General features: G+C 68.4%; 98 protein-coding genes and 1 riboswitch (2 of these 99 running past the window's edge). Of the genes, 53 read left to right on the top strand and 45 right to left on the bottom strand.

Annotated elements, in window-relative coordinates; genetic code table 11:
* Positions 1–559, bottom strand: partial view of a BglG family transcription antiterminator gene (locus ACIQJ5_RS03775; protein WP_402841035.1) — the 5' portion only. Its footprint begins 1,337 nt before the window's first position; 559 of the gene's 1,896 nt are visible here — the first part of the coding sequence; it begins with the start codon at positions 557–559; the stop codon falls past the left edge of the window.
* Between the two features lie 188 nt (positions 560–747).
* Here ACIQJ5_RS03775 and ACIQJ5_RS03770 point away from each other — a divergent pair, with 188 nt between their 5' ends.
* The 10 genes from ACIQJ5_RS03770 (at position 748) to ACIQJ5_RS03725 (ending at position 10,534) form a co-directional block, all read left to right on the top strand.
* The gene (locus tag ACIQJ5_RS03770) at positions 748–1,053 is read left to right on the top strand and encodes a PTS sugar transporter subunit IIB (protein ID WP_402841032.1); all 306 of its coding nucleotides are present in this window, start codon (positions 748–750) and stop codon (positions 1,051–1,053) included.
* Positions 1,054–1,084: 31 nt separating this feature from the next.
* A complete protein-coding gene (locus tag ACIQJ5_RS03765; RefSeq protein ID WP_231092595.1) occupies positions 1,085–1,366 on the top strand; it encodes an HPr family phosphocarrier protein in 282 nt (93 codons plus the stop codon).
* Positions 1,367–1,369: 3 nt separating this feature from the next.
* Positions 1,370–3,037 (top strand): phosphoenolpyruvate--protein phosphotransferase, encoded by a 1,668-nt coding sequence (ptsP, locus tag ACIQJ5_RS03760; RefSeq protein ID WP_402841027.1) that lies wholly within the window; start codon positions 1,370–1,372, stop codon positions 3,035–3,037.
* The gene (locus ACIQJ5_RS03755; RefSeq protein WP_402841024.1) at positions 3,034–4,644 is read left to right on the top strand and encodes a PTS mannitol transporter subunit IICB; all 1,611 of its coding nucleotides are present in this window, start codon (positions 3,034–3,036) and stop codon (positions 4,642–4,644) included. Before ptsP ends, ACIQJ5_RS03755 begins: the two co-directional genes overlap by 4 nt.
* 107 nt (positions 4,645–4,751) lie before the next feature.
* Entirely contained in the window at positions 4,752–5,192 is a 441-nt protein-coding gene (locus ACIQJ5_RS03750) for a PTS sugar transporter subunit IIA (protein WP_231092592.1), read from the top strand.
* Positions 5,189–6,352: a mannitol-1-phosphate 5-dehydrogenase gene (locus tag ACIQJ5_RS03745; RefSeq protein ID WP_402841019.1), complete on the top strand. Its 1,164-nt coding sequence runs from the start codon at positions 5,189–5,191 to the stop codon at positions 6,350–6,352. The genes ACIQJ5_RS03750 and ACIQJ5_RS03745 overlap by 4 nt, the downstream gene beginning before the upstream one ends.
* Before the next feature lie 97 nt (positions 6,353–6,449).
* Complete coding sequence (locus tag ACIQJ5_RS03740) at positions 6,450–7,175, top strand: TSUP family transporter (RefSeq protein ID WP_402841016.1); 726 nt, start codon at positions 6,450–6,452, stop codon at positions 7,173–7,175.
* 66 nt (positions 7,176–7,241) lie between these two features.
* Positions 7,242–8,591, top strand: a complete 1,350-nt coding sequence (locus ACIQJ5_RS03735) for a flavin-containing monooxygenase (protein WP_402841013.1) — start codon at positions 7,242–7,244, stop codon at positions 8,589–8,591.
* 33 nt (positions 8,592–8,624) lie between these two features.
* Complete coding sequence (locus ACIQJ5_RS03730; RefSeq protein ID WP_402841010.1) at positions 8,625–9,581, top strand: bile acid:sodium symporter family protein; 957 nt, start codon at positions 8,625–8,627, stop codon at positions 9,579–9,581.
* A complete protein-coding gene (locus ACIQJ5_RS03725) occupies positions 9,578–10,534 on the top strand; it encodes an SDR family oxidoreductase (RefSeq protein ID WP_402841007.1) in 957 nt (318 codons plus the stop codon). Before ACIQJ5_RS03730 ends, ACIQJ5_RS03725 begins: the two co-directional genes overlap by 4 nt.
* Before the next feature lie 63 nt (positions 10,535–10,597).
* Here the strand turns inward: ACIQJ5_RS03725 and ACIQJ5_RS03720 are convergent, their stop codons facing one another.
* The 8 genes from ACIQJ5_RS03720 to ACIQJ5_RS03685 all read right to left on the bottom strand — a co-directional run bounded on the left by ACIQJ5_RS03720 (position 10,598) and on the right by ACIQJ5_RS03685 (position 20,435).
* Complete coding sequence (locus ACIQJ5_RS03720) at positions 10,598–11,713, bottom strand: adenosine deaminase (RefSeq protein WP_231092586.1); 1,116 nt, start codon at positions 11,711–11,713, stop codon at positions 10,598–10,600.
* 152 nt (positions 11,714–11,865) lie between these two features.
* Positions 11,866–13,158, bottom strand: a complete 1,293-nt coding sequence (locus ACIQJ5_RS03715; protein WP_231092585.1) for a thymidine phosphorylase — start codon at positions 13,156–13,158, stop codon at positions 11,866–11,868.
* Positions 13,155–13,553, bottom strand: a complete 399-nt coding sequence (locus tag ACIQJ5_RS03710) for a cytidine deaminase (protein WP_231092584.1) — start codon at positions 13,551–13,553, stop codon at positions 13,155–13,157. The genes ACIQJ5_RS03715 and ACIQJ5_RS03710 overlap by 4 nt, the downstream gene beginning before the upstream one ends.
* A gap of 102 nt (positions 13,554–13,655) precedes the next feature.
* Positions 13,656–14,951, bottom strand: coding sequence for an ABC transporter permease (locus tag ACIQJ5_RS03705; RefSeq protein ID WP_402841001.1), 1,296 nt, complete (start codon positions 14,949–14,951; stop codon positions 13,656–13,658).
* The gene (locus ACIQJ5_RS03700) at positions 14,948–16,336 is read right to left on the bottom strand and encodes an ABC transporter permease (RefSeq protein ID WP_231092582.1); all 1,389 of its coding nucleotides are present in this window, start codon (positions 16,334–16,336) and stop codon (positions 14,948–14,950) included. The genes ACIQJ5_RS03705 and ACIQJ5_RS03700 overlap by 4 nt, the downstream gene beginning before the upstream one ends.
* Positions 16,333–17,835 (bottom strand): ABC transporter ATP-binding protein, encoded by a 1,503-nt coding sequence (locus ACIQJ5_RS03695; protein ID WP_231092581.1) that lies wholly within the window; start codon positions 17,833–17,835, stop codon positions 16,333–16,335. Before ACIQJ5_RS03695 ends, ACIQJ5_RS03700 begins: the two co-directional genes overlap by 4 nt.
* A gap of 141 nt (positions 17,836–17,976) precedes the next feature.
* A complete protein-coding gene (locus tag ACIQJ5_RS03690; RefSeq protein WP_231092580.1) occupies positions 17,977–19,110 on the bottom strand; it encodes a BMP family protein in 1,134 nt (377 codons plus the stop codon).
* A 206-nt stretch (positions 19,111–19,316) separates the two neighbouring features.
* Positions 19,317–20,435, bottom strand: a complete 1,119-nt coding sequence (locus ACIQJ5_RS03685) for a mannose-1-phosphate guanylyltransferase (RefSeq protein ID WP_402840996.1) — start codon at positions 20,433–20,435, stop codon at positions 19,317–19,319.
* Between the two features lie 215 nt (positions 20,436–20,650).
* Between ACIQJ5_RS03685 and sdhC the strand changes: the two genes are divergently transcribed.
* The 8 genes from sdhC (at position 20,651) to ACIQJ5_RS03645 (ending at position 28,106) form a co-directional block, all read left to right on the top strand.
* Positions 20,651–21,085: a succinate dehydrogenase, cytochrome b556 subunit gene (sdhC, locus tag ACIQJ5_RS03680; RefSeq protein ID WP_231092578.1), complete on the top strand. Its 435-nt coding sequence runs from the start codon at positions 20,651–20,653 to the stop codon at positions 21,083–21,085.
* Complete coding sequence (locus ACIQJ5_RS03675; protein WP_231092577.1) at positions 21,085–21,531, top strand: succinate dehydrogenase hydrophobic membrane anchor subunit; 447 nt, start codon at positions 21,085–21,087, stop codon at positions 21,529–21,531. Before sdhC ends, ACIQJ5_RS03675 begins: the two co-directional genes overlap by 1 nt.
* A gap of 26 nt (positions 21,532–21,557) precedes the next feature.
* The gene (gene sdhA, locus ACIQJ5_RS03670) at positions 21,558–23,360 is read left to right on the top strand and encodes a succinate dehydrogenase flavoprotein subunit (protein WP_231092576.1); all 1,803 of its coding nucleotides are present in this window, start codon (positions 21,558–21,560) and stop codon (positions 23,358–23,360) included.
* Positions 23,360–24,118 (top strand): succinate dehydrogenase iron-sulfur subunit, encoded by a 759-nt coding sequence (locus ACIQJ5_RS03665; protein ID WP_231092575.1) that lies wholly within the window; start codon positions 23,360–23,362, stop codon positions 24,116–24,118. The genes sdhA and ACIQJ5_RS03665 overlap by 1 nt, the downstream gene beginning before the upstream one ends.
* Positions 24,119–24,239: 121 nt before the next feature.
* Positions 24,240–24,692, top strand: a complete 453-nt coding sequence (locus ACIQJ5_RS03660) for an NUDIX domain-containing protein (protein WP_231090358.1) — start codon at positions 24,240–24,242, stop codon at positions 24,690–24,692.
* Positions 24,689–25,936, top strand: a complete 1,248-nt coding sequence (locus ACIQJ5_RS03655) for a YihY/virulence factor BrkB family protein (protein WP_231090359.1) — start codon at positions 24,689–24,691, stop codon at positions 25,934–25,936. Before ACIQJ5_RS03660 ends, ACIQJ5_RS03655 begins: the two co-directional genes overlap by 4 nt.
* Positions 25,937–26,076: 140 nt before the next feature.
* The gene (locus ACIQJ5_RS03650; RefSeq protein WP_402840985.1) at positions 26,077–27,222 is read left to right on the top strand and encodes a YihY/virulence factor BrkB family protein; all 1,146 of its coding nucleotides are present in this window, start codon (positions 26,077–26,079) and stop codon (positions 27,220–27,222) included.
* 41 nt (positions 27,223–27,263) lie between these two features.
* On the top strand, positions 27,264–28,106 hold the full coding sequence (locus tag ACIQJ5_RS03645; RefSeq protein ID WP_231090361.1) for an exodeoxyribonuclease III: 843 nt from the start codon (positions 27,264–27,266) through the stop codon (positions 28,104–28,106).
* Positions 28,107–28,240: 134 nt separating this feature from the next.
* Here ACIQJ5_RS03645 and ACIQJ5_RS03640 read toward each other — a convergent pair whose 3' ends face one another.
* Positions 28,241–28,627 (bottom strand): hypothetical protein, encoded by a 387-nt coding sequence (locus tag ACIQJ5_RS03640; RefSeq protein ID WP_402840982.1) that lies wholly within the window; start codon positions 28,625–28,627, stop codon positions 28,241–28,243.
* A 70-nt stretch (positions 28,628–28,697) separates the two neighbouring features.
* Between ACIQJ5_RS03640 and trpS the strand changes: the two genes are divergently transcribed.
* From trpS to ACIQJ5_RS03620, 4 genes are all read left to right on the top strand, one after another.
* A complete protein-coding gene (trpS, locus tag ACIQJ5_RS03635; protein ID WP_308070524.1) occupies positions 28,698–29,705 on the top strand; it encodes a tryptophan--tRNA ligase in 1,008 nt (335 codons plus the stop codon).
* Positions 29,706–29,767: 62 nt separating this feature from the next.
* Entirely contained in the window at positions 29,768–30,346 is a 579-nt protein-coding gene (locus ACIQJ5_RS03630) for a GNAT family N-acetyltransferase (RefSeq protein ID WP_231090363.1), read from the top strand.
* A 40-nt stretch (positions 30,347–30,386) separates the two neighbouring features.
* The gene (locus tag ACIQJ5_RS03625; RefSeq protein ID WP_231090364.1) at positions 30,387–30,842 is read left to right on the top strand and encodes a hypothetical protein; all 456 of its coding nucleotides are present in this window, start codon (positions 30,387–30,389) and stop codon (positions 30,840–30,842) included.
* Positions 30,843–30,881: 39 nt separating this feature from the next.
* On the top strand, positions 30,882–31,757 hold the full coding sequence (locus tag ACIQJ5_RS03620) for an Fpg/Nei family DNA glycosylase (protein ID WP_402840976.1): 876 nt from the start codon (positions 30,882–30,884) through the stop codon (positions 31,755–31,757).
* A 6-nt stretch (positions 31,758–31,763) separates the two neighbouring features.
* On the opposite strand, the gene ACIQJ5_RS03615 is transcribed toward ACIQJ5_RS03620, so the two are convergent.
* Positions 31,764–32,411 (bottom strand): TetR/AcrR family transcriptional regulator, encoded by a 648-nt coding sequence (locus ACIQJ5_RS03615; protein ID WP_402840973.1) that lies wholly within the window; start codon positions 32,409–32,411, stop codon positions 31,764–31,766.
* Positions 32,412–32,651: 240 nt separating this feature from the next.
* Between ACIQJ5_RS03615 and ACIQJ5_RS03610 the strand changes: the two genes are divergently transcribed.
* The gene (locus ACIQJ5_RS03610) at positions 32,652–33,956 is read left to right on the top strand and encodes an MFS transporter (RefSeq protein ID WP_231090367.1); all 1,305 of its coding nucleotides are present in this window, start codon (positions 32,652–32,654) and stop codon (positions 33,954–33,956) included.
* 9 nt (positions 33,957–33,965) lie between these two features.
* Positions 33,966–35,723 (top strand): glycoside hydrolase family 3 protein, encoded by a 1,758-nt coding sequence (locus ACIQJ5_RS03605; RefSeq protein ID WP_402840969.1) that lies wholly within the window; start codon positions 33,966–33,968, stop codon positions 35,721–35,723.
* 164 nt (positions 35,724–35,887) lie between these two features.
* Here the strand turns inward: ACIQJ5_RS03605 and glpK are convergent, their stop codons facing one another.
* Both glpK and ACIQJ5_RS03595 read right to left on the bottom strand, forming a co-directional pair.
* Positions 35,888–37,417 (bottom strand): glycerol kinase GlpK, encoded by a 1,530-nt coding sequence (gene glpK / locus ACIQJ5_RS03600; RefSeq protein ID WP_402840966.1) that lies wholly within the window; start codon positions 37,415–37,417, stop codon positions 35,888–35,890.
* Between the two features lie 29 nt (positions 37,418–37,446).
* Positions 37,447–39,156: a glycerol-3-phosphate dehydrogenase/oxidase gene (locus ACIQJ5_RS03595; RefSeq protein ID WP_231090370.1), complete on the bottom strand. Its 1,710-nt coding sequence runs from the start codon at positions 39,154–39,156 to the stop codon at positions 37,447–37,449.
* A 107-nt stretch (positions 39,157–39,263) separates the two neighbouring features.
* On the opposite strand from ACIQJ5_RS03595, the gene ACIQJ5_RS03590 reads away from it, so the two are divergent.
* Positions 39,264–40,235, top strand: coding sequence for a sugar-binding transcriptional regulator (locus ACIQJ5_RS03590; protein ID WP_231090371.1), 972 nt, complete (start codon positions 39,264–39,266; stop codon positions 40,233–40,235).
* 7 nt (positions 40,236–40,242) lie between these two features.
* On the opposite strand, the gene ACIQJ5_RS03585 is transcribed toward ACIQJ5_RS03590, so the two are convergent.
* The 7 genes from ACIQJ5_RS03585 to ACIQJ5_RS03555 are packed head-to-tail and all read right to left on the bottom strand — an operon-like array spanning position 40,243 to position 48,228.
* Positions 40,243–41,322, bottom strand: coding sequence for an Lrp/AsnC family transcriptional regulator (locus ACIQJ5_RS03585; RefSeq protein WP_402840961.1), 1,080 nt, complete (start codon positions 41,320–41,322; stop codon positions 40,243–40,245).
* Positions 41,319–42,212 (bottom strand): alpha/beta fold hydrolase, encoded by an 894-nt coding sequence (locus ACIQJ5_RS03580; RefSeq protein WP_231090373.1) that lies wholly within the window; start codon positions 42,210–42,212, stop codon positions 41,319–41,321. The genes ACIQJ5_RS03585 and ACIQJ5_RS03580 overlap by 4 nt, the downstream gene beginning before the upstream one ends.
* A 22-nt stretch (positions 42,213–42,234) precedes the next feature.
* Positions 42,235–43,413 carry a Xaa-Pro peptidase family protein gene (locus tag ACIQJ5_RS03575; RefSeq protein WP_231090374.1) on the bottom strand — a complete coding sequence of 393 codons (1,179 nt, stop codon included), beginning with the start codon at positions 43,411–43,413 and terminating at the stop codon, positions 42,235–42,237.
* A gap of 28 nt (positions 43,414–43,441) precedes the next feature.
* Positions 43,442–44,395 (bottom strand): ABC transporter permease, encoded by a 954-nt coding sequence (locus ACIQJ5_RS03570; RefSeq protein WP_231090375.1) that lies wholly within the window; start codon positions 44,393–44,395, stop codon positions 43,442–43,444.
* Positions 44,392–45,354, bottom strand: coding sequence for an ABC transporter permease (locus ACIQJ5_RS03565; protein ID WP_231090376.1), 963 nt, complete (start codon positions 45,352–45,354; stop codon positions 44,392–44,394). The genes ACIQJ5_RS03570 and ACIQJ5_RS03565 overlap by 4 nt, the downstream gene beginning before the upstream one ends.
* Positions 45,355–45,379: 25 nt before the next feature.
* A complete protein-coding gene (locus ACIQJ5_RS03560; RefSeq protein ID WP_402840954.1) occupies positions 45,380–47,020 on the bottom strand; it encodes an ABC transporter substrate-binding protein in 1,641 nt (546 codons plus the stop codon).
* Positions 47,020–48,228 carry a dipeptidase gene (locus ACIQJ5_RS03555; RefSeq protein WP_231090379.1) on the bottom strand — a complete coding sequence of 403 codons (1,209 nt, stop codon included), beginning with the start codon at positions 48,226–48,228 and terminating at the stop codon, positions 47,020–47,022. Before ACIQJ5_RS03555 ends, ACIQJ5_RS03560 begins: the two co-directional genes overlap by 1 nt.
* 152 nt (positions 48,229–48,380) lie before the next feature.
* Between ACIQJ5_RS03555 and ACIQJ5_RS03550 the strand changes: the two genes are divergently transcribed.
* The 4 genes from ACIQJ5_RS03550 to ACIQJ5_RS03535 all read left to right on the top strand — a co-directional run bounded on the left by ACIQJ5_RS03550 (position 48,381) and on the right by ACIQJ5_RS03535 (position 53,813).
* Positions 48,381–49,394, top strand: a complete 1,014-nt coding sequence (locus ACIQJ5_RS03550; protein WP_402840949.1) for an ABC transporter ATP-binding protein — start codon at positions 48,381–48,383, stop codon at positions 49,392–49,394.
* Positions 49,384–50,385, top strand: a complete 1,002-nt coding sequence (locus ACIQJ5_RS03545) for an ABC transporter ATP-binding protein (protein WP_402842029.1) — start codon at positions 49,384–49,386, stop codon at positions 50,383–50,385. The genes ACIQJ5_RS03550 and ACIQJ5_RS03545 overlap by 11 nt, the downstream gene beginning before the upstream one ends.
* A gap of 162 nt (positions 50,386–50,547) precedes the next feature.
* Positions 50,548–52,236 (top strand): bifunctional diaminohydroxyphosphoribosylaminopyrimidine deaminase/5-amino-6-(5-phosphoribosylamino)uracil reductase RibD, encoded by a 1,689-nt coding sequence (gene ribD, locus ACIQJ5_RS03540; RefSeq protein WP_402840946.1) that lies wholly within the window; start codon positions 50,548–50,550, stop codon positions 52,234–52,236.
* Between the two features lie 194 nt (positions 52,237–52,430).
* Complete coding sequence (locus tag ACIQJ5_RS03535; RefSeq protein ID WP_231090383.1) at positions 52,431–53,813, top strand: MFS transporter; 1,383 nt, start codon at positions 52,431–52,433, stop codon at positions 53,811–53,813.
* Positions 53,814–53,841: 28 nt separating this feature from the next.
* Here ACIQJ5_RS03535 and ACIQJ5_RS03530 read toward each other — a convergent pair whose 3' ends face one another.
* Entirely contained in the window at positions 53,842–54,708 is an 867-nt protein-coding gene (locus ACIQJ5_RS03530) for a LysM domain-containing protein (protein WP_269142781.1), read from the bottom strand.
* A 213-nt stretch (positions 54,709–54,921) separates the two neighbouring features.
* Positions 54,922–56,823 carry a phosphoenolpyruvate carboxykinase (GTP) gene (locus ACIQJ5_RS03525; RefSeq protein WP_402840941.1) on the bottom strand — a complete coding sequence of 634 codons (1,902 nt, stop codon included), beginning with the start codon at positions 56,821–56,823 and terminating at the stop codon, positions 54,922–54,924.
* A gap of 112 nt (positions 56,824–56,935) precedes the next feature.
* Here ACIQJ5_RS03525 and ACIQJ5_RS03520 point away from each other — a divergent pair, with 112 nt between their 5' ends.
* Positions 56,936–58,375 (top strand): XRE family transcriptional regulator, encoded by a 1,440-nt coding sequence (locus ACIQJ5_RS03520; protein WP_231090386.1) that lies wholly within the window; start codon positions 56,936–56,938, stop codon positions 58,373–58,375.
* 61 nt (positions 58,376–58,436) lie between these two features.
* On the top strand, positions 58,437–59,594 hold the full coding sequence (locus ACIQJ5_RS03515; RefSeq protein WP_231090387.1) for an MFS transporter: 1,158 nt from the start codon (positions 58,437–58,439) through the stop codon (positions 59,592–59,594).
* A 12-nt stretch (positions 59,595–59,606) separates the two neighbouring features.
* Here ACIQJ5_RS03515 and ACIQJ5_RS03510 read toward each other — a convergent pair whose 3' ends face one another.
* Both ACIQJ5_RS03510 and ACIQJ5_RS03505 read right to left on the bottom strand, forming a co-directional pair.
* Positions 59,607–60,260, bottom strand: coding sequence for a LysE family translocator (locus tag ACIQJ5_RS03510; RefSeq protein ID WP_402840936.1), 654 nt, complete (start codon positions 60,258–60,260; stop codon positions 59,607–59,609).
* Positions 60,261–60,360: 100 nt separating this feature from the next.
* A complete protein-coding gene (locus ACIQJ5_RS03505; protein WP_402840933.1) occupies positions 60,361–61,428 on the bottom strand; it encodes a winged helix DNA-binding domain-containing protein in 1,068 nt (355 codons plus the stop codon).
* 306 nt (positions 61,429–61,734) lie between these two features.
* On the opposite strand from ACIQJ5_RS03505, the gene ACIQJ5_RS03500 reads away from it, so the two are divergent.
* Positions 61,735–62,463: a DUF6882 domain-containing protein gene (locus ACIQJ5_RS03500; RefSeq protein ID WP_402840930.1), complete on the top strand. Its 729-nt coding sequence runs from the start codon at positions 61,735–61,737 to the stop codon at positions 62,461–62,463.
* A gap of 22 nt (positions 62,464–62,485) precedes the next feature.
* On the opposite strand, the gene ACIQJ5_RS03495 is transcribed toward ACIQJ5_RS03500, so the two are convergent.
* On the bottom strand, positions 62,486–63,940 hold the full coding sequence (locus ACIQJ5_RS03495; RefSeq protein ID WP_402840927.1) for a glyceraldehyde-3-phosphate dehydrogenase: 1,455 nt from the start codon (positions 63,938–63,940) through the stop codon (positions 62,486–62,488).
* A 204-nt stretch (positions 63,941–64,144) separates the two neighbouring features.
* On the opposite strand from ACIQJ5_RS03495, the gene ACIQJ5_RS03490 reads away from it, so the two are divergent.
* Together ACIQJ5_RS03490 and ACIQJ5_RS03485 are read left to right on the top strand one after the other, a co-directional pair.
* Entirely contained in the window at positions 64,145–64,864 is a 720-nt protein-coding gene (locus tag ACIQJ5_RS03490; RefSeq protein ID WP_231090395.1) for a DUF6882 domain-containing protein, read from the top strand.
* A 42-nt stretch (positions 64,865–64,906) separates the two neighbouring features.
* Complete coding sequence (locus tag ACIQJ5_RS03485) at positions 64,907–66,898, top strand: DUF5107 domain-containing protein (RefSeq protein WP_402840924.1); 1,992 nt, start codon at positions 64,907–64,909, stop codon at positions 66,896–66,898.
* A gap of 44 nt (positions 66,899–66,942) precedes the next feature.
* Here the strand turns inward: ACIQJ5_RS03485 and ACIQJ5_RS03480 are convergent, their stop codons facing one another.
* The 4 genes from ACIQJ5_RS03480 to ACIQJ5_RS03465 all read right to left on the bottom strand — a co-directional run bounded on the left by ACIQJ5_RS03480 (position 66,943) and on the right by ACIQJ5_RS03465 (position 70,292).
* The gene (locus ACIQJ5_RS03480) at positions 66,943–68,727 is read right to left on the bottom strand and encodes an alpha/beta fold hydrolase (RefSeq protein WP_402840921.1); all 1,785 of its coding nucleotides are present in this window, start codon (positions 68,725–68,727) and stop codon (positions 66,943–66,945) included.
* Complete coding sequence (locus tag ACIQJ5_RS03475; RefSeq protein WP_402840918.1) at positions 68,724–69,320, bottom strand: TetR/AcrR family transcriptional regulator; 597 nt, start codon at positions 69,318–69,320, stop codon at positions 68,724–68,726. Before ACIQJ5_RS03475 ends, ACIQJ5_RS03480 begins: the two co-directional genes overlap by 4 nt.
* Before the next feature lie 66 nt (positions 69,321–69,386).
* Entirely contained in the window at positions 69,387–69,713 is a 327-nt protein-coding gene (locus tag ACIQJ5_RS03470; protein ID WP_231090400.1) for a hypothetical protein, read from the bottom strand.
* Between the two features lie 39 nt (positions 69,714–69,752).
* Entirely contained in the window at positions 69,753–70,292 is a 540-nt protein-coding gene (locus tag ACIQJ5_RS03465; protein ID WP_231090401.1) for a dihydrofolate reductase family protein, read from the bottom strand.
* A gap of 216 nt (positions 70,293–70,508) precedes the next feature.
* Here ACIQJ5_RS03465 and ACIQJ5_RS03460 point away from each other — a divergent pair, with 216 nt between their 5' ends.
* On the top strand, positions 70,509–72,176 hold the full coding sequence (locus tag ACIQJ5_RS03460; protein ID WP_402840913.1) for a thiamine pyrophosphate-binding protein: 1,668 nt from the start codon (positions 70,509–70,511) through the stop codon (positions 72,174–72,176).
* 47 nt (positions 72,177–72,223) lie between these two features.
* Here the strand turns inward: ACIQJ5_RS03460 and ACIQJ5_RS03455 are convergent, their stop codons facing one another.
* Complete coding sequence (locus ACIQJ5_RS03455) at positions 72,224–73,606, bottom strand: MFS transporter (protein ID WP_402840910.1); 1,383 nt, start codon at positions 73,604–73,606, stop codon at positions 72,224–72,226.
* 164 nt (positions 73,607–73,770) lie between these two features.
* Here ACIQJ5_RS03455 and ACIQJ5_RS03450 point away from each other — a divergent pair, with 164 nt between their 5' ends.
* From ACIQJ5_RS03450 to ACIQJ5_RS03425, 6 genes are read left to right on the top strand one after another with little or no spacing between them, the layout of a single operon-like run.
* Positions 73,771–75,243, top strand: coding sequence for a fumarylacetoacetate hydrolase family protein (locus ACIQJ5_RS03450; RefSeq protein WP_402840907.1), 1,473 nt, complete (start codon positions 73,771–73,773; stop codon positions 75,241–75,243).
* Entirely contained in the window at positions 75,236–75,946 is a 711-nt protein-coding gene (locus tag ACIQJ5_RS03445; protein WP_402840904.1) for a GntR family transcriptional regulator, read from the top strand. The genes ACIQJ5_RS03450 and ACIQJ5_RS03445 overlap by 8 nt, the downstream gene beginning before the upstream one ends.
* A gap of 32 nt (positions 75,947–75,978) precedes the next feature.
* Positions 75,979–77,475, top strand: coding sequence for a 5-carboxymethyl-2-hydroxymuconate semialdehyde dehydrogenase (hpaE, locus tag ACIQJ5_RS03440; protein ID WP_402840901.1), 1,497 nt, complete (start codon positions 75,979–75,981; stop codon positions 77,473–77,475).
* Positions 77,476–77,511: 36 nt separating this feature from the next.
* Positions 77,512–78,675: a 3,4-dihydroxyphenylacetate 2,3-dioxygenase gene (gene hpaD, locus ACIQJ5_RS03435; protein ID WP_402840898.1), complete on the top strand. Its 1,164-nt coding sequence runs from the start codon at positions 77,512–77,514 to the stop codon at positions 78,673–78,675.
* 25 nt (positions 78,676–78,700) lie between these two features.
* Positions 78,701–79,486 (top strand): 2-keto-4-pentenoate hydratase, encoded by a 786-nt coding sequence (locus ACIQJ5_RS03430; RefSeq protein ID WP_402840895.1) that lies wholly within the window; start codon positions 78,701–78,703, stop codon positions 79,484–79,486.
* Positions 79,487–79,496: 10 nt separating this feature from the next.
* The gene (locus tag ACIQJ5_RS03425; RefSeq protein WP_231090411.1) at positions 79,497–80,267 is read left to right on the top strand and encodes an HpcH/HpaI aldolase/citrate lyase family protein; all 771 of its coding nucleotides are present in this window, start codon (positions 79,497–79,499) and stop codon (positions 80,265–80,267) included.
* A 349-nt stretch (positions 80,268–80,616) separates the two neighbouring features.
* Here ACIQJ5_RS03425 and ACIQJ5_RS03420 read toward each other — a convergent pair whose 3' ends face one another.
* Positions 80,617–81,171, bottom strand: coding sequence for a DUF4188 domain-containing protein (locus ACIQJ5_RS03420; protein ID WP_402840892.1), 555 nt, complete (start codon positions 81,169–81,171; stop codon positions 80,617–80,619).
* 56 nt (positions 81,172–81,227) lie between these two features.
* Here ACIQJ5_RS03420 and ACIQJ5_RS03415 point away from each other — a divergent pair, with 56 nt between their 5' ends.
* A complete protein-coding gene (locus tag ACIQJ5_RS03415) occupies positions 81,228–81,800 on the top strand; it encodes a WHG domain-containing protein (protein WP_402840889.1) in 573 nt (190 codons plus the stop codon).
* 626 nt (positions 81,801–82,426) lie between these two features.
* Here ACIQJ5_RS03415 and ACIQJ5_RS03410 read toward each other — a convergent pair.
* A complete protein-coding gene (locus ACIQJ5_RS03410) occupies positions 82,427–83,962 on the bottom strand; it encodes an alpha-N-arabinofuranosidase (RefSeq protein WP_402840886.1) in 1,536 nt (511 codons plus the stop codon).
* Between the two features lie 284 nt (positions 83,963–84,246).
* On the opposite strand from ACIQJ5_RS03410, the gene ACIQJ5_RS03405 reads away from it, so the two are divergent.
* Genes ACIQJ5_RS03405 through ACIQJ5_RS03395 form a run of 3 tightly spaced genes read left to right on the top strand, consistent with a single transcriptional unit; the run spans position 84,247 to position 87,471 of the window.
* On the top strand, positions 84,247–85,584 hold the full coding sequence (locus tag ACIQJ5_RS03405) for an extracellular solute-binding protein (RefSeq protein WP_231090416.1): 1,338 nt from the start codon (positions 84,247–84,249) through the stop codon (positions 85,582–85,584).
* 17 nt (positions 85,585–85,601) lie between these two features.
* A complete protein-coding gene (locus ACIQJ5_RS03400; protein WP_231090417.1) occupies positions 85,602–86,558 on the top strand; it encodes a carbohydrate ABC transporter permease in 957 nt (318 codons plus the stop codon).
* Position 86,559: 1 nt separating this feature from the next.
* A complete protein-coding gene (locus ACIQJ5_RS03395) occupies positions 86,560–87,471 on the top strand; it encodes a carbohydrate ABC transporter permease (protein ID WP_231090419.1) in 912 nt (303 codons plus the stop codon).
* 77 nt (positions 87,472–87,548) lie between these two features.
* On the opposite strand, the gene ACIQJ5_RS03390 is transcribed toward ACIQJ5_RS03395, so the two are convergent.
* The 5 genes from ACIQJ5_RS03390 to ACIQJ5_RS03370 form a co-directional block, all read right to left on the bottom strand.
* Positions 87,549–88,493 carry a class C sortase gene (locus tag ACIQJ5_RS03390; RefSeq protein ID WP_402840881.1) on the bottom strand — a complete coding sequence of 315 codons (945 nt, stop codon included), beginning with the start codon at positions 88,491–88,493 and terminating at the stop codon, positions 87,549–87,551.
* 95 nt (positions 88,494–88,588) lie between these two features.
* The gene (locus ACIQJ5_RS03385) at positions 88,589–90,187 is read right to left on the bottom strand and encodes a SpaH/EbpB family LPXTG-anchored major pilin (RefSeq protein ID WP_402840878.1); all 1,599 of its coding nucleotides are present in this window, start codon (positions 90,185–90,187) and stop codon (positions 88,589–88,591) included.
* An 89-nt stretch (positions 90,188–90,276) separates the two neighbouring features.
* The gene (locus ACIQJ5_RS03380) at positions 90,277–93,849 is read right to left on the bottom strand and encodes an SdrD B-like domain-containing protein (protein WP_402840876.1); all 3,573 of its coding nucleotides are present in this window, start codon (positions 93,847–93,849) and stop codon (positions 90,277–90,279) included.
* A gap of 821 nt (positions 93,850–94,670) precedes the next feature.
* A complete protein-coding gene (locus ACIQJ5_RS03375) occupies positions 94,671–95,297 on the bottom strand; it encodes a DUF4304 domain-containing protein (protein ID WP_402840873.1) in 627 nt (208 codons plus the stop codon).
* A 72-nt stretch (positions 95,298–95,369) separates the two neighbouring features.
* Positions 95,370–96,395, bottom strand: coding sequence for a LacI family DNA-binding transcriptional regulator (locus tag ACIQJ5_RS03370; protein WP_402840870.1), 1,026 nt, complete (start codon positions 96,393–96,395; stop codon positions 95,370–95,372).
* A 42-nt stretch (positions 96,396–96,437) separates the two neighbouring features.
* On the opposite strand from ACIQJ5_RS03370, the gene ACIQJ5_RS03365 reads away from it, so the two are divergent.
* Positions 96,438–98,051, top strand: a complete 1,614-nt coding sequence (locus tag ACIQJ5_RS03365; protein ID WP_231090428.1) for a sodium-dependent transporter — start codon at positions 96,438–96,440, stop codon at positions 98,049–98,051.
* On the top strand, positions 98,048–98,182 hold the full coding sequence (locus tag ACIQJ5_RS03360; RefSeq protein ID WP_231090429.1) for a methionine/alanine import family NSS transporter small subunit: 135 nt from the start codon (positions 98,048–98,050) through the stop codon (positions 98,180–98,182). The genes ACIQJ5_RS03365 and ACIQJ5_RS03360 overlap by 4 nt, the downstream gene beginning before the upstream one ends.
* 30 nt (positions 98,183–98,212) lie before the next feature.
* On the opposite strand, the gene ACIQJ5_RS03355 is transcribed toward ACIQJ5_RS03360, so the two are convergent.
* The 3 genes from ACIQJ5_RS03355 to glyA all read right to left on the bottom strand — a co-directional run bounded on the left by ACIQJ5_RS03355 (position 98,213) and on the right by glyA (position 101,654).
* Complete coding sequence (locus ACIQJ5_RS03355; protein ID WP_402840865.1) at positions 98,213–99,418, bottom strand: MFS transporter; 1,206 nt, start codon at positions 99,416–99,418, stop codon at positions 98,213–98,215.
* Between the two features lie 83 nt (positions 99,419–99,501).
* Positions 99,502–100,383, bottom strand: coding sequence for a bifunctional methylenetetrahydrofolate dehydrogenase/methenyltetrahydrofolate cyclohydrolase (locus ACIQJ5_RS03350; protein ID WP_231090431.1), 882 nt, complete (start codon positions 100,381–100,383; stop codon positions 99,502–99,504).
* The gene (gene glyA, locus ACIQJ5_RS03345) at positions 100,380–101,654 is read right to left on the bottom strand and encodes a serine hydroxymethyltransferase (RefSeq protein WP_231090433.1); all 1,275 of its coding nucleotides are present in this window, start codon (positions 101,652–101,654) and stop codon (positions 100,380–100,382) included. Before glyA ends, ACIQJ5_RS03350 begins: the two co-directional genes overlap by 4 nt.
* 35 nt (positions 101,655–101,689) lie before the next feature.
* Positions 101,690–101,771, bottom strand: a riboswitch (ZMP/ZTP riboswitch).
* Between the two features lie 140 nt (positions 101,772–101,911).
* On the opposite strand from glyA, the gene ACIQJ5_RS03340 reads away from it, so the two are divergent.
* From ACIQJ5_RS03340 to ACIQJ5_RS03315, 6 genes are all read left to right on the top strand, one after another.
* The gene (locus tag ACIQJ5_RS03340; protein WP_402840860.1) at positions 101,912–103,444 is read left to right on the top strand and encodes a family 20 glycosylhydrolase; all 1,533 of its coding nucleotides are present in this window, start codon (positions 101,912–101,914) and stop codon (positions 103,442–103,444) included.
* A gap of 26 nt (positions 103,445–103,470) precedes the next feature.
* Positions 103,471–104,628, top strand: a complete 1,158-nt coding sequence (gene nagA, locus ACIQJ5_RS03335; protein WP_231090435.1) for an N-acetylglucosamine-6-phosphate deacetylase — start codon at positions 103,471–103,473, stop codon at positions 104,626–104,628.
* A gap of 367 nt (positions 104,629–104,995) precedes the next feature.
* A complete protein-coding gene (locus ACIQJ5_RS03330) occupies positions 104,996–107,155 on the top strand; it encodes a sigma-70 family RNA polymerase sigma factor (RefSeq protein ID WP_402840855.1) in 2,160 nt (719 codons plus the stop codon).
* Positions 107,156–107,406: 251 nt separating this feature from the next.
* Positions 107,407–107,787, top strand: a complete 381-nt coding sequence (locus ACIQJ5_RS03325; RefSeq protein WP_231090437.1) for a YrdB family protein — start codon at positions 107,407–107,409, stop codon at positions 107,785–107,787.
* A 35-nt stretch (positions 107,788–107,822) separates the two neighbouring features.
* Positions 107,823–109,226, top strand: coding sequence for an FAD-binding oxidoreductase (locus tag ACIQJ5_RS03320; RefSeq protein WP_402840851.1), 1,404 nt, complete (start codon positions 107,823–107,825; stop codon positions 109,224–109,226).
* Positions 109,223–109,621 carry an NUDIX domain-containing protein gene (locus ACIQJ5_RS03315; RefSeq protein WP_231090440.1) on the top strand — a complete coding sequence of 133 codons (399 nt, stop codon included), beginning with the start codon at positions 109,223–109,225 and terminating at the stop codon, positions 109,619–109,621. Before ACIQJ5_RS03320 ends, ACIQJ5_RS03315 begins: the two co-directional genes overlap by 4 nt.
* A 98-nt stretch (positions 109,622–109,719) precedes the next feature.
* Here ACIQJ5_RS03315 and nagB read toward each other — a convergent pair whose 3' ends face one another.
* From nagB to ACIQJ5_RS03290, 5 genes are all read right to left on the bottom strand, one after another.
* On the bottom strand, positions 109,720–110,502 hold the full coding sequence (gene nagB, locus ACIQJ5_RS03310) for a glucosamine-6-phosphate deaminase (protein ID WP_231090441.1): 783 nt from the start codon (positions 110,500–110,502) through the stop codon (positions 109,720–109,722).
* A complete protein-coding gene (locus ACIQJ5_RS03305) occupies positions 110,495–111,433 on the bottom strand; it encodes an ROK family protein (RefSeq protein WP_402840846.1) in 939 nt (312 codons plus the stop codon). Before ACIQJ5_RS03305 ends, nagB begins: the two co-directional genes overlap by 8 nt.
* Positions 111,434–111,530: 97 nt before the next feature.
* Positions 111,531–112,493, bottom strand: a complete 963-nt coding sequence (locus ACIQJ5_RS03300; protein ID WP_372459775.1) for a carbohydrate ABC transporter permease — start codon at positions 112,491–112,493, stop codon at positions 111,531–111,533.
* Entirely contained in the window at positions 112,490–113,452 is a 963-nt protein-coding gene (locus tag ACIQJ5_RS03295) for a carbohydrate ABC transporter permease (RefSeq protein WP_231090443.1), read from the bottom strand. The genes ACIQJ5_RS03300 and ACIQJ5_RS03295 overlap by 4 nt, the downstream gene beginning before the upstream one ends.
* 68 nt (positions 113,453–113,520) lie before the next feature.
* Positions 113,521–114,738, bottom strand: the 3' portion of a protein-coding gene (locus ACIQJ5_RS03290) for an extracellular solute-binding protein (RefSeq protein ID WP_231090444.1). Its footprint extends 63 nt past the window's final position; 1,218 of the gene's 1,281 nt are visible here — the last part of the coding sequence; the start codon falls outside the window, past its right edge; it ends in the stop codon at positions 113,521–113,523.

Genomic DNA, 114,738 nt, shown 5'->3' with positions numbered 1-114,738 from the left:
GCCGGGCGCGCAGCACACGGCTGCGGTCGACGCTGCCCGTGCCGAGCAGACCCTCCACCACGGTCTCATCGAAGCCGCCGGGGGTGTCGGCGAGCAGCAGCGAGCGCAGCGTCGCCCGGCGTGCACCCTCCTCGCCCACGAAGCCCACGAGCGGACCGCGCCGCTCCCAGCGCAGTCCCCGCTCCACGCCGCGTGCCCGCACCCACGCGAGGTCGGATTCGATCGTTCCCTCACTGACGAAGTGCTCGTCCGCCAGCGCATAGACATCGACGCCGTCGTCGGCCAGCACGATCGTGCGTCCAATGGCATGCCGCCGGACGTCCGGGACGTTCTCGTCGGCCGTGTCGCGGATGGCTGCGAGCCGATCGGGTCGCACCCGGTAGCCCATCGCGCCGGACTCGATGGCATCGGCACCACCGACGCGCTCGTTCACCGCGGCCACGTAGGAGCGGATACTGCGGGTGGTGACCCCGAGCCGGTCAGCCAGGTCGGCTGCCGTGCGCCAGGTGCCGGAGCGCACCAGGAGGTCGACGAGCCGATCCTGTCGCTGCCTGGTCATCGCACCTCCTGAGCTCCGCGTCGGGGGCGAGCGGGCGTCCGCGGGGCGTCCTCGCTCCTGCCCGATGCTAGCCCGCGACATCGGCCGCGTGGCCGGTGTCGGGCGGAAAGTATTTTCCTCGGGGGCGGAAACCACCCTGGTTGTGGCCTGTGCACGCGAGGACGACCATGAGATCAGGAGGTGGGTCGATGAAGATCCTGATCGTGTGCGGCGCGGGTGCTTCCAGCACCTTCGTCGCCCAGCGCTTGGAAAGAGCAGCCCGGGAGGGCGGGTTCCCGCTGTCCGCTCGGGCCGGGAGCTGGGGGGCTTCCCTCGCGAGCGATTCCGATCGTGCCACGGAGGCGGATCTGGTCCTCATCGGCCCCCACCTCTCGCACGTTCTCGGCGAGGCCAGAGAGCAGCTCGCACCGGCCCGCGTCGAGGTGCTTCCGGAGGAGTGCCTCCGAGATCTCACCGGTGCGAAGACCCTCGCGCTCGTGAACCAGCTGACCTGATTTCCTTTCAACCACTCATCCGGAGGATCACATGACCACCATCACGCGCACCGTCACCGTCGGCTCCTCGCACGGGCTCCACGCCCGCCCGGCGAAGCTGTTCGCGCAGGCGGCGAAGGAGCTCGGCCTGCCGATCACCATCCAGAAGGGTGAGGGCAAGCCCACCAACGCGGCCAGCATCCTGGGCGTCATCTCGCTCGGTGCGGAGCACGGCGACGAGGTCGTGCTCGCCACCGACGCGGACGCTCCCGGGGCGGCCGCCGCGATCGACTCCCTCGCGGCCCTCCTCGCCAGCGACATCGACGCGGAGTGAACCGTGGCTGAGCTGACCGGAGTGGGCATCGGCCTGGGCGTCGCCCAGGGGCCGGTCGCCCGCATCGCCGACCCGCTGCCGGCACCCGACAAGACCGCGTCCGCACAGGCTCCCGATGCGGAGAAGGCGCGTTTCCGCACGGCCGTCGACGCCGTCGCACGTGAGCTGGAAAGCCGCGGCGCCCGCGCAGGCGGCACCGCGCAGGACGTGCTCGAAGCCCAGGCCATGATGGCCGAGGACCCCGAGCTCGCCGACCAGGTGGATGAGCGCATCGACGCCGGATACACCGCCGAGTGGTCGGTCGTTGACGCGTTCGCGGCGTTCCGGGATCTGCTCACCGAGGCCGGCGGGTACCTGGGCGAGCGTGCGGCGGACCTCGACGACGTCGCCCAGCGCGTCCTCGCGCAGCTGCGAGGCGTCGCCGCGCCCGGATTGCCGGAACCCGGCCATCCGTACGTGCTCGTCGCGCGCGATCTGGCCCCCGCCGACACCGCGCTCCTGGATCTGGACCTGGTCCTCGCCGTCGTCACCAGCGACGGCGGGCCCACCTCGCACACCGCCATCCTGGCTCGCGAGAAGGGCATCACCGCCATCGTCGGCGTGTCCGGTGCCGCATCGCTGGTCGACGGCGAGACGGTGATCGTCGACGCCGAGACCGGCACGGTCATCACATCGCCGAGCGAGACCGAACTCGAGAAGGCAGCCGCGAAGGCGCAAGCCCGTCGGGCCGCAGCCGCCGCACCGCTCAGTGCCGGTGCCCTCGCCGACGGCACAGCGGTGCCCCTGCTCGCCAATCTCGGCTCGCCCGCAGGTGCTGCCGAGGCCGTGGCGAAGGGAGCAGAAGGCGTCGGCCTGTTCCGCACCGAGTTCCTGTTCCTCTCCGCGGACACCGCACCGTCCGTCGCCGAGCAGCAGGCCGCCTACACGCAGTTGCTGGAGGCTTTCCCCGGCCGCAAGGTCGTGGTGCGCGCGCTGGACGCCGGCGCGGACAAGCCGCTGTCCTTCCTCAACGACAGCGAGGAGGAGAACCCCGCCCTCGGAGTCCGTGGCATCCGGGCACTCCGCGCGAGCGAGCAGATCCTCCGCGATCAGCTGACCGCACTCGCGGCGGCGGATGCGGTGACCGACGCCGATCTCTGGGTCATGGCACCGATGGTGGCCACCGTGGAGGAGACGGAGTACTTCACCGCGATCGTCCACGAGCACGGTCTGAAGACCGCGGGCGTGATGATCGAGACCCCGGCGGCCGCGCTCATCGCCGACCGCGTGCTCGCGCGCACCGAATTCGCCTCGATCGGCACCAACGACCTCACGCAGTACACGATGGCGGCAGACCGGTTGCTCGGATCCGTCGCCGACCTGCAGAGTCCGTGGCACCCGGCGGTGCTGAGCCTCATCGGCTCGGTGGGCTCCGCCGGTGCCGAGCTCGCGAAGCCCGTGGGCATCTGCGGCGAGGCTGCCGCCGACCCGCTGCTGGCCGTGGTGCTCGTCGGCCTCGGCGCCACCAGTCTCTCGATGGCGCCGTCGGCTCTCGCCGACGTGCGCGCTTCCCTCACCCGATACACGCTGGACGATGCCCGCCGCATCGCCGCGGCAGCACTGGCCGCATCCGATGCGGCCGGTGCACGAGCAGCGGCGCGAGCCGCAGCAGAAAAGGAGAACCAGTCATGACGACGGCGTCACCGACCCAGACCCGAGGAGGAGCCCGCGTCGCCGTACAGCGATTCGGCACGTTCCTCTCCGGCATGATCATGCCCAACATCGCGGCGTTCATCGCGTGGGGTCTGATCACCACCCTGTTCATCGCCACCGGCTGGCTCGGCGGCTGGCATCCCGTCGCCGACATCTTCGGCGGTTTCGGCGATCAGTCGCTGATCGGCTGGATGGGCTCGCGCACGCAGCTGGCGGTGGGCGAGGACGGCAACACCTTCCAGCAGTACGTCGGTCTCGTCGGGCCGATGATCACCTACCTGCTGCCGCTGCTCATCGCGAACACCGCGGGCCGCATGGTGTACGGCGAGCGCGGCGGCGTCGTGGCCACCATCGCCACCATGGGCGTCATCGTGGGAACCGACATCCCCATGTTCCTCGGTGCGATGGTGATGGGCCCGTTCGCGGGCTGGCTCACCAAGCAGATGGACCGGCTGTGGGACGGCAAGATCAAGCCGGGCTTCGAAATGCTCGTCAACAACTACTCGGCCGGCATCCTGGGATTCCTGCTCGCGATCCTCGGCTTCTTCGGCTTCGGTCCGGCGATGCAGCTCATCAGCAACACGCTGGGTGCTGTGGTCAAGTGGATGGTGGAGCTGGGCATCCTCCCCCTGCTGTCGATCATCGTCGAGCCGGCCAAGGTGCTGTTCCTCAACAACGCCATCAACCACGGCGTGTTCACGCCGCTGGCCACCCAGCAGGTCATCGAGCAGGGCAAGTCCTTCCTGTACCTCATCGAGGCCAACCCCGGTCCCGGCCTCGGCATCCTGCTGGCGTTCACGTTCTTCGGCATCGGCGCGGCGAAGGCCTCCGCCCCCGGTGCGATCATCATCCAGTTCTTCGGCGGCATCCACGAGATCTACTTCCCGTACGTGCTCATGAAGCCGATGGTGATCCTCGCCGCGATCGCCGGTGGTGCCACGGGTGTGGCCACCAACGTGCTGTTCAACTCGGGCCTGGTGGCCCCCGCCGCTCCCGGCTCGATCTTCGCGGTCCTCGCGGCCACGTCGAAGGACAGCTACCTCGGAGTGATCCTCTCCGTGCTGCTGGCTGCGACGGTCTCGTTCGTCATCGCGGCGATCATCCTGCGGGCCAGCCGCAAGAAGGACCTGGCGTCGGAGAACGCCGGCGACCTGTCCGCCGCGGTCGCGCAGACCCAGGCGAACAAGGGCAAGGGCTCGTCCGTGCTCGGGGGTCTCGCGGCTTCCAGCGCGGCCGGCGAGGTCGCCCAGACGCAGGCGGGCACCATCACCGGAGCCGCCGACGAGCGTGAGCTGAAGAACATCGTGTTCGCGTGCGACGCCGGCATGGGCTCCTCCGCCATGGGCGCGAGCGTGCTGCGCAACAAGTTCAAGAAGGCGGGCATCGAGGGGGTGACGGTCACCAACAAGGCCATCGCGAACCTGGACGGCACCGAGGACCTCATCGTCACGCAGGCGCAGCTCACCCAGCGCGCCACGGAGCGCAACCCCTCCGCCGTGCACGTGTCGGTCGATAACTTCATGAACTCTCCGAAGTACGACGAGGTCGTGGACCGCGTGCGCAAACAGCAGGAGGATGCTTCCTGAGCATCATCTCCGGGAGCGGTCCGGGAAATCCGGGCCGCTCCCGCCCTCGGCGACGGTCCGACCGCGCCGGACACCGATAGGCCGAACACCCCGTGGAAGGGAACACAATGTCCCACTCGATCCTCCGTCCCGATTCCGTCCGCATCCACCCGAACGGCACCACGCAGGAAGCCGCGATGAAGGAGGCCGCCGACATCCTCGTCGCCGCCGGCGCCGTCACCGACGGCTACTTCGCCGCCATGCAGCTGCGCGAGGCCACGGTGTCCACCTACATGGGCAACGAGCTGGCCATCCCGCACGGCACGAACGAGACCAAGGACACCATCCTGGAGTCCGGTCTGTCGCTGGTGCGCTACGACGGCGGCGTGGACTGGGGCGGCGAGCCGGTGAGCTTCGTGGTGGGCATCGCGGGCAAGGGCGATGAGCACCTGGAGATCCTCGGGCGCATCGCCATCCTGTTCTCCGATGAGGACGACCTCGCCCGCCTCAAGGCTGCTGCCACGCCGCAGGAGCTGTTCGAGCTGGTCGCCACGGTGAACGAAGCATGAGCGCGCCCACAGCCGTGCACTTCGGCGCGGGCAACATCGGGCGCGGCTTCGTCGGGTGGCTGCTGCACGACGGCGGCTACGAGCTGGTGTTCAGCGACGTGGCGACCGCCCTCGTCGACGCCATCAACGCCGCCGATGAGTACACCGTGCACGAGGCGGGACCCGGCGGGGTGGATCACGTGGTCACCGGTTTCCGCGCTATCGACAGTGCGGCGGACCCGGAGGCCCTCGCGCGGGAGATCGCCGCGGCGAGCGTGGTGACCACGGCCGTGGGCCCCACGGTGCTGAAGTTCGTCGCGGCCAACATCCTGGACGGCCTCCGCCGCCGCGACGAGAATGCCGCGCCGCTGCAGGTCATGGCGTGCGAGAACGCGATCGGGGCGACGGACACGCTGCGTGAGGCCATCGTCGAGCGCGCCGGAGCGGACTGGCGCGAGTTGTCGCACCGCGCCGTCTTTGCCAACACCGCCGTGGATCGGATCGTGCCCGCACAGGCGCCCGGCGAGGGAATCGACGTGACCGTGGAGCCGTTCTTCGAGTGGGCCATCGAGCGCCGCCCGTTCGGCGACAACCCGCCGAACATCCCGGGTGCGCACTTCGTCGACGACCTCGCGCCGTACATCGAGCGCAAGCTCTTCACCGTGAACACCGGCCACGCCGCCACCGCGTACCTCGGTGCCGCAGCCGGGGCGGAGAGCATCTCGGACGCCCTCGCGATCGCGGCCGTCGAGGACGGCGTGGCGCGTGCGCTCGAGGAGACCTCCGCGGTGCTGGAGGCGAAGCACGGTTTGTCCGCCGAAAGCCTCGCGGAGTACCGGGCGACGATCCTGAACCGATTCCGCAATCCCGAGCTGCCCGACACGGTCTGGCGCGTCGGGCGTCAGCCGCTGCGCAAGCTCAGCCGTCACGAGCGCTTCATCGGCCCCGCCGCGGAGGCGGCCGAGCGCGGTCTCGCTACGGAGGCGCTGTTGCACGCGGTGGGTGCGGCGCTGGAGTTCTCCGACCCCGCCGACGAGCAGTCGGTGCAGTTGCAGGAGCTGCTGCGCGGCTCCGCCGATGCCCCCGCCCTCGCCCGCGAGATCACGGGTCTGGATCCGGAGCACCCGCTGTTCGACGACGTGGTCGCCGTCATCTCGGAGCGCCTCACCTCCCTCCGCTGACAGGCGAGACTTCCGCCTGTGGGCGAGAATCGGCGCATTGCGGCGGTTCTCGCCCACAGACCGAAGCGACCCGTGGAGGTCGCATAGAGTGGCGGGCGTGCTGACCCCGCTCCTGCTCGCCTGCGCCGCCCTCGTCGCCGGCGTCATCCAGCGGATCACCGGACTCGGTTTCGTGCTGGTTCTCACGGCACCGGTGATCCTGCTATACGGGGCGTACACGGGCACGGCGATGAGCGTCTTCCTCGCCCTCATCGCCTCCCTCGCCGCTCTCCCGCTCGTGTGGAAGCAGATCGTGTGGCGCCGGGTGCTGTGGCTGCTCCTGCCCGCCGCAGTCGTCGCGCCGCTGGCGGCGTGGGCGGTCCGGCTGCTGCCGGAGCCCGCGATGCTGCTGCTCATCGCCGCGCTCGCCGCTTTCGCCCTCACCGCCAGCCGCATCCCGGGCTTCTCCCGTCTGTATCACGGCCGATCCGGCACGCTCACCGCGGGGGCCTCGGCCGGAGCACTGCACGTCGCGAGCGGGATGTCCGGTCCGGTGCTGGGGGCATATGCCGTCGCCACCGAGTGGGAGCAGCGCTCCTTCGCCGCGAGTGTGCAGGCGGTGTTCGTGGGACTGAGTCTGCTCGCCGTGCTGTCTCGCGGTCTGCCGCCGGCCCCAGCGAGCGATCTGGTGTGGGGTGGCGTGGCCACGGCGACCGGAATCGTGGTGGGGTCGCTGCTGGTGCGATTCGTCCCTGCGCCGATCGCGCGACAGGGTATGCTCGGCTTCGCCTGGCTCGGCACGATCGTCGTGTTCGTGCGGGGCATCGTCGCCCTCGCCGGCTGAGCGAGCGCGTCACACCCGAAACTGACCACCCCGGTCGCATCCGCAACGAAGACGTACGGAGTACCCGTGGAACGATCCACGTATGCCATCATCGGCGCCGGCCCCAGCGGTCTGGCCGCGGCACGGGCCCTCCAGGCCGGCGGCCTCCCGTTCGAGGGCTACGAGTCCTCCTCCGGTGTGGGCGGCCTCTGGGACATCGACAATCCCCGATCGACGATGTACGAGTCGGCACACCTGATCTCCTCGCGCACCACGACGCAGTTCCGCGAGTTCCCGCTGCCCGACACCGCGGACTACCCCGGGCACCGCGTGATGCGGCAGTACTTCCGCGACTACGCGGACACGTTCGGCCTCACCGGGTCGTTCCACTTTGACACGACGGTGGTGTCGGTGCGCAAGGACACCACCGACTGGCTGGTGGTGTCGGAGGGACCGGAGGGCACGGTGGAGCGACGCCACGCCGGGGTGATCCTCGCCAACGGCACCCTTGCCCACCCGAACGTCCCGACGTTCGCCGGCGAGTTCACCGGCGAGCTGATGCACACGAGTCGCTACAAGAGCGCGACGCAGCTCGACGGCAAGCGGGTGCTGATCATCGGGGCGGGGAACTCCGGGTGCGACATCGCCGTGGACGCGGTCCACCACGCCGCGGCCGTCGACATGAGCGTGCGCCGGGGGTACTACTTCGTACCCCGCTACCTGTTCGGGCGCCCGTCGGACACGCTCAACCAGGGACGCCCGCTCCCGGCTCCCGTGAAGCAGTTCATCGACAAGCGGGTGCTGCAGGCCTTCACCGGCGACCCGGTCCGGTTCGGTTTCCCGAAGCCGGACTACAAGATCTACGAGTCGCACCCCATCGTCAACACGTTGATCCTGAACCACCTCGGTCAGGGGGATCTCCGCATCCGTCCCGACATCGACCGCTTCGACGGCAGCACGGTGCACTTCCGCGACGGCTCGTCGGACGACTACGACCTCGTGCTGCTGGCAACGGGATACACGCTGGACTACCCCTTCGTCGAGCGGGAGGCACTGCACTGGCGCGGCGCCTCCCCCGATCTGTTCCTGAACATCTTCCCGCCCGACTTCTCCGGCCTGTACGTGATGGGAATGATCGAGGCATCCGGCATCGGCTGGCAGGGGCGCTACGAGCAGGCGGAGCTCATCGCCGCCTACCTGCGCGCTGCGCAGCTGCATCCGTCACGGGCCGCCGAGTTCCGCCGTCGCGTGACGGAAGACCGATGGCCGGACACCACGGGCGGTTACCGGTACCTGGGGCTGGATCGCATGTCGTACTACGTGAACAAGGACGCCTACCGCGCCGCCGTGCGCGATGCGCTCGGCTCGCTCGTGGTGGCGGATGCGCCGGGCACCGTGAAAAGACGCCGTCGCCGGCCGAAGGCGCTGGCGCGATGAACCCCCGCTCCCGTCGCCGAGGCCAGGTCCCACATGAATCCTGATGTCATCGACGCGATCCAGGTCGCGCCCGGCTCGCTGCTCGCCCTCAACGTGGTGCTGAGCCTCATCATGCTCGGCATCGCCCTCGACACCGCCCCGAGCGATTTCCGGGTGGTCCTCACGCACCCGAAGCCGTTCATCATCGCGATCCTGGCGCAGCTCCTGCTGCTGCCGCTGGTGACCTTCGGCCTCACCTTCGTGCTCCCGGTGACCGACTCCATGGCGCTCGGCATGATCCTGGTGGCCTGCTGCCCACCGGGCAACATCTCCCAGGTGCTGACGCATCGCTCCGGCGGCAACGTGGCCCTGTCCGTGTCGATGACCGCCGTCGGCAACGTGCTGTACATCTTCGCGATGCCGCTCTCGATCGCCTTCTGGGGCTCACTGAACCCGCGTACGCGCGACATCCTCGAGGCCGTCACGCTGAACCCCGGGCAGATGCTGCTGGAGGTCCTCCTCATCGTCGGGCTGCCGTTCGGCCTCGGTCTGCTGCTGCGGGCCAAGCTTCCCGGATTCGCCCGGCGGGCGCACCCGATCGTGCACTGGTTCAGCCTCATCGCTCTCGTCGCGTTCATCGCGGTGGCGCTCGTGGGCAACTGGGCGATCTTCGTCTCCGTGCTCGGACTGCTGGTGATCGTCGTGACGGTGCACGACGCCGTGGCGCTCGGGCTCGGCTACGGCACCGCCGTACTGGGCGGACTCGGCACGCGCGAGCGCAAGGCGATGACATTCGAGGTGGGCATCCGCAATGCGGGACTCGGGCTCGGGCTCGTGTTCACGTTCTTCGGCGGCCTCGGCGGAATGGCGATCGTGGCCGGCTGGTGGGGCATCTGGGACATCATCGCCGGCCTCATCGTGTCATCGCTCTGGGCCTGGCGCACTCGCGTTCGCACGGGGTCGTCGCGGGGAGACGCATCCGGCCGCAGCATCGGCGGGCGGGAAGGATGACGGGGAGGCGCGTTCTCGTCACCGGGGGAAGCGGGTTCCTCGGCTCCCACGTGGTGACGGCTCTGCAGGAACGGGATGACGTCTCCGTCGTGGTGTCCGCGGATATCGCCGGGCGCACGGCACGGCACGGGGTCATCGAAGCGGTCTGCGACGTTACCGACCCGCACGCCCTCGGACCCCTCCTGCGCGAGCACCGCATCGACGTGGTGGTCCACCTGGCGGCGATCGTCAATCCCGGCGGAGATGTCGCCGTCGAGTACCGGGTGGACGTCGACGGCTCCCGCAACGTGCTGGAGGCCTGCGTGTGCGCCGGTGTGCGCCGCCTCGTCGTTTCCAGCTCCGGTGCCGCATACGGGTATCACGCCGACAATCCGCCCTGGCTGCGCGAGAGCGACCCGGTGCGCGGCAACGACGAGTTCAGCTACTCACGCCACAAGCGGCTGGTCGAGGAGATGCTTGCGGACGCGCGGAGGGATCACCCGGAGCTGGAGCAGGTGGTTTTCCGCATCGGCACGATCCTCGGACCCACCGTTCGCAACCAGATCACGGCGATGTGGGATGGCAAGCGCATCCTGCGCATCGCCGGCGCCGACTCCCCCTTCGTTTTCGTGTGGGTCGACGACGTCGCGGCGGCGATGGCCCGGGCGGCCACCGACGGACCCGCGGGCATCTACAACGTCGCCGGCGACGGCGCCCTCACCGTGCCCGAACTGGCGCGGCGTCTCGGCAAGCCGCTGCTCACCATTCCCGCCCCGGCCCTCGCGGCCGGCCTGCGGATCGGCCGGGCGCTGAAGCTGGTGCCCTGGGGTCCGGAACAGGTCCGCTTCCTCCGGTACCGCCCTGTGCTCGCGAACGACGCGCTGAAACAGGACTTCGGCTACACGCCGTCGAAGACATCTGCGGAGGCCTTCGACGCCTACCTCGCCACGCATCCCGGCCTCGCGAACGAGTGACCCCGGGGCCGGGTGCCCCGAGCCGAGCAGCCACCCTGCGAAGTGGCCGCCCGGCACCTCGACTCAGCGGGCGAAGCCCTCGCCGATGAGCTCGATCAGCTCCTCGCGTTCCTCCACCGACAGGAACGCGGCAGCGGCGGCATTGAGCTGGAACGACTCGATGTCCTCCAGCCCGTAGCCGAACGCTTCGGCCAGCAGCGCCAGCTCCCGGGTGAGCGAGGTGCGGCTCATGGTGCGATTGTCGGCGTTCACGGTGACCGCGAAGCCGAGCTGGAACAGCAGATCGAAGGGGTGGTCGGCGATCTGGTCGCCCCACGCCTCAATGGCGCCGGTCTGCAGGTTGGAGGACGGCGACAGCTCGAGCGGGATCTCCCGGTCGCGCACCCAGCGAGCGACGTCGCCGAACTGCACGCGCACCTCGTCGTCGGCGCGGCCCACGATGCTGAGGTCCTCGGCGATGCGCGTGCCGTGCCCGAGACGGAGGGCACGCCCGTCGATCAGCGCCGAACGGATCGAGTCCACTCCGGCGCCCTCGCCCGCGTGCACCGTCACCGGGAGGAACTCGTTCGCCAGATAGGTGAAGACATCGGCGTACTCCGATGCCGGGTTGCCGTCTTCGGCACCCGCGATGTCGAATGCGACCACGCCGGCGTCGCGCGACGCGACAGCCAGCTCGGCGACCTCACGCACGTACGCGCCCCCACGGATCGCCGACAGGATCTGGGAAACGCGGATCTCCGCGTCGTTGTCGTCGGCGTCGTCCTCGCCCTGCTCCAAGCCGTCCTGTACCGCGTCCACGGCTTCCGCCATCGACAGGCCGCCCGCGATGTGCAGTTCCGGTGCCCAGCGGACCTCGCCGTACACCACGCCGTCCGCAACAAGGTCCTCCACGTACTCCCGCGCCACCCGGGTCAGCGCCTCCCGGGTCTGCAGCACGGCCAGCACCGGCTCGAACGCCGTGAGGTACTCCTCCAGAGATCCGGATTGCGTGCGCTGCAGCATCCACGCCACGAGACCGTCGGCGTCGGCGGCCGGCAGTTCGATACCGGCCTCCGCCGCCAGTTCCACCACCGTCTCGGGGCGGACGGCGCCATCCAGGTGATCGTGGAGCGAGACCTTGGGCAGGCTGCGCAGCGAGACACCGTCGATGCGGACATCGCCGTGGGCGTCGATGGACATGTTTCCTCCGGAGGGACGTGGCGAAAGAGAGGCACTCGCAGACTACGCGGTGAGGCCGCGGGATACGAGCGCGTGTGTCATCGCGGGCGCGCCGCCGAGTGGACGAAGCGCCGCCGTGGACCCGACTCGGTCGCGTCCACGGCAGCAGGAACTCACGCGGTGATGCGCTCGCGCACGATCGGCGTGCGCTCGGGTGCGGTGTCGCCGATCTCCCACGCGCCCTCCACCGAGGCGAGAGCACCGGCGAAGCGGGCCTCGTCCTCCGCAGAGAGGGTGAAGACCGGATCTCCCGCACGCACGGCGTCGCCGGGCTTCACGTGCAGATCGATGCCGGCCGCATGAACGACGGCGTCCTCGGCGCGAGCGCGACCAGCGCCCAGTCGCCATGCCCCCACGCCGAAGGGAAGGGCCTCCAGCCGCGTGACGAATCCGTCACGCGGCGCGGTCACGGTGTGCGTCTCGCGGGCCACGGGAAGCGCAGCATCCGGATCGCCGCCCTGCGCGATGATCATGCTGCGCCAGTGGTCCATCGCGCGCCCATCGGCGAGAGCCGCCTCGACATCCGCATCGGGCTGCCCGGCCAGTGCCAGCATCTCGCGTGCCAGCGCGAGGGTGAGCTCCACGACATCGGCCGGGCCGCCGCCGGCGAGCACCTCCACCGATTCGCGCACCTCGTTCGCGTTACCGATCGCGAGTCCGAGCGGCACGTTCATGTCGGTGAGCAGGGCCGTGGTCGAGACGCCGGAGTCCGTTCCCAGCGCGACCATGGTCTCGGCCAGTTCGCGGGCACGGTCGATGTCCTGCATGAAGGCACCCGAGCCGAACTTCACGTCCAGCACCAGCGCGCTGGTGCCCTCGGCGATCTTCTTCGACATGATCGACGAGGCGATCAGCGGAATGGCCTGAACGGTGCCGGTGACATCACGCAGGGCGTACAGCTTCTTGTCGGCGGGGGCGAGCCCGGTGCCGGCGGCGCAGATGACCGCTCCGGCATCGCCTCGCAGCTGCGCGAAGATCTCCTCGTTCGACAGCGCCGCACGCCACCCCGGGATCGATTCGAGCTTGTCGAGCGTCCCACCGGTGTGCCCGAGACCGCGACCGGACAGCTGCGGCACCGCGACGCCGAATGCGGCGACCAGCGGCGCGAGCGGAAGCGTGATCTTGTCTCCGACGCCGCCGGTGGAGTGCTTGTCCACCGTCGTCTTGCCGAGCCCGTCGAAGCTCATCCGCTCCCCGGAGGCGATCATGGCCTCGGTCATCACGCGGATCTCGTCGCGGCTCATGCCGTTGAGGAAGATCGCCATCGCGAACGCCGACATCTGCGCATCCGACACGTAGCCGCGCGTGTAGGCGTCAATCATCCATCGGAGGGCGTCCTCGGCGACGGGGTGACGATCGCGCTTGGCGGCGATGACGTCGACGGCGGCGAACGGCTCCAGGGTCATCGTGCCGCCTCCTCGAGGTTGCGGGGACCGAACGCGTCCGGCAGGACCTCGTCGATGGTGCGGATGCCGGAGACGGTCTCCAGCAGCATGCCCGGCACCGCGTGCTCGAACAGCAGCTGCCGGCAGCGACCGCACGGCATCAGCGTGCGCCCCTCACCGTCCACACAGACGAAGGCCACCAGCTGGCCGCCCCCGGACATGTGCAGCGCCGACACCAGGCCGCATTCAGCGCAGAGGGTCACACCGTACGAGGCGTTCTCCACGTTGCAGCCCGACACGATGCGTCCGTCGGTGACGAGTGCAGCAGCGCCCACCTTGAATCTCGAGTACGGCACGTAGGCCTTCTGCATGGCTTCCACGGCCGCCGTTCGCAGCTCGTCCCAGGCGATGTCCATGTCTTCCTCTCCTGCGGCTCGTGGCCGCGTCGACGATCTCCGTTGTGCGCGAATGGGCCCAATCCGGGTCGAATTGGGCCCATTCGCGCGCTATGAAATGTGTCAGCCCTTGATGTAGGGCTTGCCCGACGCCGCCGGACCCTTGATGCGGCCGACGAAGCCGGCCACGGCGATCAGGGTGACGACGTACGGCAGCATGAGCAGGAACTCCTTCGGCACCGGCGACTGCAGGGCGCTGAAGGTGTTCTGCAGGTTCTGCGCGAAGCCGAACAGCAGCGCGGCAAAGGTCGCGCGCATCGGGTCCCAGCGGCCGAAGATGACCGCGGCGAGGGCGATGAAGCCGAGGCCGTTGGTCATGTTCTGCGTGAACAGCGGCACCGAGGCGAGCGTGAAGTACGCACCGCCCACACCGGCGATCGCGCCGGCGAGCACGACGTTGGTGAAGCGCACACGGTTCACGTTGATACCCACGGTGTCGGCAGCGCGCGGGTACTCGCCCACGGCACGAACGCGCAGACCCCAGCGGGTGCGGTACAGGCTGAATGCCACCAGCGGCACCACGATGTACATCAGGTACACGATGAACGGCTGGTTGAACAGCACCGGGCCGATCACGGGGATGTCTCCGAGCAGTGGGATCTTCAGGTTGCCGAACTGCGCGGGGGTGTTCAGAGCGGGAGCGTTCGGCACCAGCACGATCTGGTACAGGAAGCTCGTGAGACCGAGCACGAGGCCGTTGAGCACGACACCGATGATCACCTGCTCCACCAGGTACTTGATCGCGAACGCCGCCAGCACGAAGGCAACGAGCATGCCGCCGATCATCGCGCCGATCAGTCCGACGTACGGGTTGTGCGTGATGGACGACGTGATCGCGGCCATGAACGCTCCGAGGAGGAACTGCGCCTCGATCGCCACGTTGACCACACCGACGCGCTCGCCGATGATGCCGCCGAGCGCGCCGAACACGAGCGGCACGGCGAGAGAGAGCGCACCCGAGAGCAGGCCCACGACCGGGACCTTGCCGCTGGCGCCGGCCGCGGCCCACGTCACGAAGACGAACACGGCCAGCGCGCCGAAGATCACCGGTGCCCAGGCCCCCGCCTTGCGCCGGGTCGCCGTGGCGAACCAGGTCCAGGCGGTGAGGAGAGCGAGCACCACCATGCAGAGCGCGATGGTCACGTCGGCGGGCACGGGCAGATCCCCGAGCACGACCGGAATCTTCTGGGACGAGTTCGGGTCCAGGTTGAAGATGGCGTCCCCGTGGCGGGGCGCGAGCAGCAGCAGCAGGCCGAGCAGCGCGAACGCGACGGTCAGCGACACCGGCACCTTCAGCTTCAGCGGCGGTTTGATGTCCGCCGTCGCCGGGGCGGGAGTCTGGATGTCAGTCACGGTCATGCCGCCACCGCCTTCGTCTTGGCCGCCTTCTTGGCTGCCTTGGCCTTGAGCTTCGCCGCGATCTCCGCGTCGCTCTTGGGGAGGAAGAAGATCGTCCGCACCAGCGGCGGTGCCGCGATGAAGAGAACGATGATCGACTGGACCACCACGACGATCTCGGACGGGATGCCCTGGCCACTCATCGCGAAGGATCCGGCCTTGAGAGCGCCGAAGAGCAGACCGGCCGCGAACACGCCGCCGGCGCGGCTGCGTCCGAGCAGCGCCACGGTGATCGCGTCGAAGCCGACGCCCGCATCGAAGCGGTTGTCGAAGCCGGAGGTGGTGACGGCGGTCACCTGGTACGCACCGGCGATGCCGGCGAGGGCTCCGGCGAACATCATCGCGTAGATGTACATCCGGTCGACGCTGATGCCCGCGGCACGGGCTGCGTGGGGGTTCTCGCCCACGGCGCGCATGCGGAAGCCGAGGCTGGAGCGCTCCATCAGCCACCAGACCACCACCGTGAGGATGATCACCACGATGAGGCCGAGATTCAGTCCCGGGAACTGCGGGCCGGCCAGTGCCGGCAGCTGTGCGGTCTCGGGCGTCGCAACCGACTGCGACTGGTTCGATCCGGGCTTCTGCAGCCCGGGAGTGCGCACCAGGAAGCCGACGAGGTTGAGGGCGATCCAGTTCAGCATGATCGTGAGGATCACCTCGTGCGCACCCGTGCGCGCCTTGAGGAAGCCCGCGATTCCGGCCCATGCCGCGCCACCGAGGGCGGCGACCAGGATGGTGAACGGGATGTGCAGCCACATCGGCATCGACATCTGGAACGACAGGAAGCCGGCGAACACGCCCGCGATGAGCATCTGCCCCTGAGCACCGATGTTGAACAGGCCCACACGGAAGGCGAGGCCGACACCGAGACCGGCGAGGATGAGCGGCACCGCGAAGCCGAGCGTGTTCGTCAGCGGGCGGATCATCCGCACGAAGTTCGCCGCTTCGGGATCGAAGATGGAGCCGCGGAAGAGGGCCCAGTAGCCGTTGGACACCGCGTGCCAGATGGCGGAGATGGTGTCCATCGGGCGGCTGAAGAAGTAGCCGGACGCCTTCTGCACGGCGGGGTCGGTGGCGGCGATGAGGATGCCGCCGATGATGAAGGCCGCGAGGATCGCGAACAGCGTCGTGACGACACTGCCGCGGAGGATCTCCCGCATCACCGCGTTGCCGCGGGGAACCGGGATGTTCTGGATGTTGCGACTCGGCTCGCCCTGGGCGGCGAGCGCTCCGGCGGTGCTGGCCACCTCGGTGGTGATGGTCTTCTCGGCCGCGACCGCCTCGGCAGCAGCCGTTGGTCCTGCTGCCGCGAGCGGGTCGTCCGATCCGCTGTTCTTCTCGTTCATGCTGCCTTCTCTCCCGCCATCAGGAGGCCGAGCACGTCGCGCGGGGTGTCCGCGGGGACGATGCCCATGATCTGTCCGCGGTACATCACCGCGATCTTGTCGGCGAGCGCGGTGACCTCGTCGAGCTCCGTGGAGACGACGATGACGGGCACGCCCGAATCGCGCGTCTCGACGACGCGCTTGTGGATGAACTCGATCGAGCCGACATCGACGCCGCGCGTGGGCTGGGACGCGATGAAGAGCGTCAGGTCGCGGCTCAGCTCGCGGGCGATCACCACCTTCTGCTGGTTGCCGCCCGAGAGCGCAGCCGCCGGGGTCTGCGGGCCCTGCGTCCGGATGTCGTACTCCGCGATGCGGTCACGCGCGAAGGTGTCGAGCGCACCGCGGCGGATCGTGCCCGCGACCGCGAACTGCGCATCGGAGGAACGATCGAGGATGAGGTTCTCCGCCACCGAGAACGAGCCGACCAGGCCGTCCTCGTTGCGGTCCTCGGGCACGAAGCCGACACCGGCGTCGAGCACCGCTCGCACGTTCTTGCCCACCAGCTCGACATCCCCCAGCCGGGCGGAACCGGTGACCCGGTTCTGCATGCCGACGAGCGCTTCGACCAGCTCCGTCTGCCCGTTGCCCTGCACACCGGCGATGGCGAGCACCTCACCGGGGCGCACCTCGAAGCTGATGTGATCCACGGCGAGCTGACCCGACGGCAGCTGGACGCTCAGGTCGCTGACGACCAGGCCACCCGGGCGGATGTCGGGTGCGTTCTTGTGCACCGTGAGCTCGACCGCACGGCCCACCATGAGGGACGCCAGCTCGGTGTTGCTCGCGGTGGGCGAAGCCTCCCCCACGACGCGTCCGAGGCGGATGATGGTGATCCGATCGGCCACCTCGCGCACCTCGCGCAGCTTGTGGGTGATGAAGACGATGGCGGTGCCCTCTTCGCGCAGCTGACGCATGATGGCCATCAGCTCATCGGTCTCCTGCGGGGTGAGCACGGCGGTGGGCTCATCGAACACCAGCACGCGGGCATCGCGTGCCAGAGCCTTGATGATCTCGACGCGCTGCTGGACGCCGACCGGAAGGTCCTCCACGATCGCGTCGGGGTCGATCTCGAACCCGAAGCGCGCCGCCACGGTGCGCACGTGCTCGCGGGCGGCGTCGATGTCGAGGATGCCGGGACCATGGGTCTGCTCGTGGCCGAGCATCACGTTCTCGGCCACGGTGAAGACCGGGATCAGCATGAAGTGCTGGTGCACCATGCCGATGCCGGCGGACATCGCGTCGCCGGGGCCGGCGAAGTTCTGGACGACGTCATCCAGCAGGATCTCGCCCTCGTCGGCCTGGTAGAGGCCGTACAGGACGTTCATCAGGGTGGACTTTCCGGCGCCGTTCTCCCCGAGCAGCGCGTGGATCTCACCGGGCTGGACAGTCAGGGAGATGTGGTCGTTGGCGACGAGGTTGCCGAACCGCTTCGTGATTCCGCGGAGCTCAAGCTTCATGGGTGCACCTTATCGAGGACACGTGTTCAGAGGACAGAGCGTCAACAGGCCGCGATGTGCGCGCCGCTGGTGCTCGATCCGGGGTGATGACAGCAGATGCGGCCGGGCGGAGGATTCCGCCCGGCCGCATCCGGGAGTGGGTCAGGCCTTCGGCGAGGAGACCGAGGTGACCGTGATCTTGCCGTCGATGATGTCCTTCTTCAGGGCATCCAGCTTGTCGGTGAGACCGGCGGGCAGCTTCGACTCGAAGTCGTGGAAGCTGGAGAGGCCGACACCGTCGTTGGCGAGCGTGCCCAGGTACGGGGTCACGTCCACGTTGCCAGCAGCGGCTTCCTTGACCGAGGTGTACACGGCCTCGTCGATGCGCTTCATGATCGAGACGAGCACCTTGTCGGCGACCGAGGGGTCGGACACGGCCACGTCGGAGTCGACGCCGAGCATGACGTCGCCCTCTGCCATGGCGGCGGCAGCCGACTGGTAGATCGGGCCACCGACGGGCAGCAGCACGTCAGCACCCTGGTCCAGCAGCGACTGAGCGGTCTGCTTGGCGGTGTCGTTGGCTGCGAAGCCACCCGTCATCTGACCGTTCTGCGCAGCGACGTCCCAGCCGATGGCCTCGACGTTCTTGCTGTTGTCCTCGTTGAACTTCTTCACACCGTCGACGAAGCCGTCCATGAAGATGGTGACCGGCGGGATCGGGATGCCACCGAAGGTGCCGACCTTGTTGACGCCGCTGGCGTCAGACCACGCGGCAGCGGCGTAACCGCCGAGGTAGGCAGCCTGCACGGTGTCGAACAGCAGCGGCTTGATGTTCGGCGCGTCGGTCTTGCCGTCCTGGTCGACATCGGCGGAATCGTCGATGATCGCGTAGTTGATGTCGGGGTTGGCCTTGGCCGAGTCCACCGTGGCGGCGGCCAGCTTGAAGCCGACGGTCACGATGTAGGTGCAGTTCTGGCTGACCAGCTGCTCCAGGTTGGGCGCGTAGTCGCTGTCGCCGTCGGACTGCAGCTCGACCGTCTTGACGCCGAGCTCGGCGGCGATCTTGTCGAGGCCCTCCTTGGCGGACTGGTTGAACGACTTGTCGTTCCATCCGCCGTCGTCGGAGACGATGCAGGGCTTGAAGTTGCTGTCAGCGGGCTTCTCGGCACCGCCGGTGGCGCCTGCGCCCGACGTCGACGTGGTGTCTTCGGGTGCGGCACCACAGCCGGCGAGCGCGAAGAGCAGGCCGGCTGCTGCTGCGACGCCCACGATCTTCTTGGTGGTTGAGATGGTCACTCAGGCCTCCACGGGATAGGCCCCGCGGACTTCACGGGAGCAATCGAAAACTACCCGGAAACATGCGCGCTTCGACGGGTGCAGATCCAATGGTTATCGAGATGCAACAGATCCTCAACGTCGTGCTCATATGAGCACGAAGCCGGATTTTCGCCCGCGATTCTGCGCGCTGACCTGCGCAGATGATCACGCGGAAGCGTGCGCGACTACAGAACGTCGCCGCGGCCCGTGAGCTTCAACGCGTCTACGACACCCTTCACGCGCTGGGCGTGCTCGCTGGTGGTGACCAGCAGCGCGTCCGGAGTGTCGACCACCACGATGTCGCGCACGCCGATGAGGGAGATCACGCGTTTGGTCTGGCTGACCACGATGCCGCTGGAGGCGTCGGCGAGCACGCGGGCCTCTGCGCCGATGATGGCCAGATCACTCGGGCGGCCGCGGTTCTGCAGCTTTGCGAGGCTGGCGAAGTCGCCGACGTCGTCCCAGTCGAAGTGCCCCGGGATGACGGCGAGACGACCCGCATCGGCGGCGGGCTCGGCGACCGAGTAGTCGATGGCGATCTTCTCCAGCCGCGGCCAGATCCGATCGACCGCGGGACCGCGCAGCTCCTTGTCATCCCATGCCTCCGCCAGCTCGATGAGACCCGCGTGCAACGCGGGCTTCGTCCGGCGCAGCTCCTCGAGAAGCACATCGGCGCGGGAGATGAACATCCCCGCGTTCCAGAGGTAGGTGCGCTCCTCCAGATACTGCTTGGCCGTGGCGAGGTCCGGCTTCTCGACGAAGCGCTCGACCAGCGCCGCCTCGGGAGCGCCCTCCACCGCGAGCTCGTCGTCGGCGCGTTTGATGTAGCCGAAGCCGACGGACGGCTCGGTCGGGGTGATGCCGATCGTGCAGATGTAGCCCGCGCGCGCGACGGCGACCGCCTGCTGCACCGCCCACTCGAACACCCGCTCCCCGCGGATCACGTGATCGGCGGCGAAGGATCCGATGATCACGTCGGGGTTGCGCCGATGCAGGATCGCGGCGGCGAGGCCGATGGCAGCCGATGACTCCCGGGGCTCGGACTCCAGGAACACGTTCATGTCCGCCAGGTCGGGGAGGTGCTCCTCCACTGCCGCTCGATGCGCCCGCCCGGTGACCACGGCGATGCGCTCGGGTCCGGCCAGGGGCAGCAGACGGTCCCAGGTGTCGCGCAGCAGGGAATGTCCGGAACCCGTCAGATCGTGCAGGAACTTCGGCGCGTCGGCGCGGGACAGCGGCCACAGGCGGCTGCCGATGCCTCCCGCCGGGATCACAGCGTAGAAGTCGTCCAAGGGCGCAGTCATGCCCCTCACCGTACCGGCACCGCTCTGCCCGTTCCTGGCGGCTCGCACAGGCGGGCGACTTCGCCGGCGTCCGCGGCGGCGGCACGCCCGGGCGGAGCGACAGTACCCCCAGAGTAAGGGTGTCCTTTCTCGACCCTTCTGCACGGCGGGCATAGGATGTGGATGCGCCCGCGTGCCGTTCACGCCTGCGCTTCTCATCGATCAGGGAGGACGACGTGTCCACAAGCGCTCGCTTGACACCGTCGGTATCCGAGACCACATCGAAGACGCCGCGCGGCACCCTGTACCGGGGTAACGAAGGCATGTGGTCCTGGGTTCTGCACCGCATCACCGGTGTCGCGATCTTCTTCTTCCTGCTGGTCCACGTGCTGGACTCGGCATTGCTGACTGTGTCGCCGGAGGCGTACGACGCCGTCATCGGCACGTACAAGAACCCGGTCATGGGTCTGGGAGAGACGGTGCTGGTCGCGGCGATCGCCTTCCACGCGTTCAACGGCCTGCGCATCATCCTCGTCGACTTCTGGTCGAAGGGCGCCAAGTACCAGCGCCAGCTCTTCTGGGGCGTCATCGCGGTCTGGGTCGTGGTGATGGCCGGCTTCGCCCCCGCGCACCTCGTGCGCGTGTTCAGCTCTGTGGGAGGTGGTCACTGATGACCGCGGAGATGCTCGCGATGCCGCGCACGCCGCACGTCAAGCGCAACGGCGGCTTCAACCTCCAGAAGTGGGGCTGGCTCTACATGCGCATCAGCGGCGTGCTGCTGATCGTCCTGATCTTCGGGCACCTGTTCGTCAACCTACTGACGGGCGAGGGGATCCACCAGATCACGTTCGGGTTCGTGGCGGGCAAGTACGCCGGCGGCTTCTGGCAGGTCTGGGACGGGCTCATGCTCTGGCTCGCTCTGATCCACGGCGCCAACGGCATGACCACCGTCACCAACGACTACGTGACCCACAAGACCGTTCGCACGGTGCTCGTCAGCCTGATCTGGATCGCCGCGGCGGTCCTCATCATCCTCGGCACCTACGTCGTGATCGCCTTCGACCCCTGCATCGGCGCCACCGCCGGTGACGTGGTCGCCGGTGTGACGTGCAGTTGAGCGGGAATCCGGAGAGGCATCACAGCGTGGCTACTGAGACAGCAGACTCGTACGTCAAGGACGGCGTGCACTACCACCAGTTCGACGTCGTCATCGTCGGTGCCGGCGGCGCCGGCATGCGCGCGGCGATCGAGGCGGGCCCCGGCGCGAAGACCGCGGTCATCTCCAAGCTCTACCCGACGCGCTCCCACACGGGAGCGGCGCAGGGCGGCATGGCAGCCGCACTCGGCAACGTCGAAGAGGACAGCTGGGAATGGCACACCTTCGACACCGTCAAGGGCGGTGACTACCTCGTCGACCAGGACGCGGCGGAGATCCTCGCGAAGGAGGCCATCGACGCGGTCATCGACCTCGAGAACATGGGTCTTCCCTTCAACCGCACCCCCGAGGGCAAGATCGACCAGCGCCGCTTCGGCGGCCACACCCGCGATCACGGCAAGGCGCCGGTGCGCCGTGCCTGCTACGCGGCTGACCGCACCGGTCACATGATCCTGCAGACGCTGTTCCAGAACTGCGTGCGGCTGGGCATCAACTTCTTCAACGAGTTCTACGCTCTCGACCTCATCACGGTCGGCGAGGGCGCGGACACGAAGATCGCGGGCGTCGTCGCCTACGAGCTGGCCACGGGCGAGATCCACGTGTTCCACTCCAAGGCGGTCGTCTTCGCCACCGGCGGATTCGGGAAGATGTTCAAGACCACCTCCAACGCCCACACCCTCACCGGTGACGGCGTCGGCATCATCTGGCGCAAGAAGCTGCCGCTGGAGGACATGGAGTTCTTCCAGTTCCACCCCACCGGCCTCGCGGGCCTGGGCATCCTCCTCACCGAGGGTGCGCGCGGTGAGGGCGCCATCCTCCGCAACGCCTCCGGTGAGCGCTTCATGGAGCGCTACGCCCCCACCATCAAGGACCTCGCACCGCGCGACATCGTGGCGCGCTCGATGGTCCAGGAGGTCCTGGACGGGCGCGGCGCCGGCCCCCACAAGGACTACGTGCTGCTGGACTGCACGCACCTGGGCGCCGAGGTCCTGGAGACCAAGCTCCCCGACATCACCGAGTTCGCGCGCACCTATTTGGGCGTGGACCCGGTGGTCGAGCCGGTTCCGGTGATGCCCACCGCGCACTACGCCATGGGCGGCATCCCCACCAACAACGACGCCGAGGTCCTCGCGGACAACAACACCGTGGTTCCGGGACTCTACGCCGCCGGTGAGTGCGCGTGCGTGTCAGTGCACGGTTCCAACCGCCTCGGTACCAACTCCCTGCTGGACATCAACGTGTTCGGCAAGCGCGCCGGTCGCAACGCCGTGAAGTACGCCAACGCGGCCGAGTTCGTGCCGCTTCCGGAGAACCCCGCGCAGGCCGTCATCGACATGGTCGAGGGCATCCGCAACGCCAAGGGCACGGAGCGCATCGCCACGCTGCGCAAGCGTCTGCAGGACGAGATGGACATGAAGGCTCAGGTGTTCCGCACCGAGGAGTCGCTGACCAGCGTGCTGGGTACCATCGAGGAACTGCGCGAGCGCTACAAGAACATCTACGTCGACGACAAGGGTCGCCGCTTCAACACGGACCTGCTGGAGGCGATCGAGCTGGGCTTCCTGCTCGATCTCGCCGAGGTGGTCGTGTATGCGGCCCGCAACCGCGAGGAGAGCCGTGGCGGTCACATGCGCGACGACTTCCCGAAGCGCGACGACGAGAACTACATGAAGCACACGATGGCCTACCTCACCGGTGACCCCCACTCCGATGACGCCACCGACCACATCAAGCTGGACTGGAAGCCCGTCGTCGTCACCCGCTACCAGCCGATGGAGAGGAAGTACTGATGTCGACTGATCTCGCCGAGGCACCCACCAACGACTCCGGTGTGCAGGCCTACACGGTCACGTTCATCATCCGTCGTTTCGACCCGGAGCAGGACGCCGAGCCGCGCTGGGTGGACTACGACGTGGAGCTGTACGCCACCGACCGCGTGCTGGACGCGCTGCACAAGATCAAGTGGGAGGTCGACGGTTCGCTGTCGTTCCGCCGCTCCTGCGCGCACGGCATCTGCGGTTCGGACGCCATGCGCATCAACGGCCGCAACCGGCTCGCCTGCAAGACGCTGATCAAGGACCTGGACATCTCCAAGCCGATCTACGTCGAGGCGATCAAGGGTCTGCCGCTGGAGAAGGACCTGATCGTCGACATGGAGCCGTTCTTCGCCTCCTACCGCGAGGTGCAGCCCTTCCTGCAGCCGGCCAAGGCGGCCGAGCCGGGCAAGGAGCGCACGCAGTCGATCGTCGAGCGCGAGCGCTTCGATGACACCACCAAGTGCATCCTGTGCGCTGCGTGCACGTCGTCCTGCCCGGTCTTCTGGACGGATGGGCAGTACTTCGGCCCCGCCGCCATCGTCAACGCGCACCGCTTCATCTTCGACTCCCGAGATGACGCCGCTGACGTGCGCCTGGACATCCTCAACGACAAGGAAGGCGTGTGGCGCTGCCGCACCACCTTCAACTGCACCGAGGCGTGCCCCCGTGGCATCGAGGTCACCAAGGCCATCGCCGAGGTCAAGCAGGCGGTCCTGTCCGGCCGTCGCTGAACTCACCGCAGACCAGAGGGGCGCCGTCGATGACGGCGCCCCTCTGGTCTGCGCTAGCGCCGATTCGTCGCTCGCGTCAACCCGCACCACCCGCCCGGAGCAGATCGGTTAGCGTGGACGGGTGAGCGCCATCCGAGTCATCGCCGTCGGCCTGCCCGTTCGAGAGGGGCGTGTGCTCGCCCTGGAGGGTGTCGAGCTGGCGACCGGGCAACGGTTCCTGCGCGCCATCGGAGGCGGTGTCGAGTTCGGCGAGACCGCCGCGCAGGCCGTCCGACGCGAGTTCGTTGAGGAGCTCGGGATCGAGCCAGACGAGGTCGAGCTGATCTCCGTGACGGAGAACCTCTTCTCCTACGAAGGCCAGCCGGGCCACGAGATCGCGTTCATCTTCGCCGCCCGCGGACACGCGCTGGAGGAGATCCCCGACGATGCGGCGCTGTTCGTGCTCGATGAGGGCAGCCCGATCCGCTGGCACGACATCGCGGACATCGACGCGGTCAGCTTCCCGCTCTTTCCCGAAGGCGCACCGGCTGCGCTCGACGCGGCGGCGGCGTTCTCGGTCCGGGCGGCGGCATGAGCGAGGTCGGCAGCCGCACGGCGGCGGAGCAGGACGAAAAGGAGGCGTCGGGACCGGCGGCGGTCGTGCAGCAGGCGCAGCAGACGGCTGAGAAGGTCATGCAGTGGTTCCCGGTGCGCGTCTTCCAGCGCTTCTCCCGGCGCAACGGACAGACGCTTGCAGCCGGTGTCAGTTATCAAGCGCTGTTCGCGATCTTCGCCGCGCTCTATCTCGCGTTCGCGGTCGCGGGACTATGGCTGGGCAGCAACGCTGCGGCCATCGACGGTCTGATCGACGTCATCAACCAGTACTTGCCGGGCGCAATCAAGAAGAACGGGGGGATCATCTCCCCTGACGCCGTCCACGACGTCGCCTCGCAGAGTGCGACCACCCTCGGCATCACCGGTATCGTCGCCCTCCTCGTCGTGCTGTTCACGGCGGTCGGATGGATCGGGGCGATCCGCGCCACCGTGCGCGATATCTTCGGCCTGCCCAACGAGACCGGTAATGCGATCCTGCTGAAGGTGCGTGACCTTCTCGCGGCCATCGGGTTCGCGGTGCTCCTGCTCATCGGAGCGGTCCTCGGCTGGGGAACCACCTCGGCGTTCAGCTGGCTCTTCTCCCTCCTGCAGTGGACGGATGACGGGTGGCTCGCCTTCGTGAGCCGGGTCGTGTCGATCGCCGTGCTGTTCGCCGTGAACACCGTGACGCTCGTCGTCCTCTTCCGCTTCCTCACAGCCACTTCCCTGAGCACCCGCCACGTGCTTCCGGGGGCGCTCCTCGGTGGCGGCGCGGTAGCGGTTCTGCAGCTCGCGTTCGGCTTCCTGATCGGCAAGACCCCGAGCAACCCGCTGCTCGTCACCTTCGCGGTGCTGATCGGTCTCCTGCTCTGGATCCGCTTCGTGATGATGGCGATCCTGCTGTCGGCGGCGTGGGTGGCCGAATCCGCCGATGACCACGACATCGTCATCGAGCGCGTCGGAGCGCGCGAGCAGCGCATCCAGGACGCGCTCGTGCTGCTGGATGCCGCCCAGCTGGAGCTCGCCGAAGCTCGGGGAGCCGCCGTCGAGGCCGGGTTCTGGCAGCGTCGTGCCGCGCGTCGGGACGTGGCGCACGCCGAGGAGAAGTTCGAGCTGCGTCAACGCGAGCTGGAGGAGCTGGAGGCGACGCCCGCCGAGCGCATCACCGCGCGCCAGCGCATCGAACAGACCCTCCTGCGCGAGCGTGAGCTGAAGCGCCAGCGCGACGGGTCGTCGCCCGACTAAGCCCGCTCCCCCGCATCCGCGTCGTGAACGCAGGACGATGCGGCGAGATCATGACGGATAGCGTGCATCTCTCCTGCTTTCGGCGCATGCTCATGCGTTCGCAACCAGGCGCACGGCGGGCGCGCCCCTAGGCTGGACGGGTGAGCGCCGAGACTACGCAGGGGGCCGGGGAAGCCCGCAACCGATCGCTGACACGCGCGCTCTCCAACTCGTTCCCGCTGCGGGTGTGGGCGCGCTTCAATCGCCGCAACGGCCTGCTGCTGGCATCGGGAACCAGCGACCAGGCCGTGTTCGCCGTTTTCTCGGCGCTGTATATCGCCGTCGCCGTGCTGGGGATCTGGCTGGGGTCATCCGTGCAGGCCGTGGACTCGCTGCTGGGACTGGTGAACGGCCTCGCGCCGGGGCTCATCTCCTTCGACGGCGGGCCAGGACTGGTCTCCGACGTGCAGGTGCGCGATCTCGCCGCCGGTGCGCGTCCGGTCTGGTCGGTCACGGGCGTCGTCGCCTTCGTCGTCTTCGCCTGGACCGCCGTGGGATGGGTCACCTTTCTCCGCAGCGCCGTCCGTGACATGTTCGGCCTTCCCGCCGTGGACGCCCACTTCGCCATGGTCAAGGTGTGGGATGCGCTTGCGGCGCTCGGCTACGCCATCCTGCTGCTCACCGGTGGTGCCATGAGCGCGATCGGAACCTCTGCTCTGGGCGGGGTGTTCGATGCACTGGGGTGGGGAGAGTCGCTTCCGGCCGTCGCCCTCCTCGGCCGCTCGGCCACCGTCGTGGTGACCCTGCTCGTCGACCTCGTGGTGCTCGTCACCTTGTTCACCTGGCTGAGCGGCACGGACCTGGGCCTGCGCCAGGTGCTTCCGGCATCTGCCTCGGGCGCCGCGGCACTCGTGATCCTGCAGTTCTCCGCCGGATGGCTGCTCGGCCGCCCACCCGCCAACCCGCTGATCGCGACGTTCGCCATCCTGCTGGGGCTGTTCCTGTGGTTCCGGATAGCGATGATCGTGGTGCTGCTGGCGGCGGCCTGGATCACCGAGCGTGCGGATGAGACCGATACGCCCATCGTCGAGCGCAGCGAGCACGAGCGGCGCATCGACGAGGCCGACCTGATGGTGCGAGCCGCAGAGGTGAGGTTGCGCGAGGCTCGGCTTGCGCGCCGCGACGCCGCCTGGGCCGCGCGCGGGCGTGCCATCCGCACCGTCACCCGGGCTCGGGAGGAGCTGGATGAAGCGCGCGAGCGTCTGGCCACGCTGGAAGCGCAACGCGCCCACCGCGGACGGCGCTGACGACGACCGGCAATGTCCGAGGGGGTCGGTAGCCTGTACCCATGACACGTCTTCGCATCGCATCCGTGAACGTCAACGGCATCCGAGCGGCGGTGCGCAATGGCATGCACGACTGGCTCGAGACGGCCGACGTCGACGTCCTCACCCTCCAGGAGGTCCGCGCCCCGCGCGCTGAGCTCGAGAAGGCGCTGCCCGGCTGGGTCATCGTCGATGAGGAGGCCACCGCCAAGGGACGCGCAGGTGTTGCCATCGCGAGCCGGAGCGAGGCCGCGGCCGTTCGCATCGGTATCGCCGCCGCCGAGCACGACACCGCCGGGCGCTGGATCGAGTCCGACTTCGTCGTCAACGGCCGCACCGTCACCGTGGTCTCCGCGTACGTCTTCACCGGTGAGGCGGAGACGCCCGCGAAGCAGGATCCCAAGTGGGCCATGCTCGATGCCATGACGCTGCGCCTTCCCGAGCTCAGCGCCGGCGACGCACTCGCCCTCATCACGGGAGACCTCAACGTCGGTCACCGTGAACTGGACATCAAGAACTGGAAGGGCAACGTCAAGAAGGCCGGGTTCCTCCCGCGCGAACGCGCCTACTTCGACCGCTTCCTCGGTGCCGTGGGGACCGAGATCACCGGAGTGGACGGGTCCGTGGGCGCGGGCCTCGGCTGGATCGACGTGGGACGCGCCCACGCGGGCGAGGTTCCCGGCCCCTACACGTGGTGGTCCGCCCGTGGCAAGGCGTTCGACAACGACTCCGGGTGGCGCATCGACTACCACCTGGCATCTCCCGCGCTCGCCGCCGTCGCATCGAACTACTCCGTCTTCCGGGCGCCGAGCTATGACACCCGCTGGAGCGATCACGCCCCCGTGATCGTCGACTACGAGATCTGAGTCGGCTACGCGGCGGGCGCGGGCGGCGAGCTCTGCACGCCGCGTCCGCGCGCCGCGTCGACGCGACGCAGCACCTCGATCTCCTCGAAGGTGAAGCAGCGGCGCGGGAACACGCCCACCACGTTCGAGCCGGTTCACTGCACGAGCACCGCGTCAGGATGCACCATGGCTCGACGGAACGCGGGCAGCGAGGTGGACGCAGACCCGGTAGGTCCGGCGGTCTTCAGCGCCCCATCCTCGATCCAGGCGCGCATCCAGGAACCGGCCGGCATCGCCGCGCGCGCCGCACGGGTGACCTGGCGCCCCAGCGCCGACGGCAACAGGACGAGCACGAACGCTGCGACGGCCGCCGCCACCCAGAAGAACGGTTGGGCGGCGAGCGCCACGATCACGAACACGATGGTGGCCATTGCGAAGACGACCAGAGCGACGATCGTTGCCGGGCGCGTCACCACGTAGCGCGTGAAATCGCGGCGGATACCGCGGATATCGGCCTCGGTGACGGTGATCTGCTCGCCCATGCCGTCAGTATGGCAGCCGCGGACGAGGGCCGGCGTCGGTGCATGCTCACGGCACGCGTAGGATCGAGGGGTGACTGGAAAAGCGCGCCTCTACTCTGGAATGCAGCCCTCCGCCGATTCTCTGCAGATCGGCAACTACATCGGTGCGCTGATGCAGTGGCGTGGCCTCCAGGACTCCTACGACGCGTTCTTCTCCGTCGTCGATCTGCACGCCCTCACCGTTCCACAGGATCCGCAGCAGCTGCGTGAGAAGACGCGCCGTACCGCTGCGCAGTACATCGCCGCCGGCATCGAGCCGACCCGCTCCACGCTCTACGTGCAGTCCCACGTCCCCGCCCACGCGGAGCTCGCCTGGATCCTCTCGACCCTCACCGGCTTCGGCGAGGCGGGACGCATGACGCAGTTCAAGGACAAGTCGTCCCGATACGGCGCGGACACCACCAGCGTTGGCCTGTTCACCTATCCGGTGCTGATGGCCGCCGACATCCTGCTGTACCAGACGGATGTCGTCCCGGTCGGCGAGGACCAGAAGCAGCACGTGGAGCTCACCCGCGACCTTGCGGAGCGCTTCAACACCCGCTTCGGTGAGACGTTCCGCGTTCCGAATCCGGTGATCCAGCAGGAGACCGCGCGCATCTACGACCTGCAGAACCCGACGTCGAAGATGTCGAAGTCGGCGGAGAACCAGTCCGGTGTGCTGTACCTGCTCGACGAGCCGAGCGTCAACGCGAAGAAGATCATGCGCGCAGTGACCGACAATGACGGCACCGTCCGCTACGACCGCCAGAACAAGCCCGGCGTGTCGAACCTGCTGGTGATCATGTCGGCGCTCACCGGCCGTCAGGTACCGGCGATTGAGGACGAGTTCTCGGGCAAGGGGTACGGCGACTTCAAGAAGGCCGTCGCCGATGCCGTCGTGAGCGAGTTCGAGCCGGTGCGCGCGAAGGCCCTCGAACTGATGGCCGATCCCGCAGAGCTGGACCGCGTCCTGTCGGTCAACGCTGGCAAGGCCGAGGCCGTCGCCGATCGGACCCTGGGCGACGTGTACGACAAGGTCGGCCTGCTGCGTCGCCGCTGAGCACAACACATCGACGGAGGGAGCGGCACCACGTCGCTCCCTCCGTCCGTTCCGGGACACTGATGAGCACTCCGATCCTGCGCACCACGCGCCTGACCCTCTCCGCACCGACCGCGGCGGATGCGCCCGCGATCACCGACGCCTGCCAGGATCCGGAGATCCCCCGCTGGACGCCGCTGCCGTCGCCGTACACCTTGCAGCATGCGGTCGAGTTCGTCGACGAGGCAGCCTCCCGGTCCTCGGCGGACAGCGGCTACGAATGGGCGATCCGCACGGCCCCGCAGCACGCGGCCGTCTCGCTGGTCGGCATGATCAGCCTCACTCGCCGAGGCGCAGGCGCCGCCGAGATCGGGTTCTGGATGCGCGGCGACCAGCGCGGCAACGGGTATCTGACGGAGGCCGCCCACGCGGTCATCGACCACGCGTTCGAGCCGTCGGGCCTCGGACTCGATCGTCTGGAGTGGAACGCCGCCGTGGGCAACGTCGCATCGGCCCGAGCCGCCCGCGCGCTCGGGTTTCGTTTCGAGGGCGTGCGCCGCGGCGCGTTCGTCACAACCGGCGGAGGCCGCACCGACGGCTGGAGCGCCGGACGGTTGTTCACCGATTCTCCGACGCCCGCCGTCTGGGACGTCCTCGGCTGAGACGCTTGCCCGCCCGCGGGCCCCGGGCTAGGGTCGCGGCATGCGTATGAAGGTCGCTGCCGGAACGGTGGCACTCGGTTTTGTGCTGGCGCTCTGCGGGTGCGCTCCAGCGACCACTGTCGAGGTGATGTCGCTGGAGGAGTCCACTGTCGCCACGCCGCCCCTGGCGCAGACCTCACTGTCCGACGAAGTGGTCACACCGGCGACGCCGGAAAACGCCACCGTCATCGCGGAGTACGCCGCCACCGAGGGTCCGCTTCCGCGAACGAGCACCCGTGAGTTTGTCGGGACGATGGGCGCCGATCTGACGTGCAGGGGTGGTACTCCGCTGAGGTTCGGCATCCTCGCCGGCAGTTCCGCGGAGGTGCCCTGCGACGGGAAGACATACCGCATCGTTCACGACTCGAATCTCTCCGTCGCGGCCGGTGGGCTGGAGGTCACCGCCCCCTCCGATACGCGGTGGGCTGCCGTGGTCTGGCTCCTCCCTGAGGGGTGAGGGGTCGTCGATGTCGGCGCCGGATGGCAGGATGGGCGCATGCCTGAGATGCCAGAGGTACAGGGACTCGTCGACTACCTCGACGATCGTCTGGCCGCGCGCACAATCACGAAGACCACGGTCGCATCCATCGCCGCGCTGAAGACCTTCGATCCCCCGATCCACGCCCTCATCGACGCGGAGGTACGCGGGGTGACGCGCCACGGGAAGTTCATCGACATCCTGACCCTCACGTCGGCCGGCGACGAGGTGCATCTCATCTTCCATCTTGCGAAGGCCGGGTGGCTGCGCTGGTACGACGCGCTTCCCGCCACGGCCATCAAGCCGGGTCGCACCCCGATCGCGTTGCGCATCGCCTTCGACGACGGTTCAGGCTTCGACCTCACGGAAGCGGGCACCAAGAAGTCTCTGGCAGTGTACGTCACCCGCGATGCGCAGACCGTGCCGGGGATCGCCCGCCTCGGTCCCGATCCGCTGCGGCCGCCGCTCTCGCTCGAGGAGTTTCGCACGATGCTCGCCGGCCGCCGCACACAGATCAAGGGGCTCCTACGCGATCAGTCGATCATCGGCGGCATCGGCAACGCCTATTCGGACGAGATCCTTCACGCCGCGAAGCTGTCCCCGTACGCCATCGCCGCGACACTGGGCGAGGAGGAGACCGCACGGCTGCATCAGGCCATGATCGACACCCTCACCCACGCGGTCTCGGTGGCCTCCGGCAAGCCGCCCGCCGAGCTGAAGGACGCCAAGCGTGCGGGCATGAACGTCCACGCGCAGGCGGGCAAACCCTGCCCCGTGTGCGGTGACACGGTGCGCAGCGTGTTCTTCGCGGATCGCTCGCTGGAGTACTGCCCCACATGCCAGACCGGCGGCAAGCCGCTGGCGGATCGTCGCCTCAGCCGGCTGCTGAAGTAGGCCCACTCACGCCGCGAGCACTGGAAGCGCGGCGTCGAATGCCTCGCGCCCCGCGGGCGTGAGCCACTCCCCCACCACACCTCGGATCTCCCGAGCCAGGTCCACCTCCGAGTCGAACAGCCACTGCAGCTGCAGTCCGTCCATCAGCGAGGTGAGGCGTAGCGCGGCGCTGCGGGCATCGAGGTCGGCCCGAACGAGTCCGCGCGCCTGTAGCGCGACCAGCGCCCGCGCGGTTCCGCGGCGGATGCGCTCGTTGCGCTGTGTGAAGTAGTCGTGAGCCGGATGGTCGGTGGCCGCCGCCTCCGCCGAGAGGCGGACGAAGAGTTCGATGAGCCCCGGCACCAGGCGATTGTGATCGGCGAGGTCGACCATGCCGCGCAGCACCCCGATAGCGCCGTGCGCCTCGACATAGGGTGCGAACCGCTCCTGGTCCTCCTCGTCCCGCGCCTCCAGCACCGCGTGCAGAAGTGCTTCCTTGTCGGCGAAGTGGTGGAGCAGCCCCGCGCGGGAGATGCCGCATGCTGCCGCGATATCCAGGATCGTGGCCGAGATGAAGCCGCGCTCGGCGAAATGCTCCGATGCGGTGCGGATGATGACATCACGGCGCGCACGACCATTGGCGTAGCCGCGGGCTTCGTCGTCGGTCGGGGTCATGCTGACACGGTAGCACTTGCGCCACGAAAACCGACACTTGTGTAGGCATTGCTGGGGAAACGACACTCTTGTCCACGACAAATGGATCAGAAAAGGTTATCCGATCAGGCCCTTTTCCCAACACCTACACATGTGTCGGTTTTCATGCTAGCGTCTTCGCAATGGTCACGGCGGACCATCCCGGCTCCGCCTGACAGGCATCACCTCCCACTCGAGACCCTGACCTGGCAAGGATTGACAATGTCGTCGACTTCACCCGACGCGCCGGAAACGGTGCAACCGCCGCTCACGCAGACCACGTACGTCCGCACCGCCTCGGGCGAGGATGACCCGCCCGCGCCGCTGACGGGGCTCGGCCGCCTTCTCGGCTCGATCATCCCGGCCAACTTCGCCATCTTCCTGATCTGGGGCGCCGTCCCCGGTGTCCTGCTGCCGCATCAGATCGAGTTGCTGTTCCCGGAGAGCAAGGTGGCGACCTTCGCGGTGATCGCGACGGTCGGAGCCCTCTGCGCGCTCGTGGCCCAGCCCGTCGCCGGACAGCTGTCCGACCGCACCCGATCGAAGTACGGCCGCCGGGCGCCGTGGATGATGCTTGGTGTGTTCGGCGGTGGACTGGCACTTGTCGGGCTGGCGTTCGCGAACTCGTTCGTCGGCATCCTCATCGCGTGGTGCCTGGTGCAGATCGCCTACAACTTCGCGCAGGGCCCGCTATCCGCGGTCCTGCCGGACCGCGTGCCCATCGCGCGACGCGGCACGTTCGCCGCGCTGTCGGGCGTCGGCCTCATGGCCGGTGCCCTCGGCGGCCAGATCGTCGGCTCACTGCTGTTCAACAGCCTGACAGCCGGCTACATCATCTTCGCCGTGTTCGCCTTCGTGGTGATCGGGCTGTTCGTCCTCCTCAACCCGGACCGTCCCAGCACCAACTTCGAGCGCGAGCCGTTCAGCCTCCGCGACTTCATCGGCACCTTCTGGGTGAACCCGATCAAGCACCCCGACTTCTTCTGGGCCTTCACGGGGCGCCTGCTGCTCTACACCGGTTACTTCGGTGTGACCGGCTACCAGCTCTACATCCTGGGCGACTATCTCGGCATCGCCGAGCCGCAGACGGTGATCCCCCTGCTGGGTATCGTCGGCCTGGTGGGCACGATCATCGCCACCGTGATCTCGGGTCCGCTGTCTGACCGCGTGGGACGCCGCAAGCCGTTCGTGTTCGGATCCTCCGTGGTCATGGGCCTGGCCCTCGCGCTGCCGTGGTTCTGGCCCACGTACGAGTCCTGGCTCATCATGACCGCGGTGATCGGCTTCGGGTTCGGGATGTTCCAGGCGGTCGACACGGCCCTGATGAGCCAGGTCCTCCCGTCCGCGAAGTCGTTCGCCAAGGACCTGGGCGTGGTGAACATCGCGGCCACGCTGCCGCAGACCTTCGCCCCCGGATTCGCGGGCGCCATCGTGCTGGTGTTCGGCTATGCCGGCCTGTTCCCGATTGGCATCGTCCTCAGCATTCTCGGCGCCGTCAGCGTCTGGTTCATCAAGTCCGCCAAGTAGGAAGAGATCATGACCGATTCCGCTCGTTTCCCGTATCAGGACGCCTCACTGGCCGTCGCCCAGCGCGTCGAGGATCTCCTCAGCCGGATGGACGCCGCCGACAAAGCCGGCATGTTCTTCCACACGATGATTTCGTACGGCGATCCGAACCAGGCCAACCCCACCTTCGGCATCCCGTCGGCGGTGTCGATGGTGCGAAAGCGCCGGATGACGCACTTCAACATCATCGGCGCGGCTGGAGACGGCCGGGAGTTCGCCGCGTGGCACAACGACCTGCAGCGCACGGCGCTGGAGAACGGCCTCGGCATCCCGATCACGTTCTCCACCGATCCGCGCCACGCCTTCAGCGACAACCCGCTCACCTCGATCCTAGCGGGACCCTTCTCGCAGTGGCCGGAGACGCTGGGCTTCGCCGCGCTGGCATCGCCGGAGCGGCTCGAACGATTCGGCGACATCGCGCGCCAGGAGTACCTGGCCGTGGGACTGCGGGTGGCCCTCCACCCGCAGATCGATCTCGCCACCGAGCCCCGCTGGTCTCGGATCAGCGGCACGTTCGGGGAGAGTGCGGACCTCACGTCCGACCTCGTCGTCGCCTACATCCGCGGCTTCCAGGGCGAGGAGTTCGGCACCGAGTCCGTGGCCGCGATGGTCAAGCACTTCCCCGGCGGCGGACCGCAGAAGGACGGCGAGGATCCGCACTTCCCGTGGGGTCGCGAACAGGTCTACCCGGGCGGCGAGCAGGAGTACCACCTCCGCCCGTTCATCGCGGCGATCAACGCCGGGGCCACGCAGATGATGCCCTACTACGGCATGCCGGTCGGCACCGACTGGGAGGAGGTCGGCTTCGGGTTCAACAAAGACGTGCTCACCGATCTGCTGCGCGACCGACTCGGCTTCGAGGGCATCGTGTGCACCGACTGGGGTCTGCTGACGGACGCCGAGGTGCTCGGCAGCGAGATGCCGGCCCGTGCCTGGGGCGTGGAGCAACTGACCCGGCCGGAGCGCATGGTCAAAGCCCTCGACGCCGGTGTCGATCAGTTCGGGGGCGAACTGTGCACGGATGTGCTCCTGGACCTGATGGCCCAGGGCACCGTGTCCGAGGAGCGCCTCGACGTCTCGATCCGCCGGCTGCTCAGCGAGAAGTTCCGGCTGGGTCTGTTCGACAACCCCTTCGTGGACGAGGACCGTGCCGCCATCGTGGTGGGTCAGAGCGAATGGGTGGAAGAAGGACTCGCCGCTCAGAGCGACTCGCTCACCCTGCTGACCAACGCCGACTCGCTCCTCCCGCTCTCGCGCGGTGTCAAGGTCTACGCCGAGGGCGTGAACGCCGACGTGCTCTCGGACTTCGCCACGAGCGTGGACACCCCCGACGACGCCGATGTCGCGATCCTGCGCGTGAAGGCGCCGTTCGAGATCCGCGATCGCGGCGGCTTCTCCGCCATGTTCCACGAGGGCTCGCTCGAGTTCCCCGCCGAGGAGCACGCGCGCCTCACGGCGATCGCCGAGAAGGTGCCCACCGTGATCGACATCTACCTGGATCGCCCCGCGGTCCTGGGCGGGCTGGAAGAAGCCGCTGGTGCCGTCATCGCGAACTACGGCGCCTCGGACCTTGCCGTGCTGCGCGTGCTGTTCGGCGATCGTTCGCCGCTCGGCTCGCTGCCGTTCGATCTGCCGCGATCGGACGCCGCCGTTGCCGCGAGCCGCTCGGACGTGGCCTTCGACACCGAGGATCCCACGTTCCGCTTCGGCCACGGTCTGCGTTACTGATCCCGGTTCATTGCGCGCAATTGGCTCCATACCCTCGTGGTTTGGAGCCAATTGCGCTGCGGGGTCGAGATGGTGTCGCCGCTGAATCCGGTTCATTGCGCGCAAATCGCCCGAAACTGGGGCGAATAGGATCCATTCGCGCGCTATGAACCGGGTGGGGCCGGTCAGTCGGCGTCGAGGGCCTCGGTGTCCGCGTCGGTCCAGTCCAGCGACTTGGACACCGCCTTCCGCCACACCCGGTAGCGGCGCTCGCGCTGGTCCTCGTCCATCGCGGGCGTCCAGCGGCGATCCTCCTGCCACAGCGCCCGCAGTTCGTCCAGGTCCGCCCACACGCCTGTCGCGAGGCCCGCAGCGAACGCGGCGCCCAGCGCCGTGGTCTCGGTGATGCGCGGGCGGACGACGGTGACCCCGAGCACGTCCGCCTGGAACTGCATCAGCGTGTCGTTGCGGGTCATCCCGCCGTCCACGCGCAGCTCGGGCAGGGCGGTCGCGGTGTCCTCCACCACGGCGTCGATCACGTCGCGTGTCTGGAACGCCGTCGATTCCAGCGCAGCGCGCGCGATGTGGCCCTTGTTGACGAAGCGGGTCAACCCGACGAGGGCGCCACGCGCATCCGGACGCCAGTAGGGCGCGAACAGCCCTGAGAACGCCGGGACGAAGTAGGCGCCGCCGTTGTCCTCCACCGTGGCGGCCAGCCGCTCCACGTCGCTGGACTCGGCGATCAGACCGAGGTTGTCACGCAGCCACTGGACGAGCGAGCCGGTGACCGCAATCGACCCCTCCAGCGCGTAGCGCGCGGGTTCGTCCGCCACACGGTACGCGACCGTGGTGATCAGACCGTTGCGGGAACGGACGATCTCGGTGCCCGTTCCGACGATGAGGAAGTTGCCCGTGCCGTAGGTGTTCTTCGACTCCCCGGCCTCGAACGCGGTCTGGCCGAAGGTGGCGGCCTGCTGATCGCCGAGGATGCCGGCGATCGGGACACCGGCGGCCGGCAGTCCCCCGGCGATGGCGCCCACGATCTCCGAGGACGAGCGCACCTCCGGCAGCATCTGGCGAGGGATGTCCCATACCGCACACAGCTCGTCGTCCCAGTCCAGGGTGCGCAGGTCCATCAGGAGCGTGCGCGACGCGTTGGTGACGTCGGTCACATGAGCGCCGCCGTCCGTTCCGCCGGTGAGGTTCCACACCAGCCAGGTGTCGGGGGTTCCGAACAGCAGCTCGCCACGCCCCGCACGCTCGCGCGCTCCGGGCACCCGGTCGAGGATCCACGCGATCTTCGAGGCCGACGAATAGGTGGACAGCGGCAGCCCGGTCTGGTCGGCGAAGCGGTCGGTGCCGCCGTCGCGAGCGAGTTCGTCCACCTTCGCCTGCGTGCGTGTGTCCTGCCAGACGATCGCGTTGTGGATCGGCTCGCCCGTGGCCCGATCCCAGACGATCACCGTCTCGCGCTGGTTCGTGATGCCCAGCGCCGCGACGTCGGAGACGTCGATCGCGGCCTCGTCGAGCGCGTGCTGGAGCACCCAGAGGGTGTTGTCGCGGATCTCCGTCGCATCGTGCTCGACCCAGCCGGCACGCGGCAGGATCTGCTCGTGCTCCCGCTGACTGGTCGCGACGATCTCCCCCGCCCGATCGAAGACGATCGCACGGGTCGAGGTGGTGCCCTGGTCGAGGGCGATCACGTGGGCGGCCACACTGCCTCCTATTGGCGCTGCAGAACGGATCAGGCGTACTCGGGGACGGCGTAGTTGACGTGGGCGAGGCCGCGCACGACCTCGGCGTCCACCGTGGCCGCATCCCATCCGAGCGTATCGGCGATCGCCTCGGCGACGGCACGTGCATTCTCCTCGGACGCCAGCCCGGTGAAGGCCATGCTGGTGCGACGCATGAGCATGTCCTCCAGATGACGCACGTGCTCGGTGCGGGCCAGGTGACGAAGCTCTGCGGTGGAGTACGCGGGCGCTCCGGCGAGCGGGGCGTCGTCGGCGTCGGCCACGATGGCGTCGATGACCGCGGTGGCCACCGTGCCGTAGCGATCCAGCAGCTGCGCGGCGCGCTCGCGCGGCAGGGAGGATGCATTGTCGTCCAGCCAGGCCTGTCGCGCCCGCTCGGTGCGGGGGTAGTCCTTGCCACCGCCGATCGCGAGACCGCGGGTGGAGCGGCGACGGGGGCGCGCCAGTGCCTCCAGCACGTGATCGGCCAGGCGCTCGGCGGACGCGCGGAACGTGGTCCACTTCCCGCCGACCAGGCTGAACACCGTGGCGTCGCCGGTGGGCAGGGTGGCCGTCTCGATGCGATAGTCGCGGGATACGAAACCGGGTGCCTCGTCGCCATGGCCGGGCAGCGGCCGGACACCGGAGAAGCGGTACACGATGCTCTCGGGGTCCACCGGGATCGAGGGGAACACGTGCGCGGCCAGCTCGACGAAGTACGCCACCTCCTCCGGAGTGCAGACAGCCGGCTCCGACATGTCGTGCTCGAGGTCGGTGGTGCCGATGAGCACCTTGCCCTTGAGCGGGTAGATCAGCACGATGCGTCCGTCGTTGTGCTCGAAGAAGATCTCGCGTCCGCCGGTGGCCTCCAGCAACTGCGGGTTGTCCACGACGATGTGGGACCCCTTCGTGCCCCCCATGAACCGCGTCGGCCGTCCCAGCGCCTCGTTGGTGAGGTCGGTCCAGGGCCCGGACGCGTTGACGACGACACCGGCCGAGAACGCGAGTTCCTCGCCGCTGTCGGCATCGCGCAGGATGACCTTTCCGTCACGAGCGCCCACCGCGGCGGTGTAGGTGGCGATGCGTGCACGATCGCCGCCCGCCGTCACGCCGTCACGCGCCACGTCGATCGCGAGCCGCTCGGGATCGTGCATCGAGGCGTCCCAGTAGGTAGCCGTGTACTTCACGCCGGGGTTCAGCCGAGGCAGCGCCCGCAGTGAGCGCTTGCGGCCGTGGAACTCGTGCCGCGGCACCCGTCCGCCGCCGCGCGAGAACGAGTCGTAGATGACCAGGCCGATCTTGATGAGTGCGGCGCCGCGCTCCTGCGGCTTGCCCGCACCGTGGCGGAGGAAGCGCAGGGGGGCGTTCAGGATGCCGGAGAAGGTCGAGTAGATCGGGATGGTGGTCTGCAGCGGGCGCACGTAGTGCGGCGCGGTGCCCAGCAGGTCGTTGCGCTCGGTGACGGCCTCGTGGACCAGGCGGAACTCGCCGTTCTCGAGGTAGCGAACGCCACCGTGGATCATGTGGCTGGATGCCGCCGAGGCTCCGGTGATCACGTCGCTGCGATCGACGAGGGCGACATCCACGCCTTGCAGGGCGAGATCACGGAACGTGGCGATGCCGTTGATGCCGCCGCCGATGATGAGCACGTCCGCGTAGGGCCGATCGGCGAGGCGCTCGATCCCGGTGGGAGTTCGGGGCGAGGTGGAGGCAGCCATCATGATCCTTCCCGGCGGCGCGGACCTCACGCCGTCCCCTCGATCCTCTCGCGGCGAGAACATCCTTTCAACCTTCGTGAACGAATGTGCAGGACGGCTACGCTATGGTCATGCCCGACCACTCCTGGGACGCGGATCCCGCCCGTGTGCGCGATGCGCTGCGCGCCGCTCACCTGTACTACCTGCAGGACCTCACGATGGATGCCATCGCGCGCGAACTGCACACCTCACGCTCCTCGGTGTCACGCCTGCTGAGTTTCGCCCGTGACACCGGGCTGGTGGAGATCCGGGTGCGCCCCGAACAGGATGACGCCGCGGCGCTGGCGAAGGAGCTGCGCTCACGCTTCGGCGTCACAGCGCATGTCGTGCCCGTGCCCGACACGGTCAGCGACATCGAGCGGCTCGACCGCGTGGCGCTCACCGCTGCACGGATTCTCACGGGCTTCATCGACTCGAATCAGCGCATCGGCATCGCGTGGGGATCGACCATCAGCGCGGTCAGCCGCTTCCTGGTGCCCAAGCAGACCCACGATTCCGTGATCATCCAGCTGAACGGCTCCGGCAACCTCGCCTCGACGGGCGTGCTGTACGCGAGCGAGCTGCTGCGCCGATTCGGCGACGCCTACGGCGCAGCGGTGGAGCAGTTCCCCGTGCCCGCATTCTTCGACGATCCGCACACCCGGGAGGCCTTCTGGCGGGAACGCTCGATCCGCCGGATCCTGGCGCTGCAGTCGCGCCTCGACGTCGCACTGTTCGGCGTGGGCTCGCCGATCTCCGAGGTCCCGAGCCACGTGTATCACGACTCGTACCTGGAGAAGGCGGACTATCGGGCACTGTCCGAGGCCGGGGTGATCGGGGATGTCGCGACGGTCTTCTTCCGCGCCGACGGATCCACCGACGGCATCGCCGTGAACGAACGCGCGACCGGTCCCGACTTCCGCGTGCTCCGTCGCACCCCGCGGCGCGTGTGCGTGGTGGCGGGGCGCGCGAAGGCGCCGAGCATCCGGGGTGCGCTCGCCGCCGGTCTCATCACCGATCTCATCGTCGACGAGCCGACGGCGCTCGCCCTCGCCGAAGCCTGAGCGCCGATCAGGTGAACGCGGTGCCCGGAGGGATCTGCAGCCAGGGGTTGGCCGGCATCTCGCCCTGGTCGTACATCACCTGATCGCGCCAGCCCGGAGTCTCCACGAAACCGCGCTTCATGAACACCAGCTCCATGCACGCGGTCCACCCCTTCACACCGTCGAGCTTTCCCAGGGTCTGGGTCTGGAAGCGGTGCAGGTCGTCGGTGGAGGGCAGGATCACTTCGCAGTAGAGCGAGCTCTCATCGAGCGCCGCCGCCATGAAGCGCACCGCGAGGTGCGGGCGCAGGGCCTGCGCCACCCGCTCCAGGTGCGAAGGCGCCACCCGCAGGATGATGAGCGTCTCGGCGCTCATCCCGAGTGACGCCGCCGTGACGGACGTGGCCGTGGTGATGCAGCCGTTCGCTTTGAGACGTTCGTAGCGGCGTCGGACGCTGCTCTCATTCATCCCGAGCTTCGTCGCGATCGAGGGGAACGAGGCACGCCCGTCCACGGAGAGCTCGCCCACGATGCGACGATCGGCGTCGTCGAAATGGTCCGGTTCGCATGAGTTCGGCGGCGGCATGAGCGCCTCCGAGCCGCTCTCGGTGGCATCCGGCTCAAACAGCTGCCGGCCCCAGTCGAAGCTGACCTTGTAGTTGAAGGTCAGCAAGTCGCTGCGCCAGCGCTCGATCCCCGGAATCGACTGCAGCCCGGTGAGAACGCGCGTCTGCTGCGCGGGACCACCGGTGATGACCACCTCGGCGTACAGGTCGAATCGCCCCGTCACGAGGGTCACGAACCGCACGTACGGCGACTTCACGAGCTGTTCGGCCACGTCCATCTGCGTGCCCGGCGAACAGTTCACGCGCACCAGGAACGACTCCACCCGTCCGGAGTTGCCGAGCGTGGGAATCACGCCCACACGCACGATGCCGTCCGTGAGCAGCTGCTGCCCCCGCCGGGCGACGGTGGAGACCGCAGCGCCCACCTGGTCGGCGATCGCGCGCCAGCTGGCGCGTCCGTCCTGTTGCAGGGCGACGATGATCTGCTTGTCCAGCTCGTCGATACTGCGTCCCCCTGTCCCCCCTGCCACCGTCGTGGTCACTTCGGAGGGTAGACCCGGTGCAGGAAGTCCCGCACTGTCTGGGTCCACTCCTCCGCCTGTTCGATCTGCGGGGAGTGCCCCGACTTCTCGAAGACGACCAGCTCAGAGTTCGGTACCAGCTCAGCGATCGTCTCGCTACACGATACTGGGGTGATCCAGTCGGTCCGGCCAACCGTGATCAGTGTCGGCACCGAGATCTCGTGCAGCCGGGGCTTCAGGTCGTAGTCGACGAGGTTCACCGAGAACGCGTAGTTGTGCGCCTCATAGCGGTACGGGGTCGCCTCGACCTTGCGCTCCACAGCCTCCGGGTCGTAGACGAAGTCGTACAGCGGCAGGATCTCGCGCCAGCAGTCCTTGAGGTCCTCGTTGTCGCGCACCTGACCGAGGTCGATGCGGTCGAACTTCTCCATGTCGATGTCGACCCGGTCACTCGCGAGCGCGTTCTCCCGCGCGAGATGGGCGTTGCCGTTGTCCGGGCTGGTGTCGCGCAGCACCACGGCGGCGACGCGGTCGGGGTAGCGCAGGGCGTACTCCATGGCCATGAACCCGCCGTAGGAACCACCCGCCATGACGATCCGCTCGGCACCGATCCACTCGCGCAGGCCGTCGATGTCGGCCGCCCACTGCTCGTGGCTGAAGGTGCCGTTGCCTTCGCTCTGACCGCTGCCGCGCGCGTCGAACACCACCACGCGGTACTCGTCGGCGAGGCGACCGAAGCTCGCGCGGGGTTCTGCCCGGGAGCCGAGTCCGGGCGCGCCGTGGTGGGTGATGATGACCGGCGCCCCCTCGGGCCCCAGAACCTCCACCGCCAGATGGTTCCCGTTGATCTGCACCCATTGCGCCTCGGTGGTGGCGGCCGCGAACTCCGGCGATACCTGCTTGTCGGTCATGGAGACTCCTTTTCGGTCAGATTCAGAGAGCGATGGTGCAGGATGCGAGATCCCGCGGGAAGGCGGTGAGCCGCTCGGCACCGCTGTCGGTGACGAGCATGCTGTCGCTGATGCGGTAGCCGGCGTGGCCGGGGATGTAGATGCCGGGCTCGTTGGAGACGACCATGCCGGCGGCGAGCACCGTGGCATCGCCGTCCTCCAGCCAGGGTGCCTCGTGCATGCCGAGCCCGATGCCGTGGCCCTGCCGATGGCGCAGGTGCTCGCCCAGGCCCGCAGCGCGGATGACATCGAGGCAGCGACGATTCGCCTCGCGGCACTCCACGCCGGGCGCGATGGCGTGGGTTCCCACCTCCTGCGCCTCTCGGACGGTGTCGTGATAGCGGATCTGGTCCGCGCTCGGCTCACCCAGCACGAAGGTGCGTTCGCCCTCCACGAATCGTCCGCCCACCGCGCAGCCGAGCGATAGCATGAAGGTATCTCCCGGCTGCAGGCGCTGCGCCGACGGCAGGCCGTGCGGGAAGGCCGAGTTCGGCCCGGAGTAGACGAGTCCGCCCGCGAGCAGCGAGGCGACGACCACGTTCTCGTGCTCCGCGTACATCGTGGAGACGCCCACCGAGGTGACGTGCCGCTCGAGTTCCGCTTCGCTCGGCAGCTGTCCGCCAGCGGCTACGGCCTCGCGCACCAGCTCCACGCCCGCGACCAGCATCAGGTCCGTGATGCGGGCGGCCTCGCGGTGCAGTGCGATCTCCTCCGGGAATTTGATGTAGCGGCTGTGCAGCACGATGTCCGATGGCGTCAGCACGGAGCCTGCGAACGCGGCCTGCGCGGCCAGCAGACGAGAGGTGGACATCGTGGCCGTGAAGCCGATGCGCCTGCCGGAGGCTCCCACGCGACGGGCGAGGAACTCGAACGGCGGGACGATCCCCGGATACTCCGGGAAGGACACCAGCTCCGCGGTGGCGTTCTGCGCCTGCGCGTACTCCCATTCCAGCGCCGGTACCAGCATCACCACCTCGTCGGTGAGATCCAGCCACACGGCCACCGGGCGCTCCGAGGGGTGGTGGAAGAAGCCCGTCAGATAGGCGATGTCCTCCGGATCGTCGGTGAGGATCGCATCCACTCCGTCGTCGGCCATCGCGGCGCGGACGCGCTCGTGCACGCGGGGGAAGAAGTCCGGCGAGAGTCGCTGGGAGAACACCATGTCGTTGCTCCTGTGGGCATCGGGCGCGTCAGCGCGCACGGTTGCGGGGGTTGCGGGCGTCGTTGTAGGCGATCGACAGCAGCGTCGCCGAGAGCACCAGGGCGAGGATCGCGAGGGAGGGGAACAGCGTCAGCCACCACGCGCTCGACATCGCCCCCGCCTGCTGTGCCTCGTAGAGGATGCGACCCCAGGACCACGTCGTCGGGTCCCCGAGACCGAGGAAGGCGAGGCCGGCGGCGGAGAGCACCGCGCGGGAGGCGGTCACCACGACCGAGACGACGATCACCGGCGTCACAGCGGGAAGCACGTGACGGGTGATGATCCACCACGGCGAGGTGGTCATCAGACGTGCGGCGTCCACGTAGGGCAGCCCCACCACCGTGAGGGCCTGCGAGCGCACCAGGCGGGTCACCTCCGGCCACGAGAAGGCCGCCACCACCAGGATGATCGTCGTGGTGCTCGGCCCGACGAGGGCGGCGACCAGGATCATGAGCGGCAGCACGGGCAGGGACAGCGTCATATCCACGATCACGCTGATGAACCCGTCCGCGCGTCGGAAGTAGGCGCCGATCACGGCCACGAAGGTGCCGAAGGCGATGGCGATGACAGACGCCGCGACGGCGACCAGCACGCTCTGCTGCGTGCCCCAGATCACCTGCGCGTACACGTCGCGGCCGAGCGAGTCGGTGCCGAACCAGTGCTCACCCGACGGCGGCTGCAGCACATCGGGCCCGTAACTGGCCGGATATGCAGCCAGCAGACCCGCAGCCACCGAGATCACCGCGAGCGCGAGCAGCACCGCGAGGGAGATCATCCCGAGCGGATCACGGCGGAACTGACGCCAGGTGTGCACGGACGCACGGACGTTCTCGGTGGCGACCGGCTCGTGCGCCCCGGCGTCGATGATGGCGCCGGCGACGGCGGTCTCGACGGCCGGCTTCGGGGCCTGCGCTGCGACGGAGTTGTGGAGGTTCTCGCTCATGAGGTCTTCACCCGGGGGTCGAGGTAGCCGTAGATGATGTCGGTGGCCATGTTGGCGACCACGACCGTGAGCGCCAGCATGAGGAATGCGCCCTGGAGCACAGGGAAGTCCAGCTGGGTCACCGCGTCGTAGATGCCGCGGCCCACGCCCGGATAGGCGAACACTGTCTCCGTGAGCACCGCCCCTCCCACCAGGAAGCCCAGCTGCAGGCCGATCAGTGTGGTGGTGGGCAGCAGCGCGTTTCGCAGCGCGTGCTTCCAGAGGATCTGGCGGTACGGCAGCCCGTTGGCCCGCGCGAGCGTCACGTAGTCCTCCCCCAGCGCGTCGATCAGCGTGGATCGCATGGTCAGCACGTAGGAGCCGATCTGCACGAGCATCAATGAGACGGCCGGCAGCACGAGATGGCGGGCGACGCTGAGATACCAGTCCATGCCGTACACCCCGTTGTCGAAGGCGCCGCCGATGGGGAACCAGCCGAGGAACAGGCCGAAGACGAACAGCAGCAGGATGCCCACGCTCGGCACGAACAGGGACTGTCCGGTGACCCCGAGGATCTGCACCACCCGGTCGGTGGCGCGGCCCTTGTGCGAGGCCGCGGCCACGCCGAGCGGGATGCCGATGATGATGGTCAGTGCGAGGGCGGTGAGGGTGAGAAGCAGCGTCCAGGGCAGCCGCTGCATGATCACGTCCACCACGGGCACCGACTGCGTGAACGAGATGCCGAGGTTTCCCTGCACGAGCTGCCACATGTACAGCCCGTACTGGACGATCAGGGGCTGGTCCAGCCCGTACTGCTGAAGGATGGTCGCCCGGATGTCTTCGGTCATGTTCGGGCTCGCGAGCGCGAGCGCTGGATCTCCTGGCAGGATGCGAAGCAGCAGGAAGGTCACGGTCACGGCGAACCAGATCGTGAGCAGCCCGCGACCCACGCGGCCCAGCAGGAACGAAAGACGAGACACCCGGGCGACCCCTTTCAGCGGCCGGTCACTCGACCGGCGTCGCGCTCGCGAGCGAGAGCGGGTTGACGATGGACAGAAGCTCACTCGGCTTCGAGACGAAGCCGGTCCACTTGTCGCTGGCGGCGAAGAACAGGTTCTGCGTGTACATGATGTTGTCGTACACCTGTTCGTGGACGATCTTGTTCGCGTCACGCATGACGGCGATCTTGTCGTCCTTGTCGAAGGTGACCATGCCCTTCTCGATCAGCGCGTTGAGTTCCGGATCATCCACGTGGGTGTAGTTGATCGCCCCGCCCGGCAGGTAGGAGAGCGCGAAGTTGGTGACCGGGTCGTCCATGATGGCGAAGTTGCCCGCATAGATGTCGTAGTCGCCCTCGTTCGTCTGCGCCAGGTAGGTGTTGCGCTCGGAACCCTGCAGCGTGATCTTGATGCCCGCTGCGGCCGCGCTGTCCTTCACCATCTGCGCCCACTGGCTGTTGACCGCATCCTGCAGCGAGTAGATGAGACGGAACTCCAGCGGGAACATGCCGTCGGCGCCTGCCGTGTAGCCGGCCTTCTCCATCAGTGACCGCGCCTGCTCGGGGTCGTACTCGTACTCCGTGATGGAGTCGTCGTAGTAGTCCTTGAGCACGGGCATCAGCGCACTGGAGCCGGTGGAGACCGCCTGTCCCTGCAGCACGACCGTGCGGATGGCCTCGTAGTCCGCCGCGTGGGCGAGCGCCTGGCGCACCTCGGTCTTGGCGAGATCGGCGTTGTCCATGTTGTAGACCATGTGCGCGTAGCCGAGACCGGCCGCCTCGATCACCTGCAGCCCTGCCGTGGAGCGCAGCTTCTCGACCTGGGTGGGCGGCAGCGCGTTCGCGATGACGTCGATCTCGCCGCTCTGCAGCGCCAGGATCTCGGTGTTGACGTCCGGGTACACGCGGTAGACCACTTCTGCCGGGCCCGGCACGCCACCGTCGACGAGCGGGTAGGAGTCCACGCGCTTGAGGGTGTAGTGCTGGCCCACCTGGAAGTCGGACATGATGAACGGGCCGAGGCCCACCCATCCGCCGTCCTTGCCGTCGTTCGCGAAGGTAGCGATCGAGCCCTTCGGCTCGAACACGTGCTGCGGGACGACCACGCCCCAGAATCCGATCTCCTCGATGATGGACGAGTCCGGCTGCGAGAGCGTGAGCTCGACGCGGGTGTCCGACACCGCGGTGGCGGTGTCGAGGTTGCCGAGCTGACCGAAGAACGTTCCGGGCGCCTCGTCCTTCTTCACCGCGTTCAGCGTCCAGGCGACGTCCTTCGCCGTGAGCGGGGTGCCGTCGCTCCACACGAGATCGTCACGGATCTCGTAGAAGCCGGTGGTGTCGTCCACGTAGCCCCAGTCGGTGGCGACGTTCGGCTCCTTGGAGCCGGTGTCGCTGATGGAGAGCAGGTGCGGGTACATCAGGTTCGTCACCCACGAGTCGGTGCGGCTGTTGCCGAGCACCGGGTTGAAGTTGACGACGTCGGTGGTGGTGCCCACCGAGAGCGTCTTGTCGCTGGGACCCGTTCCCGCCGACGCGCCGCCGGTGGTACCGGCGTCGGTTGTGGGCGAGGTGGGTGCCTGCGGCGCGCACGCGGCAAGGCTCACCGTGAGAGCAAGAGCCGCGCCGAGCGCCAGGAGCCGTCCGCGCATCAGACCCACACCTCCTCAAGCACGCGCATCGTGTTGCCGCCGACGACCTTGCGGATCTCGTCGTCGGAGTAGCCGTTCTTCACGAGCCAGCCGATGATGTTGTAGAACTCCTCGGCGGGGTTCTCGATGCCGTCGATGTAGGGCTGCTTCTCGTAGTCCACGTGACCGTGCGCCTGCCCGATCGACAGGTTCGAGGAGAACGCGTCGTGCAGGCCCACGTGGTCGCCGAAGAGGGTGTCGGGTCCGAAGGTGACGTGGTCGATGCCGACGAGGTTCACGCAGTACTCGAAGTGATCCATCACGGAATCCAGGGAGTGCTTCGGGTGCTGCGGCGAGATGGTGGTGTGGGGTGCGGCCTCGATGCCGATGACGCCACCGCGCTTCGCGCACTCGATGATGGTCTCGTCCGTCTTCATGCGGTTCGTCGGCCACAGTCCTCGCGCTCCCGCGTGGGTGATGAACACCGGCACCTTCGAGTGCTTGATGACATCGACGCAGGTGCGATCGCCCGAGTGGGAGATGTCGATCGCGATGCCGAGCTTGTTCATGCGCTCGACCGCCCGCTCACCGAAGTACGTGAGGCCGCCGTCGCCGCGCTCCTTGAGCCCGGAGCCGAGCATGTTCGCCTCCGAGTAGGCGATGCCCATCTGACGGACGCCGAAGCCGTAGAGCACGTCGAGGCGATCCACCTCGTTCTCGATCATCGTCGCCGCCTCGAGAGCGAACACGTGCGCGACGCGTCCGGTCTCCGCCGCGTAACGGATGTCCTTCAGCGACTCGGCCTTGATCACGAAGTCCTGGTGCGCGAGGTCAGCCATACGAACGCCGAGGTCGAACAGCACATCCTGGTACTTCCAGCCCGCGTCGGAGGAGATGCAGCAGGTGCCGTCCATGCCGTTGTCGAACACCGCCGTGAGGCCGGAGCGGCTGAGGCCCTCGTAGCCGGTGGGTTCGCGGCCCTGGCGGATGTGGTCGCGCAGCTCGCCCATGTCCTCGGGGAACACCTGCACGTGATCGTGCAGCGAAATGACGATCTCGTCTGTCAGCAGGCGCGTGGTGCGCTGCTTCTGCTCCTCGGTCAGCTGGAGGCCCTGGTACTCGGGCACCCGGCCGATCTGCTTCGCGTAGCGGAACTCCCGGAAGTCGACGCCGGGCTCCAGATAGTCGTATGCGGTATAGCCGGTGTACCGCGCGGCAGGTTCGAGCATGCTGCTCCCTTGCTCAGGATCGGTTGGTTGGCCGCGGTCAGACGCGGGGTGATGATGACTATCTCGACAATTCGGCACGCTTGTCAACTTGTTTGAGACATTTCGGTGAAGAATTAATGCACACGAAACAAATCCGCGGCATAGTGGTCTCCATGACGACTTCTGTGGACAACGACTCCGCGGCTGCCGGCCCGGTGCTGGAGGTGGCCGGCCTGCGGGTGAGAGTGGGCTCCGGCACCCGCGCGGTCGAGATCGTGCACGGCATCGACCTCACCGTCCGCCGCGGCGAGTTCGTCGCGCTGCTCGGGGAGTCCGGCTCCGGCAAGTCCGTCACCGCCCGGGCGGTGATGGGACTCATCGACGAGGGCACGGTGACGGCGGAGCGCCTCGTCGCCGGAGGCGTGGATCTGCTGACCTGCTCGGATGAGGAGCGCCGGCGCATGCGCGGCGACCGTGTGAGCCTCGTGCTGCAGGATGCCCTGTCAGCACTCAACCCGGTACTGAGCATCGGCGATCAGATCATCGACCTGCTCCGCGCTCACCGCGGCATCAGCCGCAAGGAGGCGCACGCGCGTGCCGTCGAGCTGCTGGGGCTCGTGGGAATCCCCTCCCCCTCCCGCCGCGTTGCCGACTACCCGCACCAGTTCTCCGGCGGCATGCGCCAGCGCATCCTGATCGCCATGGCCATCGCGCTGGATCCGGTGCTGCTGATCGCGGACGAGCCGACCACAGCACTGGACGTGACCGTGCAGGCGCAGATCCTCGACCTGTTCGCATCGCTCCGGGATCGGCTGGGGATGGGCATCCTGCTCATCACCCACGACCTGGGAGTGGTGATGGAGGTAGCCGATCGGCTGGCCGTCATGTACGCCGGACGGATCGTGGAGGCCGGCGACGGGGACACCGTGCTGGAGCATCCCGCACATCCGTACACCGCGGCGCTGCTTCGCTCCATGCCGGCCGCCACCCGCACCGAGCGGATGTACGCGATTCCGGGTAGCCCTCCCACGCCCGCGCAGACCCCGTCGGGCTGTGCCTTCCATCCCCGCTGCCCGCTGGCCATCGACCGCTGCCGCGAGTCCCGACCCGAACTGCAGGCGATCGGCTCCGGCCGCTCCGCCGCCTGCTTCCGCACCGAGGAGGTTCTCCGTGTCGATGTCCACTGAGGATGTGATCCTGCAGGCCGAGGGCCTCACGCGCACGTTCACCACCGGCCGGGGACTGCGCCCCACGCGCGTCTCCGCCGTCGCCGGTGTGGACCTCGCCCTGCGACGGGGCGAGGTGCTGGGTGTCGTGGGAGAGTCCGGCTGCGGCAAATCCACGCTGGCGCGCATGCTCGTGGGCCTGGAGACGCCGGACGCCGGCTCGCTGGTCTACGACGGCACCGACGTGTCGACCGGGAGCATGCGCCAGCGCGCGCTGATGCGGCGCGGAATCCAGATGATCTTCCAGGACCCGTACATGTCGCTGAATCCGCGTATGACGGTCAACGAGATCATTGCGGAGCCGCTGGCCGCCACCCGCACTGGGACGGCCGCCAGCCGCCGCGAGCGCGTCGCGGAGTTGCTCCGGCTGGTCGGGCTCGCGCCCGAGATGGCGTCCCGGTTCCCGCACCAGTTCTCCGGAGGACAGCGCCAGCGCATCGGCATCGCCCGGGCGCTCGCACTGGATCCCGACGTGCTCATCTGCGACGAGCCGGTGTCCGCCCTGGACGTTTCGGTGCAGGCGCAGGTCATCAATCTCCTCGACGACGTGCGCCGTCGCCTCGGCGTCTCCGTGGTCTTCATCGCGCACGATCTGTCCGTGGTGCGGCACGTGGCCGATCGGGTGGCCGTGATGTACCTCGGCAAGGTGGTGGAGCTCGGCGACACCGACGACGTGTTCAGCCGCCCCGCGCATCCGTACACCCGTGCGCTGCTGTCGGCCATCCCGCCGCACACGCGTGCTGAGCGCGGCAAGCTGTCCGAGCGCACCAGACTGACCGGCGAACCCCCGTCGCCCGTGAACCCGCCGTCGGGTTGCCGGTTCCACCCCCGCTGCGCCTTCGCCACATCGGCGTGCGCAACAGGGGTTCCGCCGCTGGAGCCGATCGGTGAGGGCGGGCGGCAGACGGCCTGCTTCCACGCCGATCAGGTGCTGTCCCTCACGGCGGGCTGATCCGTCGCCGGCACCTCCTCACTGTGCAGGGGCGGTGCCGGCGGCGATCGGCGTGACAGCGGATTTCGCTGAACGGGAATGAACGGGTGTCGGTGGCGTTGAATACACTCGTGCGCAGCCGATGAGGCGCACCCGCGTCATATCCCCGACAGTCAGGACCCCATGTTCAGCGATGCCGAACGCCGCGCGATGGCGCGGGCCCTGGTGCTCGCAGCGCGTGGCCCCCGCGGCGTCAACCCGCAGGTGGGCGCCGTCATCCTCGCGCCCGACGGTGAGGTGCTGGCCGAGGGCTGGCACCGCGGGGCCGGGACACCGCACGCCGAGGTGGACGCCCTGTCACATCTTCCTGCGGGCGCAGCGCGCGGCACCACCGCTGTCGTCACGCTGGAGCCGTGCAATCACACCGGGCGCACCGGGCCCTGCGCACAGGCGCTGATCGACGCGGGCGTCGCCCGGGTGGTCTATGCGCTGGCCGACCCCGGCGCCGTGTCGGGCGGTGGCGCCGGCCGGCTGGCCTCCGCCGGCGTTGACGTCGTATCCGGGCTGCTCAGCGTCGAGGCCGCACAGCTCATCGAATCCTGGCTGGAGCTCGTCCGCCTCGGGCGCCCGCGTGTGACGGTCAAGTGGGCGCAGAGCCTGGACGGGCGCGCCGCCGCCGATGACGGTACGAGCCAGTGGATCACCGGCCCCGAGGCGCGCGCCGACGTACACCGTCGCCGCGCCGAGCACGACGCCATCGTGGTGGGAACCGGAACGGTGCTCGCCGACGACCCCTCCCTCACAGCCCGTCACGGCGATGAGCTGTACGCCCACCAGCCGATTCCGGTCGTGATCGGCGAACGCGCGATCCCCGAGGATGCTCGTCTGCGCGCGCACCCGCGCGAGCTCATTCATGCGCGCACCCACGACCTCGCCGCCGTGCTCACGGATCTCGCTGAGCGCGGCGTGCAGTCCGTGTTCGTGGAGGGCGGTCCCGCACTGGCGTCGGCCTTCTTCGCCGCGGGGCTGGTGGATGACGTCCTGGTGTACACCGCTCCCCTTCTTCTCGGCGGCTCACGCCTCGCTCTCGGCGAGATCGGCGTACCGTCGATGCCGGAGGCGATCCGCCTCACCGAGCCGACCCTCATCGCACTCGGATCCGACCAGCTTCTTCACGCTCGCGTGACGCCCCTCGTCTCACCCGCGCCCGGCGCGCGCACCATCACGGAAGAGCCCCGCATGATCGACAACTCCCGCACGGCAGCCTCCACCACGGTCCGCAGCGCCGAGGCCACCGTCCCCACCGTGCACGGCACCTTCCGATTCCTCGCCTATCACGACGCCGAGGCCGGCACCGATCACCTTGCCATCGTGGCGGGAGAGCTCGGCGAGCGCGCACTCGTCCGCGTGCACTCGGAGTGCCTGACCGGCGAAGCGTTCGGCTCGGAGAAGTGCGAGTGCGGCCCTCAGCTGGACGCCGCCCTGGACCTGATCAACGAGCACGGCGGCGTCGTCATCTACATGCGCGGTCAGGAGGGGCGCGGTATCGGCCTGCTCAACAAGCTGCGCGCATACGCGCTGCAGGAGCAGGGGCTGGACACCCTCGACGCCAACCTGGCGCTCGGGCTGCCGGCCGACGCTCGCGACTACCGGGCCGCCGCGGCGATCCTCGACGACCTGGGCGTCCACGAGGTGCGTCTGCTCACGAACAACACCGACAAGGTCCACCAGCTGGAGAGTCTCGGCGTCACGGTGGCGGAGCAGGTTCCCCTCGTGGTGGGAGTCGGCCCCAACAACGAGGGCTACCTCGAGACCAAGCGGGCGCGCATGGGGCACATCATCGACGACGCGCTGCTGCACCCGCAGGGCTGAGCCGGTCGGCGACACGAAGCGGTGACGTTTCGTGAAGCGATTCCTGATGAAACGCTGACGACGGGCGTACGCTGACATCTGCGACGGGCAACCGTACTCGTCGTCAGAGGTGACGCATCGTCGAGCCGCCGGGGAGCGTCAACCCTGCGACTCGGCGACGAGCGGTGCTCACACCGCTCCCCATTGCGAGAGATATGTCACAGTCCACCACTTCCACCCCGGCGCCCGCCGCTCCCGTCAACTCACGCACACGCGTCATCACCGCGAGCCTCATCGGCACCACGATCGAGTTCTACGACTTCTACGCGTACGCGACGGCGGCCGTGCTGGTCTTCCCCACGCTCTTCTTCCCCGGCACCGACTCCACCGCCAGCCTGCTGTCCAGCTTCGCGGTGTTCGGCGCCGCCATGGTCGCCCGTCCCATCGGCGCGGTCGTCTTCGGTCACTTCGGTGACAAGTTCGGACGCAAGGCCACCCTCGTCGCCTCCCTGCTGACGATGGGAATCGCGACCTTCCTCATCGGCTGCCTCCCCACCTTCGAGAGCATCGGCTGGGTCGCAGCCCTGCTGCTGCTGGTGCTGCGGCTCGCCCAGGGCTTCGCCCTCGGTGGCGAATGGTCCGGCGCCGCTCTCGTGGCCACGGAGAACGCTCCAGAGGGCAAGCGCGCCTGGTACGGCACGTTCCCGCAGCTGGGGGCGCCACTGGGGTTCATCATCGCCAACTCGCTGTTCCTGATCATCAACTTCCTGCTGCCGCACGCCGACGGCACCGGTCAGCGCTCACCCGAGTTCCTGGCGTGGGGCTGGCGTGTGCCGTTCTGGTTCAGCGCGGTGATGGTGGTCATCGGTCTGTGGGTCCGCCTCAAGCTCGTCGAATCGAGGACCTTCTCGACGGCGGAGAAGGCGGGTGCCATCAAGAAGTTCCCGCTCGGGCAGGTGTTCCGCCGCTATTGGAAGCAGCTCATTCTCGGCACCTTCTTCATGCTGGCCACCTACGTGCTGTTCTATCTGATGACGGTGTGGACCCTCTCCTACGGCACCGCAGCGGTCGATGCGCCCACACCGGGCCTCGGCTTCACCTACGTCGATTTCGTGATCATGCAGATCGTCGGTGTCGTGTTCTTCGGGATCTTCACGCTGCTGTCGGGTCCGGTCGCGGATGCGATCGGCCGGCGCAGGCTCCTGCTCTGGGTGACGGCTGCGATCATCGTGTTCGGCGCCCTGTTCACGGTGTTCCTGCTCCCCCAGGGCGACCCGAAGTTCACCGGAGCTCTCATGCAGGGCTTCCTCATCTTCGGCTTCACGCTGATGGGCGCGACCTTCGGCCCGATGGGCGCGCTGCTGCCCGAGCTGTTCCCCACGAACGTGAGGTACACCGGCTCCGCCGTCTCCTACAACGTGTCGTCGATCCTCGGCGCGGCGGTGGCCCCGTTCATCGCGGTGGCGCTCTGGCAGACCGGCGGCGGCAATCCGTGGCTGGTGGGCGTCTATCTCTCGGTGATGGCCGTACTCACCCTCATCGCGCTGCTTCTCTCACACGAGACGAAGGACACCGCCTACGAGGAGAACATCACCTGAGAGTGTCCGGCTCGCGGACGGGTGGCGGTCACAGCAGACTGGGATCCAGCACCCGTCCGCGGTTGCCGACATCGAGGTTCAGGTACTGCCCTTCCCCCAGGTCGTTGCCGACCGCGGCACGCGTCGGGTTCAGGTACTCCAGTTCGCTGCGCGTGATGCCGAACCGATCCGCGATGTCGGCGATCTTGTCGTCCCAGGCGACCACGTACGTCACCGGGCGCCCGTCGTCGGAGGAAATCACCTTCCCGGTGGCTCCCGGATGCGGACCGAGGTCCACGACGTCTTCTGCCAGCCAGGGCCGCATGGGACTCATCCACCAGCTGAGCACCGCGCGGGCGATGATGACGTTCTCGCACGCGAGGCCGTGCTGGTCGTACACGGGCTTGGCCGGATCCGCGGGCACGGTGATGTCCACCTCGCGGAAGTAGGTCCAATCCTCCGTGCCGGCGTTGCCGAGGTACCGCTGCCGGGTCCCGTCGCCCGCAGGATCGATCGGCAGACTTCCCTCGTCGACGCACGCATCATCATCGCGTGACCACTGCGACAGCCGCACGTCGTAGGTGCCGGCCGAGGTGCTGAGTTCCTGCACCGTGAGGGTGGCGTCGGCCGAGCCGTTGACGGTCACCACCACGGTTCCCGTCGCAGAGCCGGTGAAGTCCCCGGTGGCTGCGACGCCCTCCGGCGGCAACTGGTTGGACTTCGCGTAGCGGTTCGGATCCACCGTGGGTGTGGGTGTGGGGGTAGCGGTGGGAGTCGGCGACGCCGTGCGCGTGGGCGACGGGGCGGCGGTGCTGGTCTCTGCCACCGGCAGCCCGTCCGGCCCTTCGGGGGCGCACGCGGTGGCGGTGAGGAGCAGGGCTCCCGTCAGCAGCAGTGTCAGGCGTCGTCGCGTCACGCTCCGAACCTAACCCACCCACGCACCCGTGGGAATGCCGCGGCCCCGTGTCTCACGACAGACACGGGGCCGGATCCGTGCGCTCACCGCGGCTCTCTCAGGGCCAACGCGGATCGCACCGGTTGCACGCATCGGGACATCCTCACCGGAGCAAGGGGGATGTCCCTCCGCGGGTCTCGGAGGCTCGCCGGACGTCTCCGGCGATCACGACGCTCATGCGTCGTTCCGAGGGTCAGGGGTGCGCTGCATCTCCGCCAGGCGGTAACGCAGCGCGGCGAGTTCGGCGCCGAGCGCGGCCGGGATCCGGCCGTCGAAGGTGGCGAAGAACTCTTCGGTCAGGTCCGCTTCGGCCGCCCACAGCGCGGGGTCGATCGCGAACAGCTCGGCGAGATCCGCATCGGACACATCGAGCCCGTCCAGGTTCAGGTCCGCCGTGCGCGGAAGGCGGCCGATCGGGCTGCTCTCGGCATCCACCTCGCCGTTCACCCGGCGCACGATCCACTCGATCACGCGGGAGTTGTCGCCGAATCCCGGCCACAGGAAGCGCCCGTCGCTGCCGCGGCGGAACCAGTTCACCTGGAAGATGCGCGGAGCGCGGTCGAACCGGAGCTCTGCGCCCACCTTCAGCCAGTGTGCGAAGTAGTCGGCCATGTTGTAGCCGCAGAAGGGCAGCATCGCGAACGGGTCACGACGCAGCTCGCCCACCGTACCCTCTGCCGCGGCCGTGCGCTCGGAGGAGATGTTGGCCCCCATGAACACGCCGTGCGTCCAGTCCGTCGCCTCGACGACGAGCGGCACGTTGGTCGCGCGGCGCCCGCCGAAGAGGATCGCGTCCAGCGGCACCGCCTCCTCCCAGTCGTCCGCGATCTGCGGGCACTGGGCGGCGGATACCGTGAAGCGGGAGTTCGGGTGGGCCGCGGGGCGATCGTCGGCCGGCGTCCAGGGGTTGCCCTCCCAGTCGGTCAGCTCCGCGGGTGCCTCATCCGTGAGGCCCTCCCACCAGACGTCACCATCGGGACGCAGCGCGACGTTGGTGAAGATGGTGTTGCCCCACAGCGTTTCGACCGCGGTGACGTTCGTCGACTCGCCGGTGCCGGGCGCCACGCCGAAGAAGCCCGCCTCGGGATTGATAGCCCACAGGCGCCCATCTTCGCCCGGACGCAGCCAGGCGATGTCGTCGCCCAGCGTCTCCACGCGCCACCCGGGGATGGTCGGGCGCAGCATGGCGAGGTTGGTCTTTCCGCAGGCGGACGGGAACGCCGCCGCCAGGTGGTACCGGCGGCCCTGCGGGTCGATGACGCGGATGAGCAGCATGTGCTCGGCAAGCCAGCCCTGGTCTCGGCCGATGACCGAGGCGATCCGCAGCGCGAAGCACTTCTTGGCCAGGATCGCGTTTCCGCCGTAGCCGGAGCCGAAGGAGTACACCTCGAGGGTCTCCGGGAAGTGGACGATGTACTTGTCGTCGTTGCACGGCCACGCGACATCGCTCTGCCCCGGCTCCAGCGGCGCGCCCACGGAGTGGACGGTCTTGACCCAGTCCGCTCCCGCGGCGATCTGCCGTGTCACCGCGTCTCCGACGCGGGTCATGATGCTGATCGAGGTGACGGCGTAGGCACTGTCGGTGACCTGCACGCCGATGTGGCTGAGCGGGCCGCCGATGGCGCCCATGGAGAACGGGACGACGTACATCGTGCGCCCGCGCATCGAACCGGCGAACAGGCCGGTGAGCTTCTCGCGCATCTCAGCAGGGTCGGCCCAGTTGTTCGTCGGGCCGGCGTCGATCTTGCGCTCCGATGCGATGAACGTGCGGCCCTCGGTGCGGGCAACGTCGCTCGGGTGCGAGCGAGCGAGGTAGGAGTCGGGGCGCCACTGCGGGTTGAGCTTGATGAGGCGGCCCTCGTCGACCATCTCCCGCAGCAGCGCGTCATTCTCGGCGACCGACCCGTCGACCCAGTGGATCCGCTCCGGCTGGGTGAGCGCCGCGATCTCGTCGACCCAGGCCACCAGCGCCGCCATCGATGCTCCCTCATAGTCCGGGCGCGCCCCGAACGACCGTGCGGCGCTGAGCGGCGTCGGGCGGTGGGTGCGGACGGCGAGGGATTCGGCGAGTGCCATGTCATCTCCTTCGATGGTGAGCGATGATCTGAATCAATCTTCTGTCGTGTTTTCCGACACTTATCGCCATCCGGAGTCGAAAGAAACCATGATCTTTACGTATCATCAAGACATGGCATCCGGTATCGAACTGGCCACGCTCGGCCACCGCATCCGTCATCATCGGCAGGACCGCGGCCTGACCCTCGACGAACTCGGCGCAATCGTCGGCGTCGCCGGCTCTCAGCTCAGCCTGATCGAGAACGGCAAGAGGGAGCCGAAGCTCTCCCTGCTGCAGGCGATCGCCCAGGCCACCGGGACGGAGGTCACCGATCTCATCTCAGGCGAGCCACCGAACCGTCGCGCAGCACTGGAGATCGAGCTGGAGCGGGCGCAGACCTCCGCCGTGTTCCGTCAGCTGGGGATCCCGGCCGTCCGAGTGAACAAGGCCATGACGGATGAGACCATCGAGGCCATCCTCGGCCTGCATCACGAACTGCAGCGTCGCGAGCGCGAGGCGATCGCGACGCCCGAGGAGGCTCGTCGGGCGAACACCGAGCTGCGGCTGAAGATGCGCGCGCTCGACAACTACCTTCCCGACATCGAGGCGCTCGCCGAGAAGCAGCTGAAGGCGGCGGGCCACACGACGGGCGCCCTTTCCCACCGCACGGTGAGCATCATGGCCGAGCAGCTCGGCTTCGAGCTCATCTACGTCAACGACCTTCCCCATTCGGCGCGCTCGGTCACGGATCTCGAGAACGGACGGATCTACCTTCCGCCGTCTTCGATCCCCGGTGGACACGGCCTGCGCTCGATGGCGCTGCAGGCGATGGCCCATCGCCTGCTCGGGCACACGCCACCCACCGACTATGCGGACTTCCTGCAACAACGGCTGGAGATCAACTACTACGCGGCGTGCGCGCTCATGCCGCAGGCCGCGGCCGTGAACTTCCTCGCCCAGGCGAAGAAGGACCGCAACCTCGCCGTGGAGGACTTCCGTGATGCGTTCGGCGTCACGCACGAGGCGGCCGGCATGCGCCTGACGAACCTCGCCACTCGCCACCTCGACATCAAGCTGCACTTCCTCCGCGTGGACGGCTCCGGCGCGATCAGCCGCGTGTTCGAGAACGACGACCTCCCCCTGCCCGAGGACATCACCGGGTCGGTCGAAGGGCAGCCCGCCTGCCGCAAGTTCTCCGCCCGAGCCGCGTTCGAGCAGCAGAACCGCACCACGGAGCACTATCAGTACACCGACACGCCCGCGGGGACGTTCTGGTGCTCCACGCAGACCGGCTCCACCGCAGACGGCGAGTTCTCCATCACGGTGGGCGTTCCATTCGACGACGCCCGCTGGTTCCGCGGCCGCGAGACCCAGGTGCGCGCCGTGTCCACCTGCCCGGACGAGTCCTGCTGCCGTCGCGCCCCCGCCGAGCTGACCGGCAAGTGGAAGGGCAAAGCCTGGCCGAGCGCCCGCGTGCACACCCACATGTTCTCCCCGCTCCCGCGCGGCGCCTTCCCCGGCGTCGACGACAGCGAGGTCTACGGCTTCCTCGAACGCCACGCCGCCGAGTAGCCCCTCCCCCCTCTCTCCGGGGAGAATGGCGGTGCGGGAACCCCGCAGGAATCGGAGTTCCGTGTCTCATCAGCAGCGCCCCTGGCTGGGGCTGTGGATCCTCACGCTCGCGTGCTTCGCCACGATCACCACCGAGGTGGTGCCCATCGGACTCGTGCCCGCGATCGTGCAGTCTTTCGGCGTCGACGAAGCACAGGCGGGGATGCTCGTCACCCTGTACGCCATGATCGTCGCCCTCACCGCGGTCCCGCTGACCCGCATCACGAGTCACGTGCAGCGCAAGACGCTGGTCCTGGTGACGCTGGCGATCTTCACAGCCTCCAACACGCTCGCAGCGCTCGCCCCCGACTTCCTGACACTCGCGATCGCGCGCGGGATCGCCGGCATCGCGCACGCGCTGTTCTGCGCCGTGGCGCTCGGCTACGCCGCACGCATCGCACCCCCGGGACTCACCGGTCGCGCGCTGGCGCTCGTCGCGACCGGAACCAGTGCCGGACTCATCGTGGGTGTGCCCGCCGGTGCGGTAGTCGCGACGGCATTCGGATGGCGGGCGGCCTTCGGCGCTCTCGCAGCGATCGGCGCGATCGCGATCCTGGCTGCGGCACCGCTGCTTCCCGCCGTCCGCCACGACCGCGCGGCCGCGAAGTCGGTCGTCCCCGGCGGCGCGCGAATGCTCCTGGTGGCGGGGCTCGCGGGAGCCGCATTCCTCGGCTACTACACGCTCTACACGTACGTGTCGCCCCTGCTCCTGTCCTCCGGTCTGCCCGGCATCTGGCTGGGCGCCATGCTCGCCGCGCTCGGGGTGACGGGGCTCCTGGCTATCCAGCTCGCGGCGCGTTACATCGATCGTGCGCCGATGCGCTGGCTGATGTTCGTGCCCCTGACGATCACCGCGATGCAGCTCCTCGTGAGTCTCGTCTATCCACTGCTGCTGCCGATCCTCATCATCACGGCACTGTGGACCGCGTCGTTCGGCCCGGTGAACACGACCTACCAGAACGCCCTGGTGCGCGTCGGCGCCGCCAACCCCGACATGGCCGGCGCCTGGATCAACGTCACCTGCAACCTCGGAATCGCCGGCGGCGCGGCCCTCGGCGGAGCGCTGGTGGTCGGCCCCGGGTACCCGGCGGCGGGTTTCGCGGGGGCGGCGATCCTCGCGGCGAGCACCCTCGTGACGTTCCTCTTCCGGCGCTCACTCGCCGCCGGGTTCACCCGCTGAACCTGAACCCGCTCAGACCTTCGCGGCGTGGGGCACCTCACGCGCGAGGAAGACGGCGACGAGACCGAGGAGTCCGCCCGTGATCCGTCGCTGCCAGCGCGTCCAGGCAGGACGGGCGGTGAGCAGGCGCGCGATGGACCCCGCCGCCAGCACGATGACGGCGTTGACCGAGAGGCTCACCAGGATCTGAACGCCGCCGAGCACGAAGCCCTGCGTCATCGCACTTCCCGCCCGCGGATCGATGAACTGCGGGATCAGCGCGAGGTACATCACCGCCACCTTCGGGTTGAGGAGGTTGGTGATCAGGCCCACGCGAAACAGCCGCAACGCCGGATCCGGTGCCAGCGCGCGCTGCTCGAACATCCCCGCGCCACCCGGACGCAGCGCTGACCATGCCAGGAAGAGCAGGTAGGCGACCCCCACGGCCTTCAGGCCGATGTACAGCCAGGGCACCAGCACGAAGATCATCGCCAGGCCGAGGTTCGCCGCCGTCAGGTACACCAGGAAACCGGCGGCCGTTCCGGCGAGGGAGATCAGCCCGGCGCGCGGCCCCTGTGACACAGTGCGTGAGATCAGATAGACCATGTTGGGCCCGGGTGTGAGCACCATCACCAGTGCGGCAAGCGCCATCGCCGCCATCGTCGTCCATGGCGCCAGCGGTTCCATCCCCGTCCCTCCTGCCCGTTGGGACCATCGTCAGGTAAGGGCATTGTGCAAATCAACCATTACACCAGGTCATCAACCACTGCGCAGGGTGAACGGGACCTCAGGCGATGTGGCGGTGCCACACCTCAGCAAGCTCCGTGGCGAGCTCGTCGGCGGCGCCGCGCGACCAGGTGGCCACGACACGTCCCCCACGGAGCACGATCGGCTTGACCATGCCGTTCTTTCCGGGTCCGATCTCCGCGCGCATGCGCTCGTCGGCGGCGACCGACCGATCAGCGTAGGAGATGTAGTACTCCTCGAAGGAGCCGAGCAGCCGCGCCCGGGAATCCGGAGGCCGAACTGCAGCGCCACCGTCCCACAGCACCGCTCGATCGCCGGCGAGGACGAGCAGCGCGGCGTCGGGAATCACACTGTCGTCATCGCGGACGACCGCAGCCGCGGCGCGGGCGAGCGTGATCGTCGTACCCGCCCACCATGCGAAGTCGGCGATCGATGCCGGGGCATGCCCCGCCAGGTAGCGCCGGAAGAGTTCCGCCTCCGGATGCGCCGGGGTGGGACGCTGCGTCGGAAGGTGGTCGGTGAGGGTGAGGAGCTGCTCGGTGGCTGGCTGGTCGGGGCGCGGCACCGTGGCGCCCCACACCACAACGCCACGCAGCGCCAGCGTGTGCAGCAGGTGGGTGCCGCGCTGGCCGGCCGTGCCGACGCCGTCCGCTTCCAGCGCGGCGAACATCTCCGCGCGCCGCAGGCCGCCGCTGTTGAGAGCACGCCGAACGACGCGCTCTGCGCGCGCGAAGTCGTCTTCTGCCAGTCCCAGTTCGCGATGGCGAGAAGCTCCCGATCGATGGATCCGCTGCGCCGTGATGGGCACCATCCACGCCGTGTCGGCGGCCGCGATGATGTGCAGCGTCCCCCTCATCGGCCAGGTGCGGACGAGGTCGCCGCGATCGAACAGCGCATCGATCTGCCGGGCCGTCGGAGCCCCCGCGCTGCGCGCCGAGAGCGCGAAGCGGCCGCCCCAGAACTCTTGCGCCTGGGTGGCGGCGAGACGCTCCGCCGCGGCAAGCGGGCCTGCGGCCGGCTCCGTCAGCAGGTGCGACGACAACCGAGCGGTGCGGAGCGCCTCGAGCCCGGCGTCATCGGCGTCTGCCACCGTTCGGGGTGTTCCCATGCTGCCGTCTCCCGTCCGTCGTCGCATTCAGCATGCCCGAGACCTCCGACATCGGCCAGCACCCGTTCCGTCTCGACGGTCTCAGAAACGGTCGACGGCGATGTGAGCCCAGACGGCTTCTGAGACCGGACTGATCCCTGGTCTCAGAAGACGTCGAACACCCGCGCCGAAACAGCGGTGATTGAGACCAGCCGCCCCGGCGCAACGGTCCGGTATCGGGCTGGAATCGGGGCGTCGAGATGAGACCTTGCTCATAAAGGCGTTGCCGGGATGCGACCCACCGGCCACGCCCCCGACACTGGTGGCATGCAGAACAACGCGCTCATCCCGCTGGTGGCACAGGGCCAGATGCTGTCCTGGCTGTGGCAGGGTGCGCTCGGCGCCATGACGGAGAAGCTGGGCGACACCCGCTGGGAGGTGGACCTGGCGGAAGGCCGGCTGTCGTTCGTCAATCGTGCCGACGACACGCGGCGCATCGACACCGGCATCGATCTGGTCGCATCCATCGCGCCCGGGCCCCGCTCCACGCTGTGGGGATGGGGCCACCCGCAGGGACGGCCCAACGGCGTGGCCGCGCTCATCCGGGACTCCGGCCACCCCGGTCTCGACGTGGCGGAGTTCCCGTTCCCCGCCGACGTCACGGACGCCGACGACTACATCACGCAGACCTCGCATGAGATCGGGGTGGCCTCGGTGGTGGCGCGCGGCCGGGGCCCGTACTACTCGGCACCGATGGGCGGCGGCTCGCGCGCCGTGTTCGCGCTGGAGGTGCCCGGGCTTGCCGCCCCGACGGTGGCGGACCTGATGAGCACCTTCATCCCGATGATGAGTTCGACGCCCCCACTGGATGCCCGCACCGCACTGTGGTTCGCCGCCACGCGACTCGGCTGGACGTTCGCGTGGACGCAGCCCGAGTTCGCCGCCGCTTCCCTCTCCGACGCCACGGGCTCGGCGGCCTTCCGGTTCGATACCCAGGGCCGGGTGACCGGAGTCGAGACCGACCTCGCCCGAGCGCACACCAACGCCGCGGCCTGACCGGCGCAGACGCCGACCGTCCTCAGCCCTCCAGCAGCGTGACCTCGCGACGCGGCGGGAGCACCAGCGGGTGCGATCCCGCCATCGCCTCCAGCACGCGCACCACCTGACGCGAGTAGCCGTACTCGTTGTCGTACCAGACGTAGAGGATCGCCGTGGTGTCCTCGGCGATCGTCGCCAGTCCATCGACGATGCCCGCGCGGTGTGATCCGACGAAGTCCGTGGAGACCACCTCGGCGCTTTCCACGTAGTCGATCTGCTGGCGCAGCTTCGAGTGCAGCGACACCCGGCGCAGGTAGTCGTTGACCTGGTCCTTCGTGGCCGGACGGTGCAGGGTGAGGTTCAGCACCGCGAGCGACACATCGGGGGTCGGGACGCGGATGGCGGAACCGGTGAGCTTTCCCTCCAGCTGCGGCAGCGCCTTGGAGACGGCCTTCGCGGCTCCGGTCTCCGTGATCACCATGTTCAGCACCGCGGAGCGTCCGCGCCGATCACCCTTGTGGAAGTTGTCGATCAGGTTCTGGTCGTTCGTGAACGAGTGCACGGTCTCCACGTGCCCGTGCACGATGCCGTAAGCCTCGTCCATCGCGGCGAGCACCGGTGTGATGGCGTTGGTGGTGCACGACGCCGCCGAGAGAATGAGGTCGTCGTCGGTGATGCTCTCGTGGTTGATCCCGTGAACGATGTTCTTCAGCGGGCTCTTTCCCGGCGCTGTCAGCAGGACGCGCGCCACCCCGCGGGAGCGGAGGTGCTGGGAGAGGCCCTCCTCATCCCGCCAGCGGCCGGTGTTGTCCACCACGATGGCATCGTCGATGCCGTAGGCGGTGTAGTCGATGGCCGCGGGATCATCCGCGTAGATCACCTGGACACGCGTGCCGTTCGCGATGATCTGCTCACGATCCGCATCGACGGTGACGGTTCCCTCGAACGGGCCGTGCACCGAGTCCCGCGCCAGCAGCGAGGCGCGCTTGGCGAGGTCGGAGTCCGACCCGCGACGCACCACGATCGCGCGCAGGCGCAACCCCGAGCCGCCGCCCGCGTGCGAGATGAGAATGCGCGCCAGCAGGCGGCCGATGCGGCCGAATCCGTACAGCACGATATCGCGGTCCTCGGCGTCCTCACGCGGCGCGCCGAGCACGGCGGCGAGCTGGTCGCGCAGGTGGGACTCCAGATCCACGTCCTTGGGACGGGAGGAGATGAGCCGTGCCACGTCGATGGACGCCGGTGCCGGGCCGATCGTCCGCAGTGCTTCGACGACGGCGAGGCTGTCCGCCACGTCGATGCGCTCGTGTCCCACGCTCTGCGCCCGCTGGTGCGCCGCCAGGATGCCCGTCGCGCTCAGCCCCACCAATCGATGCCCGTGGATCGACGTCACCACCCCGCGGTCCCGGTGCAGTGCCCCGATATGCGGGATCATCCGCTCCGCGAGCTCCTCCTGGCTGTTCCATGCTGTGCGGTGTGCGGCGAAATCGTCCATGCGCGTCCTTGCGTTCAGTGTGGTGGATCCGTTTCTATCCCCGCCCTCAACGCTAGGGCCCCGCACGCACCGGAGCGTGCCGATGACCGGAGCGAAGTGAACCCGTCTTGTGGAGGCGGAAACTTCCCCAGATCTTGAGCGGACTCATCGACTCGGGTGGCAGACTTCAGATTGCGCACTCTGCGCCCTCCCGAAAGGACCACGATGACGACGTTCCCCGCTCTGCAGACCTATATCGATCGCGGTCTGCTGCTGTCCCTGCTCCAGCAGGACGCGCTCGTGGAGGCGACGGACGCTCTCGGTCAGCACCGCTGGGATGTGGACATGCAGCAGGGGACTCTCACGTTCACCTCGGAGAAGGACCCGGCGCGCCGCCTCGCGACGCAGGCCCACCTCATCGCGTCCATCGCACCCGGCCCGCGCTCGGTGCTGTGGGACTGGGCACACCCGCAGGGCTCCCCGCAGGGCGCCTCGGCCGCGCTGCGCGCCGCCGGCGAACGCGACGGCGTGCGCGAGCTCAGCATCGGGGAGGTGCCGTTCCCCGCGGACTTCGATGCTCAGGACCGCGATGCGATGGCGCAGCTGGCGCACGAGATCGGCCAGACCGCGGTCGGCATCCTCGGACGCGGCCCGTATTACTCGGCTCCGGTCGACGGCGGGACCCGCTTCATCTTCCTGCTCGATGCGCCACTGGCTCCCCTGACGCTGGCCGCGGTGGTCGCCAAGCTCCCGCGCCTGCTGAGCACCGGCCTGTTCCGCGACCCGCGCACGGCGGTGTGGGGACTGGCCACCGCCCAGCGCTGGTCGTTCCACTGGAACGACGACGCCTTCAGCGGCGCGACGCTGTCCGACGGCGCAACGGCGGCTCAGTTCGGATTCGATCCACAGGGTCGGATCGTCGCTGTGAACTCGCACGCCGCCTGACCGCGGCATCCCCCCTCCCCCTCCCTCGACGAAGGAGTCGACGTGGCCCCCGCCTCCCTGCGCGTTCACACGCTGTCCCTGCCCAGCGCCACCCTCGGCGACCCGGTGAACCTGGTGCCGGTGCGGCGCACCCAGGATCTGCACGCCATCGAGGTCGGTGAGCAAATCGATGACGAGTTGCGCGCCGGACTCGGCTACGGGCACGTGCGAAACGTGGCGCCCTACCTCCCGCAGCAGGACTACGATCGCACGCTCACCGACCGCGATCACCGTGTGATCGTCCTGGAGAACGACCACCTGCGCGCCGAAGTGCTCCCCGACCTCGGCGGACGACTGCGACGTCTCTACGACAAGGACGCCCAGCGTGAGCTGCTGCATGTGAACGCCGTCTTCCAGCCCGGAAACCTCGCGCTGCGAAACGCCTGGTTCTCCGGGGGCGTCGAGTGGAACATCGGCACGATCGGGCACACCCCGCTCACGGCGTCGACGCTGCACGCCGTCGAGGTGGAGCGTCCGGACGGTGCCGCCGCCGTCCGTCTCTACGAGTACGAGCGTCTTCGGGGTGTCGTCTACAGCGTGGAGTTCGTGCTGGGCGCCCACGCGCGCGAGCTTCTGGTGCGCAACACCATCACCGACGTGCGGGAATCGTCCGAGCCCGTGCCGATGTACTGGTGGTCGAACATCGCCGTCGATCAGACCGCCGGCACCCGCGTGATCGCCCCGGCGCACGGGGCGTGGAAGTTCGCGTATCGCGAGAACGTGCATCTGATCCCCGTCGGAGATGATGCTCCCCGCCCGGACATCACCCGCCCAGCCCTGGCCCCGCAGGCCGCGGACTACTTCTTCGACCTGGACGAGAAGGTCCATCCCTGGATCGCCGCCGTCGAGCCTGATGGCCGCGGACTGCTGCAGGTGTCAGACGCACTGCTGCGGGGCAGGAAGCTGTTCGTCTGGGGTCAATCCGACGGCGGGCGACGGTGGCAGTCCTGGCTCTCGCACGGAACGGGCAACTACCTGGAGATCCAGGCCGGCCTCGCCCGCACCCAGCTGGAGCACGTGCCGATGCCGGCCGGCGCCACCTGGAGCTGGACGGAGGCGTACGGCCTGCTCGAGGTGGACGGCGCTGTCGCGCTGGGTGATTCGTGGGATGCGGCGATCGACGAGGTGGCCTCGTCACCCGCGGCAGAACGACTCCGCGCAGCGATCGAGGCCGAGAGCATCCGCTCCACCGCACAGGATCGCGTCGGCGACGCCCTCAGCGTCGGATCGGGGTGGGGTGCGCTGGAGCAGCGCCGCCGGATCCACACCCGCACGGGCCCGTTCGACGACTCCCAGACGCCGTTCCGGCCCAATCATCTCGGTGCAGAGCAGGAGGGCTGGCTTCAGCTGCTGCGCGGCGGGCCGTTCCCGGCGGGTCTCCCCCTCGGCTACCAGCGGGACGACGCCTGGGTCCCGTTCCTCGAGAAGGAGGCGACGCCCGATGCCTCCTTCGCGCTCGGCGTGATCCACGCCGCGCAGGGGCGGCTCGAGGAGGCAGGGGAGGCGTTCTCCGCCGCCGCGCGGCAGCAGGACACCTGGTACGTGCAACGGGCTCTGGCTGAACTTGCGGAGGAACGCGGCGAGCTCACCGCCGCACGTGAGCACGCGCTTCGGGCGCAGGAGCTGGCAGCTCCCGTCTGGGCCGTCGTCGACCTCGGCGAGCTGCTGCTGCGCCTCGGCGCGCCCGCAGACGCCCTCCGAGCGGCGACCACGGCCGAGGAGGAACGTCCCGGAGGCCGGGCTCGGATGTTGCGGGCACAGGCGCTGGTCGCGCTGGAGCGATATGCCGAGGCCCGCGATCTCCTCACCGAGGGCATCGACGTCGCGGACCTGGCCGAAGGCGACGACGCCCTCACCGCACTCTGGCGGACGGCAGCCATCGGCATCCAGCGCGCCGCCGACCCGTCCGCGTCATCCGAGACGCTCGCCGAACGGGCCGCGATCGCCGACCCGCTGCCCGCTCGCTACGACTTCCGGATGTCTGTGGACGCCTGATCGCCGGTTGCGGGTGCTGCGCCCGCAACCGGCGATCCGCGTGCTCAGACGCGGGTGGTCGCGAGCAGGTCCGTGAGTGCCTCGGCGTGTGTCAGCTGCGGATGATGTCCGGCACCGGGAACGGAGTTCAGTTCGGCCCCCGACAGCGACTCGAGGTGTTCCAGCGCCAGCGGATCATCGCTGCCCGCGATGATCCGCACCGGCCCGGCGAATCGTGACAGTGCCGCGCGCAGCTCACGGCGCCACTGCGCCGAGCCCGTCGCCGCGAGCTGCGTCGCGACACGGCGTGCGGTGCGGTGCCGGAGATCGCTGACGCTGGATCGCAGCTCTGCCGCGCTCTGGGACGAGCCGGTGAGACGCCGCGACAGCCCGGCGGCATCCGCACGCCGCAGCGCCATGCTCACCAGGGGCCGCAGCCGGGTGATCGGCGCAGTCGGTGGCTGAAGGAAGAAGGGCGCGACGAGAGTCAGGGATCGCACGCGGGACGGGAAGCGATCGGCTGCGAGGACGGCGGCTGCCGCCCCGAGGGAATGACCGATGAGATCCGTCTGGCCCGGGCCCAGCAGCGCGGGAAGCCACCGCTCCCAGTCCTCGATGCCCTGTCCGCCGCTGAGGCCGAGCCCGGGCAGGTCCACGACCCGCGCCCCGATGCCCGCGGCGGCCGGCGCCCAGGTATCGGCATTGACCGGGAGCCCGGGAAGGATGAGCTGCTCGGAACCGGGCGCCCCCAGCTCGAAGGTCCGCACTCCGCCGATATCGGCGAAGCGGCGATCCGTGGCGCTCTCCTCTCCGAAGCGGTGCGCGGCGAGATGATCCGCCCACCGCCGCAGCGACGTTCGCACGTCCGGCATCACGAGCCCGTGCTTCTCGGCGAAGTCGAGTGCCGGGCGGGTCGGGTATCGATCCGCCGACATGAAGGTGAGCGTCTCGGGGTCCGCATGGGTGACCCAGCGCGGCAGACGCTTGATCATGCCCACCGGCATACGCAATCGCGGGACCTTCACCCCGAGATGCTCTCCCGTCTGGCTGAGCAGGTCAGCCAGCGGCGGAGTCGCATCGTCCAGGATCCAGTATTCCTGGCCCGCTGCCGCGGGATCGACGGCGGCGGCGGCCATGAACGCTGCAAGATAGTCCACGGTGATGACCGGCAGGAACGTCGAATCGTCGCCGGGCAGCGCCGCGAGGGTGCCGTCCCAGACCTGGCCGATGGTGGCGGCCAGGCCGATCTGCTGGTCGGATTCCCCGGTCACGCTGTCGCCGATCACGCTGGAGGGATTGACGATCGTCCACGCCAGTCCGCGTTCGCGTGCCCGGGCCTGGAAGATCGCGTCGGACTCCTCCTTCGAAGCCTCATACGCGCCGTGGTCACGATAGAGCGCAGCGCGATGCTCGTCCGGCCACGGAACGGAGTCCGGATTCTGGCCGCCTACGCGATAGCCCGAGATGTGGATCACGCGCTGCAGGTGCGGCAGCTCCGCCGCCAGGTCGATGACCTTCTCGACGATGCCGACGTTGGCGCGGCGCGCTTCTTCGGCGCTCATCCCGAACCGGTAGGACCCGGCGCAGCTGTGGATCTCCGTCACATCCGCGAGCGAGGCGGAGCCGGCGGGAATGATCTCGTCGGCGTCGAAGTCGACCGTCACGGTGTCGACGGCTCCGGGCAGTCCGTGATCGGTGAGCCAGCGCTGCACCGCGGCAGCGGAGCTCGCGCTTCGGACCGCGGCGGTGACACGTGCGCCGTCACCGGCAAGCGCGAGGATGAGGTGGCGGCCAATCAGTCCGGTTGCGCCGAAGATGAGGGCGTGGCGCGGCTGTTCGGTGGCGGTCATCGCGCTGCCTCTCCCGTCTTCTGCTGTGCGATGAGCTCTGCCGCCAGATCGGCGGCGGACAGCAGCGGCGCGGTGCTCCGCGTCGCTCGCGAGACAATCACCGAGCCTTCGATCGTCGACACGATGACGGTGGCCAGAGACCGGGCGCGGGCGGCGTCGATGCCATCGGCTTCCAGAAGGGCCGCTGTCGGGGTGATCCACGACTCGAACGCCGCAGCGCACGCCTCGCGCAGCCGTTCGCTCTCGGCACCCATCTCCAGCGTCACGACGGACACTGGGCACCCCAGCCGGAAGTCACTGTCCCCCACGAGGGTGGCAAGCGCCTCGATCGCCGCGCGCGCCGCCTCCGCCGCGCCCCCCGCTGTGGCGGCCGACTGGGCGATCAGGGTCTGGAACTGCTGCGCCGCGAGGTCGACGGCGGCGATGCCCAGCCCCTCCTTCCCGTCCGGGAAGTGGAAGTACACCGAGCCCTTGGGAGCGTGAGCGTGGTCGATGACCGCGTTGAGTCCGGTGCCGCTGTAGCCGCTGGTCTGAATGAGCTCGAGCATGGACGACGCGAGCCGCGCCTTCGTGAGGTCTCCTTTGGATGCCATGCTCGCATAATAGACCGGTCTATATATTTTCTCCAAACATCGTCGCGGCACCGGTCCCTCGTCGCCTCACACCCGGATGTATGCTGCCCCGGCGAACTGCGCATCCACCAGCGCCACGGCGGCGGACGGCACCGTCTCCAGGCTCTCCTGGACGTCACCGAGCGGGATTCCCCGCCCGCGTAATCCCACCTCGCACACCTGCACCGAGACGAAGCCGGGCACCAGAAGCGGATCGGCGTCCTTGGTGGCGCCGCGCACCGCGGACCCGTTGACGATGATCCTCAGCCGGTACGAGGGATGCGTCTCGTGCAGAGTCTGTGCGGTTCCAATCGCGCGGGCGATGTCCTCCGGGCGATCGGAGACGTGCAGGACGGCGGTGCGCTGTTCGGCCATGGGACCTCCTTCTCGGTCACCTCATTCTCACGCTGCGGCTCAGGCTTCGCGCGGCCCCAGCACCTCATACCGCGCCGCCAGGAACTCGCCGTTGACCGCGTGCTCACGCAGCCGCAGCTCCCGGGCGCCTCCGAACAGCGGACGGCCGGCGCCGAGAAGCACCGGAGCGAAGGTCACCGTGAGCTCATCGAGCATCCCGTCGTCCGCGAACGCCGCCGCCAGCGCACCCCCGCCGAGCACCCACACGTCGCGGTCCCCGGCCGCGGACTCGATAGCGGCGCGGTTGTCGGAGGGGGCGCCGGAGACGAATCGGACATCGCCGTCCACCGCCGCGAGTTCTCGGTGAGTGAAGACGAACGTGGGCACCTCGTAGGGCCACGAGTCGGTGCCCCCGTGCGCGAGCAGCCACTCGTAGGTCGTCGCCCCCATCACGTTGGCGCCGATGCCCGCCTGGAAGTCCGGGATGTTCATCGGCCCCTTCTCATCGAAATGCCGGCTGAGCAGCCATCCCAGGTCATCTTCGGGGTCGGCGAGGAAGCCGTCGAGGCTGGACGCGGTGTAGAAGTGATAGGTCGTCATGTCGCCATCCTCGCGCGGACCACCGACATCGGCGCGGGCTGTTCCCGCCGTATACTGGGCCAGTCCGGGCCTGACCCGGTGCTCGAAAAAAGGGCACGAAGCCGAGCAGCCGATGAGGGCCGCTCGCGTGAGACACATACGGATCCCCTCCGCGATCCGTGCTCACTCGTCTTCGACCGACGCGCATCGCGGTTCCGTCTCTCCAGGAGCACCGTCATGCCCACTCCCGTTCCCACCGACACCACCGTCTCCGCGCACGTCGCCCATGCGCTCGCCGCCTTCACCGATCAGGTGTTCGGCGTGATGGGCAACGGCAACGCCTACCTGCTCGACGCCCTCGAGCGCTCGCGCAGCGTCACCTTCACAGCTGTGCGCCACGAGGCGGGCGGCGTGGTGGCCGCCGATGCGCACTTCCGCGCCTCGGGACGCATCGCCATCGCCACCGCCACGTACGGCGCCGGATTCACCAACACCCTGACACCACTGGCCGAAGCCGCACAGGCGCACGTCCCGCTGGTGCTCGTGGTGGGCGATGAGCCCACGTCAGGCCCGAGGCCGTGGGACGTGGATCAGATCGCGCTGGCATCGGCCGTCGGCGCGCGCACCTACACCGTGGGCCGCGCCGACGCTGTGGCCACCACGGCCATCGCGATCGAGCACGCCCTGAGCTACAAGGTGCCGGTGGTTCTCGCCATCCCCTACGACGTCGCCACGCTGGAGGCGGGCGAGCCGGGCGAGGTGCCCGCCCTGTCGCTGCCCGCCGCACTGCAGCCGCGCGGCGAGGTCGGCACCGACCGGATCCGTGAGATCGCCGAGGCGCTGGCCACCGCCGAACGGCCGTTCCTGCTGGCGGGGCGCGGTGCGCATCTCGCCGGCGCCGGGACAGCGCTCGGGCGTCTCGCCGAGGCGACGGGTGCGGTCACGGCCTCGACGGCGCTGGGCCGTGGGCTGTTCCCGGACACGCGCTACGACCTGGGCGTGACCGGCGGGTTCGGCGCTGACGGCGCGATGGAACTCATCCGCGAGGCGGACGTCGCCGTGGTCTTCGGCGCCGGGCTCAACCAGTTCACCATGCGCTTCGGGGAGTTGTTCGCCCCCGGGACGCGGGTGTTCCAGGTGGACATCTCCGCCGCGGCGACCCACGCGGTGGTGTCGGGCTATGTCCGCGCCGACGCCCGCGTCGCAGCCGAGGAGATCCTCGCGGCGCTGCCCGAGCGCACGCTGCCGGCGTGGCGGGAACGCATCGACGTCGATGCGCTCGTGGCGCGCGACGCCGGGGAAGAGCTCGCGCCCGACGGCCGGCTGGACCCTCGTTCCGTGGCGATCCGCATCGCCCGGAGCCTGCCCGAGGACCGCGTCGTCGTCACCGACGGCGGGCACTTCCTGGGCTGGGCCAACATGTACTGGCCGGTCGCGTCCCCGGATCGGTTCATGATGGTGGGCACCGCCTACCAGTCGATCGGGCTCGGCTTCCCGAGCGTGGTCGGCGCCGCAGCTGCCCGGCCCGATGCCACGATCGTGCTCTCCTCGGGCGACGGCGGTGGGCTGATGGCGCTTGCCGATCTCGAATCCGCCGTCCGGTCGGCGGGTGGACGCGGCATCGGTGTCATCTGGAACGACGGCGCATACGGCGCCGAGGTCAACCTCTATGGGCTGAAGGGCCTCGCGACCGGCCCGATGATGATCCCCGGGGTGAGCTTTGCCGCCCTCGCCGAGGCCGTCGGCGCCGAGGGCGTCGTCGTCACGTCGCTGGCGCAGCTCGACCGTCTGGACAGCTGGAGCGCGGAGCCGGTGGACCAGCGGCGCTTCCTGCTTCTGGACTGCCGCATCTCCACCGGCGTCATCGCTCCGTACCAGCAGGAGATCATCCGCGTGAACTCCTGAGCGCAGACGACGAAGCGCCGGCGAGGAGCCGGCGCTTCGTCGTCTGGTCAGGCCTCGGTGACGCCGACCCCGTAGAGCGGGGTCTTCGCCTGCTCTACCTCGTGATCGATCCCCAGGGGGATTCCCGCGCGGTTGCGGAAGGCGAGAGTCGCAAGGAGACCGACGATCGTCATCGCGAGCAGGTACCACATCACCGCGGTGGTGCCGCCGGTGGCCTGGAACAGCGCCTCGGCGACGAGAGGCGCGAACGCGCCACCGCAGATCGCGCCGATCGCATACGAGATGGAGACGCCCGAGAATCGCACCGACGCCGGGAACATCTCGGCGTAGAACGAGGACTGCGGTCCGTAGGTGAGGCCGAGCCCGACGGACAGGATCGACAGCCCGAGGGCGAAGAGGACGACGTTTCCGGTGTTGACGAGCGGAAACAGCGACAGCACGCCTGCCGCCTGCAGCAGCCATCCGATCACATAGGTACGGCGCCGGCCGATGCGATCCGAGATCGTGCCGCCGAACCAGGTGAGCACCAGCCAGATGACGGCGCCGACAGCGACGGACCACAGCACCTCGGGACGGGTGAGGCCCAGCGCATTGGCACCGTAGCCCTGGATCCAGCCGCCGGTGGTCATGTAGCCGACCGCGTTGTTGCCCGCGAATACCAGCGCCGCCAGCACCACCACGACGCCGTACGTACGAAACAGCACCACGATCGGGGTCTTGGTCTGAGCGGAGCGTTCGGCGATCTCGGCGAACACCGGGCTCTCCTCGACGCTGCGACGGATCCAGTAGCCCACGACGATCAGCACGACCGAAAGCAGGAACGGAACGCGCCATCCCCACTCCAGGAACGCATCGCCCGGGGCCAGCGCGGACACGATCGCGATCACGGCGCTGGAGAGCAGCAGACCGAGCGGGACGCCCACCTGGGGTGCGGCGCCGAAGGCACCACGCTTGTCGCGCGGTGCGTGCTCCACCGCCATGAGCACGGCACCTCCCCATTCACCGCCGGCGGAGACGCCCTGCAGCACCCGGAGCAGGATGAGCAGGATCGGCGCCACGATCCCGGCTGCCGCGAAGGTCGGCAGGACGCCGATGAGAGCGGTGGCGACGCCCATGCCGAACAACGTCACCACCAGCACCTGACGACGGCCGACGCGGTCGCCGAAGTGGCCGGCGAGGAAAGCTCCGAGCGGACGGAACAGGAAGCTGAGGCCCACGGTGACGAAGGAGAGCAGGGTTCCGACGCCGGCACCGGCCGGCTCGAAGAACAGGGTGCCGAAGACCAGGCCCGCCATGGTGGCGTAGGTGAAGAAGTCGTACCACTCGATGGTGGTTCCGATCACCGTCGCGAAGACGACCCTGCGACGGTCCCCGGCCGAGCTGATCGTGCCGGTGGGGGTGAGACCCCCGGGTCCTGTGTGTGAACTCATGATGACTCCCTCGTCGATCTGTGCGGGTCCGGACGACGATCTGTGGAGGTTGTGGAATCGTCGTTGTCCGAGTGACCATGATCATATACGATTTGAGATACGACTCAACAGGTTCTTCCGATAGGGTCACCGTGACTCATTCCCGTCGACGTGAAGGAGAGACGTTGGACACCGATCCGCGCTTCGCCGCCCTGCCGCTGCGCCCCGGCAAGATCATCGCCGTGCACCTGAGTTACGAATCGCGCGCCCAGCAGCGCGGCCGCAAGCCCGCACAGCCCTCGTACTTCTTCAAGCCCTCCAGTTCGGTCGCTGCGTCCGGGGGCGTCATCGAGCGCCCGGAGGGCACCGAGCTGCTCGCCTTCGAGGGCGAGATCGCGCTCGTGATCGGCACGCCCGCACGGCGGGTGCCGCTGGAGAGCGCGTGGTCTCACGTCGGCTGGGTCACCGCGGGCAATGACTTCGGGTTGTACGACCTGCGAGCCGCCGACAAGGGCTCCAACGTCCGTTCGAAGGGCGGCGACGGGTACACCCCGCTCGGCCCCGCTCTCATCGAGGCCGACGGCGTCGACCCCGAGGACGTCGGCATCCGCACCTGGGTGAACGGACAGCTGCTGCAGGATGACTCGTCGGCCGGGATGTTCTTCTCCCTCCCCCGCTTCGTCGCGGACCTCTCCCAGCACTTCACCCTGGAGCGCGGCGACGTGATCCTCACGGGCACGCCGGCCGGCTCCACCGTGGTTCAGCCCAACGACGTCGTCGAGGTCGAGGTGTTCACCTCTGCGGCCAGCACGGGGCGCCTGCGCACCACAGTCATCGCCGGCTCCGGCGCGTACGACGCCTCGGTGGGATCGACACCCGCTGCGGACGACCTGCAGCGGGAGGAGGCATGGGGTTCGCGCGAGGCCGCGGGTCTGCCTCCGGCGCGCACCGGACTGGATCCCGATCTGGCCACTCGCCTGCGTCGCGCCCCGGTCGCGGGTCTCTCCCAGCAGCTGCGAAAGCGCGGACTGAACAACACCACGATCGACGGCGTCACCCCGATGCACCCCGACCAGAAGATCGTGGGCGTCGCTCGCACGCTCCGCTTCGTGCCGAACCGGGAGGACCTCTTCGCATCACACGGCGGCGGATACAACGCCCAGAAGCGCACCTTCGACTCCGTTCAGGAGGGCGAGGTCATCGTGATCGAGGCGCGCGGGGAATCCGGTTCCGGAACACTCGGCGACGTCCTCGCCATCCGCGCCCGCGCCCAGCACGCCGCCGGCATCATCACCGACGGCGGCGTACGCGACTACGACGCCGTCGCCGCAGTGGGCATCCCGGTGTACAGCCGCGGAGCTCACCCCGCTGTGCTCGGGCGCCGCCACGTGCCGTGGGACAGCGACGTGACCATCGCGTGCGGCGGCACCACCGTGCAGCCGGGCGACATCGTGGTGGCCGACCGCGACGGCGTCATCGTCATCCCGCCCGCCCTGGCGGAGGAGGTGGTGGACGCGGCCCTCGCGCAGGAGGACGAGGACGCCTGGATCGCGGCGCAGGTGGCCGCCGGAGCGAAGGTGGACGGCCTGTTCCCGATGAACGCCGCGTGGCGCGAACGCTATGACGCCTGGCGTGCCGAGGAGAAGAACCGTGGCTGACTTCGGCCCCATCGACATCCACACCCCCGACGCGCGCACCGCGGGCAGCAAGTCAGAGCTCGCCTACATCTGGATCCGCGGTCACATTGACCGCCACCAGTTCGGGCCCGGCTACCGGCTGGTACTGGCGTCCCTCGCCGAAGAGCTCGAGATGAGCGTGGTTCCCGTCCGCGAGGCGATCCGCCGCCTCGAGGCGGAGGGGCTGGTCACGTTCGAGCGCAACGTGGGAGCGCGGGTCGCGCTCGTCGACGCGGATCGCTACACCGACACGATGCAGTCGCTCGGCATCATCGAGGGTGCGGCCACAGCGCTGGCCGCACCGCTGCTCACCGAAGAGCTGCTCTTACGAGCCGAGGCGATCAACGCCCGCATGGACACGCTGCTGGCCAACTTCGACCCGCACACGTTCACGATCCTCAACCAGCAGTTCCACGCCACCTTGTTCGAGGCCTGCCCCAACCAGCACCTCGTCGAGCTCGTCGAGCGCGATTGGGCACGACTTGCCGGTTTGCGCGATTCCACGTTCTCCTTCGTCCCCGACCGCGCGGCGCATTCCGTGCAGGAGCACAGCGAGCTCATCCGCCTGATCCGCGAGGGCGCCGACGGGATGCGCATCGAGATCGCCGCTCGCGAGCACCGCGACCACACCCTCCAGGCCTACCGCGCATCGCGGAGCCTCGGATCCCTTCCCTCATCCAATTGAGCGCACCGCGCGCTGACCACTCAGGAGGACCGATGTCCGATCGTCACATCCCGGCGGAGCTGCCGGACCGCATCCGGCACTACATCGACGGCTCCTTCGTCGATTCGCTCGACGGCGACACCTTCGACGTGCTCGATCCCGTCACCAACGAGACCTACGTGCAGGCCGCGGCGGGCAAGAAGGCAGATGTCGATCGCGCCGTGGCGGCTGCTCGTCGGGCGTTCACCGACGGCCCCTGGCCGCGGATGACGGCCCGCGAGCGCTCGCGCATCCTGCACCGGATCGCCGACATCGTCGAATCGCGCGACGCCCGACTCGCCGAGCTGGAGAGCTTCGATTCCGGACTGCCGATCACGCAGGCCCTGGGTCAGGCGCGGCGCGCGGCCGAGAACTTCCGCTTCTTCGCCGACCTCATCGTCGCCGAGCACGACAACGCCTTCAAGGTGCCGGGCCGGCAGATGAACTACGTCAACCGCAAGCCGATCGGTGTGGCGGGTCTCATCACCCCATGGAACACCCCGTTCATGCTGGAGTCGTGGAAGCTGGGCCCTGCCCTGGCCACCGGCAACACCGTCGTGCTCAAGCCGGCCGAGTTCACGCCGCTGTCGGCGTCGCTGTGGGCGGGAATCTTCGAAGAGGCCGGTCTCCCGCAGGGCGTGTTCAACCTGGTGAACGGCCTCGGCGAGGATGCCGGCGACGCGCTCGTGAAGCACCCGGACGTCCCGCTCATCTCCTTCACCGGGGAAAGCCGCACGGGACAGATCATCTTCGGCAACGCGGCCCCGTACCTCAAGGGCCTGTCGATGGAGCTCGGCGGCAAGAGCCCCGCCGTGGTGTTCGCCGACGCCGACCTGGAGACCGCCATCGACGCCTGCATCTTCGGCGTGTTCTCGCTGAACGGCGAGCGCTGCACCGCGGGCTCCCGCATCCTGGTCGAGCGCTCCGTCTATGACGAGTTCGTCGAGCGGTACGCCGCCCAGGCGAAGCGCGTGAAGGTGGGAGACCCGCAGGATCCTGCTACGGAGGTGGGCGCGCTCGTGCATCCCGAGCACTACGAGAAGGTGATGAGCTACGTCGAGATCGGCAAGGGCGAAGGTCGTCTCGTCGCGGGCGGCGGGCGCCCGGAGGGCTTCCCCACCGGCAACTACGTCGCCCCCACGGTGTTCGCCGACGTCTCCCCCGATGCGCGCATCTTCCAGGAGGAGATCTTCGGACCGGTCGTGGCCATCACACCGTTCGACACCGACGAGGAGGCGCTGGCCCTCGCCAACAACACGAAGTACGGCCTCGCGGCCTACGTCTGGACCAACGATCTGCGTCGGGCCCACAACTTCGCGCAGGCGATCGAGGCGGGCATGGTGTGGCTCAACAGCAACAACGTACGAGACCTCCGCACTCCGTTCGGCGGAGTGAAGGCCTCCGGCCTCGGGCACGAGGGCGGCTACCGCTCGATCGACTTCTACACCGACCAGCAGGCGGTCCACATCACCCTGGGCGAACCGCACAACCCCACATTCGGCAAGCACTGAGCCGCGACCGGCCCCGCAACGACGCAAGGACCAGACATGACCAATCGTGAAGACATGACGCTCACCTCCTCCGGCTTCTTCGTGAGCCAGGAGGCGCCCATCGTCACGGACAATCCGATCCCCACTCCGGCCGCGGCTCCGCCCGATGTGCTGCGGTGCGCCTACATGGAGCTCGTCGTCACCGACCTGGCGGCCTCGCGTGTGTTCTACGTGGACGTTCTCGGGCTGTATGTGACGCAGGAGAACGAGGAGAGCATCTACCTCCGCTCCACGGAGGAGTTCATCCACCACAACCTGGTGCTGCGCAAGGGTCCGATCGCCGCCGTCGCGGCTTTCTCCTACCGCGTGCGCACCCCCGAGGACCTCGACCGCGCGGTTGCGTTCTATACGGAGCTGGGCTGCGAGGTGCGACGCAACCCCGAGGGCTTCGTCGAGGGCATCGGCGACTCGGTCCGCGTGATTGACCCCCTCGGTTTCCCGTACGAGTTCTTCCACCAGACCGATCACGTCGAGCGGATGTCGTGGCGCTACGACGTGCACATCCCCGGCGAGCTGGTGCGGCTGGATCACTTCAACCAGGTCACCCCCGACGTCCCGCGCGCGGTGAAGTACATGCAGGATCTCGGCTTCCGCGTGACCGAGGACATCCAGGACGAGGAAGGCACGGTGTACGCGGCATGGATGCGCCGCAAGCCCACCGTGCACGACACGGCTATGACCGGCGGCGACGGACCCCGGATGCACCATGTCTGCTTCGCCACGCACGAGAAGCACAACATCCTCGCGATCTGCGACAAGCTCGGCGCACTGCGCCGATCCGACGCCATTGAGCGCGGCCCCGGCCGGCACGGCGTCTCCAACGCGTTCTACCTCTACCTGCGCGATCCGGACGGTCACCGCGTGGAGGTCTACACGCAGGACTACTACACCGGTGATCCGGACAACCCGGTGATCACCTGGGACGTGCACGACAACCAGCGCCGCGACTGGTGGGGCAACCCCGTCGTGCCGAGCTGGTACACCGACGCCTCCCTGGTGCTGGACCTCGACGGCAACCCGCAGCCCGTCGTCGCCCGCACCGACTCCAGCGAGATGGCGGTCACGATCGGTGCCGACGGCTTCTCCTACACGCGACCGACCGACGAGGACGCCATGCCGGAATGGAAGCAGGGCGAGTACAAGCTCGGCCACCAGCTCTGATCCCGGGTCACGAGAGGAGCCGCCCATGCTGACACCTGACACGATCACCCACCTGGCCGACGAGCTCGCGGTCGCTGATCGCGAGCACACGGTGATCCCGCGGATCACCGCACGGTATCCCGAAGCGACCGTCGAGGATTCCTATGCGATTCAGGGCGTGTGGCGCGACCGCCAGATCGCTTCCGGGCGCCGGCTGATCGGGCGCAAGATCGGGCTGACCTCGCGCGCCATGCAACACGCCACCGGCATCACAGAGCCGGACTACGGCGTCATGTTCGATGACACCGTCCATGCCTCGGGAGCGGTGATTCCCGCCGCGCACTTCTCGAACGTGCGCATCGAGGTCGAGCTGGCGTTCGTCCTGAAGGAGGCGCTGTCCGGACCCGATTGCACGCTCGACGCGGTCATCGCCGCGACCGACTATGTCGTCCCTGCCCTCGAGGTGCTGAACTCGCACATCGAGCTGGAGGGCCGCACGATCGTGGATACCATCAGCGACAACGCCGCCTACGGGGCGATGGTCCTCGGCACCGTGCACCGACGCCCGGAAGAGATCGATCTGCGGTGGGTCCCGGGGGTGCTGTTCAAGAACGGGCAGGTCGAGGAGACCGGAGTGGCAGCTGGGGTGCTGGGGCATCCGGCACGCGGCGTCGCCTGGCTCGCCGATAAGCTGCACCAGCACGGAGACCGTCTGGAGGCGGGCGAGATCATCCTCGCAGGCTCCTTCACCCGGCCGGTGTGGGTGGAGGCGGGCGACACCGTTCTCGCCGACTACGGGGATTTCGGGACGATCGAATGCCGCATCGCATGAGGGAGCACGCATGACACTCCAACCCACGTTTCGTGAGGCCCTCGCCGCAGCCGACCGGCCGATGATCGGGCTGTGGTCGGTGGCCGGGTCCCCTCTCGTCACAGAGATCATCGCCGGAGCGCAGCCCGACTGGGTGCTGATCGATATGGAGCATTCGGCCAACTCCCTGGAGTCAGTGCAACTCCAGCTCCAGGTGCTCGCCGGCTACCCGAGCGTGAGCCCGGTCGTCCGCGTGCCGTTCGGCGACGACGTCACCCTCAAGCGCGTGCTCGACCTCGGGGCGCAGAACGTCCTGGTTCCGATGGTGGGCACCGCCGAGCAGGCCCGGGAACTGGTGGCCGCCGTACGTTACCCGCCTGCCGGGCGGCGCGGAGTCGGCTCAGCCCTGTCGCGTTCGGCGCGGTGGAACCGTGTTGACGACTACCTGCGGAACGCGGACGAGCACGTTTCGCTGTTCGTGCAGATCGAGTCGGCCGATGCCGTGGCGCAGGCGGCGGAGATCGCCGCCGTGGACGGTGTCGCAGGCGTGTTCGTGGGACCCGCTGATCTGGCGGCGTCGCTCGGCGTGATCGGTGAGCAGACCCACCCGGAGGTGGTCGCGGCCGTCCACCGTGTGTTCGACGCGGTCATCGCGGCAGGAAAGCCCGTCGGCGTCAACGCGTTCGCGCCGGACGCCGCCGATGCCTACCTCGCTGCGGGGGCCTCCTTCATCGCGGTGGCGGCCGATGTCTCGCTCCTCGCCCGAGCCTCCGAATCAGCGCTCGCCCGCTTCCGTCCCTGATCCGGCCGTGAGGCCTCGTCTGGGAGCGAGGAGTCTGGGAGCGAGGATCCGAAACGCGGCGATTCTCGTTCACAGATCGCAGCATCACGTCCCGGACAACGAAGAAGGCGGGGTGGTGGCCCCTCGCCATCCACCCCGCCTCTTCTTCTCCACGTCCCGCGCCCTCCGGAAGCACCCCCCAGTGCTCCACACGCGAGGCGAGGATCGGTGGGACCTCATCGGGTCCGGTCCCACCGAGTGGCGACGAATCGCCATCCCCTCTCGCACCGACTGCTGCAACTCCCCCCGGATGTCGCATACGGTGTCTCACCCATAGAGACGGGAACACCGGCGATCTATGACGCAGAACTCAGAATTTTTTTGAAGATTTTTCCCCGGCTGGCGAAAAGTCGCTCTGGCCTGGCTCTTTTGTGGAGCGTGTCGGCACGCTCGTCCGACCGAGTCGCTGCCGCGCCGTCTGCATCCCCGCCCCGATCGGGACATGTCGGGTCGCTCGCGCGAGACCGAACACCGGCATGTCCACGTACACCGCCTCCTGATCGGTGACGGGCACCTGATAGGTCTCATGCCAGACGCCGATGTCCCCACTGCCCTGGAGTCGACGCATGTAATCCCGCCAGGGCTGCAGGTGCGGAGCGTCACGATCCGCGGCGAACCGCTGCAGATGTTCGGGACTCTGCCAGTAGGACAGCAGCAGCGTCGTCCGGCCGAACCATGAATGACAGCCGAGCATGCCGGCCTCCGGATGACCGGCGAGGTGCGCCAGCATGCGAGGCATCTCCCGCGCAACGGAGGCGACCCGGCCGAGTTTCCACCAGCGGTTCGCGCGCATCCCGATGAGGAAGACCGTGATGCTCTGCTGTTCGGGCCGGGCGGTGAACCTGCCGAGATGTACCTCAGTCATGTCGATCCCCATTTCATAACACTGTTACGGAACAACGTAACGATACGGTGGGCACCATGGCAAGACCCCCGGTGTATGACGATGCGCTGCGCACACGCGTGCTCACGGAAACCGCCGAGGCTATCGACGCACACGGAGTGGACGGGTTCTCGCTGCGCGCCGTGACCTCCGCAGCTCACACGTCGACGAGTGCGGTCTACGCACTGTTCGGCAGTCGCGACGGACTCGTCGCGGCGGTCATCGACGACGCGTTCGCGTCGTTCGGCGCCGCACAGCACGCGGCGGAGACCGAAGGGCTCGCCGCGCTGGGGTGGGCGTACCGGGACTGGGCACTGGCCAATCCCGTGCGCTATCGACTGATGTTCGGAGGCGCACTGCTCGCCTGCGCACCCGAAGACGTTCCGTCATCCGACGGGGCCATCCTCCCGCTGATGCGCACGGTGACAGCTCTCCTGCCCCGCGCGAGCGAGACTGTCGTGCGTACCCGCGTGCTCGCCATTTGGGCCCAGGTACACGGGGCCGTGAGTCTGCAGCTCGCCGGCGTGATGCCCGACGGAACCGACTGGCACGCGGTCTTCGAATCCGTGGTTGCCACTATCGCACGCGACCTCGCTCGCCCGGCATGCTGAGGCGGCCCACGGCGTCGAAACCACCGGACGAGCGGTGCCGCGGCGTCCGCCCGGCGTGAGCGGCGGACACCAGCACCACCGCGGAGGACGTGAGCGCCACCCCGGGAAAGCGAGCGCCACCCCGGAACATCAGCGCTACCCCGGAACGCCACCGCCACCCCGCCAACATCAGCGCCACCCCGGAACACCAGCGCCACCCCGCGAACATCAGCGTCACCCTGGAGACTCAGCGGCGCCCCTGGGAAGATCAGCGCCACCCTGGCATCCCAGCGCCACCCCGCCAACGTGAGCACCGCTCCGGAGCACCAGCACCACCCCGCCAACATCAGCACCGCTCCGGAACACCAGCACCACCCCGCCAACATGAGCACCGCTCCGGAACACCAGCACCACCCCGCCAACATCAGCACCACCCGGGAGCACCAGCACCGCCCGGGAGCACCAGCGCCACCCGCGAACATCAGCGCCGCGCTGGAGACTCGGCGGCGGCGGCGGGAACATCAGCGGCACCTCGAGAACATCGGAGGAACCTGGGGAGCGTCGGCGGGGCACGCCGGCACAGCGCCTCCGCCGTCCCCCGTCCCGCCACGCCACCGAGGGCCGCGGGACGAGACGAGGGACGTCACTCAGGCCTTCGCGACCTCCACCTCGATGACCGCCCACGACAGCGCAGGAAGCGTGGTGGTGAGAGTCGCACCGTCAACGGCGGCGGAGAGCGGTCGCAGGCCCACCCGGTCCTGGGCATCCACGATGTTGGAGGTGAAACGATCGCCGCCCTCGGGAACGGTGAGCACCTCGGCGCGGGTGACGCGAGACCCCGTAAAGCCCCGCAGCGAGACCGACACGTCGGCGTCCTCGTCCAGACCGCGGTTGGCGAGGAAGATGGCGACGCGCCCGGTCTCCTCATCCCAGGTGGCGCTGGCGTCGACGAGGTCGGCGTCGCCGAAGCGTGCCGTGCCGTACTTGTCACTGGACACCGCCAGACGAAGAATCTCGCCGCGCGCGAGCTCGGACATGCGCGCGAAGGGCCAGAAGATCGACTGGCGCCACGCCGGCCCGCCCGCCTCACTGCGAATCGGCGCGATCACATTGGCCAGCTGCGCCTGGTTCGCAATCGATACGCGGTCACCATGGCGAAGCAGGGAGTTCAGGAGCGTGCCGACGACGACGGCGTCTGTCACGTTGTACTCGTCCTCGATGATGCGGGGGTGCTCCGTCCAGGTACCCGCAGCCTCGATCTCGGCCGGGGAATCGACTCCCGGGCGGCTCTGGTACCAGACATTCCACTCGTCGAACGAGAGATTGATGAACTTCTTGTGCTTGCCCGCGGCCCGCACGGCATCCGCCGTGGAGACCACCGACTCGATGAAGTAGTCCATATCGACGGCGGAGGCCAGGAAGCTGGCGGCGTCTCCCTCCCTCTCCTCGTAGTAGGCGTGCAGCGAGACATAGTCGGCCACGTCGTAGGTGTGACCGAGCACGATCCGCTCCCACTCGCCGAAGGTCGGCATCCCGCTGGACGAGCTTCCGCACGCGACCAGTTCGATCGACGGGTCCACCAGGCGCATGGCCTTGCCCGCCTCCTGAGCGAGCCGGCCGTACTCGTCGGCCGTCTTGTGACCGATCTGCCACGGGCCGTCCATCTCGTTGCCGAGACACCAGAGCTTGATGCCGAACGGGTCCGCAGCTCCGTTGCGGCGACGAAGGTCGCTCAGGGCCGTGCCCCCGGGGTGGTTGGCGTACTCCACCAGTTCGCGCGCGGCCTCGACGCCGCGCGTGCCGAGGTTGATCGCCTCCATGATCTCGACGTCGGCCTTGCGCGCCCAGCTGGCGAACTCGTGCAGGCCGAAGGCGTTCGTCTCCACGGTGTGCCAGGCGCCGTCAAGGCGGCGGGCGCGTTCGGCAACGGGTCCGACGCCGTCTTCCCACCGGTAGCCGGACACGAAGTTGCCGCCGGGGTAGCGGACCACACTCACCCCCATCTCGCGGGTGAGCTCCAGCACGTCCGTGCGGAATCCCTCCTCGTCCGCGGTAGCATGGCCGGGCTCGTAGATTCCGGTGTAGACGCACCGGCCCATGTGCTCGACGAATGATCCGAAGATCCTTCGAGGCACCGGGCCGACGGTGAAGTCGCGGTCGACGGTGATGGTCGCGCGGGACATGTGACTCCTCGTTGTCGCTGTCTGTTGTCGATGAGCGGACCTGCCCGCCCTGCGGCGACACTGCCCGTTGACGGATCACATTACATCGTTGGAACGGAACTGTCGAGCCTGCACTCGACACCGCCGAAAACGGACCTCGTGACCGGTCCCTTCCGCATGAGATTGAGAAATCGCCATTGCCAGGCGAACCATCCCGCGCTACCGTTACCACGTTGAAATGAGTGCGACTCGGCTCAACCCGAGAATCCGTTCTCGGATCTCGTCGACAAGGAGGTCACGTACGAATGCCTGATACCTCACTCCGGCTCACACGCCGGGGGTTCCTCGCTGCAGCACTGGGCGCTGCAGCCGTTCCCCTGCTCGCAGGGTGCTCCTCACCGGTCTCCGCAGGCCTGTTCGGAAGCAGTCTGAAACCTGAGACCCTCGTGTTCTGGAACCTGTTCGGCGGCGGTGACGGCGTGCGCCTGCAGGAGATGCTGGACGTCTACCGCACGCAGAACGGTCCGGATTCGCTCCAGGCCACCACCTTCGCGTGGGGCAACCCCTACTACACGAAGGTCACCCTGGCGACGGTCGGCAACAAACCGCCGGACGTGGCGGTGTCCCATCTCACCCGGGCGAAGCCGCTATGGCAGGGCGGCTTGCTGGACCCGATCAGCGAGGAGGATCTCGCCAGCGTCGGTCTCTCGTCCGCCGACTTCTCGGAGCGGCCGTGGAATGCGCAGATCACCGACGGACAGAACATCGCCATCCCGATCGACACGCACCCGCTCGTGATGTTCTTCAACGAGGCGGTCTGCGAGAAAGCGGGTCTCATCTCCGGCGGCAAGCTGCACAAACTCGACGGCATCGACACCTTCGAGCAGGCCCTCGCCGCGATCCACGACGTGACCGGCGGCGAGGCGATCACCATCGCCAACGTCGGAGGAGAGAGCGCAACACCGTGGCGCGTGTTCTGGACGCTGTACAACCAGCACGAGGGAGCCACCCCGTTCCTCTCCGACAACGGCGCCAGGCTCACGGTCAACGAGGAGGTCTTCCTGTCGGTGATGGACCGCATCCAGGCCTGGGTCAAGAACGGGTGGACCAACAAGGGCCTCGATTACGCCACCGCGCAGTCCTACATGTTCACCGAGAAAGCGGGTCTGTACCTGCAGGGTGAGTGGGAGATCTCCACCGCCCAATCGGTGAAGGGCCTGAAGTTCGGCATGGTGCCGGTTCCGACGCTGTTCGACAAGCCCGCATCCCAGGCCGACTCGCACGCGCTGATCCTGCCGCGCAAGGAGCGCACCCCCGAGCAGCGGCTGCAGGCGATGCGGTTCATCAAGTCGATGCTCGACCAGTCGATGACCTGGGCACAGGGCGGTCACGTTCCCGCCTATCTCCCGACCGCCACCAGTGCGGAGTTCGCGAACCTCGTCCCGCAATCCGACTATGCCTCCGCCGCGGACTCGGCCGTGTATGACGATCCCGCCTGGTACGGCGGATCGGGATCCACGTTCGAGGGCATCGTCGGCGCGCAGCTGGGCCTGGTCCAGCAACTGTCCATCACGCCGCAGCAGGCGCTGTCGGCCATCAAGGATCAACTCGCCGTGTACCTCAACACGCCGAGCCCGCTCTGACCCGGAGGTACGACGACGTGACCACGGCAACCCTCACCGTCCCGCGTGCCGCGCGCGGCACGCACCGCACAGCCAGCTCCGGCTACGCCGGCGCCACCACCGGCACCGCGCGCAGCGCGTGGCTGTTCATCGCCCCGTTCGGCATCTTCTACCTGGCCTTCCTGCTCGGCCCGACGATCTACATGCTCGTCATGAGCTTCTTCAACACCTCGACGGTGCGCACCGGCCTCGGATCGTTCGCCGGTTTCGCGAACTACGCGGAAATGCTCACCCGGGCGGACTTCTGGAGTTCGCTGTGGCACACGCTGCAGTTCACGCTCTACACCACGCCGCCGCTGGTGATCCTCGCCTTCGTGTTCGCGGTGCTCACCAATCGGATGCGCCGCTTCCAGTGGTTCTACCGGCTGGCGTTCTTCCTCCCCTACATCCTCCCCTCTGCCACGATCTCCCTCATCTGGGTGTTCATCTTCACCCCCACCACGGGTCTGTGGGCTTGGGTGGAGTCGCTGTTCGGGATCACGCCAGGATCCGGGGTGCTGTCAGACCCCAACACCGCGATGATCGGCATCGCGATCGCGACCCTGTGGTGGACGATCGGGTTCAACTACGTGCTGTATCTCGCCGGCCTGCAGGAGATCCCGCGCGAGCTGTACGAAGCAGCCGCCGTCGACGGTGCGAGCCCGTGGCAGCAGATCCGCTACATCACCATCCCGATGATCAGCAAGACCACCACCCTTGTGGTGCTGCTGCAGATCATCGCGAGCCTCAAGATCTTCGACCAGGTGTACCTGATGACCGGTGGTGGCCCCGGCATCTCGACGCAGGTCACGCTCGGCGTGATCACCAGCACCGCGTTCACCGACAACCGCCTCGGTGCCGCGTCGGCGGCGAGCGTCCTGCTGTTCATCGTCATCGTGATCGTCGCGATCATCCGGCAGCTGTTCGAGCGCGCCGCCGCCCAGAAGGAGAGCTGAGATGACCGACACCATCAACATCACCGTTCCCCGCAAGCGTCGCGACGGAATCTCGGCCGCTGCGCCGGGTTCGCGGGTGCGAAAGCCGGTGAACGGACGCACGTTCAATACGGTCGCCGCCGTCGTGCTCGTGATCTTCTCCGTGATCTGGCTGATCCCGAGCCTGTTTGCGCTGAAGACCGCGCTCACCGACAACGGAACCGCCGCGATCGGGGCCGCCGCGATCCTCAGCGACTGGAATCCGACGCTGTACTCGTTCTCCACGCTGCTCGGCTCGGGCGATATCTGGAACTGGTACCTGTCCAGCGCCATCACCTCCGTCGTCACGTCGGTGCTGACCGTACTGCTGGCCTCGATGGCCGCCTACGCCCTCTCTCGCCTGAGGTTCCGCGGCTCGAACACCGTCATGCTGCTGATCGTGCTCGGGATCATGATCCCCGGCCAGGTGCTCATCGTCCCCATCTTCCAGGAGCTCAACGCGCTCGGCCTGCTGAATACCTACTGGTCCGTGATCTTCCCCCAGGTTCCTGCGGTGATCGCGGTGTTCATCTTCAAGCAGTTCTTCGATTCGATTCCGCGCGAGCTGGAGGAGGCTGCGGTCATCGATGGGGCGGGCACCTGGCGCATCTACTGGTCGCTGATCATGCCGCTGAGCCGTCCGGTGATCGCCGCGGTGACGATCCTCACCTTCGTTGGTGTGTGGAACAACCTGCTGCTGCCCCTGTACGTCCTCTCCAACCCGGATCTGATGACGATCCCCGTGGGCCTCGCCACGGTGCAGGGCAGCTTCGGTCAGCGCTACGCCGACATCCAGGCAGGCGCGATCCTCGCCGCTCTCCCCCTCGTGATCCTGTACCTGATCTTCCAGCGTCAGATCGTGGAGGGCGTGACGGGTTCGGGCCTCAAGGGCTGACCGTTTCATTGCGCGCAATTGGCCCCTATCCGGGTTGGATAGGGGCCAATTGCGCGCAATGAAACGAATCGATGGGGTCAGATCGCGAGAGCGTCAGCCGCCTCTTCCTCTTCCTCTTCCTCCCGCGCACGCTTCTTCGTCGCGGGCCGGCCCATACGGCGTACGAGCCACCACACCAGGACGATCCCGCCCAGGGTGATCCCGGCGTACGCGACGAACCACCAGGGGAAGGCCACCGCCGCCGGCCCCTCACCTCGGGCGAGGTCCTCGGGCGGGGTCGGGAGGATGCGCGCTCCGGTGACGAGGATACGGTGGGTGTTGATGCCGAGCGGGGTGCAGGTGACCAGCGTCACCAGGTCCTTCCCCGCTTCCTGCCGCAGGCTCGCGTTGTCCTTCGGATCGACCACCTTCGTGTCGATCACCTGGTAGCTGACCGTGTGCCCGAAGGTGGTGATGGAGAATGTGTCCCCCTTCTTCACCTGGTCCAGATCGGTGAACATCCGGGAATTGGCGAGTCCGCGATGAGCGGTGATCACCGAGTGCGTGTCGATACCGCCAACGGGCAATGACGTGCCCTGCAGGTGCCCGGCTCCCTCGAGCAGCGCCTCGTCGCTGGTGCCGTGATAGATCGGGAGATCCACGCTGATCGACGGGATCTGGATGCGTCCCATCAGTCCGTGTCCGGCATCCAGCAGCTTCCAGTAGTTCAGCTCGTCACCGTCGAGGCTGCCGGATCCGGTGGGGACGTTGGTGTTCGCCGCGAGGATGGCACCCGAGGAGAGCTTCGAGTTGTACTCCTCGGCGATCGCAATCTGGTCCTCCGGCGGCGGTGATGCCGCCACCACCTGCTGCCCGTAGCTCTCGAGAGCGAGCGACTGGTTGTATGAACTGACCCAGGCGGCCGCTGTCGGGTACATCACCAGTGTCAGCCCGGCCCAGGCCAGCACGGCGGCCACGATCACGGACACCCGCGATCCCCGGGTGCCCGCCTGGGCTCGACGCTGTTTCTGTCGTGTGGTCATCGGTCCTTCTCCCCTGGACGACGCGGCGTGTTCAGATCGCAGAAGTGCGGGGGCGCACTGCGCGCCCCCGCACTTCTGCGATCAAGACCGGTCTGTCAGGACTGGTCGGCCGTCTCGTCGTGACGACGGCGGCGAGCGATCACGATCACGCCGGCAGCGACGACGATCAGGGCGATGCCGCCGATGGTCAGGATCAGCTGGCCGTCGGAACCGGTCAGCGGCAGGCTCGGAACGCCCTGCTGCTTGTTCGTGATGGTCACGATCGGGTTGGCGGCGCCGACCGCGCCCGGCTGCACGACGATCTCGGTGAGAGCGGCGTCACCGGTGGGCAGGATGAAGCCCGCGGGGGCCTTGATCTCCTGGATCACGTAGCAGCGCGCCTGGTAGTCGTGACCGGCGACGGTCGTGTTCGTAACGGTACCGTCAGCGGCGATCTCGAGCTCGGTGTCACCAACCCAGAGACCCGGGATCGTGACCACACCACCGGCACCGGCGGTGACGACGTACGGGTCGGTGGTTCCGGGCTGGGTGACCTGCTTCAGGTTCGCGAAGTCAGCCTTGCAGCCGGCGACGTCCATCGTGCTCATCCACACGGTGAACTCCGCACCAGACAGACCCTGGCCGGTGTTGTCGGCGTTGACCTTCTTCAGCTCGAGCGCACCCCAGCGCGTCTGCACGACGTTGGTCGGGTTGCTTCCCGGAGGAGTTCCCGGGGGAACCGTGCCGATCTGCAGGTCGTTCAGGTTCACGAAGGCCTGGTTGTCGATCGTGCCGATGGCGTTGGCGGCGGCGGTGAAGCCGACGACCACGTTCTGACCCGGCTGCAGCTTCGCCAGGCCCGGAGCCAGGAACGTCACGGTGAGCGTCTGGCCGCTCCAGCCGAAGGTGTAGTCCGTGCCCTGCACGAACGTCGCCCCGCCGAACACCTTGACGGTGACCTTGGACGGGTCGGTGTCCGGTGTGAGCTTGGTGTCCAGCGTGTCCGTGAGGATGAACTTGTCGTACATCTCACCAGCAGCCAGCGCCGGGATCTTCGTCGTGATCTCGTAGTCGATCGGAGCGCCCAGCGCTGCGCCGTTGTCGTCCTGGTGAACGATGTTCTTGCGCGGGCCCTCGGCGACGGTGTTCTTGGGGTAGACGTTCACGTCGTACACCCACTCGCCGTCCAGGTTCTGCAGGTCGTGCGGCGTCGGCAGCGCGACGACGAACGGAGCGGCCGGAGCCACAACCTTGCTCGGTGCCGAGATCTCACGCACGAAGTACGGGCCCAGCGGCAGATCCGGGGTCGTCGACAGACCGTTGCTGTCCGTCGCGGGAGCCGGAGCACAGTCCACGAGGTTGTAGGAGCCGAGGGTGGTGACGCTCGTCGAGGCAGCAGCCGCGAGCTGTGCCGGCGTGATCGCCTTGAGAGCGTCCCAACCGGTGTTCGTGCCGTCGAACAGGTCGATGCCATCGATGGTGCAGTACTCGAACACGACGCCGGCGATACCGGGCGTGTTCGGCGCCGTACCCGTGCCGTCGGGCGTGCCCGCACCGTTGCCCGGGTTCTCGTGCTTGTGGATGATGATCGAGCCCGTCTGGGACTGATCGATGTCGGCAGCGAACGCGGATGTCGCCATGCCGGTGCCGGCCAGCGCGAGCACAGAGCCCAACGCAACTCCCCGCAGCAAACGCTGCTTGCGTGAGATTGTCATGTGGATAGTTCCTTCTGTTCTAGTCGGGATTTCGACGGGAATGGTTATCGGGTGTGTTGCGTGGGGTTTGTGGGAATCCATAGGCGAACTCATTCGCTCACGGATGACGCGCGGCGGCGCCAGATGAAGAGGAACACTCCGGCGGCGAGCACCATCAGCACGCCACCACCGGCGAGGAAGTAGTCACTTCCCCATCCACCGGTCAGCGGAATCGCGGGCACGCCCTGCTGCTGGTTCACCACGTCCGGCAGCGTCGTCACGGCCGTGTCGCTCAGGACCGTCACCGCGATCGGATCGGTCAGCAGCACGAAGCCGACAGGCGCCTTCGTCTCCACCAGGGAGTAAGTTCCCGGCTTCAGCTTGCCGACCAGGAATGCTCCGGCCGCAGGATCGGTATCAGCACCGGTGCAGTCCGCAGCCGCCGCAGCGACACAGTCGACGACGACGACTGCAGGACCGGTCGCAGCCCCGGCTGCATCCACAGGCGTGAGAGTCCACTCCGAACCCTTCAGGGCGTTGCCCTCCGGGTCCACCTTGTGCCACGCCAGCTTCACCGAGACCGGGTTGACCACGGTCTTGTCGAAGTAGCGGTTGCGCAGCTCGCCGAACGCGTCCGGCTTCACCGTAACCGAGTAGGAGACCTTGGCCTCTTCCCCGGGCTGCAGCACACCGGTCCACGTCAGCAGCTTGGTGGCCGCGTCGTACGACGCCGCACCCAGGCCGGCCGGATCAATGGTGATCGACGCGGGATCGATGTCCGCATTGTTCACCACATCGGTCAGATCGTCCGTCACCGAGAATGCGTTGGACGCGACAGCTCCGGTGTTCTTCACCGAGATCGTGTACGTCACCACATCACCCGGGTTCACGAGCTCACCGTTGCCGGGAACCGCGACCTTGTCCCACGTGATGATCGGGTGCTCGGTCGTGATGTTCGGCTCGACGAGCACGTTCGTCAGCGTGCCCGTGGCGCCCTCGTCGATGACGACCGTGTAGGTGATCTTCGCCGTGGTCGCCGGCGAGAGCGGGTGAGCGGTGCTTGCCGTCCACACGATCGTCTTCGCCGTCGCGTCAAACACGATCTCGCCGCACGTCGCGCCCGCAGGGCCCTCACACGTCAGCACGGGAGTCGCACCGGCAGGAGCCAGAGCAGCCTTGTCCAGCACCCCGGCCATGTCGTCCGTGAGCGTGCCCGCCGTGATCGCCCGGGTGTCGCTCGGGTTCACAGCCGTGACCGTGTACGTCACCGAGTCGCCCGGCTTCACAACCGTCCCGGGAACCGGGTCGGACGTCTTGCCGAACGTCGGCGTCACCGGCAGCGGAATGATGTAACCCGCATCGATCGTGTGATCGTTCTGACCCGGTCCACCCACGTGGAGGTTGTACCGACCCGTCGCCGGGTCCGGGTTCGAGTCGATCTCCCGCACGGACCCTGCCTCGTTCATCGTCAGCGAGAGATCGCTCCACGGCTTCGTGCCGGTCACGGTGCCCAGGTTGACCGTCCCCGTCGCCGGCTTCACGAACTCCACCACGTAATCCGTGTCCGTGGTCATCGCGGCCGTCGTCAGCGACGAGAAGTAGTACTCACCACGAGCGTTTGTGACCACTGTGGCGATCACCGAACCGTCCTTGATGAGGTTCACCGTGACACCGGGCAGCGGAACTTCCGTCGGGTCCTGGGTTCCATCGCGATCCTCGTCGAACCACACGCGGTTACCGATCTGGATCGGCGCCTGGTCACAGATCACTTCAAGGTCGGCAAGACCGCCACCCTTGCGGAAGCTGTTGGTTGCCGTGGGCACGTTGAGACCGCGGGAGTTGTCCGTACCGTCGCGGTTGATGAGACCGAGACCGACCTGCCACAGTCCCTGCGGGTCGACGATGTCCGAGGCGATCGTCGTCTCGACGCGCGAGAGCGCCTGGCCGGAGTACAGACCTTCCTGGTGGCTGCCGTTCTGGAAGTCACCCACGTAGTACTCACGGAAGGTCCGCGGCTGGCCGTGCGAGTCGGTCCCCGCGACGTTGTTGTTGGTGCAGATGCTGCCCGCAGCGAGCGGCTCGCCGGCGTAGTTCGGGTCCAGCACGAAGGTGCCGTCCGTCAGCTTGCACCCGCGCACCAGGTCGGCGCCCGACGTGGGCTCCACGTTGTCGGAGACGCCTCCGGTACGAGTGGGGTTCTGCGAGCGGTGGGGTGCCTGGTCGCTGAAGCGGTCACGGAGCCCGATGATCAGATCGCCGTTCGTGTCCTCGATGATGTCGGCGAGGATCGGCTGCGGGTACGAGGTCCAGCCCCAACACCCGTTCGCGTTCGTGGTCAGCTGGTTGGCCGTGTTCGGGTAGCTGCCGATCCAGGGCCACCAGCGGCCGATGCCGCCCGTGTTCAGCGGCTCGCCGCTGCAACTGCCGTCGGGGAACGCCTGGCCGCGGCCATAGTTGAGCGACTGGTCCAGCACGATGTTGCCGAAGGTTCCCGTTGCGGGGTCGAAGGCGTACACCACGGCGCGCATGTCGTCACGGTTCTGGCTGGTCTGCGCGGAGCAGACGCCGCCGACGTAGCTCGTGAACATTCCGACGCCCTCGCCGAAGGGCCGCCAGTCGGCAGGCTCGGCGCAGGGGTTCGGGATCTGGTAGGACCCCAGGAGCGCGTTGGCACCCGAGGCTGCCATGCCGTCGTAGACGTAGACCTTCTGGTCCTCGAGGTTGGTCACGAACAGGTACTTGTCGTCGTTCGTGATCTCCAGCTCACCGAGCGACTTCTTGGCGACCTGGTCGAAGAAGCCGTAGTCGTGCATCGTGGTCTGGTCGTGGGTGTCCGGACCGACGTTCGGCACGGTCGCCCACAGCGTGGCACCGCCCGTCGCCGGGTCGGTCACGTAGATCGCGCCGGGACCGCCGGGGCCGTAGTTGGAGCTGCGGCGCGCAACCGCGCTGGAGAACACCCGCTTCGTGGTCCCGTTGTAGGCAATGCCGTACAGCGCGCCCGTAGCCCCCTGCTCGGCCACCTTCGCCGGAGCCGTGGTCAGGTTGTAGTTCGTCGAGAAGAGAGAGTGATCGGTGGGGTTGCTCACAAAGCCCGGCGTGCTGTTGGGCAGACACGCCCCAACAATGGTCGCGTTCTGCTGGCAGTAATACGGCGGGTACCAGAACGCAGCGTTCACATACGCTGCTGCCCCGTTACGCACATCGACGAACTCTGTCGAGCTGGAGAGCTTCTTGTTCGCCGCATTCGCGAGGTCTGCCGTCGTGACCGCAGCGGATGCGCCGGTGCCGTTGGCCGCGAAGCTCGGGAAGAACGTCCCCGGATGCGGGTTGGCGACATCCACCCGGTACTGACCCCCGACGAGCGCGGAGGCCGCGGGAGTGAACACCGCGTTTCCATTCGCGTCGGTCTGCACGGTGATCGAGGCACCGTTCATGTCGGTGAGGGTCACGTCCACGCCGATGAGCGGCGGCTCCATCGTCGTCGAGTCGACGAGCCCGTTGGCGTTCACCTCCTGCACCACGTGGACGGTGACGGTGCCATCGCCGGGCGCGGCCGATGCGGTCGGCGCGAACGGCGAGCACAAGCCGGCCAGAACCGCGACGAGTCCGGCGACCACCGCCGTTCGGCGCCCGGCGGACGCTCGTGTTCTCCGCGGTTCGCGTGTATGAGTGATCGTCATGCCACTTCCTTGTTCTGTGCAGCACGAATGCTGCGTTCTCCCATGCGTGCTGCATCTCCCACACACATCCCCATGCGTATGGGAGAGATCCCCAGTGCCCCGCTCCAGGCCCGCTCCAATGTTCGGGAGAGCGGCTGTTGTACGGCGGGGCGTTTCGGTTCATGCTCACATGCCACGCATGTACCGTCCATATATGGCAGGGGAATGACCCCAGCACTGGGGTCATTCCCCTCTGGCCGCTGGAGAACCGCGCCTTGACGCCCTGACGAGCGGGACCGATCGCGGAGCAGAGCAGTCGACGACGACCCTGACCTCAGCTGTGGGGTCAAACACCTGTCGCGGCTCGACGGCACGGGCGACGATTCGTACTCTGTGCCCGCAGGGGTTCCGTCGGGGTTCTCCTGCGGAGGCGATGCGTGCGACACGATTCGGGGGAAGCCGTGACCATGGCGTCGCCGGAGGCACCGCTCTCCCGCTTCCTCCCCTGAGCACGAGCGGCGCCCCGCGAGGTGGCCGGGCGTGGAGAGCAACGGCCACCTCGCGCCTGCTTCGTCGCACGCCGCCCGACGTTGGCGGAACGTCGTCCGGGGCGACGCCCGCCCCGGACGATCACGCTTGACCCCTGTGCGGGGGTCAACTTCGGCGCGCCCTAGCTCAGGACGGCCCGCGTTCCATATCCTGACGTTCGCAGTGGCACTGTCGGAGGTCTGCTGCTCGATGCACACGCATGGCGTTCCGGGGGGACCCTCATCTCATGTGCATCACCCGATGTGCAGTGTCCTCGTTCTACCCCCTTGGGCGAGGGCACTGCGCATCGGTCATCAGCCGCCGTCTGCGCTCTCGAAGGCACCCGCTGCGAGGGCGGCGAGATCATCACGCAGCGCGGTGGCGCGCTCCGCGACGCGAGGCAAGGCGGCACGGGCGATCTCGCGGGCCAGCTCAGGGTCATGCAGCAGCAGTGCCACCCGCGCCCAGGTCCGCATGTGCGCCGGGTGGGGCGCCTCCGTGATCATGGCGCGCGCCCGCGCGTGGAAATCCTCGGGGAACACCGTCAGCGGGCCGAAGAACGCGGCTGCCTGACGCTCCCATTCCGATCCGAGGAAGGCCACCGACTCGGACGCCTCCTCCGCCGTGCGACCGTAGGCGAACTCAGAGTCCTGAGCATTGCGGAATCCCGCGATGACCGAGCCGCGCCATGCGCAGTCGTACTCGCGCAACGCATCGGGATCCGGTGCCGACGTGGTGGTCTGTTGATCGAGTGTCAGGAGGTGCACACCGAGGTTCACCTGGAACACCGCGCTTCGAGGCCGATGCTGGATCTCCACGACGTGCACGACTCCCCCGTCGAAACGACGGCGGGCGATGTCGCCCTTCCGCTGGAAGCCGGCGGCGGTCAGCATCGGCCAGAACTGTGCCCGCAGGTGGCGGTTGATCGTCGTGCGGTCCATGATCGTCCTCTCCGTCTCGGTTCATCGTGCGCAGTTGGTTCCCACCCCGGGTGTTTTGGAGCGAAGCGAGCGCTATGAAAGGGGTGGGGCCGACGGCCGCGACGCGGTGCTGGCACGTTCGACGATCACGTGACCGACGGTGGTCACCGTCTGGGCGGCGGCCCGGTCCGAGATGCGCGCCGCCAGGCGATCCAGCGCGGCGTTCGCGAAGGCGGTCTTGTCGAACGACACGGTGGTCAACGGCGGGGTCGCGAACTCCCCGTCCGCCACGTCGTCGAACCCCGCCACGGACACGTCTTCCGGAACGACGATGTCCCGGCGCCAGAGCTCATTGAGCACGCCGATGGCCAGGGAGTCCGTGAAGCAGAAGATGGCCTCCGGCACCGGGTACTCGTCCAGATACCGATGTATCGCGGCCGCTCCCCCGCGCGGGGTCCAGTCGTCGCAGGAGATCTCGAGGCTGTCGTCCGCGTCGATGCCGCCGTCGGCGAGCGCGCGACGGTACCCGCGCGTGCGCAGCACCGCCGTGGAGGTTCCCGATCCCTGATCCGACCCCACCACGGCGATGCGCCGATGCCCTCGCTGGATGAGCAGCCGGGTCATGTCATACGCCGCCTGGTCCGGATCCACCCGGACCTGATCCAGCACGGGCTGTTCGACCTCGCCGATCACCACGGCGGGCGGGAGCTCGGACGCGTCGGGCAGCTCGAGTTCGTCGGTGACGGTGGGGTTCAGGATGAGACCGTCCACGAGTCGCGCCCGTGCCCGCAGCAGGAGCTGGGCCTCACGGTCGGGGCGACCGCCGGTCTCCTCGATCTGCACGCCCCATCCGCGCGCATGAGCGGCTTCGACGAAGTGGTGCGCCATCTCCGCCGAGTACGGGGTGGCGAGGTCCGGCAGCGCCAGGGCGATCACGCCGGATCGCCCGTTGCGCAGCCCTCGCGCGGAGAGATTGGGGACATAGTCCAGGTCGCGCAGCGCCGCCTCGACGCGCTCCTTCGTCTCGGGGCGCACGTAGACGACACCGTTGATGACGTTGGAGACGGTCTTCGCGGACACACCGGCGCGAGCGGCCACGTCCTTCACGGTTGCGCGCATGCCTGCCCTCCTCCCCGCCGATCAGCCTAGTAGGGTGCTGGGATGGCGACCGCAACGAAGCAGCCAGCCCGCCGCGAGGCATTCGGCTCGAGAAACGTGTTCATCCTGTCGGCGATCGGTTCTGCCGTGGGCCTCGGCAACATCTGGCGATTCCCCTATGTGGCGTATGAGGGTGGTGGTGGCGCCTTCCTCATCCCGTATCTGTGCGCCCTGCTCACCGCAGGCATCCCGCTGCTGTTCTTCGACTACGCCATCGGTCACCGTTTCCGCGGATCCGCTCCGCTCGCGTTCCGGCGCATGCATCGCGCAGCAGAGCCGCTCGGCTGGTGGCAGGTGCTGATCTGCGTGGTCATCGCCACCTACTACGCCGTGATCATCGCGTGGTCGGCGATGTACACCTGGTTCTCCGCCCAGCTGACCTGGGGCAAGGGCAACGAGCAGGACTTCTTCTTCACCGATTTCCTGCGCATGGCGGACGTCCAGGAAGTCGGGGTCTCCGCGGAGTTCGTCCCACAGGTGGGCATCCCGCTGCTCCTGGTCTGGCTCGTCGTGATCGTCATCATGTGCCTCGGCGTGAAGCGCGGCATCGGTGCGGCCAACATGATCCTCATGCCACTGCTCACCCTGATGTTCGTAGTGCTGGTGGTGCAGTCGCTGTTCCTCCCCGGTGCTCTCGATGGGCTCAACGCGTTCTTCACCCCCGATTGGGAGGCTCTCGCGAACCCCGCGGTGTGGGCGTCGGCCTACGGCCACATCTTCTTCTCGCTGTCGGTGGCGTTCGGCATCATGGTGACCTACTCGTCGTACCTGAAGCGGCGCACCGACCTCACCGGCTCGGGCCTCGTGGTGGCCTTCGCCAACTCCTCGTTCGAGATCCTCGCCGGCATCGGCGTGTTCGCCGCGCTGGGGTTCATGGCCGCGGCTCAGGGAACGGATGTGTCGGGCGTCGCGAGCTCCGGCATCGGCCTGGCTTTCATCGCGTTCCCGACGATCGTCTCGAACGCGACGGGCGGCTCCATCATCGGCGTCCTGTTCTTCGGCGCCCTGGTGTTCGCCGGAGTCACCTCGCTCATCTCCATCCTCGAAGTGATCGTCGCAGCGCTGCAGGACAAGCTGGGATGGCGACGCGTATCCACGACCCTCGTGGTGGCGATCCCCCTGGCGGTCATCTCGATGGCCCTGTTCTCCACCACGACGGCGCTGGCGGTGCTGGACACCGCGGACGCGTTCGTCAACGCCTTCGGAATCATGGCGGTGGCGCTGATCGCGGTGATCGTTGTCGCCTGGTTCCTGCACAAGCTCCCGGCGCTGCAGGAGCACCTGAACCGGCGCTCGAGCTTCCGCATCGGAACGATCTGGAAACTCCTCGTCGGCGTGCTCGCGCCGGTCGTGCTCGGCTACCTGCTGGTCAACGAGCTGATCTCGAAGATCTCCGAGCCCTACAGCGGGTATCCGGGGTGGTTCCTCGCGATCTTCGGCTGGGGAATGGCGATCGCTCTGATCGTGGGCGGGGTGATCCTCTCCTTCGTGCCGTGGAGCAGGACATCGCACGCCAAGGACGACCCGGACTACGACGAGTTCCTGGTCGACGAGGCATACGATCCCGACCCGGAGACCGGCAGTATCCAGGTGGCGACGAAGGCGGGTGCGCGATGACGACGACGGCAGTGGTGATGATGATCGTCGCGATGGTCACGGTGTGGGGCGGGCTGATCGCCGGCATCGTGAACCTCGCCCGCCACCCGGAGGAGGAGGGAGCCGAGCCGGTCCCCCCGGTGGAGCTCTAGCGTCCTCGCCGCACCGGCGGAGGACGCCGACTACGAAGAAACCGGCTCTGCGGCGGGCACGTTGCGACGAAGCCACGCGAGGGTGGCGAGGTGCGCGAACAGGGTGAGGGCGAGCACGCCACCGGAGATGAGCAGCAGCTGGTCCGCGCTGGAGCCCGCGACCAGCGCGACACCGCCCAGCGCGCTGCCCAATCCGCTTCCGAGCATCATGGCGCTCGTGTTCACGGCGAGCACGAGCGCCGCGACGGTGGGTGACACCATGGCGGCCAGCCGCGCCTGACCGGCCACGCCGGAGCCGCCGTTGAAGAACGCGCACACCAGGAACCACGCCACACCCGCGATCGCTCCGAGGATGCCCGGAAGCATCAGACCGAGCCAGCCGAGGACGGCCGCGGTCACGACAGCGGTGAGAATCACGGTGAGCACGGCGACCGGCCCGCGCCGGTCGATCACCCGTCCCGAAACGAGATTGCCGACCAGGCTCACCACACCGTAGCCGAACAGAGCGGCGATCATCGGATAGCCCTCGCCGATGCGCGGACCGAGGATCAGCGTGGCGTAGGTGAAGCAGAGGTAACTGGCGCACATCAGGCCGGTCGGCACGATGAGGGCCAGCAGGATCCGCGGCTGCGTGAGCGGGCTGAGCGCCTCGCGCACGGTTGTGGCCGGCAGATGCAACGGCGTGACCCCGCGGAAGATGCCGACCATGGCCACAAGACCGACTCCGACGACGAGGAAGATCGGGATACGCCAGTCCGCCTGTCCGATCACGAGCCCCACCGGCACCCCGAGCGCCGTGGCGAAGAGGAACCCGCCCATCACCCAGGACAGGGCGCGTCCGCGGTACTGCTCGGGGGTGGCGGCAACGACGTAGGAGCCCACCGCCGCGCTGAGCAGGGCGCCGCCGAGGGCGGAGACGACCCGTCCCGCCATCGCCCAGAAGTAGGTCGGCGCGAGCCCGACGAGCAGATTCCCGAGAACGAAGACGCCGAGCGAGAGCAGGATCGTCGCCTTGCGCTCCCAGCGTCCGGTGAGGGCGCCGAGGACGGGTCCGCCGATCGCGCTGGTGACGGCGAACACGCTCATCAGCTGGCCGGCAGCGGCGGCATCCACCTTCAGATCGCTAGCGATCTGCGGCAGCAGCCCCGCGAGCACGTAGCCGTCGATGCCCATCGAGAAGTTCGCGACGGCCAGCCATACCAGGGCGCCGATGCGGAACCCGCTTCTGTCGTTCATCGTCCTCGAATCCTCATCGATCGGGTACCGCAGGCGAGAGCGGGGCGGGCTCCTCCGAAGAAGAGCCCGCCCCGGCAGTGGCATCAGACGAGACTGCGCTCGGCTGCTTCCACCACGTTGGTCATCAGCAGGGCGACGGTCATCGGACCCACCCCACCGGGGTTGGGCGAGAGGTAGCCCGCCACATCCTCGACGCCCGGGGCGATGTCGCCGTACACCTTGCTCTTGCCGGTCTCCGGGTCATCCTCCCGCGTGACGCCGACGTCGAGCACGGCGGCGCCGGGCTTGACGTCTTCCGGCTTCACCAGGTGCTTCACTCCCGCGGCGCCCACGATCACATCGGCCTGACGCAGATAGAACGGCAGGTCCCGCGTTCCGGTGTGGGTGAGGGTGACGGTGGCGTTGATCGCGCGCCGCGTGAGCAGCAGCCCGATCGAGCGTCCGATCGTCACGCCGCGCCCCACGACCACCACGTGCTTGCCGGTGAGGTCGTAGTCGTTGCGCAGCAGCAGCTCGATGACGGCCCGCGGCGTGCACGGCAGCGGCGTCTCGATGGGAGCGTTGACGTTCAGCACCAACCGGCCGAGGTTCGTGGGGTGCAGGCCGTCGGCGTCCTTCGCGGGGTCGATGCGCTCGAGGATCGCGTCGGTGTCGATGTGCTTCGGCAGCGGCAGCTGGACGATGTAGCCGTGGCAGGACGGGTCCGCGTTGAGGCGGTCGATGACCTCCTCGACGTCGGCCTGCGTGGCATCGCCCGGCAGCTCCACCTGAATGGAGTTCATGCCGATCGCCTCGGACTGGCGGTGCTTCATGCCCACGTACAGCTGCGATGCGGGGTCCGCTCCCACCAGCACGGTGGCGATACCCGGCGTGACGCCCTGAGCCTTGAGCGCGGCGACGCGTTCGGTCAGCTCGTCCTTGATCGCCTGAGCGGTGGCCTTGCCGTCGAGGACGACAGCGGTCACTGTGCCAGCCCCGGGTACAGCGGGAACTTGTCCGCCAGCACCTGGACGCGTGCCTTCAGCGCCTCCACGTCGGCGCCGGGCAGCAGCGCGAGCGCGATGATGTCGGCGACCTCGGCGAAGTCGGCGTCGTCGAAGCCGCGCGTCGCGAGGGCGGGGGTGCCGATGCGCAGACCCGAGGTGACCATCGGCGGGCGCGGGTCGTTCGGGACGGCGTTGCGGTTCACCGTGATGTGGATCTCGTGGAGGAGGTCTTCTGCCTGCTTGCCGTCGATCTCGGCGTCGCGCAGGTCCACGAGCACCAGGTGCACGTCGGTGCCGCCCGAGCGCACGGCGATGCCGGCGTTCTTCACGTCGTCCTGCAGGAGACGATCGGCGATGAGCTTGGCGCCGCGCAGCGTGCGCTCCTGACGGTCCTTGAACTCCGGTGTGGCCGCGAGCTTGAACGCGGTGGCCTTGGCCGCGATCACGTGCATGAGGGGGCCGCCCTGCTGGCCCGGGAAGACGGCCGAGTTGATCTTCTTCGCGATGTCGGCGTCGTTGGTGAGGATGAAACCGGAGCGGGGGCCGCCGATGGTCTTGTGCACCGTGGAGGAGACCACGTGGGCATGCGGCACCGGGTTGGGGTGCACACCCGCGGCGACGAGACCGGCGAAGTGCGCCATGTCCACCCACAGGTAGGCGCCGACCTCGTCGGCGATCTCGCGGAACTTCGCGAAGTCGAGCTGGCGCGGGTAGGCCGACCACCCGGCGATGATGACCTTCGGCTTGTGCTCGATGGCCAGGCGGCGCACCTCGTCCATGTCGACGAGGGAGGTCTCCGGGTTCACGCCGTACGCGACGATGTCGAAGAGCCGGCCGGAGAAGTTGATCTTCATGCCGTGCGTGAGGTGGCCACCCTGATCGAGGGACAGGCCGAGGATGGTGTCGCCCGGACGCGCGATCGCGTGCAGGACGGCTGCGTTCGCCGTGGCGCCCGAGTGCGGCTGGACGTTGGCGAACTCGGCGCCGAACAGGCTCTTGGCACGCGCGATCGCCAGCTCCTCGGCGACGTCGACCTCCTCACAACCACCGTAGTAGCGCTTGCCCGGGTAACCCTCGGCGTACTTGTTGGTGAGAACGGAGCCCTGCGACTGCAGCACGGACACCGGCACGATGTTCTCGGATGCGATCATCTCGAGGTAGTCGCGCTGACGGGTCAGCTCGCGCTCGAGGACCTCGGCGATCTCGGGATCGACCTCGGCGAGCGGGGCGTTGAAGTAGGAATCGGTCATGGCGGATGCCTCCACGAGGGTGTTCTGCGTGTTTCCGAATCGACCCAGGCGCGCGGTCGAAGATGTGAATCGCTTCCCGGTGGTGACCCACCTTGTACGCCAGTCGCGACACCAGCGAGTGTAGCGGAAGCGGTGAGGCGTGCGCCGCTTCCGGAGGGCGGGACGAAACCTGCGCGCCGCGACCGATCTGACGGATACGCTGCGAATTCGTGAGCTCGTCGTGGCTTCCGCCTGTCGCGTTTGTTAGGTTTCCTTACATGTCGATCGGCGTCGCTCCACTCCCCCTCATCCCCTTCCCGGTCTCCGTCGCAGACGCACCCCCGGTGCGCCTCACCGAGGCCACGCGCATCGTGACGGGCGAGGTGACGCGCGGTGAGGCCTTCCTCCTTGCCGCAGCGATCGCCGAACGCACCGGATTGGACATGGAGCTCGTCATCGGCGTCTCCCCCGAACCGGGTGACATCGTGCTGGCGCTCGGCCCGGGTGGATCGGACGAGGGGTACACGCTGCGCACCGGCGACGGCGTCCTCATCCAGGCCGAGACCCCGCGCGGCGCATACTGGGCGAGCCAGACGCTGCGCCAGCTCCTCGCGCGGGACGCCGAGGGCTGGTTCGTGCGAGGGGCAGACATCACCGACCGCCCGCGCTTCGCCTACCGCGGCGTGATGCTGGACGTCGCCCGCCATTTCTTCTCCGTGGCCGAGGTCTGCCGTTTCATCGACGGCGTCAGCGCGTACAAGATCAACGTGCTGCACCTGCATCTCACCGATGACCAGGGGTGGCGAATCGAGCTGGAGGGCTGGCCGAAACTCACCGAGCTGGGCGGTCGCACCGCGGCGCTCGGTGACGAGGGCGGCTTCTACACGGCCGAAGACTACGCCGAGATCATCGCGTACGCGGCTGCGCGCCACATGACCGTGGTGCCTGAGATCGACACCCCCGGCCATACGCACGCGATCACGGTGGCGTACCCGGAGTTCACCGAGCAGCCGGTGATGAACGATCACCTCGAGTCCGATGCCGCGCGGCTGAACCAGGCCCTCCCCGTCTTCGGTGAGCCCTACGTCGGCTGGGGTGTCGGGTTCTCGTCGGTGAAGGTGGGCGATGCCGCTACCGACGCCTTCATCGCGGATGTCTTCACGCAGGTGGCCGCCATGACACCGGGGCCCTGGGTGCACCTCGGCGGAGATGAGTGCCTGGGCACCGATCCCGCCGACTTCGCCGCCTTCGTGGCGACCGCGAGCGCGGCGATCGCTGCCACCGGCAAGACTCCGGTCGCCTGGCACGAGGCGGGCCGCTCCGGCGCGCTGGCTGCGGGAACCGTGGGCCAGTACTGGGGATTCCGCACCCCGCAGGCGGGCGTCGCCGATGCCGCGCGCACCTTCGTGGACGGCGGCGGATCACTCATCATCTCGCCCGCGGACGTCGCGTACCTCGACATGAAGTACGACGCGTCCACGGAACTCGGTCTGACGTGGGCGGACGGACCCACGAGCGTGGAGGAGTCCTACGCGTGGGACCCCGCCGACATCGTCCCCGGCGTCGATGAGGCGCAGATCCTCGGAGTCGAGGCACCGCTGTGGACCGAGAGCGTGCGCACGCCCGCCGACATCGACTTCCTCACCTACCCGCGTCTGCCGGGCCTCGCCGAGATCGCCTGGAGCGCGCGGGACGGGGCAGAGCGCAACTGGGCTTCGCTGCGCGAGCGCGTCGCACAGCACGCGCCGGCGTGGCAGGCTGACGGAATCGGCTACTACCGCAGCCCCGAGATCGCCTGGCCGCAGGCGTGACCGCCGGGCCTCTGACAGGAGCATCCATGCGCACCCTCATCCATTCGGTCGACATCATCGAGTCGGGCCAGCGCCTGCCGGGAGCATGGGCTCTGCTCGACGACGACGGGGTACTCGCGACCGGCCAGACGACGCCCTGGCAGGATGTCGCGGCCGAGGCGGATGTGGTGATCGACGCGGTCGAAGTGGCGGGTGAGGGCGCGATCCTCACGCCGGGATTCATCGACGTGCACGGGCACGGCGGCGCCGGCTTCGCCTACGACGACGGTGTCGACGCTATCCGCGCCGCCCGGGACGTGCACCGCAGCCACGGCACGACGCGCGCGGTCATCTCGCTGGTGACCGCGCCGATCGACCAGCTGGCGGCCAACGTCGCCCTGATCGCCGGGCTCACCCGCACCGACCGCGACATCCTCGGATCGCATCTGGAGGGCCCGTTCCTGGATCCCGGTCACAAGGGGGCGCACGATCCCGAGCTGCTGCGCGCTCCTGAGGTGGGCCTCGTGCAGCGCCTGCTCGATGCCGGTGAGGGGACCGTCCGGCAGATCACGCTCGCCCCCGAGCTCACCGGCGGCCTCGATGCCGTGCGCGCCGTGGTCGCCTCCGGTGCCATCGCGGCCGTGGGACACACCGACGCGGACGCCGAGATCACGGGCGAGGCGTTCGACGCGGGTGCGACGCTGATCACCCATGCGTTCAATGCGATGCCCGGCATCCACCACCGAAAGCCCGGCCCGGTGGTCGCCGCCGCGTCCGATCCGCGCGTGCGACTGGAGATCATCGCCGACGGCACCCACGTGGATCTTGATCTCATCCGGATGATGTTCGCCTCCGCTCCGGGGCGCATGGTGCTGGTCACCGACGCGATGGCTGCAGCCGGCGTCGGTGACGGCGACTACATCCTGGGGGCTCTGGCGGTGGAGGTGCGAAACGGCGTCGCCCGTCTTGCGGAGGGCGGATCGATCGCCGGATCGACGCTCACGCAGGACGCCGCGCTGCGCAATGTGGTGCAGGCGGGCGTTCCGCTGGAGCAGGCCGTGGACGCCCTCACCCGCACTCCCGCCGAGCTGATCGGCCGCGGCGAGGATCTGGGACGGCTGCGTCAGGGGTACGCCGCCGACGCCGTGCTGCTGGATCGTGATCTGCACGTGCGCGCCGTGTGGGCGGACGGCGCCCGCGTCTGAGGTCACACGGACCGGAGAGGAAAGGGGCGGCCGTCGGATCGACGTGCCGCCCCTCTTGTCCGACGGGAGCGGGCGCTCGCTGGGGACGAATAATTGCCTCGGCTCCCCCTGCCGAACTGCGGCCGCTGGGGACGATGCCGCACAGCTCAGGGTACCAAACGGACCTGGCTTTTTCTCAGCAACTTGGCGACATCTGGGTGTGCCGAATGCACATCCACAGGCGCCGTCCGGCGATCGCCCAGATATCCACAGTGCGCCTCCCGCAGACTGGACGCGCCGTCGATTTCACGCGAGAATATCCCAATGGCCGTGTGGTAGCCGGCCTATTTCGCCCCGAACGAAAGCCACCGTGCACCCTGAAGATTCTGTGACGCCCGACGTCGTACCCGATACGACGCTGGTCGAGCGCACCCGCCAGGGGGACACGGAAGCCTACGGCGAACTGTGGCAGCGCCACTACTCGGCAGGTATGCACGTCGCCCGTTCGATCACCACGAAGATCGACGCCGACGATCTCGTGCAGGAGGCGTACACCCGCATCTTCCAGGCGATCCGCCGCGGCGGCGGACCCACGGGGGCGTTTCGCGCCTACCTGTTCTCCAGCATCCGCAACGCCGCTGCCAGCTGGGGACGCGCCAAGAACGACTCCCCGATCGAAGACCTGGACGCTGTCGCCGATCCGCACACCACGGATCAGGCCGCCGAGGAGGCGCTGGATCGCGGGTTGACGCATCGTGCTTTCCGCAGCCTGCCCACCCGGTGGCAGGAGGTGCTCTGGTACACCGAGATCGAGCAGATGAAGCCCGCGGCAGTCGCTCCGCTGCTCGGGATGAAGCCCATGGCGGTCGCCCAGCTCGCAGCGCGCGCCCGTGAGGGTCTCCGCGAGGCGTGGATCACGGCACACCTCGCCAGTCTTGACGACGGTTCCCCCTGTCAGTGGGTCATCGAACGCCTCGGCACCTACGCGCGCGGGACGATCAGCAACCGCGACCGAAGCAAGGTGCAGGACCACCTCGCCGGCTGCGCGCGATGCACGATCGTCGCCGAGGAAGCGCAGAACGTCTCCCACAGACTCGCCTTCGTGCTGCTTCCGCTGACGATCGGCGCCACCGGTGCGACCGCATACCTCGCCACCCTGCAGGGCGGCGGGACGGCCGTTGCCGCGCTGGCTGCGGGCGCGACGCCAGCGCTGCCCGCCACCATCGCTCCGGCGATGCCAGCGGCCGTGGTGCACGGCGGTGCGGCACATGGCGGTGTGATCGCGGGCGCGTCCGGCGGGGGTTCCGCGGCCGGAGCCTTCCACCCCGTCCCCGCTGCCGATGTCTCGGCTGCCGTGGCGTCGGCGGGCGGATCGAGCGGCGCCGGTGCGGGAGTCATCCCGATCAGCAGCGCCCCCCGTGCGGGCGGCGCCGGCGGCGCGGCATCCGGGGGCGCCGGAGGCGTGGCGTCGGGCGGCAGCGGCTCAAGCGGCGGAGCGGGTGCCGGTGGCGGTGCCGGGGCCGCGGGTGGAGCCTCATCCGCCACGGGCATCGCGACCATCGTCGGAATCGCCGCGGCCGGTGTGCTCATCGCTGGAGCCGCGGTGGCCGGGACGGTGCTCTCGTCTCAGCCCCCCGCCTCGCAGCAGGAGGCCGCGGGCAGCAGCCAGGACGGCGGCGGGCTGGATGTGAGCGTGGACGACTCGTCCGCCTCCCCCGCCCTCGCGGCCACATCCTCCCCCACACCGAGCGATCTGCCCACGCTGCTGCCGACCCCCTCCGCAACGCCCACCACGGCTCCCACTCCCCTCACCTCGCTCACGCCGATCCCGTCTGTTCCGCCGGTTGCCACCGCCGCTCCGGAGCCGAGCGCGGATCCGGAGCCCACGGTGGACCCGGGGCCCACGGTGACGCCCGAGCCGACGGTTGACCCGGAGCCCACGGTGGACCCGGAGCCCACGGTGACGCCCGAGCCGCCGTCGCCCGAACCGACACCGACACCGACACCGACACCGAGCCCGACGCCTACGGTGACGCCGAGCCCGACACCCACACCGTCGCCGAGCCCGACGCCCACGCGGTCGCCGAGCCCGACACCCACACCGACGTCATCGCCAAGTCCCACGCCGACACCGTCGCCAAGCCCCACATCGACGCCGACGCCGACGCCGACGCCGACGGTGGAGCCGACGCCCACGCCCACGCCCACCTCGACGCCGGACCCGACGCCAAGCCCGTCACCCACGCTCGGCCAGATCGACCCGTGGGACGCGTGGCTGGGCCCGGATGCGCTCGGTGTGAGTGTGCTGAACCTCATCTTCGCCACGCCGAACGACGGTCGCCTCGCGGCTGTCGTCGACGACAGCGAGTACCCGTCCACTGTCGTTTCCCTCCTGGGGAGCACCGTGATCTCCCTCTCGGTACCCACGGACGAACTCGATACGAAGCTCATCTCGTTCGTGGTTCTCGATGGCGACGGCAAGGTGGTCTCCAGCACAGCCGAGGCGCTCACCGCAGCCGAGTGGAGCAGCCGTTTTCGGGTGAACTGAGCGGCGGCGTCTCGCCGGTCGCATCAACTCCTCGACACGCGACCGGGCGCGGGACGCGAGCCGACAAGTCCCTGCGCCGACAAGACCCCGCGCCGACAAGACCCTGCGTCGACAAGACCCCGCGCCGACAAAGCTCTGCCGAACACGGCCGCTCGTGAGACCCGGATCATGGCTGACCAGCAAGCCTCCCGGGAAGCCACCCCAGCTCCGAGCGCAGGAAACCCGGAGTCGCAGCCTCGTAGACTGGAGTCATGTCCGATTCCCCGCAGCCCGCAGCCGAGCTCGCCCCCGGGACGCGCGCGCCGCTCACCCCGCTGGATCTGATCCGCGTCGTCGTGATCATCGCCACGCTCGCGACCTTCGTGCTGTGGGGCGCGCTGATGTGGACGTTCCCGTGGAACCTCATCATCGCCATCGCGGCTCCTGTCGTCGCCCTGCTGGTGTGGGCACTGTTCGTCTCGCCGCGCGCCGTCATCCGCGTTCATCCGTTTGTGCGGGTGCTCATCGAGCTGCTGATCTTCGCCGCGGGAACGCTGGCGTGGTGGGACATGGGGCAGTCGATCATCGGCATCGCGTACGCCGTCGTGGCCGTGGCCTCCGGAGTCGTGGCCGGACGCCGCGCGCTGTCCTGACGTCTCATGACGCACGCGGCCGCGGGCGGGCTCGCATGACGGCGGACGTCGTCCTGCTGCTGCAGGACGCCCTGGGCGCCGCCGTCGATCTGCGCCCCACGTCGCTCGATGCTGCGCGTGCGGACCGCTCCGGCCACCGCGCCCCCGCCGCTCCCCTCGCCGTCGTGCACGCACGCTCGGTGGCCGACGTGCAGACCGTGATGCGTATCGCCACCCGCACCGGCACACCCGTCGTGATCCGTGGCGCCGGAACCGGGCTCGCCGGCGCGGGGCTCGCGGGAGCCGCGACCATCTGCTTGTCCCTCACGCAGCTGAACCGCATCCGCGAGATCCGCCCCGAGGATCAGCTGGCCGTGGTGGAGCCGGGCATCATCAACGCCGATCTCAACGCCGCCCTCGCCGAGCACGGGCTGTGGTGGGCGCCGGATCCCGCGAGCCGGGACATCTCCACTGTGGGAGGCAACATCGGCACCGGTGCAGGTGGACTGCTGTGCGCGAAGTACGGTGTCGTCCGCGACGCGGTCCTCGGTGTCGACGTGGTGCTGGCCGATGGCGAACTGGTCCGCTTCGGTCATCGCACCGTGAAGGGGGTGACCGGCTACGATCTGACCGCGCTGATGATCGGCTCCGAGGGGACGCTCGGCGTGGTGGTCGGCGCCACGCTGAAGCTCCGCCCGCTGGTGGCAGGAGCGGTGTGCACGGTGTCGGCGGTGTTCACCGATGTGCGCTCCGCAGCCGCCGCCACGGCTGCGGTGTCCGCTGCGGGCATCCAGCCGGCCATCCTCGAGCTCATGGACGCACACAGCGTCCGGGCCGTGCACGAGCTGCTCGCCCTGGTCCCCCCGCCCGCGGGAACGGTCCACGTCACCGCGCAGACGGATGGCGCGTCCGCGCCGTCCGAGGCCGATGCCATCGCCGGCGTCCTCCGCCGGCACGGCGCCGTCGTGGAGGTCACCGGAGATCCGGCTCGGGGCGCGGAGCTCCTGCGCATCCGCCGCAGCATGCATCCCGCGATGGCGGCACGGGGGACCACACTCATCGAAGACGTCTCGGTGCCCCGGTCACGACTGGCCGACATGTTCGACGAGATCGCACGGATCGAGCGCGACTACGACCTCCTCATCCCGGTCGTGGCTCACGCGGGAGACGGGAACCTGCACCCCAACTTCATCTTCGACGGTCCTGAGGTGCCCGCCCGCGTCTGGGATGCCGCCGGCGAGCTGTTCCGTAGCGCCCTGCGGCTGGGCGGGACGCTCACGGGTGAGCACGGCGTCGGGATCCTGAAGGCGCGGTGGCTTCGTGAGGAGCTCGGGGATCGCCAGTGGCGGCTTCAGCGAGAGATCAAGAGGGTGTTCGACCCGCTGGGGATCCTCGCTCCCGGAGCAGTGTTCGCCGATGCGAGGCCCGAGCACACGTCGACCGATGAAGGAGAGAGATGACCCCCGAGATCCTGGTGAGCGCTGTGCTGATCACCGACGAGAGCGGACGAGCGCTCGTGGTGCGCAAGAACGGCACGAGCACTTTCATGCAGCCCGGCGGGAAGCCGGAGCCCGGCGAGAGCGCGGCCGAAGCCGCGGTGCGCGAGCTGAACGAGGAACTCGGGATCGAGACCACGGTGCACGAGCTGCGTCCGCTCGGACGTCACCGCGCTGTGGCGGCCAACGAGCCGGGTCACACCGTGGTGGCCGACGCGTTCGCCCTGACCATCGACCCGGCAGGCGTATCCCCGCGTGCCGAGATCGCCGAGGCGCTGTGGATCACCCCCGACACCGAGGTGCCCCTGGCGCCGCTGTCGACCGAGGTTCTGCTCCCCCTCGCGTGGCCGCAGCGCTGATCACCCACCGTCACGGGAAAACCCATGCACGTCCAGGAAGCCCCGCGTTGCAGGGTGCCCCGGACGTGCATGGGTTTGTCGCGGCTAGCGCCGCCGGATCACAGTCCCTGCCACGCCGGCTTGTTGGCGTAGGCGTAGCGGTAGTAGTCGGCGTGCTCCAGGCGGGATGCCGCCGCCTCGTCGATCACGACGGTGACGTGCGGGTGCAGCTGGATCGCCGAACCCGGGCACGCGGATGACACCGGTCCCTCGATGGCTCCGGCGATCGCCTCGGCCTTGCCCTCGCCGAACGCGAGCAGCACGAGGTGCTTCGCGCGCTGGATCGTCCCGAGGCCCTGCGTGATGCAGTGCATGGGAACCTGCGAGATGTCGCCGTCGAAGAAGCGGGCGTTGTCGATGCGGGTCTGCTCGGTCAGCGTCTTCACCCGGGTGCTCGAGGCGAAGGACGAACCGGGCTCGTTGAAGCCGATGTGACCGGTGGTGCCGATTCCGAGGATCTGCAGATCCACGCCGCCCGCTGCCGCGATAGCGGCCTCGTAGTCGGCGCCGGCGTGCTCGATGCCCTCCAGGGAGCCGTTGGGGGTGTGGATGAGCTCGGGGTTCAGTCCCAGCGGCTCCACCACCTCGCGGGTGATGACGCTGCGGTAGCTCTCCGGGTGCGCGGGATCGATCCCCACGTACTCGTCGAGCGCGAACCCGCGCACCTGCGACAGGTCCACGCCGGCGGCCGCCGACGTCAGTGCCTCGTACACCGGAAGCGGGGTGGATCCGGTCGCGAGACCCAGCACGTAGCCGGGCTTCGCGGCGATCTGCCGCACGATCTCGGCGGCGACCAGGGTCCCCGCAGCCTTCTTGTCAGCGACGATCACGACTTCAGCCATGCGTGAGCGCTCCTTCTCTCATTTCGTCGGCGCCGATGAGCGCCGCGCCCAGGGCCGCCGCCGGGGATCCGGCAGGCAGCAGTTCCATCCTGGCACCCAGCTCGAGCGAGTGCAGGAACGGAGACGTTTCGCCCTCGATGCGCAGACGCTCGCGGATCGGGGTGAGGAGCCGGTCGCCCAGCGCCGACAGCCCTCCCCCGATCACGACGGTCTCCACATCGACCGACAGCATCAGTGATCGGACCGCGGCGGCGGCCCCGAAGGCGGCGCCGTCGCGCAGGGTGATCGCACGCGGATCACCGGCATCGGCCGCATCGAACAGGTGACGTACCGGGTACGGATCCGCGGCGCCCCAGCGCTCGGCGAGGGCGGCACCGCCGACGTAGGCCTCGACGCAGCCGAGCTGGCCGCAGCGGCAGCGCGGGCCCTGCGGGTCCACGCTCAGGTGTCCCACCTCCCCCGCACCGCCGCGCGCGCCGCCCAGCAGTTCGCCGTCCAGGATGATCCCCGCTGCCACGCCGGTGCCGAGGTTGAGATACGCCATGGATCCGAGGCCGCCGCGGAGCGCGTACGCGCCCACGGCCGCGGCCTTCACGTCGTTGTCCGCGCGCACCCGCGCCGGCAGCACCGTTCGCAGAGCCGCACCGAGATCGAGCTCCTCGACGCCCAGGTTCACCGAATGCCGCACGATCGTCGTGCCCGGCTCGATCATCCCCGGGATGCCGATGCCCACCGACGTGATGGCGTCGAGTGCGACGTCGAGCTGCGTCGTCAGCTGCGACAGCGCCTGCGCGATCGACGCAACCACTCCCGTCTCGCCCGGCGTGGTGGCCAGCCGTACCCGGCCGATGATCGCGGCGCTGTCCGCCGCGTCATCCCCGAGCGCGACCGCCTCGATCTTCGTACCGCCGACGTCGAGCCCGACTCTCACGATCGCGTCATCCCTTCACTGCTCCTGACACGTCACTGCTGACTTCCGTCACTCGTTCACTGCTCCCCGCCCGGGCATGCGTACGCCGGCGCGGCCCTCATCCCTTCACCGCGCCCGAGACCATGCCACTGGCCATTCGTCCCTGCACCAGCAGGAAGAAGATGGCCACGGGCAGCGCGATCAGCGTCGAGGACGCCATCACCGCTCCCCAGTTGGTCGCCTCCGTGGCGGACTGGAAGGAGTTGAGCCACGGCGGCAGGGTGAGGTTGTAACCCTCGAGGAACAGCATCGCCATGGTGAACTCGTTCCACGACTGGATGAAGGCGAAGATGCCCGTGGACACGAGCCCTGGCGCCAGCAGCGGGAAGGTGATCTTCCAGAACGCCTGGGTGCGGGTGCAGCCGTCGATCATCGCCGCCTCTTCGAGGTCGGCGGGTACACCGGCCACGAATCCGCGCAGCGTCCAGATCGTGAACGGCACCACAGCGGCGACGTTGACGATCGACAGACCCAGCAGGTTCTTCAGGTGCGCGTCGTCCATCATCGCGTAGATCGTGAACATCATCGCCTCACCCGGGATCATCTGCACGATGAGCACCGTGACGATGAAGCCCCAGCGTCCCTTGAAGTGGAAGCGCGACAGCGCGATGGAGGCGAGGAAGGCGATCAGCAGCGTCACGATCACGACCGGGATGGTCACCGCGAGCGAGGACAGCAGCGCGTGCGGGAAGTCCGTCTGACCCGCCGCTGCGGGCTTGGACCACGCCGCGACGTAGTTGCGGAACGTGCCGTTCAGGGGAAGCCAGCTGGGTGTGCGGCTGACGATCTGGTTGGACGGCGTCAACGACATGTTGACCATCCAGTAGACCGGGAACACGCTGAACACGAACACGACGACCGCCACGATGTTCAGCACCACGCGGGTGCTGCGCCGGCGCGGCAGGTTGGTGTTCTGGTTCTCCTTCGCGGCCTTGACCGGCCGGGAGGCACGGCCGGGCTGCGGGCTGGTCACCACGGCACGCGTGGCGCTCTGCTCGGGGGCGAGGGTGGCGGTGCTCACTTCTCCTCCTCCTTCAGGGTGCTGCGGATGTAGCCGAACGAGATGGCCATGAGGATGATCACCATCAGCACACCGATGGCGCCCGTCATGCCGAAATCGTCCGCTCCGAGGCGGAACATGTAGGTGCCGAGCACGTTCGTCTCGCTCGGCGTGCCACCGCGTCCCTGCAGGGCGAAGACCTGCGTGAAGATGCGGAGGTTCCAGATGACCTGGAGGATGAAGACCACCATCATCACGGAACGCAGGTACGGGAAGACCACAAGACGGAACCGGTTTAGTCCGCTCGCGCCGTCCAGAGCCGCGGCCTCCAGCACCTCGCCGGGCACCTGGCCGAGGGCCGCGTACACCGTGAAGGCGACGAACGGGATGCCCATCCACACCACGATGAAGGTCAGCACGGTGAAGAAGGAGAACGGGTTCATCAGCCAGGAGTGGTTGGTGAACGCCGTGGTCCCGGTGATCGCGTTCAGCGCCGCGTTGATCACGCCGTACTGGGTGTCGAAGATCCAGCTGAACACGACCGTGGACGACAGCGGAGGCATCGCCCACGCCAGCAGCAGACCGACGGCGACCAGGGTGCGGAAGCCGCGCGACAGGCGCGTCATCAGCACGGCGATCAGGGTGCCCATCACCATGATCAAGGCGGTCATCACGGCCATGAGCAGCAGGCTGCGCACGAGCACGATCGGGAAATCGCTGGCGGTGAGGACCTTGATGTAGTTGTCGAGCCCGACGAAGTTTGCCGGGGTGTCCAGCATCTTGTTCTTGATGCTGAAGTCGGTGAACGAGTTCGTCACCATCGTCACACCCGGGTAGCCGACCATCACTCCGAGGAGGACGATCGCGGGTGCGAGCAGTGCCCACGCGTTGCGGGCCTCGCGGCGCTTGCGCGCGCGGGTGCGAGGATCCGGCTCGGGGGCGGAGCGGCGCCGGTGGCGCTTCGCTGTGATCTCAGCCACGCTCATGCGAAATAGTCCCTTCCAGACAGAAAGGGCCCCGGGTGTGTGGTCCCAGGGCCCTTTCCGGCTTACTTGTTGAGGATGGCTTCGATGTCCTTATCGAGCTTCTCCGCAACAGTCTTGACGTCCTCACCCTTGGCGATCTTCACGAGCGCGTCGGGGATGACGAGGGACTTCTCCACCTCGGCCCAGTTGGGCGAGGCGGGAACGGCACGCGAGGCGGCGGTGGCCTTGGCAGCCTCCTGCGTGATCTGGTCCTCGGGCAGGAACTGGGCCTGCGAGGTCAGTGCGGGGATCAGGCCGTTGCCGGCCATGATCTTCTGGTAGCCGTCCGAGAGCAGGATGGCGAGGGCGCTCTTGGCCTGCTCCTGAGCGTCCGACTTGGTGGCGACGGCCAGCGAGGAGCCGCCGGCGAACACCGGGGCGGCCTCTCCGGCCTTCATGCCGGGAAGGGCGAACGCCTGCAGGTCCTTGCCGAACGTGTCCGGGCAGCCCGGGTTGTCGCTGTCCGATGCGGCCTTGATCGACCACTGCACCCACGACGGAGCCGAGAGGAACCCGGTCTCCCCGGCGCAGAAGCCGACCTGCGGGCCCGTCTCGTCGGCGTCCGCCGGCGCGACGTTGGCGTTCTTGTAGACGTCCTGCAGCATCGTCAGGCCGGCAACGGACTTCTCGCTGGCGAACTGGGCGTCCCAGGTGTCGCCGTCCTGCACGGCGATCTCGCCGCCGTTGGCCCAGACATACGCCAGGGCGTTGTACCAGTCCTTACCCGGAGCCCAGATGCCCGAGCGGGTGTCGGTTTTCATCGCCTTGCCCGCGGCCACGTAGTCGGTGAGAGTGGCGGGAACGGAGCCGGTGTAGATCTCCGGCGAGTAGAAGACGATGCGCGAGCCGGCGTAGTACGGCACCGCGTACGTCTTGCCGTCAGCGGAGCCCAGGTCCACGAACGACTGCAGCAGCTTGTCGCCGCCGAGAGAGGGCACCTGGTCGGTGATGTCCAGGAACATTCCCTTGTCGATGAAGCCCTGGGCCTGCGTGTTGCCGACCTCGACCACGTCGGGGGCGTCGTTCGAGCTGAGTGCCGCGATGTAGGCCTCGTTGGTGTCAGCCCACGTCTTCTCGACGATGGTGAGCTTCCAGCCCTCGTTCTCCTTCTCGAAGGTGTCCTTCAGGTAGGTGCGGGCCTCATCGGGGGTGTCGGTGCCGACGAGCCAGACGGTCAGCTCGCCGCCCTTCGCTGCGTCGCCGGTACCGGCGGAGCTGCCAGCGTCGGCAGCTCCGCCGGC

It is taken from the genome of Microbacterium sp. GXS0129 (genome assembly GCF_044769785.1).
Lineage (GTDB): Bacteria > Actinomycetota > Actinomycetes > Actinomycetales > Microbacteriaceae > Microbacterium > Microbacterium nymphoidis.
This window is presented reverse-complemented; position numbering and strand designations above follow the sequence as displayed.

What these genes read in the sequence shown, in the direction of transcription:
- ACIQJ5_RS03770 (WP_402841032.1), top strand. Translation starts at nt 748, where the DNA reads ATGAAGATCCTGATCGTGTGCGGCGCGGGTGCTTCCAGCACCTTCGTC.
- ACIQJ5_RS03765 (WP_231092595.1), top strand. Translation starts at nt 1,085, where the DNA reads ATGACCACCATCACGCGCACCGTCACCGTCGGCTCCTCGCACGGGCTC.
- ACIQJ5_RS03755 (WP_402841024.1), top strand. Translation starts at nt 3,034, where the DNA reads ATGACGACGGCGTCACCGACCCAGACCCGAGGAGGAGCCCGCGTCGCC.
- ACIQJ5_RS03750 (WP_231092592.1), top strand. Translation starts at nt 4,752, where the DNA reads ATGTCCCACTCGATCCTCCGTCCCGATTCCGTCCGCATCCACCCGAAC.
- ACIQJ5_RS03745 (WP_402841019.1), top strand. Translation starts at nt 5,189, where the DNA reads ATGAGCGCGCCCACAGCCGTGCACTTCGGCGCGGGCAACATCGGGCGC.
- ACIQJ5_RS03730 (WP_402841010.1), top strand. Translation starts at nt 8,625, where the DNA reads ATGAATCCTGATGTCATCGACGCGATCCAGGTCGCGCCCGGCTCGCTG.
- ACIQJ5_RS03725 (WP_402841007.1), top strand. Translation starts at nt 9,578, where the DNA reads ATGACGGGGAGGCGCGTTCTCGTCACCGGGGGAAGCGGGTTCCTCGGC.
- ACIQJ5_RS03720 (WP_231092586.1), bottom strand. Translation starts at nt 11,713, where the DNA reads ATGTCCATCGACGCCCACGGCGATGTCCGCATCGACGGTGTCTCGCTG.
- ACIQJ5_RS03715 (WP_231092585.1), bottom strand. Translation starts at nt 13,158, where the DNA reads ATGACCCTGGAGCCGTTCGCCGCCGTCGACGTCATCGCCGCCAAGCGC.
- ACIQJ5_RS03710 (WP_231092584.1), bottom strand. Translation starts at nt 13,553, where the DNA reads ATGGACATCGCCTGGGACGAGCTGCGAACGGCGGCCGTGGAAGCCATG.
- ACIQJ5_RS03705 (WP_402841001.1), bottom strand. Translation starts at nt 14,951, where the DNA reads ATGACCGTGACTGACATCCAGACTCCCGCCCCGGCGACGGCGGACATC.
- ACIQJ5_RS03700 (WP_231092582.1), bottom strand. Translation starts at nt 16,336, where the DNA reads ATGAACGAGAAGAACAGCGGATCGGACGACCCGCTCGCGGCAGCAGGA.
- ACIQJ5_RS03695 (WP_231092581.1), bottom strand. Translation starts at nt 17,835, where the DNA reads ATGAAGCTTGAGCTCCGCGGAATCACGAAGCGGTTCGGCAACCTCGTC.
- ACIQJ5_RS03685 (WP_402840996.1), bottom strand. Translation starts at nt 20,435, where the DNA reads ATGACTGCGCCCTTGGACGACTTCTACGCTGTGATCCCGGCGGGAGGC.
- ACIQJ5_RS03675 (WP_231092577.1), top strand. Translation starts at nt 21,085, where the DNA reads ATGACCGCGGAGATGCTCGCGATGCCGCGCACGCCGCACGTCAAGCGC.
- ACIQJ5_RS03665 (WP_231092575.1), top strand. Translation starts at nt 23,360, where the DNA reads ATGTCGACTGATCTCGCCGAGGCACCCACCAACGACTCCGGTGTGCAG.
- ACIQJ5_RS03655 (WP_231090359.1), top strand. Translation starts at nt 24,689, where the DNA reads ATGAGCGAGGTCGGCAGCCGCACGGCGGCGGAGCAGGACGAAAAGGAG.
- ACIQJ5_RS03645 (WP_231090361.1), top strand. Translation starts at nt 27,264, where the DNA reads ATGACACGTCTTCGCATCGCATCCGTGAACGTCAACGGCATCCGAGCG.
- ACIQJ5_RS03640 (WP_402840982.1), bottom strand. Translation starts at nt 28,627, where the DNA reads ATGGGCGAGCAGATCACCGTCACCGAGGCCGATATCCGCGGTATCCGC.
- ACIQJ5_RS03630 (WP_231090363.1), top strand. Translation starts at nt 29,768, where the DNA reads ATGAGCACTCCGATCCTGCGCACCACGCGCCTGACCCTCTCCGCACCG.
- ACIQJ5_RS03625 (WP_231090364.1), top strand. Translation starts at nt 30,387, where the DNA reads ATGCGTATGAAGGTCGCTGCCGGAACGGTGGCACTCGGTTTTGTGCTG.
- ACIQJ5_RS03620 (WP_402840976.1), top strand. Translation starts at nt 30,882, where the DNA reads ATGCCTGAGATGCCAGAGGTACAGGGACTCGTCGACTACCTCGACGAT.
- ACIQJ5_RS03615 (WP_402840973.1), bottom strand. Translation starts at nt 32,411, where the DNA reads ATGACCCCGACCGACGACGAAGCCCGCGGCTACGCCAATGGTCGTGCG.
- ACIQJ5_RS03610 (WP_231090367.1), top strand. Translation starts at nt 32,652, where the DNA reads ATGTCGTCGACTTCACCCGACGCGCCGGAAACGGTGCAACCGCCGCTC.
- ACIQJ5_RS03605 (WP_402840969.1), top strand. Translation starts at nt 33,966, where the DNA reads ATGACCGATTCCGCTCGTTTCCCGTATCAGGACGCCTCACTGGCCGTC.
- ACIQJ5_RS03595 (WP_231090370.1), bottom strand. Translation starts at nt 39,156, where the DNA reads ATGATGGCTGCCTCCACCTCGCCCCGAACTCCCACCGGGATCGAGCGC.
- ACIQJ5_RS03590 (WP_231090371.1), top strand. Translation starts at nt 39,264, where the DNA reads ATGCCCGACCACTCCTGGGACGCGGATCCCGCCCGTGTGCGCGATGCG.
- ACIQJ5_RS03580 (WP_231090373.1), bottom strand. Translation starts at nt 42,212, where the DNA reads ATGACCGACAAGCAGGTATCGCCGGAGTTCGCGGCCGCCACCACCGAG.
- ACIQJ5_RS03575 (WP_231090374.1), bottom strand. Translation starts at nt 43,413, where the DNA reads ATGGTGTTCTCCCAGCGACTCTCGCCGGACTTCTTCCCCCGCGTGCAC.
- ACIQJ5_RS03570 (WP_231090375.1), bottom strand. Translation starts at nt 44,395, where the DNA reads ATGAGCGAGAACCTCCACAACTCCGTCGCAGCGCAGGCCCCGAAGCCG.
- ACIQJ5_RS03560 (WP_402840954.1), bottom strand. Translation starts at nt 47,020, where the DNA reads ATGCGCGGACGGCTCCTGGCGCTCGGCGCGGCTCTTGCTCTCACGGTG.
- ACIQJ5_RS03555 (WP_231090379.1), bottom strand. Translation starts at nt 48,228, where the DNA reads ATGCTCGAACCTGCCGCGCGGTACACCGGCTATACCGCATACGACTAT.
- ACIQJ5_RS03550 (WP_402840949.1), top strand. Translation starts at nt 48,381, where the DNA reads ATGACGACTTCTGTGGACAACGACTCCGCGGCTGCCGGCCCGGTGCTG.
- ACIQJ5_RS03545 (WP_402842029.1), top strand. Translation starts at nt 49,384, where the DNA reads ATGTCCACTGAGGATGTGATCCTGCAGGCCGAGGGCCTCACGCGCACG.
- ribD (WP_402840946.1), top strand. Translation starts at nt 50,548, where the DNA reads ATGTTCAGCGATGCCGAACGCCGCGCGATGGCGCGGGCCCTGGTGCTC.
- ACIQJ5_RS03535 (WP_231090383.1), top strand. Translation starts at nt 52,431, where the DNA reads ATGTCACAGTCCACCACTTCCACCCCGGCGCCCGCCGCTCCCGTCAAC.
- ACIQJ5_RS03525 (WP_402840941.1), bottom strand. Translation starts at nt 56,823, where the DNA reads ATGGCACTCGCCGAATCCCTCGCCGTCCGCACCCACCGCCCGACGCCG.
- ACIQJ5_RS03520 (WP_231090386.1), top strand. Translation starts at nt 56,936, where the DNA reads ATGGCATCCGGTATCGAACTGGCCACGCTCGGCCACCGCATCCGTCAT.
- ACIQJ5_RS03510 (WP_402840936.1), bottom strand. Translation starts at nt 60,260, where the DNA reads ATGGAACCGCTGGCGCCATGGACGACGATGGCGGCGATGGCGCTTGCC.
- ACIQJ5_RS03505 (WP_402840933.1), bottom strand. Translation starts at nt 61,428, where the DNA reads ATGGGAACACCCCGAACGGTGGCAGACGCCGATGACGCCGGGCTCGAG.
- ACIQJ5_RS03500 (WP_402840930.1), top strand. Translation starts at nt 61,735, where the DNA reads ATGCAGAACAACGCGCTCATCCCGCTGGTGGCACAGGGCCAGATGCTG.
- ACIQJ5_RS03495 (WP_402840927.1), bottom strand. Translation starts at nt 63,940, where the DNA reads ATGGACGATTTCGCCGCACACCGCACAGCATGGAACAGCCAGGAGGAG.
- ACIQJ5_RS03490 (WP_231090395.1), top strand. Translation starts at nt 64,145, where the DNA reads ATGACGACGTTCCCCGCTCTGCAGACCTATATCGATCGCGGTCTGCTG.
- ACIQJ5_RS03480 (WP_402840921.1), bottom strand. Translation starts at nt 68,727, where the DNA reads ATGACCGCCACCGAACAGCCGCGCCACGCCCTCATCTTCGGCGCAACC.
- ACIQJ5_RS03475 (WP_402840918.1), bottom strand. Translation starts at nt 69,320, where the DNA reads ATGGCATCCAAAGGAGACCTCACGAAGGCGCGGCTCGCGTCGTCCATG.
- ACIQJ5_RS03470 (WP_231090400.1), bottom strand. Translation starts at nt 69,713, where the DNA reads ATGGCCGAACAGCGCACCGCCGTCCTGCACGTCTCCGATCGCCCGGAG.
- ACIQJ5_RS03465 (WP_231090401.1), bottom strand. Translation starts at nt 70,292, where the DNA reads ATGACGACCTATCACTTCTACACCGCGTCCAGCCTCGACGGCTTCCTC.
- ACIQJ5_RS03460 (WP_402840913.1), top strand. Translation starts at nt 70,509, where the DNA reads ATGCCCACTCCCGTTCCCACCGACACCACCGTCTCCGCGCACGTCGCC.
- ACIQJ5_RS03455 (WP_402840910.1), bottom strand. Translation starts at nt 73,606, where the DNA reads ATGAGTTCACACACAGGACCCGGGGGTCTCACCCCCACCGGCACGATC.
- hpaE (WP_402840901.1), top strand. Translation starts at nt 75,979, where the DNA reads ATGTCCGATCGTCACATCCCGGCGGAGCTGCCGGACCGCATCCGGCAC.
- hpaD (WP_402840898.1), top strand. Translation starts at nt 77,512, where the DNA reads ATGACCAATCGTGAAGACATGACGCTCACCTCCTCCGGCTTCTTCGTG.
- ACIQJ5_RS03430 (WP_402840895.1), top strand. Translation starts at nt 78,701, where the DNA reads ATGCTGACACCTGACACGATCACCCACCTGGCCGACGAGCTCGCGGTC.
- ACIQJ5_RS03425 (WP_231090411.1), top strand. Translation starts at nt 79,497, where the DNA reads ATGACACTCCAACCCACGTTTCGTGAGGCCCTCGCCGCAGCCGACCGG.
- ACIQJ5_RS03420 (WP_402840892.1), bottom strand. Translation starts at nt 81,171, where the DNA reads ATGACTGAGGTACATCTCGGCAGGTTCACCGCCCGGCCCGAACAGCAG.
- ACIQJ5_RS03415 (WP_402840889.1), top strand. Translation starts at nt 81,228, where the DNA reads ATGGCAAGACCCCCGGTGTATGACGATGCGCTGCGCACACGCGTGCTC.
- ACIQJ5_RS03410 (WP_402840886.1), bottom strand. Translation starts at nt 83,962, where the DNA reads ATGTCCCGCGCGACCATCACCGTCGACCGCGACTTCACCGTCGGCCCG.
- ACIQJ5_RS03405 (WP_231090416.1), top strand. Translation starts at nt 84,247, where the DNA reads ATGCCTGATACCTCACTCCGGCTCACACGCCGGGGGTTCCTCGCTGCA.
- ACIQJ5_RS03395 (WP_231090419.1), top strand. Translation starts at nt 86,560, where the DNA reads ATGACCGACACCATCAACATCACCGTTCCCCGCAAGCGTCGCGACGGA.
- ACIQJ5_RS03390 (WP_402840881.1), bottom strand. Translation starts at nt 88,493, where the DNA reads ATGACCACACGACAGAAACAGCGTCGAGCCCAGGCGGGCACCCGGGGA.
- ACIQJ5_RS03385 (WP_402840878.1), bottom strand. Translation starts at nt 90,187, where the DNA reads ATGACAATCTCACGCAAGCAGCGTTTGCTGCGGGGAGTTGCGTTGGGC.
- ACIQJ5_RS03380 (WP_402840876.1), bottom strand. Translation starts at nt 93,849, where the DNA reads ATGACGATCACTCATACACGCGAACCGCGGAGAACACGAGCGTCCGCC.
- ACIQJ5_RS03375 (WP_402840873.1), bottom strand. Translation starts at nt 95,297, where the DNA reads ATGGACCGCACGACGATCAACCGCCACCTGCGGGCACAGTTCTGGCCG.
- ACIQJ5_RS03370 (WP_402840870.1), bottom strand. Translation starts at nt 96,395, where the DNA reads ATGCGCGCAACCGTGAAGGACGTGGCCGCTCGCGCCGGTGTGTCCGCG.
- ACIQJ5_RS03365 (WP_231090428.1), top strand. Translation starts at nt 96,438, where the DNA reads ATGGCGACCGCAACGAAGCAGCCAGCCCGCCGCGAGGCATTCGGCTCG.
- ACIQJ5_RS03360 (WP_231090429.1), top strand. Translation starts at nt 98,048, where the DNA reads ATGACGACGACGGCAGTGGTGATGATGATCGTCGCGATGGTCACGGTG.
- ACIQJ5_RS03355 (WP_402840865.1), bottom strand. Translation starts at nt 99,418, where the DNA reads ATGAACGACAGAAGCGGGTTCCGCATCGGCGCCCTGGTATGGCTGGCC.
- glyA (WP_231090433.1), bottom strand. Translation starts at nt 101,654, where the DNA reads ATGACCGATTCCTACTTCAACGCCCCGCTCGCCGAGGTCGATCCCGAG.
- ACIQJ5_RS03340 (WP_402840860.1), top strand. Translation starts at nt 101,912, where the DNA reads ATGTCGATCGGCGTCGCTCCACTCCCCCTCATCCCCTTCCCGGTCTCC.
- nagA (WP_231090435.1), top strand. Translation starts at nt 103,471, where the DNA reads ATGCGCACCCTCATCCATTCGGTCGACATCATCGAGTCGGGCCAGCGC.
- ACIQJ5_RS03325 (WP_231090437.1), top strand. Translation starts at nt 107,407, where the DNA reads ATGTCCGATTCCCCGCAGCCCGCAGCCGAGCTCGCCCCCGGGACGCGC.
- ACIQJ5_RS03320 (WP_402840851.1), top strand. Translation starts at nt 107,823, where the DNA reads ATGACGGCGGACGTCGTCCTGCTGCTGCAGGACGCCCTGGGCGCCGCC.
- ACIQJ5_RS03315 (WP_231090440.1), top strand. Translation starts at nt 109,223, where the DNA reads ATGACCCCCGAGATCCTGGTGAGCGCTGTGCTGATCACCGACGAGAGC.
- nagB (WP_231090441.1), bottom strand. Translation starts at nt 110,502, where the DNA reads ATGGCTGAAGTCGTGATCGTCGCTGACAAGAAGGCTGCGGGGACCCTG.